This is a genomic window from Dissulfurimicrobium hydrothermale (assembly GCF_022026155.1).
Classification (GTDB): Bacteria; Desulfobacterota; Dissulfuribacteria; order Dissulfuribacterales; family Sh68; genus Dissulfurimicrobium; species Dissulfurimicrobium hydrothermale.
This window is the reverse complement of sequence record NZ_CP085041.1, coordinates 976,874-1,092,216: the sequence shown is the minus strand read 5'-3', so window position 1 is coordinate 1,092,216 and position 115,343 is coordinate 976,874. Positions and strand designations below refer to the sequence as shown.

The 115,343-nt window shown below is 49.8% G+C and carries 106 protein-coding genes and 3 tRNA genes (1 of these 109 cut by a window edge); 42 read left to right on the top strand and 67 right to left on the bottom strand.

Annotation, left to right across the window (positions count from 1 at the left end; genetic code table 11):
- Window positions 1-86: 86 nt before the first annotated feature.
- From LGS26_RS05280 to LGS26_RS05235, 10 genes are all read left to right on the top strand, one after another.
- A complete protein-coding gene (locus LGS26_RS05280; RefSeq protein WP_237887625.1) occupies window positions 87-2,543 on the top strand; it encodes an MGDG synthase family glycosyltransferase in 2,457 nt (818 codons plus the stop codon).
- A gap of 119 nt (window positions 2,544-2,662) precedes the next feature.
- Entirely contained in the window at window positions 2,663-3,652 is a 990-nt protein-coding gene (gene pseB / locus LGS26_RS05275; RefSeq protein WP_237887624.1) for a UDP-N-acetylglucosamine 4,6-dehydratase (inverting), read from the top strand.
- Window positions 3,649-4,833 (top strand): UDP-4-amino-4,6-dideoxy-N-acetyl-beta-L-altrosamine transaminase, encoded by a 1,185-nt coding sequence (pseC, locus tag LGS26_RS05270; RefSeq protein ID WP_237887622.1) that lies wholly within the window; start codon window positions 3,649-3,651, stop codon window positions 4,831-4,833. The genes pseB and pseC overlap by 4 nt, the downstream gene beginning before the upstream one ends.
- A gap of 22 nt (window positions 4,834-4,855) precedes the next feature.
- Window positions 4,856-5,578, top strand: coding sequence for a pseudaminic acid cytidylyltransferase (gene pseF, locus LGS26_RS05265; protein ID WP_237889877.1), 723 nt, complete (start codon window positions 4,856-4,858; stop codon window positions 5,576-5,578).
- Entirely contained in the window at window positions 5,556-6,596 is a 1,041-nt protein-coding gene (locus LGS26_RS05260) for an N-acetylneuraminate synthase family protein (protein WP_237887620.1), read from the top strand. The genes pseF and LGS26_RS05260 overlap by 23 nt, the downstream gene beginning before the upstream one ends.
- A gap of 58 nt (window positions 6,597-6,654) precedes the next feature.
- The gene (locus tag LGS26_RS05255; protein ID WP_237887618.1) at window positions 6,655-7,686 is read left to right on the top strand and encodes a hypothetical protein; all 1,032 of its coding nucleotides are present in this window, start codon (window positions 6,655-6,657) and stop codon (window positions 7,684-7,686) included.
- Window positions 7,679-8,875 (top strand): class I SAM-dependent methyltransferase, encoded by a 1,197-nt coding sequence (locus LGS26_RS05250; RefSeq protein WP_237887616.1) that lies wholly within the window; start codon window positions 7,679-7,681, stop codon window positions 8,873-8,875. The genes LGS26_RS05255 and LGS26_RS05250 overlap by 8 nt, the downstream gene beginning before the upstream one ends.
- A gap of 19 nt (window positions 8,876-8,894) precedes the next feature.
- Entirely contained in the window at window positions 8,895-10,124 is a 1,230-nt protein-coding gene (locus LGS26_RS05245; protein WP_237887614.1) for an ATP-grasp domain-containing protein, read from the top strand.
- A gap of 11 nt (window positions 10,125-10,135) precedes the next feature.
- Window positions 10,136-11,299, top strand: a complete 1,164-nt coding sequence (locus LGS26_RS05240) for a class I SAM-dependent methyltransferase (protein WP_237887612.1) — start codon at window positions 10,136-10,138, stop codon at window positions 11,297-11,299.
- Window positions 11,271-13,298, top strand: coding sequence for a glycoside hydrolase family 57 (locus tag LGS26_RS05235; protein WP_237887610.1), 2,028 nt, complete (start codon window positions 11,271-11,273; stop codon window positions 13,296-13,298). The genes LGS26_RS05240 and LGS26_RS05235 overlap by 29 nt, the downstream gene beginning before the upstream one ends.
- A 289-nt stretch (window positions 13,299-13,587) precedes the next feature.
- Here the strand turns inward: LGS26_RS05235 and LGS26_RS05230 are convergent, their stop codons facing one another.
- A complete protein-coding gene (locus LGS26_RS05230; RefSeq protein ID WP_237887608.1) occupies window positions 13,588-16,437 on the bottom strand; it encodes a 6-hydroxymethylpterin diphosphokinase MptE-like protein in 2,850 nt (949 codons plus the stop codon).
- Between the two features lie 298 nt (window positions 16,438-16,735).
- Between LGS26_RS05230 and LGS26_RS05225 the strand changes: the two genes are divergently transcribed.
- The 7 genes from LGS26_RS05225 to glmM all read left to right on the top strand — a co-directional run bounded on the left by LGS26_RS05225 (window position 16,736) and on the right by glmM (window position 24,684).
- Entirely contained in the window at window positions 16,736-17,221 is a 486-nt protein-coding gene (locus tag LGS26_RS05225; protein WP_237887607.1) for an FKBP-type peptidyl-prolyl cis-trans isomerase, read from the top strand.
- A 2-nt stretch (window positions 17,222-17,223) separates the two neighbouring features.
- Entirely contained in the window at window positions 17,224-18,726 is a 1,503-nt protein-coding gene (gene tilS, locus LGS26_RS05220; RefSeq protein ID WP_237887605.1) for a tRNA lysidine(34) synthetase TilS, read from the top strand.
- Between the two features lie 154 nt (window positions 18,727-18,880).
- Complete coding sequence (gene ftsH, locus LGS26_RS05215) at window positions 18,881-20,716, top strand: ATP-dependent zinc metalloprotease FtsH (RefSeq protein WP_330873267.1); 1,836 nt, start codon at window positions 18,881-18,883, stop codon at window positions 20,714-20,716.
- A complete protein-coding gene (gene folP / locus LGS26_RS05210) occupies window positions 20,706-21,587 on the top strand; it encodes a dihydropteroate synthase (protein WP_237887603.1) in 882 nt (293 codons plus the stop codon). Before ftsH ends, folP begins: the two co-directional genes overlap by 11 nt.
- Window positions 21,588-21,600: 13 nt before the next feature.
- Window positions 21,601-22,398, top strand: coding sequence for a diadenylate cyclase CdaA (gene cdaA, locus LGS26_RS05205; RefSeq protein ID WP_237887601.1), 798 nt, complete (start codon window positions 21,601-21,603; stop codon window positions 22,396-22,398).
- An 87-nt stretch (window positions 22,399-22,485) separates the two neighbouring features.
- Window positions 22,486-23,319, top strand: coding sequence for a CdaR family protein (locus LGS26_RS05200; RefSeq protein WP_237887599.1), 834 nt, complete (start codon window positions 22,486-22,488; stop codon window positions 23,317-23,319).
- The gene (gene glmM, locus LGS26_RS05195) at window positions 23,320-24,684 is read left to right on the top strand and encodes a phosphoglucosamine mutase (protein WP_237887597.1); all 1,365 of its coding nucleotides are present in this window, start codon (window positions 23,320-23,322) and stop codon (window positions 24,682-24,684) included.
- A 132-nt stretch (window positions 24,685-24,816) separates the two neighbouring features.
- Here glmM and ftsZ read toward each other — a convergent pair whose 3' ends face one another.
- The 19 genes from ftsZ to LGS26_RS05100 form a co-directional block, all read right to left on the bottom strand.
- Window positions 24,817-26,004, bottom strand: coding sequence for a cell division protein FtsZ (gene ftsZ, locus LGS26_RS05190; protein ID WP_237887595.1), 1,188 nt, complete (start codon window positions 26,002-26,004; stop codon window positions 24,817-24,819).
- Between the two features lie 77 nt (window positions 26,005-26,081).
- On the bottom strand, window positions 26,082-27,305 hold the full coding sequence (gene ftsA, locus LGS26_RS05185) for a cell division protein FtsA (protein WP_237887593.1): 1,224 nt from the start codon (window positions 27,303-27,305) through the stop codon (window positions 26,082-26,084).
- 8 nt (window positions 27,306-27,313) lie between these two features.
- Entirely contained in the window at window positions 27,314-28,141 is an 828-nt protein-coding gene (locus LGS26_RS05180) for a cell division protein FtsQ/DivIB (RefSeq protein ID WP_237887591.1), read from the bottom strand.
- Entirely contained in the window at window positions 28,138-29,046 is a 909-nt protein-coding gene (gene murB, locus LGS26_RS05175) for a UDP-N-acetylmuramate dehydrogenase (protein WP_237887588.1), read from the bottom strand. Before murB ends, LGS26_RS05180 begins: the two co-directional genes overlap by 4 nt.
- Window positions 29,036-30,430, bottom strand: coding sequence for a UDP-N-acetylmuramate--L-alanine ligase (gene murC / locus LGS26_RS05170; protein WP_237887586.1), 1,395 nt, complete (start codon window positions 30,428-30,430; stop codon window positions 29,036-29,038). Before murC ends, murB begins: the two co-directional genes overlap by 11 nt.
- 15 nt (window positions 30,431-30,445) lie before the next feature.
- Complete coding sequence (gene murG, locus LGS26_RS05165; protein WP_237887584.1) at window positions 30,446-31,585, bottom strand: undecaprenyldiphospho-muramoylpentapeptide beta-N-acetylglucosaminyltransferase; 1,140 nt, start codon at window positions 31,583-31,585, stop codon at window positions 30,446-30,448.
- 55 nt (window positions 31,586-31,640) lie between these two features.
- Window positions 31,641-33,062, bottom strand: a complete 1,422-nt coding sequence (murD, locus tag LGS26_RS05160) for a UDP-N-acetylmuramoyl-L-alanine--D-glutamate ligase (protein ID WP_237887582.1) — start codon at window positions 33,060-33,062, stop codon at window positions 31,641-31,643.
- An 11-nt stretch (window positions 33,063-33,073) separates the two neighbouring features.
- Window positions 33,074-34,153 carry a phospho-N-acetylmuramoyl-pentapeptide-transferase gene (mraY, locus tag LGS26_RS05155; protein WP_237887580.1) on the bottom strand — a complete coding sequence of 360 codons (1,080 nt, stop codon included), beginning with the start codon at window positions 34,151-34,153 and terminating at the stop codon, window positions 33,074-33,076.
- Window positions 34,150-37,086, bottom strand: a complete 2,937-nt coding sequence (locus LGS26_RS05150) for a UDP-N-acetylmuramoyl-L-alanyl-D-glutamate--2,6-diaminopimelate ligase (RefSeq protein ID WP_237887578.1) — start codon at window positions 37,084-37,086, stop codon at window positions 34,150-34,152. The genes mraY and LGS26_RS05150 overlap by 4 nt, the downstream gene beginning before the upstream one ends.
- On the bottom strand, window positions 37,076-38,683 hold the full coding sequence (locus tag LGS26_RS05145; RefSeq protein WP_237887576.1) for a penicillin-binding transpeptidase domain-containing protein: 1,608 nt from the start codon (window positions 38,681-38,683) through the stop codon (window positions 37,076-37,078). The genes LGS26_RS05150 and LGS26_RS05145 overlap by 11 nt, the downstream gene beginning before the upstream one ends.
- A 260-nt stretch (window positions 38,684-38,943) precedes the next feature.
- A complete protein-coding gene (locus LGS26_RS05140) occupies window positions 38,944-39,306 on the bottom strand; it encodes a hypothetical protein (protein WP_237887575.1) in 363 nt (120 codons plus the stop codon).
- Window positions 39,307-39,322: 16 nt separating this feature from the next.
- Window positions 39,323-40,234 (bottom strand): 16S rRNA (cytosine(1402)-N(4))-methyltransferase RsmH, encoded by a 912-nt coding sequence (gene rsmH / locus LGS26_RS05135; RefSeq protein ID WP_237887573.1) that lies wholly within the window; start codon window positions 40,232-40,234, stop codon window positions 39,323-39,325.
- Between the two features lie 7 nt (window positions 40,235-40,241).
- Entirely contained in the window at window positions 40,242-40,691 is a 450-nt protein-coding gene (gene mraZ / locus LGS26_RS05130; RefSeq protein ID WP_237887572.1) for a division/cell wall cluster transcriptional repressor MraZ, read from the bottom strand.
- A gap of 339 nt (window positions 40,692-41,030) precedes the next feature.
- Window positions 41,031-41,483, bottom strand: coding sequence for a flagellar protein FlaG (locus tag LGS26_RS05125; RefSeq protein WP_237887571.1), 453 nt, complete (start codon window positions 41,481-41,483; stop codon window positions 41,031-41,033).
- Window positions 41,470-41,880 (bottom strand): hypothetical protein, encoded by a 411-nt coding sequence (locus tag LGS26_RS05120; RefSeq protein WP_237887570.1) that lies wholly within the window; start codon window positions 41,878-41,880, stop codon window positions 41,470-41,472. The genes LGS26_RS05125 and LGS26_RS05120 overlap by 14 nt, the downstream gene beginning before the upstream one ends.
- Before the next feature lie 11 nt (window positions 41,881-41,891).
- Window positions 41,892-42,428, bottom strand: a complete 537-nt coding sequence (locus LGS26_RS05115; RefSeq protein ID WP_237887569.1) for a flagellar export chaperone FliS — start codon at window positions 42,426-42,428, stop codon at window positions 41,892-41,894.
- A gap of 26 nt (window positions 42,429-42,454) precedes the next feature.
- Window positions 42,455-43,837: a flagellar filament capping protein FliD gene (fliD, locus tag LGS26_RS05110; protein WP_237887568.1), complete on the bottom strand. Its 1,383-nt coding sequence runs from the start codon at window positions 43,835-43,837 to the stop codon at window positions 42,455-42,457.
- 65 nt (window positions 43,838-43,902) lie between these two features.
- Window positions 43,903-46,329, bottom strand: coding sequence for a flagellin N-terminal helical domain-containing protein (locus LGS26_RS05105; protein ID WP_237887567.1), 2,427 nt, complete (start codon window positions 46,327-46,329; stop codon window positions 43,903-43,905).
- Between the two features lie 369 nt (window positions 46,330-46,698).
- Window positions 46,699-47,025 (bottom strand): hypothetical protein, encoded by a 327-nt coding sequence (locus tag LGS26_RS05100; RefSeq protein WP_237887565.1) that lies wholly within the window; start codon window positions 47,023-47,025, stop codon window positions 46,699-46,701.
- 142 nt (window positions 47,026-47,167) lie between these two features.
- Here LGS26_RS05100 and LGS26_RS05095 point away from each other — a divergent pair, with 142 nt between their 5' ends.
- Together LGS26_RS05095 and aroB are read left to right on the top strand one after the other, a co-directional pair.
- Window positions 47,168-47,872 (top strand): hypothetical protein, encoded by a 705-nt coding sequence (locus LGS26_RS05095; RefSeq protein WP_237887563.1) that lies wholly within the window; start codon window positions 47,168-47,170, stop codon window positions 47,870-47,872.
- Window positions 47,869-49,053, top strand: coding sequence for a 3-dehydroquinate synthase (aroB, locus tag LGS26_RS05090; protein WP_237887561.1), 1,185 nt, complete (start codon window positions 47,869-47,871; stop codon window positions 49,051-49,053). The genes LGS26_RS05095 and aroB overlap by 4 nt, the downstream gene beginning before the upstream one ends.
- Here aroB and LGS26_RS05085 read toward each other — a convergent pair.
- Genes LGS26_RS05085 through ndk form a run of 5 tightly spaced genes read right to left on the bottom strand, consistent with a single transcriptional unit; the run spans window position 49,013 to window position 52,649 of the window.
- A complete protein-coding gene (locus tag LGS26_RS05085) occupies window positions 49,013-50,116 on the bottom strand; it encodes a two-component system sensor histidine kinase NtrB (protein WP_237887559.1) in 1,104 nt (367 codons plus the stop codon). The genes aroB and LGS26_RS05085 overlap by 41 nt on opposite strands.
- Before the next feature lie 25 nt (window positions 50,117-50,141).
- Window positions 50,142-50,672: a YfcE family phosphodiesterase gene (locus tag LGS26_RS05080; RefSeq protein ID WP_237887557.1), complete on the bottom strand. Its 531-nt coding sequence runs from the start codon at window positions 50,670-50,672 to the stop codon at window positions 50,142-50,144.
- Window positions 50,669-51,175, bottom strand: coding sequence for a methylated-DNA--[protein]-cysteine S-methyltransferase (locus LGS26_RS05075; protein WP_237887549.1), 507 nt, complete (start codon window positions 51,173-51,175; stop codon window positions 50,669-50,671). The genes LGS26_RS05080 and LGS26_RS05075 overlap by 4 nt, the downstream gene beginning before the upstream one ends.
- The gene (gene thiL, locus LGS26_RS05070) at window positions 51,159-52,196 is read right to left on the bottom strand and encodes a thiamine-phosphate kinase (protein WP_237887547.1); all 1,038 of its coding nucleotides are present in this window, start codon (window positions 52,194-52,196) and stop codon (window positions 51,159-51,161) included. The genes LGS26_RS05075 and thiL overlap by 17 nt, the downstream gene beginning before the upstream one ends.
- Before the next feature lie 39 nt (window positions 52,197-52,235).
- Window positions 52,236-52,649 carry a nucleoside-diphosphate kinase gene (gene ndk / locus LGS26_RS05065; RefSeq protein WP_237887545.1) on the bottom strand — a complete coding sequence of 138 codons (414 nt, stop codon included), beginning with the start codon at window positions 52,647-52,649 and terminating at the stop codon, window positions 52,236-52,238.
- 260 nt (window positions 52,650-52,909) lie between these two features.
- On the opposite strand from ndk, the gene LGS26_RS05060 reads away from it, so the two are divergent.
- The 5 genes from LGS26_RS05060 to lon all read left to right on the top strand — a co-directional run bounded on the left by LGS26_RS05060 (window position 52,910) and on the right by lon (window position 58,964).
- Window positions 52,910-52,994, top strand: a tRNA-Leu gene (locus LGS26_RS05060).
- 140 nt (window positions 52,995-53,134) lie between these two features.
- A complete protein-coding gene (tig, locus tag LGS26_RS05055) occupies window positions 53,135-54,439 on the top strand; it encodes a trigger factor (protein WP_237887543.1) in 1,305 nt (434 codons plus the stop codon).
- Between the two features lie 39 nt (window positions 54,440-54,478).
- The gene (gene clpP / locus LGS26_RS05050; protein WP_237887536.1) at window positions 54,479-55,090 is read left to right on the top strand and encodes an ATP-dependent Clp endopeptidase proteolytic subunit ClpP; all 612 of its coding nucleotides are present in this window, start codon (window positions 54,479-54,481) and stop codon (window positions 55,088-55,090) included.
- Window positions 55,083-56,342 (top strand): ATP-dependent Clp protease ATP-binding subunit ClpX, encoded by a 1,260-nt coding sequence (gene clpX / locus LGS26_RS05045; protein WP_237887534.1) that lies wholly within the window; start codon window positions 55,083-55,085, stop codon window positions 56,340-56,342. Before clpP ends, clpX begins: the two co-directional genes overlap by 8 nt.
- A gap of 171 nt (window positions 56,343-56,513) precedes the next feature.
- Window positions 56,514-58,964 (top strand): endopeptidase La, encoded by a 2,451-nt coding sequence (gene lon / locus LGS26_RS05040; RefSeq protein WP_237887532.1) that lies wholly within the window; start codon window positions 56,514-56,516, stop codon window positions 58,962-58,964.
- A gap of 18 nt (window positions 58,965-58,982) precedes the next feature.
- Here the strand turns inward: lon and LGS26_RS05035 are convergent, their stop codons facing one another.
- Window positions 58,983-61,088 (bottom strand): peptidase U32 family protein, encoded by a 2,106-nt coding sequence (locus LGS26_RS05035; protein WP_237887530.1) that lies wholly within the window; start codon window positions 61,086-61,088, stop codon window positions 58,983-58,985.
- Window positions 61,089-61,223: 135 nt separating this feature from the next.
- On the opposite strand from LGS26_RS05035, the gene LGS26_RS05030 reads away from it, so the two are divergent.
- The 5 genes from LGS26_RS05030 (at window position 61,224) to LGS26_RS05010 (ending at window position 63,351) form a co-directional block, all read left to right on the top strand.
- On the top strand, window positions 61,224-61,505 hold the full coding sequence (locus tag LGS26_RS05030) for an acylphosphatase (protein WP_237887528.1): 282 nt from the start codon (window positions 61,224-61,226) through the stop codon (window positions 61,503-61,505).
- 88 nt (window positions 61,506-61,593) lie between these two features.
- A complete protein-coding gene (gene efp / locus LGS26_RS05025) occupies window positions 61,594-62,157 on the top strand; it encodes an elongation factor P (protein WP_237887526.1) in 564 nt (187 codons plus the stop codon).
- Entirely contained in the window at window positions 62,114-63,088 is a 975-nt protein-coding gene (gene epmA / locus LGS26_RS05020) for an EF-P lysine aminoacylase EpmA (protein WP_237887524.1), read from the top strand. The genes efp and epmA overlap by 44 nt, the downstream gene beginning before the upstream one ends.
- Before the next feature lie 86 nt (window positions 63,089-63,174).
- Window positions 63,175-63,247, top strand: a tRNA-Lys gene (locus tag LGS26_RS05015).
- A 26-nt stretch (window positions 63,248-63,273) separates the two neighbouring features.
- Window positions 63,274-63,351, top strand: a tRNA-Glu gene (locus LGS26_RS05010).
- Between the two features lie 6 nt (window positions 63,352-63,357).
- On the opposite strand, the gene LGS26_RS05005 is transcribed toward LGS26_RS05010, so the two are convergent.
- From LGS26_RS05005 to LGS26_RS04970, 8 genes are all read right to left on the bottom strand, one after another.
- Entirely contained in the window at window positions 63,358-64,245 is an 888-nt protein-coding gene (locus tag LGS26_RS05005) for a tetratricopeptide repeat protein (protein ID WP_237887523.1), read from the bottom strand.
- 10 nt (window positions 64,246-64,255) lie between these two features.
- Window positions 64,256-65,854 (bottom strand): pilus (MSHA type) biogenesis protein MshL, encoded by a 1,599-nt coding sequence (mshL, locus tag LGS26_RS05000; protein WP_237887521.1) that lies wholly within the window; start codon window positions 65,852-65,854, stop codon window positions 64,256-64,258.
- On the bottom strand, window positions 65,854-66,423 hold the full coding sequence (locus LGS26_RS04995) for a hypothetical protein (protein ID WP_237887519.1): 570 nt from the start codon (window positions 66,421-66,423) through the stop codon (window positions 65,854-65,856). Before LGS26_RS04995 ends, mshL begins: the two co-directional genes overlap by 1 nt.
- Window positions 66,408-66,905: a hypothetical protein gene (locus tag LGS26_RS04990; RefSeq protein ID WP_237887517.1), complete on the bottom strand. Its 498-nt coding sequence runs from the start codon at window positions 66,903-66,905 to the stop codon at window positions 66,408-66,410. Before LGS26_RS04990 ends, LGS26_RS04995 begins: the two co-directional genes overlap by 16 nt.
- The gene (locus tag LGS26_RS04985) at window positions 66,902-68,383 is read right to left on the bottom strand and encodes a hypothetical protein (protein ID WP_237887516.1); all 1,482 of its coding nucleotides are present in this window, start codon (window positions 68,381-68,383) and stop codon (window positions 66,902-66,904) included. The genes LGS26_RS04990 and LGS26_RS04985 overlap by 4 nt, the downstream gene beginning before the upstream one ends.
- Window positions 68,384-68,540: 157 nt before the next feature.
- On the bottom strand, window positions 68,541-69,371 hold the full coding sequence (locus LGS26_RS04980; RefSeq protein ID WP_237887514.1) for an ExeA family protein: 831 nt from the start codon (window positions 69,369-69,371) through the stop codon (window positions 68,541-68,543).
- Between the two features lie 147 nt (window positions 69,372-69,518).
- On the bottom strand, window positions 69,519-70,721 hold the full coding sequence (locus LGS26_RS04975; protein ID WP_237887507.1) for a type II secretion system F family protein: 1,203 nt from the start codon (window positions 70,719-70,721) through the stop codon (window positions 69,519-69,521).
- The gene (locus LGS26_RS04970) at window positions 70,721-72,370 is read right to left on the bottom strand and encodes a GspE/PulE family protein (protein ID WP_237887505.1); all 1,650 of its coding nucleotides are present in this window, start codon (window positions 72,368-72,370) and stop codon (window positions 70,721-70,723) included. Before LGS26_RS04970 ends, LGS26_RS04975 begins: the two co-directional genes overlap by 1 nt.
- 177 nt (window positions 72,371-72,547) lie before the next feature.
- Between LGS26_RS04970 and rpsT the strand changes: the two genes are divergently transcribed.
- The gene (gene rpsT / locus LGS26_RS04965) at window positions 72,548-72,832 is read left to right on the top strand and encodes a 30S ribosomal protein S20 (RefSeq protein ID WP_237887498.1); all 285 of its coding nucleotides are present in this window, start codon (window positions 72,548-72,550) and stop codon (window positions 72,830-72,832) included.
- A 124-nt stretch (window positions 72,833-72,956) separates the two neighbouring features.
- Here the strand turns inward: rpsT and lptE are convergent, their stop codons facing one another.
- From lptE to LGS26_RS04850, 23 genes are all read right to left on the bottom strand, one after another.
- Window positions 72,957-73,502 (bottom strand): LPS assembly lipoprotein LptE, encoded by a 546-nt coding sequence (lptE, locus tag LGS26_RS04960; protein WP_237887496.1) that lies wholly within the window; start codon window positions 73,500-73,502, stop codon window positions 72,957-72,959.
- 14 nt (window positions 73,503-73,516) lie between these two features.
- Entirely contained in the window at window positions 73,517-76,018 is a 2,502-nt protein-coding gene (gene leuS / locus LGS26_RS04955; RefSeq protein ID WP_237887489.1) for a leucine--tRNA ligase, read from the bottom strand.
- Complete coding sequence (nusB, locus tag LGS26_RS04950; protein ID WP_237887483.1) at window positions 76,008-76,457, bottom strand: transcription antitermination factor NusB; 450 nt, start codon at window positions 76,455-76,457, stop codon at window positions 76,008-76,010. The genes leuS and nusB overlap by 11 nt, the downstream gene beginning before the upstream one ends.
- Window positions 76,458-76,931: a 6,7-dimethyl-8-ribityllumazine synthase gene (gene ribH / locus LGS26_RS04945; RefSeq protein ID WP_237887481.1), complete on the bottom strand. Its 474-nt coding sequence runs from the start codon at window positions 76,929-76,931 to the stop codon at window positions 76,458-76,460.
- A gap of 15 nt (window positions 76,932-76,946) precedes the next feature.
- Window positions 76,947-78,158, bottom strand: coding sequence for a bifunctional 3,4-dihydroxy-2-butanone-4-phosphate synthase/GTP cyclohydrolase II (locus LGS26_RS04940; protein WP_237887479.1), 1,212 nt, complete (start codon window positions 78,156-78,158; stop codon window positions 76,947-76,949).
- A gap of 46 nt (window positions 78,159-78,204) precedes the next feature.
- On the bottom strand, window positions 78,205-78,864 hold the full coding sequence (locus tag LGS26_RS04935) for a riboflavin synthase (RefSeq protein ID WP_237887477.1): 660 nt from the start codon (window positions 78,862-78,864) through the stop codon (window positions 78,205-78,207).
- Complete coding sequence (gene ribD / locus LGS26_RS04930; RefSeq protein ID WP_237889796.1) at window positions 78,849-80,000, bottom strand: bifunctional diaminohydroxyphosphoribosylaminopyrimidine deaminase/5-amino-6-(5-phosphoribosylamino)uracil reductase RibD; 1,152 nt, start codon at window positions 79,998-80,000, stop codon at window positions 78,849-78,851. The genes LGS26_RS04935 and ribD overlap by 16 nt, the downstream gene beginning before the upstream one ends.
- Entirely contained in the window at window positions 79,975-80,445 is a 471-nt protein-coding gene (nrdR, locus tag LGS26_RS04925) for a transcriptional regulator NrdR (RefSeq protein ID WP_237889795.1), read from the bottom strand. The genes ribD and nrdR overlap by 26 nt, the downstream gene beginning before the upstream one ends.
- On the bottom strand, window positions 80,442-80,927 hold the full coding sequence (locus LGS26_RS04920; RefSeq protein ID WP_237889790.1) for a deoxycytidylate deaminase: 486 nt from the start codon (window positions 80,925-80,927) through the stop codon (window positions 80,442-80,444). The genes nrdR and LGS26_RS04920 overlap by 4 nt, the downstream gene beginning before the upstream one ends.
- Window positions 80,928-80,991: 64 nt before the next feature.
- Complete coding sequence (locus LGS26_RS04915) at window positions 80,992-82,248, bottom strand: serine hydroxymethyltransferase (RefSeq protein ID WP_237889788.1); 1,257 nt, start codon at window positions 82,246-82,248, stop codon at window positions 80,992-80,994.
- A 42-nt stretch (window positions 82,249-82,290) separates the two neighbouring features.
- A complete protein-coding gene (rpiB, locus tag LGS26_RS04910; protein ID WP_237889786.1) occupies window positions 82,291-82,722 on the bottom strand; it encodes a ribose 5-phosphate isomerase B in 432 nt (143 codons plus the stop codon).
- Between the two features lie 44 nt (window positions 82,723-82,766).
- Window positions 82,767-84,023 carry a beta-ketoacyl-ACP synthase II gene (gene fabF / locus LGS26_RS04905; protein ID WP_237889785.1) on the bottom strand — a complete coding sequence of 419 codons (1,257 nt, stop codon included), beginning with the start codon at window positions 84,021-84,023 and terminating at the stop codon, window positions 82,767-82,769.
- Window positions 84,024-84,045: 22 nt separating this feature from the next.
- Window positions 84,046-84,282 carry an acyl carrier protein gene (gene acpP / locus LGS26_RS04900; RefSeq protein WP_237889775.1) on the bottom strand — a complete coding sequence of 79 codons (237 nt, stop codon included), beginning with the start codon at window positions 84,280-84,282 and terminating at the stop codon, window positions 84,046-84,048.
- 55 nt (window positions 84,283-84,337) lie between these two features.
- Window positions 84,338-85,096 (bottom strand): 3-oxoacyl-[acyl-carrier-protein] reductase, encoded by a 759-nt coding sequence (fabG, locus tag LGS26_RS04895; protein ID WP_237889774.1) that lies wholly within the window; start codon window positions 85,094-85,096, stop codon window positions 84,338-84,340.
- Window positions 85,097-85,098: 2 nt separating this feature from the next.
- Complete coding sequence (locus LGS26_RS04890; protein WP_237889772.1) at window positions 85,099-86,157, bottom strand: electron transfer flavoprotein subunit alpha/FixB family protein; 1,059 nt, start codon at window positions 86,155-86,157, stop codon at window positions 85,099-85,101.
- Window positions 86,158-86,190: 33 nt separating this feature from the next.
- Window positions 86,191-86,982 (bottom strand): electron transfer flavoprotein subunit beta/FixA family protein, encoded by a 792-nt coding sequence (locus tag LGS26_RS04885; protein WP_237889771.1) that lies wholly within the window; start codon window positions 86,980-86,982, stop codon window positions 86,191-86,193.
- A 26-nt stretch (window positions 86,983-87,008) separates the two neighbouring features.
- A complete protein-coding gene (locus tag LGS26_RS04880) occupies window positions 87,009-88,184 on the bottom strand; it encodes an acyl-CoA dehydrogenase family protein (protein ID WP_237889769.1) in 1,176 nt (391 codons plus the stop codon).
- 75 nt (window positions 88,185-88,259) lie between these two features.
- A complete protein-coding gene (locus LGS26_RS04875) occupies window positions 88,260-89,243 on the bottom strand; it encodes a beta-ketoacyl-ACP synthase III (RefSeq protein WP_237889764.1) in 984 nt (327 codons plus the stop codon).
- A 1-nt stretch (window position 89,244) separates the two neighbouring features.
- Window positions 89,245-90,261, bottom strand: a complete 1,017-nt coding sequence (gene plsX / locus LGS26_RS04870; protein ID WP_237889762.1) for a phosphate acyltransferase PlsX — start codon at window positions 90,259-90,261, stop codon at window positions 89,245-89,247.
- A gap of 5 nt (window positions 90,262-90,266) precedes the next feature.
- Entirely contained in the window at window positions 90,267-90,452 is a 186-nt protein-coding gene (gene rpmF / locus LGS26_RS04865) for a 50S ribosomal protein L32 (protein WP_237889758.1), read from the bottom strand.
- 81 nt (window positions 90,453-90,533) lie between these two features.
- The gene (locus tag LGS26_RS04860) at window positions 90,534-91,079 is read right to left on the bottom strand and encodes a YceD family protein (protein WP_237889757.1); all 546 of its coding nucleotides are present in this window, start codon (window positions 91,077-91,079) and stop codon (window positions 90,534-90,536) included.
- A gap of 88 nt (window positions 91,080-91,167) precedes the next feature.
- Window positions 91,168-91,947, bottom strand: a complete 780-nt coding sequence (tatC, locus tag LGS26_RS04855) for a twin-arginine translocase subunit TatC (RefSeq protein ID WP_237889756.1) — start codon at window positions 91,945-91,947, stop codon at window positions 91,168-91,170.
- Window positions 91,948-92,128: 181 nt separating this feature from the next.
- A complete protein-coding gene (locus tag LGS26_RS04850) occupies window positions 92,129-92,953 on the bottom strand; it encodes a phosphoribosylformylglycinamidine synthase subunit PurQ (RefSeq protein ID WP_237889755.1) in 825 nt (274 codons plus the stop codon).
- A gap of 127 nt (window positions 92,954-93,080) precedes the next feature.
- Here LGS26_RS04850 and cutA point away from each other — a divergent pair, with 127 nt between their 5' ends.
- Genes cutA through yihA form a run of 5 tightly spaced genes read left to right on the top strand, consistent with a single transcriptional unit; the run spans window position 93,081 to window position 95,481 of the window.
- Window positions 93,081-93,416 (top strand): divalent-cation tolerance protein CutA, encoded by a 336-nt coding sequence (gene cutA / locus LGS26_RS04845; protein WP_237889754.1) that lies wholly within the window; start codon window positions 93,081-93,083, stop codon window positions 93,414-93,416.
- 16 nt (window positions 93,417-93,432) lie between these two features.
- Window positions 93,433-93,576: a hypothetical protein gene (locus tag LGS26_RS04840; protein ID WP_237889752.1), complete on the top strand. Its 144-nt coding sequence runs from the start codon at window positions 93,433-93,435 to the stop codon at window positions 93,574-93,576.
- A gap of 32 nt (window positions 93,577-93,608) precedes the next feature.
- Window positions 93,609-93,995, top strand: a complete 387-nt coding sequence (hisI, locus tag LGS26_RS04835) for a phosphoribosyl-AMP cyclohydrolase (RefSeq protein WP_237889751.1) — start codon at window positions 93,609-93,611, stop codon at window positions 93,993-93,995.
- Window positions 93,992-94,864 carry an ATP phosphoribosyltransferase gene (gene hisG / locus LGS26_RS04830; RefSeq protein ID WP_407932045.1) on the top strand — a complete coding sequence of 291 codons (873 nt, stop codon included), beginning with the start codon at window positions 93,992-93,994 and terminating at the stop codon, window positions 94,862-94,864. Before hisI ends, hisG begins: the two co-directional genes overlap by 4 nt.
- Window positions 94,865-94,905: 41 nt before the next feature.
- The gene (gene yihA / locus LGS26_RS04825) at window positions 94,906-95,481 is read left to right on the top strand and encodes a ribosome biogenesis GTP-binding protein YihA/YsxC (RefSeq protein WP_330873342.1); all 576 of its coding nucleotides are present in this window, start codon (window positions 94,906-94,908) and stop codon (window positions 95,479-95,481) included.
- A gap of 166 nt (window positions 95,482-95,647) precedes the next feature.
- On the opposite strand, the gene LGS26_RS04820 is transcribed toward yihA, so the two are convergent.
- The 3 genes from LGS26_RS04820 to LGS26_RS04810 form a co-directional block, all read right to left on the bottom strand.
- Window positions 95,648-96,061, bottom strand: coding sequence for a MerR family transcriptional regulator (locus LGS26_RS04820; RefSeq protein WP_237889746.1), 414 nt, complete (start codon window positions 96,059-96,061; stop codon window positions 95,648-95,650).
- 192 nt (window positions 96,062-96,253) lie between these two features.
- The gene (gene nrfD, locus LGS26_RS04815; RefSeq protein WP_237889744.1) at window positions 96,254-97,441 is read right to left on the bottom strand and encodes an NrfD/PsrC family molybdoenzyme membrane anchor subunit; all 1,188 of its coding nucleotides are present in this window, start codon (window positions 97,439-97,441) and stop codon (window positions 96,254-96,256) included.
- 33 nt (window positions 97,442-97,474) lie between these two features.
- Entirely contained in the window at window positions 97,475-97,714 is a 240-nt protein-coding gene (locus LGS26_RS04810; protein ID WP_237889743.1) for a hypothetical protein, read from the bottom strand.
- A 385-nt stretch (window positions 97,715-98,099) separates the two neighbouring features.
- Here LGS26_RS04810 and LGS26_RS04805 point away from each other — a divergent pair, with 385 nt between their 5' ends.
- Window positions 98,100-98,447 carry a MerR family transcriptional regulator gene (locus LGS26_RS04805; protein ID WP_237889741.1) on the top strand — a complete coding sequence of 116 codons (348 nt, stop codon included), beginning with the start codon at window positions 98,100-98,102 and terminating at the stop codon, window positions 98,445-98,447.
- A gap of 178 nt (window positions 98,448-98,625) precedes the next feature.
- On the opposite strand, the gene LGS26_RS04800 is transcribed toward LGS26_RS04805, so the two are convergent.
- A complete protein-coding gene (locus LGS26_RS04800) occupies window positions 98,626-100,767 on the bottom strand; it encodes a sigma 54-interacting transcriptional regulator (RefSeq protein ID WP_330873337.1) in 2,142 nt (713 codons plus the stop codon).
- Between the two features lie 225 nt (window positions 100,768-100,992).
- Between LGS26_RS04800 and mfd the strand changes: the two genes are divergently transcribed.
- The 4 genes from mfd to yajC all read left to right on the top strand — a co-directional run bounded on the left by mfd (window position 100,993) and on the right by yajC (window position 107,705).
- Window positions 100,993-104,553 carry a transcription-repair coupling factor gene (gene mfd, locus LGS26_RS04790; RefSeq protein WP_237889739.1) on the top strand — a complete coding sequence of 1,187 codons (3,561 nt, stop codon included), beginning with the start codon at window positions 100,993-100,995 and terminating at the stop codon, window positions 104,551-104,553.
- 202 nt (window positions 104,554-104,755) lie between these two features.
- Window positions 104,756-106,255 (top strand): UDP-N-acetylmuramate--L-alanine ligase, encoded by a 1,500-nt coding sequence (locus LGS26_RS04785; RefSeq protein ID WP_237889738.1) that lies wholly within the window; start codon window positions 104,756-104,758, stop codon window positions 106,253-106,255.
- Entirely contained in the window at window positions 106,252-107,367 is a 1,116-nt protein-coding gene (gene tgt, locus LGS26_RS04780; RefSeq protein WP_237889736.1) for a tRNA guanosine(34) transglycosylase Tgt, read from the top strand. Before LGS26_RS04785 ends, tgt begins: the two co-directional genes overlap by 4 nt.
- Window positions 107,361-107,705, top strand: coding sequence for a preprotein translocase subunit YajC (gene yajC / locus LGS26_RS04775; RefSeq protein WP_237889732.1), 345 nt, complete (start codon window positions 107,361-107,363; stop codon window positions 107,703-107,705). The genes tgt and yajC overlap by 7 nt, the downstream gene beginning before the upstream one ends.
- A 148-nt stretch (window positions 107,706-107,853) precedes the next feature.
- Here yajC and LGS26_RS04770 read toward each other — a convergent pair whose 3' ends face one another.
- The 4 genes from LGS26_RS04770 to LGS26_RS04755 all read right to left on the bottom strand — a co-directional run bounded on the left by LGS26_RS04770 (window position 107,854) and on the right by LGS26_RS04755 (window position 109,846).
- On the bottom strand, window positions 107,854-108,687 hold the full coding sequence (locus tag LGS26_RS04770) for a cytochrome b N-terminal domain-containing protein (RefSeq protein WP_237889729.1): 834 nt from the start codon (window positions 108,685-108,687) through the stop codon (window positions 107,854-107,856).
- A complete protein-coding gene (locus LGS26_RS04765; RefSeq protein WP_237889728.1) occupies window positions 108,684-109,088 on the bottom strand; it encodes a QcrA and Rieske domain-containing protein in 405 nt (134 codons plus the stop codon). Before LGS26_RS04765 ends, LGS26_RS04770 begins: the two co-directional genes overlap by 4 nt.
- On the bottom strand, window positions 109,085-109,234 hold the full coding sequence (locus LGS26_RS04760) for a DUF2905 domain-containing protein (protein ID WP_330873341.1): 150 nt from the start codon (window positions 109,232-109,234) through the stop codon (window positions 109,085-109,087). The genes LGS26_RS04765 and LGS26_RS04760 overlap by 4 nt, the downstream gene beginning before the upstream one ends.
- A 78-nt stretch (window positions 109,235-109,312) precedes the next feature.
- Entirely contained in the window at window positions 109,313-109,846 is a 534-nt protein-coding gene (locus LGS26_RS04755) for an epoxyqueuosine reductase QueH (protein ID WP_330873336.1), read from the bottom strand.
- 362 nt (window positions 109,847-110,208) lie between these two features.
- Between LGS26_RS04755 and LGS26_RS04750 the strand changes: the two genes are divergently transcribed.
- Complete coding sequence (locus LGS26_RS04750) at window positions 110,209-110,940, top strand: class I SAM-dependent methyltransferase (RefSeq protein WP_237889725.1); 732 nt, start codon at window positions 110,209-110,211, stop codon at window positions 110,938-110,940.
- Here LGS26_RS04750 and LGS26_RS04745 read toward each other — a convergent pair.
- Together LGS26_RS04745 and LGS26_RS04740 are read right to left on the bottom strand one after the other, a co-directional pair.
- Window positions 110,870-111,469, bottom strand: a complete 600-nt coding sequence (locus tag LGS26_RS04745) for an uL29 family ribosomal protein (protein WP_237889724.1) — start codon at window positions 111,467-111,469, stop codon at window positions 110,870-110,872. The genes LGS26_RS04750 and LGS26_RS04745 overlap by 71 nt on opposite strands.
- An 8-nt stretch (window positions 111,470-111,477) precedes the next feature.
- The gene (locus LGS26_RS04740; protein ID WP_237889722.1) at window positions 111,478-114,477 is read right to left on the bottom strand and encodes an AIR synthase-related protein; all 3,000 of its coding nucleotides are present in this window, start codon (window positions 114,475-114,477) and stop codon (window positions 111,478-111,480) included.
- Between the two features lie 209 nt (window positions 114,478-114,686).
- On the opposite strand from LGS26_RS04740, the gene LGS26_RS04735 reads away from it, so the two are divergent.
- Window positions 114,687-115,343, top strand: the 5' portion of a protein-coding gene (locus tag LGS26_RS04735; RefSeq protein WP_237889720.1) for a TIGR03960 family B12-binding radical SAM protein. It continues 1,950 nt past the right edge of the window; the window shows 657 of its 2,607 coding nt (coding positions 1-657); its start codon is at window positions 114,687-114,689; its stop codon lies off the right edge, out of view.

Here is a 115,343-nt window from a genome sequence, read left to right as displayed (position 1 = left end):
GTAAGCTCGCAGATTCAAGCTTCTATCTTCTTTGAAGAAAATGCAATAAAATAAATATTATGTTACATAATCCATTGGAGGCAAAGATGAGCGCTTACCCAAATAGAAAGATCGTCATATTTTATTCCTCCATAGGCTATGGACACATCAGCGCGGCGCAGGCCGTTAAAGAGGAAATATCCAAACTAAACCCAAAGGCGCAGGTACTTCTCCAGGATATCCGTGAGTTCATGCACCCAATCTGGCGCAGGATCGACGAAAGGCTGTATTGGTTTGTGGCAGCCAACCTCCCGGAGTGCTTCGACGCCCTCTTTCACAACGTGCAGGCGCGAGGAAATTCAGCGCTGTCGCTATCGCAACTACCAAACGACTACCCTGAAGAAAAGGTCCTTGAATTCCTGAAAAATCTGGCGCCGGATGCTGTCCTTGCCACGCATTATGGATCGGCGCAGGTGCTCGGAAATCTGCGCGAAAAGGGTCTATTAACAGATATTAGGATCGGTTGGCTGCACACGGATTTCTTTGAAGGATATCTGCCGCGGATATCCAAGCGTATTGATCGTACATTCCTTGCCCATCACGAGCTGGAATCGCGCTGGCTGGCGGCAGGGGTACCGGCGGAAAAGGTAGTCACCAGTGGTCTACCGGTATGTATCTGCAACGATGATAGGGGTCGAGAGGCAATTTTAAACGCCATAGGGCTGTATGCGCACTGGCCCACCGTAGTGATTACGTCCGGCAAGGAAGGGGTCAGCAATTATTCAGCCATAATAGAAGGCATTGCCGAGGGTTATCAAGATCATATACAAATTATAGCCGTGTGCGGCAAAAATACCAGGCAACAGGCCATGCTCAACGAACTTAAGGGACGGCTGGCAGAACGCATAATCATACGCGTCTTCGGTCTGGTACCTCACAACGACTTGCTCTCATGGGTAAAGGCCGCAGACATCCTGATTACCAAGGCCGGCGGTATGACCCCTGTAGAGGCCTTTGCCATGAGCACGCCTACCGTCCTCATTGATGCGGTCAGCGGCCATGAACGAGAAAATGCAGCCCTTTTTACTCGGCTCGGTGTGGCGGAACAGGCCGTTGACCCTAAGCACGCAGGTAAATTGGTAAACAGTCTCCTTGCCGACCGTAAACGCGCGGATGCGATGCGCAAGGCCCAAAGGGAATTCAAAGAAAACATCAATATCGCCAGGATCGCCGAATTTGCCCTGGACGAGACATTCGTTCCAGTAGTACCACCACCAGATTTCGGCGTCGAAAACGGGGCACCTGTCCTGAATATGAACGAGACGCTGGCGGAACTGGACGCACAGGTCCCGGCAGAACTGGAGCTACTTCTTTCCTATTCAACCTCACAAAAACCACAACGAATTGTACTGGAAAACCCCTTTGGTCACATAGCCATTCGAATCCACGACACAGTCTACAGCGCCAACTACATTGCCGATCCCTCTGTAGACCCCAATTTTTTGCAGCATATGGGCCTTGCCGATTATTTATATGGCGTATGCCGCCCATCTCCACTTCAGATACATACCAATACCTATGGCATGGCTTACGGTCGAGAAAATATCGGTCTAAGGGTCAGCGGGATCGCCCCCTGGCGCATAGACGCCATGGTGAACGAAGCAAACCAAATAGAAGATGGTTTTAGGAGCGGCAAACTACGTTGGGACAGGAGCAACTTTAACTGTGCGGATATTGTCAAACGCATTCTGCATGCCGGCGGCTACAGCAACCCCCCTACATTACTCGACAAATTGGGTTTACCCGCAATGCCCCTGGATGTATTTGAACGGGCAAGGGCTGTATTCGAAAACGATCCTTCTTTGCGTGTAGAACTCGTAGCTTACCGACAGATACCAGGGACACATGCAAGCTATCGCTTCTCCAGGTTTCCCCTGTCTATACGACAGCCTCTACGTTCAATGGCGCTGATCATAAAGGATTCCCATCCTGATTCATTGGGAAACGCCGTCACAAGGCAGATAACCGGTTTCGGTGGAGATCGCCGCCTCTATCTTGAAGATCTGCGCACCCATTTGCCGATCGCCGCCATAGATGAGCCGATTCAATTTAGCCGTTCACACAGACGGCTGGCCGACGCTGCAGCCAAAGACCTGCGGCGGCTACTGGAAGTCAACGCTGCCTTACACCTAAGGGAATTCAAACATCTAAAGTTATTTTACGGCACCAAAGAGATCAGACGGCTGCTGGACCGCACCCTTGATCTGGCACGCATCGCCACTGAACGGGCTGAATATATGCTGAAAGACGAAGGGGCGAAACGCCTCAGGAGACTCTTTATCGAACTCGTATGCGACTATGGGCGCATCAGTGGGTTACACATACAGTCACAAAAGATCGACGCCTATCTCAAACGGTTTCAGAATTTTGAGACTGCGATGGTGCATGAATTCACCAATCGCCGGCTAATACGATTTGCTCGCGCATCGACCTTCTGGCGCTCGTTGCGACTCCGCCTCTCGCGACGTAATAAAACAGGCGACAGACAGGGTAAAAACGGCTAAAGAGACAAACCGCCCGCCCGCCCCATGCCGGCGTAAGAAAGAAAAACACAATATCCATGCAACCTGGTACAAATTTTGCTTAATTCCATTAAAGAAGATTGAATTCTAGCGAGGTACGCATGGATAAATACGAGCTGCAAAATGGGTTCGAATGGGACGACAAGGTCATTTTGATCACGGGTGGAACGGGTTCATTTGGAAAGGCCTTTGTAAAAAAACTGCTCTCCGAATACCACCCAAGGGCAATAAGGATATACAGCCGCGACGAACTAAAGCAGTTTCATATCCAACAGGAAATAAACGACACGAGACTTCGCTTTTTCATAGGCGATGTGCGGGACAAGGAGCGCCTTATCAAGGCCGCGCGGAATGCGGATGTGATCGTCCATGCCGCCGCCATGAAACAGGTGCCGGCATGTGAATACAACCCGTTCGAGGCGGTCAAGACCAATATAATCGGCGCAACCAACGTAATTGATGCAGCCCTTGAAAACGCAGTGCCCCGCGTAATCGCCCTGAGCACGGACAAGGCCGTATATCCGGTAAACCTCTATGGGGCCACAAAGCTCTGCTCAGACAAGCTCTTTATCCACTCAAACGTCTATGCAGGCGAGAGACCAACCCGCTTCGCCTGCGTCCGATACGGCAATGTCCTTGGCTCAAGGGGAAGCGTCATACCTGTTTTTATGCGTCAAAAAGAAAACGGCTACGTAACGATTACAGACCCACGGATGACACGCTTCTGGCTCACCCTTGACCAGGCTGTAAACCTCGTGACGAAGGCCCTTGCGCTCATGGATGGTGGCGAGATATTCATACCCAAGATACCTAGCATGAAGATAACAGATCTGGCCGAGGCCATTGCCCCTGGATGCGAGCAACGGATTACAGGGATACGCCCAGGGGAGAAGCTCCATGAGGTCCTGATAAACGAAGACGAAGGCAGACATACCTTCAAATTTAACGATATATTTATCGTATATCCAAACGGCGGAACCAAAAAGGGTAAACCGGTACGAGAAAATTTTATGTACACGAGCGATACAAACGACCTATGGCTTACAGTCGAAGAGCTCAGGTCTCTTCTGCAGCAGGAAGGCAGCCTTTGAGCAGGAAATTTCTTCCATACGGCAGGCATTTCATCACGGAAGAAGACATAGAGGCGGTCTCCAGGGTCCTGCGCTCTGACTGGCTGACGCAAGGGCCGGAGGTGAGCGCCTTTGAAGAGGCCCTGTGTAGACTCACCGGCGCAAGATATGCAGTGGCCGTGTCAAACGGCACTGCGGCCCTGTATCTTGCCTGCCGGGCGCTCGATATAAAAGAAGGTGACCTGGGAATTACAACGCCGCTTTCCTTCGTGGCATCGGCAAACTGCATGGCCATTTGTGGCGCAAGGGTGGATTTCGTTGATATCGAAATGGGCGCATACTGCATGGACCCCGAGGCCCTGGAGAGGTTCTGCCTTAAATCCGGACCGCCAAAGGTCGTGGTCGCGGTGGATTTTGCAGGCATACCGGCCGCTCTCCCGACCATTTGGGACCTGGCAGGGCGCTTTGGTTTTCATGTGATTGAAGATGCGGCCCATGCCATCGGCTCCAGATACCTCTGCGATGAAAGATGGATCAACTGCGGGGAGTGCATCCACTCCGACCTTGCGATATTCTCCTTTCACCCTGTAAAGACCATAACCTGCGGCGAGGGCGGGGTCGTGCTTACAAATGACGATGGCCTGGCCGAACGTGTGAAGATGCTTGCAACACACGGGATAGAAAGAAGGCATGAAAATTTTGTTACGGACATCCCCAGGATGCCCTGGGCCTACGAGATGCAGGAGCTCTCTTTGAACTTCCGCCTGAGCGACATCCATGCCGCGCTCGGGCTGAGTCAGATAAAAAGGCTCCCTGGTATCAAGCAGAAGAGACAGGAAATTTTTGCATTTTATAACAGTGCATTGAGGGATCTCGAGTCAAAGGGATTGGTTAAACTCCCAACATGGCAAGAGAGGCATGACCCATGCCCGCATCTCTACGTCCTGCTCCTTACAAAGACCTCTCCCATTGACAGGGATGACCTCTATTTAAGGCTGAAGGATATATCCATTGGCTGCCAGGTTCACTACTGGCCCATACACCTTCAGCCCTACTATGCCATGGAATACGACTACGGCCCTTCAAAGGCCCCGAACGCCCTTGAATTCGCCCGAAACGCCCTGAGTCTCCCACTCTTCCCTTCCATGGATCAGGGTGATATGGAAAGGGTTGTTCAGACAATCCATGAGATAATGGAGTAGAGAAGATATGAAAGAGCCAACGATGATCATTGCCGTGATCCCTGCCCGCGGCGGCAGTAAACGCATCCCGCGCAAAAACATCAAGGACTTCTGCGGCAGACCCATGATCGCCTGGTCGATTGAGGCGGCGAAGGCATCCGGATTGTTCGACCATATCATTGTGACAACGGATGACGCAGAGATCGCCGAGGTTGCAAAGACATGGGGCGCTGAAGTGCCTTTTATACGGCCTGCAGAACTCGCCGATGACTATGTAGGTACGGGGGCCGTCGTCAAACATGCCGTCGAATGGTTCGCTGAACACGTAGGGATGCCGGGGTTCGTTTGCACCATCTACGCCACGGCGCCGTTCATACGGTCGTCCGATATATGTAAGGGGCTGGATATGTTATTATCCAGCGGCAGCGAACAGGCATTTACCGTAACCACATTCCCGTCTCCCATACAACGGGCCCTCAGGATTACATCAAGCGGTAGGGTAACAATGTTTCATCCAGAGAATTATCAGGCCCGATCGCAGGATTTGGAGCCGGCCTATCACGACGCAGGCCAGTTTTATTGGGCTAGAAGTACCTCGATCTTAAATTCACCATCAGGCTTTCCTGAGGACGCAATACCGATAATTCTTCCGAGATACAGGGTGCAGGATATTGACACACTTGAAGACTGGCAAAGAGCGGAACTTATTTTTAAGGCATTGCAACTATCAGAGGAAGAAAAATATGAGGGGAATAACAATCGGTGACACAGCCATCGGGGCCGACCATCCTACTTTCATTATTGCAGAGATCGGAACCAACCACGGCGGCAGTCTTGAGCGGGCTAAAGGGCTGATCAATGCCTGTGCCGAAGCCGGAGCGGATGCCGTCAAATTCCAATCTTGGACGGCGGAACTACTTAATAATGTCAAAGAGGTCGGTACAGATGGACGATTGATGGATTCCAAGGCAATTCCGATTTTAAGAAAATATGAGCTCCCTAATGAATGGCACGTCGAACTAGCGGCATACTGCAACTCATTGAATATCCATTTTCTTTCCACGCCATTTGATCTGAAACATGCGCGTCTGCTTCGGGATATCGGGGTACCCGCGATAAAGATTTCTTCATCGGATCTTGTCTATGACGAATTGCTTGAAGAGATATCGACATATTCGCTTCCCGTCTTGCTTTCCGTAGGCATGGCAAATCTTGGCGAAATCGAACATGCACTGGAGTGTCTCGGGCCAGCTCGTGACAGAACTGTACTGCTGCACTGTATTGCAGCCTATCCCCCGATCTATAAAGATGTCAATTTGCGTGCTATCCACACTTTGAGAAAGGCATTTGGTCTCCCTGTCGGTTTTTCAGACCATCTTCCAGGTCATGAAATGGTTCTGGCGGCGACAGCCTTGGGGGCATGTGTCATCGAAAAACATGTAACATTTTCCAGAGAAGACGATACGCCGGATAGTTTTTTTGCATTGACAGTCAATGAGTTGGCATTGATGGTCCAAGCCGTTCGTCGTCTGGAGGCGGCTATGGGAGACGGGCAAAAACGTTGCATGCCGAGTGAAAAGGAGGGCTTGACAGGCGGCCGTCGCTGCATATTCGCCGCACGCGATCTAAAAGCAGGTATGACTTTGACACGCGATGACCTTGCTGTCGTCCGTCCAAATATCGGAGAAATCAAGCCTCGCCATTTGAAGATGCTCATTGGCCGGATACTTCGAGTTGATGTATCTCAAGGCGCCCCATTGGCTTGGCGTCACCTTGACTGGTGACTGAATATATTATCTTATATCTTACAAAATCCGACAATAACTTATAAAAATGTACTGAATGAAAATTCTAATTCAAACTGAAGGATCATCTCAACTCGGACATGGACATATCATGCGAAGTTTCTATTTGGCCCAGGCCGCTCGAAGTAGGGGGCTTGATGTCTACTTTCAAGCGCTCAACCAATATACGGCAGAAATTCTCTATGGTCTAGGCGAGACGACCGTCCTTCAATCATTAGCAAACAACTTCGATACACCTATAGTTATAATCGATACACCAAGAACGATTCCTGTGAGCATTGTCAGGAAGCTTCATGCACGCTCGGCCTTTGTATTAATGATAGATGTCTTGACCGAGGCGCGGATGGAGGCAGATATGGTATGTGATGCCATGATGACACAGCAGCGCGCCAAAAAACTACAGCATTCTAATAAGACTAAATATCTCTATGGCCTCAAATATGCCTGTCTTGACGAGCAATTCAGGCAATATCATGCAATGCCAATACAGACTAATCGAGATAGGCCGAAACTACTTGTCGCCTTTGGAGGCGGCGATATGTTACACAGCAATATCAAATTTCTTACAGCGCTAAGCAAACTGGGTTTTCGAGGACCTGCAGAGATCATCATAGGCCGAGAGTCGAACAATAATGACGAACTCCATTCCATTATTGCTGAATGGCTAGACAGCAAAATTGTATGCGGAGCACGGGACATGGCCAGAAGAATGGCAGACGCCGATTTAGTTGTAACCAAACTCGGCTTGACCCAATTGGAGGCCTTTTGTGTAGGGCGTGATTGTGTCGTCATAGAGCCAACCCAAGCACATTTGGATTTACAGCAAGCACTGCAAGAAGAATACAATAATTGGCCTGTTTGCGAATGTGGATTGGCGGTCGACGACGATACATTTGATATTGCTGCAAGGGAGACAATAGATAGATTGCTGAATCAAAAACAGAGAATAGAGAAAGGACGACTGGCCTGCCAATTAGTGGATGGCAAGGGTGCGGAACGCATTATTGAGGCCTTGCTTCAAGGACTTAGTGACCGAGTGAATTCCAAGAAAGGCAATAACGATGGTTGAAAAAGTAGATTGCCCTGTATGCGGTAGTAATCAAGCAACTGAAATATGGTCCCATGTCAGCGGGATCGCCGATGGAGTTTGCCTAAACTGCGGACATGCCTATCTTACCCGGCAAAAAACTGAAAAAGAAATTATTGCGAGCTACAAAAATTTCAGACAGGCTTATCCCGAAGCATACTTAGCAGATACAAAAAATGACCTGTTTGAACGAGCCCGTTGGCGTTATGAATTCTTGGCGCAAAATATACCCACTGCCGAGGCCATAAACAGCGTTTTGGAGGTCGGATGTGCATACGGCCATTTTCTTTCTCTGTTTTCGCCAAAGGTGATCCGCGCAGGAATAGAGCCATCAATGGATCAAGCTGCTTTTGCAAAGAAGCATTTCAACCTCTCGGAGATTATCAACAGTCCATATGAATTGATAGATAAAAAACCAAAAGAATGGCCAGGGCATGGTTTTGACCTCTTTTGTTCTTATCATGTCATAGAACATGTCAAGAATCCTAGCCGCTTGCTTGCTTTTGCGCGTCGGATGTTAAAACCAAATGGCTATATATGCCTTGCTGCACCAAACCTGTTTGCTCTTTCTCCTGATATTATAGAATATTTCTTTTTGTTTAAGAATTGGCATCTTAATATATTTAGTCCTTCATCACTTTCTAGACTTCTTGCCCAATTTGGCTTCGAGACCCTTCACTGGGAAGTTGAGCCACCGACCACAATGCTTCGAAACAGCTTCATAGTATTGGCACGCAAACAGACTATAAGTCCGGTGCAATTTGTTTCATCCATAAACATCCAAGACTCGGTACAGGCACTGGCCGATTTTCATAACATACTGGATCGATGCATTCATTCTATCAGGCAAGCATTTGACGAATGGCATCACCAAGGATTGACCATCTACATCTACGGTGCAGGCATACATACTACTGCACTATTGGAGCTAAGTGATATAGAAAGAAAATATATCAAATTCATCATTGATGATGACCCAAAAAAATGGGGACTGGAAATAAACGATATCCAAGTAATCAACCTGGATAATGCCTTATCGCGCAAGCCTGATGTTATTCTGGTATCTTCACTGGCGTCGGAAGAAATCATTTTACAAAAACTGGGACAATGCCTAAGAACCGGTATTAAACTTGTAGGTGTATATCGTGATCTAGCACCACACTTGAAGTGAATAAAAAATGGGAGTGGATATGAAGCAATTTAGTGGCCATGATTACGTGATCATCGTCGGTGCAAGTGATCTGGTTATGCCAGCCTATCGTTTAGCCCGTAACAATTTAGGGTTAGGCATTATCGCATTCGATTATAACTCCAATGCCCCTGGGATGAAATATGCCGATGTCGCTATACCAGTGAGTACTAAAGATATGGCAGCAGCTGTTTCTTATGCTCAAGATCTCGCTAAACGATATAGAATCAAAGGTGTTTTTACCTGTGGCGCAGATGTTGAAATCACTGTAGCTGCTATCGCAAAAGCGCTTTCGCTCCCCGGCATTCCGTTAGATGTAGCTAGACGTTGCAATGACAAACTCATGATGCATCGCCATTTAGACACCTTGGGGTTTACGGACAAGGCCCGCTATTGTATTGTCCAAACTAAGAAAGAGGCCATGCGATCAGCGCCAATTATCGGCTTTCCTTGTGTCATTAAGCCGCTTGACAATTGTGCATCGAGGGGCGTCCAGCGTGTCGATGCACCAGATCTCTTGCCTGAGGCTTATGATCTAGCTGCCTCTTTCAATACCTCAAAAGATGGCAGGGTGCTGATAGAGGAATGTTTACAGGGAACAAAACATACTATCGAAATGATCGCTTGGCATGGGCAGTGGCACCTGCTTTCTATTATCGATACCCATTACATATCTCCAAGATGGCCATGCGAGACAGGTTTAAATACCACGCAACAGCCCCTGGCCACGCAAAAAAAGATGTTTATGTTCGCTTCAAACGTCGCCCGACTCATCGGCATCGATTTCAATGCACACAAGGTGGACGTCAACATTGCTCCAGACGGGTCGATCAAACTCATTGAGTTGACTGCGCGTCTGTCTGGCGGCTTTCATTGCCAGTATGCCTCGCCGCTGGCCTTCGGCAGCAATGACATCCTTGCCGCTTTAAAGCTGGCGGTCGGTATGCCCCTTGATGTGGGGGATATTCGGCATAAGTACGAAAAGGGTTCCGCTGTGCGTGCTGTCTTTCCAAAACCTGGCAAGGTTGTGGCCATCAACGGGGTAGAGGAGGCCAAGGCCTCGCCTGGGGTGGCCGAGGTCTTCGTCTGGTGCAAGGTTGGCGACCATGTTGGGCCTTACCTGAATTCAGCAGATCGTCCGGCCTTTGTCATCGCAAGCGGCGAGACGACCGAGGAGGCGATTGCAAACGCCGAACGCGGCGTCGACTTACTGAATATCCAAACCATATGACAGGAAGAAATATGGAGCCTTACACGGTATTGGTGCAGGCCGGTCCAGAAGAAATTTTATATGCATCCAGTCCAGAGGATTTGAATCTTGCGCAATTGAGGAAATGGCCTCACATTAATCAAATATTGATCATGCTTCCCGAACTCGAAGGGGTGGATAAGGCTGTCGAAAAGCTCAACACTTGGGGTTTTCAGAGTTTTGTCGGGGATCCGTATAATGTCTGTCGTAGGACTTGTGCTGCGCAGCAATGTGTTGGAGGAGAGAAATTTGCAGTACGGGTACTCGCCATTTGGAAACATTTGGATCTTTCATATATCGACAGGATGGTGCACTGCATACGTCAAAACAAATGTGACGCTGTGCTGGCGCCACGCGATTTCGATGTAACATTTGCAGCCGATGTGTCAACCTTAAGTGCCTTGGAGAAGATTGGTTCCTTATCTGGCGATTCTCAAGAGGCGATGCGCGCGAAGTTCAACCCTTGGGGATATATGGACATGCACCCTGATGAATTCAGTTTGGAGTACCTGGAGCCCGCTCCAGTTTATATTGCAGCGCAACGCGAAGAACTGCTGGCGACCCGCCGCTGTCATCCGGAAAACGAATTTTTCGGGCGTGATTACGCAGGCTCGCGATATCATTTTTTAGCCTCTATGATACCGCCGGGATTACGCATACTTGATATCGCCTGCGGTGCCGGAACAGGCAGCCATCTATTAAGTCAAAAGGCCGAATTCGTTCTTGGGGTGGATTATCTCGAGGCATATGTGAATAAGGCACGATCCAGATTCTCTGAAAACGATCGGCTGGCGTTTATGGTAGGGGACGGGCAGACCTTTGATTTTGAAGGACGCAAGGCCTGGTTCGATATGGTGATCTCCCTCCATACCCTGGAGCATGTCCCAAATGACCGGCTAATGCTGGCAAATCTTTTTAGAAACTTGAAGCCCGGCGGGGTCCTTGTTGCAGAAGTCCCTTTACTGATGCCGCGGCCGCTTGGGGTACCCATCAACCCGTATCATCTGCGTGAATATAATCATCGGGATTTTTTAGATATGCTACGTGCCGCCGGTTTTGAAATTGAGCGTATCTGGGGGGTTTGCCGCGGCTTCTATGGGACAGTGGAACATGCCCGCGATGCCATTCATGTTCATACAAGAAAACCAATCTCCTGATATGATCGTTGAACCGTTATATCTCTTCTCCTTCTTTCATCTCAATCTCGCCTTCTCCTCCATCGAGGAAGAGCAACGCCCCGAGGTGATCAACCGCTGCTATTGGCCCTTGCTGCGCCTTGTCCGCGAGCAGCGCCTGCCGATGGGAATCGAAGTCTCTGGATACACGCTGGAGACAATCAAGACCCTCGACCCGGCATGGATAGAAGAACTACGCCGCCTCTGCCGCGAAGGCCTGACGGAATTCATTGGCAGCGGCTACGTCCAGATTATCGGACCGCTGGTTCCGGCGGCGGTCAACCGCGCCAATCAGCGCATCGGCCTACAGGTCTATGAAGGCATCCTCGGCCTTCGCCCTCAGCTGGCACTCGTAAACGAACAGGCCTATTCCGCAGGAATTGTGTCGATATATAAAGAGACCGGCTATCAAGCCATAATCATGGAGTGGGACAATCCCGCGAGCAGCCACCCTGAATGGAATCCCGAATGGCGTTATCTCCCCCAACTTGCCTGTGGGTCGGAAGGCACGACCTTACCGGTGATCTGGAACAAGTCGATTGCATTCCAAAAATTTCAGCGTTATGCCCACGGCGAGATAGAATTGCCTGAATATATTGAATTTCTCAATCAAAAACGAGGCGTTGGCGAGCGGACCCTTGCCATTTATGGCAATGATGCCGAGATATTTGATTTCCGGCCCGGGCGTTTTCATGCCGAGGCGGTCATGGGGGATGAGAGCGAGTGGACGCGTATTTCTCGCCTCTTCGAGGCGATCAAGACTGATGGCGGCTTTACCATGATCAGGCCCAGTCAGGTGATCGACTTCCTCGGCCACCCCGGCGCCGGCCACCGCCTGCGCCTCGAATCAGCGGAACAACCTGTGCCCGTAAAAAAACAGGCCAAGTACAACCTCATGCGCTGGGCCTTGGCCGGACGTGATAGCCTTGGACTTAATACCTCATGCTGGCGGTTGTTCGAGGCGCTCGCAGCCTGTTCCGACCCGACGGAGAGCGATTGGAAGGAGCTGTGCTACCTGTGGAGTAGCGATTTCCGTACCCATATTACAGCCAAACGCTGGCAGGGGGTACAGCAACGCCTGGCCGCCATGCAGCAACGCCTTTTGCCCACAGTCCCTAAAGAAGTGGTCGTCCATCACAACCCGGCAAGCCAGAATGCCTTCCGTGTGCGGCTTGAAGGCGCCTTCCTTGAGATCGAAACCATGTGCCAGCGGTTACGCCTCAACCTGCATCGGGGTCTGGCGGTGAACGGCTGGTGGGACAAGACCATATCAGACAAACCACTTATAAGAACGCTCCCTCATGGCTATTTCGATGATATCCATTACGGCGCCGACTTCTATACCGGTCATTTTGTGCTCGAATTACCGGGTCAACCCAAACTTACTGACCTTTCGGCCGTTGATCCGCACTGGGAAATAACAAATGGGCAACTTGTGGTACATGCTGAGATCACAACCAGCCTTGGGCCTGTATGCAAAGAGATCACCATTAATGCCGATCAGCCGAAACTTGGAATCGCATATCATTTCTATTGGCCACGCTGCCCTAACGGCACCTTGCGATTGGGCCATATTACCCTCAATCCGGAACTTTTTGCACGTGACTCCCTTTTCTTCAGCACCCACAACGGCGGAGATGCGACAGAAACCTTCTTTATCCATGACAAGCCGATAAACCACCTTGCCCCTGTGTCCGCTCTGGTGTCAGCCAGCCATGGGCTTGGAGTAACTTCAGGGATTGTGATAGTGGGTGATGCGACACACCGTCTAATAGTAGAGGTGGACAAAACCGCATCCGCCGTCACCGGCCATATCCTATACGCCCCGGTAGATGATCATTACCTATATCGTCTGATCTTTTCGGCAATGGAGATGGATGACACCTCTTGTCATGTGCAAACCCGCAGCTGCTTTAAAAACAGAGAGGTAAGCCTGTGCCTTAGAAGTTCTGGCTCCATGACCACCAATTCCAGGTCCTGAGTGAGCAAGCTGTTTTTGATTCAGATTCCATGGGAGCAGGGCATTTAAGATCTTCCAAGCCCCTTATTGCATGTAAACAGGCGATTCAAAAAAGAGTCTCGTAAAAAGTTATTATATATAACGGCTAAGTAAAAATCGTCAAATGCAAGGCGCGCAAACCCTGAGGAGCGAGGCGTACTTCCTGTCACCGCAGTGACGAAGGATGCAGCGCAATACAGCGGTCGACGACCCTTTGCGACGCCATCAAGAAGTGCTGAGAAAAATTATATTGGGGTCTCTAAATTAGCCTTTATGCCGGGGACAATGCTGGATCTTTTTTCATCTTTTGCACGGCAGCCTCATATGCAGCCTTTGCGGCCTCAAGCCTGCCCAGTGCCATGTAGCAATCCCCAAGCTTTTTAAAACCATCGGCGGAGTCCTTGAAGACCAGAAGATACTGCTCAAAGGCCGAAATCGCATCCTCATAGTTATTTAAAGACATAAGGAGGTCGCCAAGCTCTTTCCATAAGATGGCGGCATTACCGTCAAACACGACCGCCTTTTTTAAAAACCCTATACCCTCGTCAAATCTCCCGGCTTCAAGACAGACTCTGGCTGCAAAGGAGAGCCTGTCCGCCGACCCTTCACAATAAGAAATATCCCTTTCAAGCCTAACGGCTGCGTTTTTAAGATCGTTTTTAAGGTAACTAAGCCTTGCACATAAATAATAAAAACCAGCAAGGCCTTCATCTTCAAACAAAGACCACGCCTCGAGCAATGCCTCCGCCTTCTGAACCTCACCGTTATTAATAGACCTCTCAATACGTAAGGCATAATCAGGCCATGCGCGGCTAATCATCTCTCCTACAGCCCGTCTTTCTCCCTTCAGCGCACCCTTTATCCTGAAAAGCCACTTGGCGAGAAGGCCCGGGAAGACCTCACCCCACCTGAAATAACTCCCGTCCGAGACGCGGTCTTCTTTTTGCAACAATGAGATCCAAGGTTCAGCCGCATCCTTCTTCATCCTGCTTATCTCACCGGCGAGCCTTTGATCAATGGAAACAGCTCTATCCCAATATTCATTGGCACCATCCATATCAAGTAACCCAGCCAGGGCGAGACCCATAAAGGCATTTGCATAAGCACTTTCAGGATATGAAGAAATATATGTCTCAGCAAGCCCCTTAAGCAATATAAAGTCTCCAGAATCTTTATATAATTCCGCGAGTTCTGTAAACATCGTCTCAGAAGGCCTGACGCCGAAGGCCTTCTTAAGGCGCTCTTCGCCAGCCAACCGATGGATGAGACCGTTCAAGACGGCGCTATATTTAATAAATGCCTCTCTCCTAACCGATTCAACCCATTCTATCCTCTCGATCTCAGCTCTTAACCAGAGAAGGTAGCCTTCATCGTTTCTAAGGGCCGTGTTTTTAGCAATCCTGACGTCGTTATCTTTGAGCACCCCATAGGTCAACTCCGACACCTGATCGTGAAGGCCCTTACAGGCATCAATTTCTTTTGTGATGGCATCAAACCTTTTGACCTCGGCGGACAAATCGGACGGAAGGTCCTCAATGGACCCGGCGTCCACGCCAAACCGCCTGAGCTCATCGATACCCCTTAAAACTCGGGCGGCAATCCAGGAACCCCTGTCGATCTTCTTCAAGATCTCTTTTATAATTGAAACGGTCTTCTGGACCTGATCGACAAACCTCGCCGGCCTCCACATCTTCTCTCTCTGCACCGCCTCATCAAGCAACGCCCCGGCGTCAAAAGGCTCTGTCATATATAAATTGACCACCTCGGACAAGGGCATAGACGTTGTCCCCTTGATATCCGCACCCCTTGCGGTTGCATTTATAAACAATCCCTTGTGTCCCCTGATGATCTCTTCAAACTGCGTCTTCATGCTTAAAAAAGCCCTGTCTGTAGGTACCTTTGAACCGTCAACAGCATCTGTATAGAGGATCTCTCTGCCTTTAGGCAACCCTGTCCCCTGAAATACCGTGCCCCTTGCATGATCAGAACCGCCAGGCGATGTATAAGCAAGGTCCTGACCGACAAAGATCATTGGATCGGCGCCCATGTGTATAGCAAGGCCAAGCGAAAGATGCGCCACTGACAACATAGGAGGCATGAAATATCTCACGCCAAGGAGCCTTGTCAGCCATAGTTGAGGCAGGTCTTCCTCAAATGTGAGAAATCTATACTTGGCCTGAAACCGCTTTAGTATCATTGGGCAGGCCTTTGGTGGCACAGCAAGCGCAAAAGGCCACGGCCTACAGATATGGTCTGAAAGCTTTTCAAAATTTATCGCCTGCATATCAACCGAGGTCACAAAGTCTGGAACGATACCCGCACCTAAAAGGGTATTCAATGCAGCATCAGCAGTAATCAATACGCACCTGTCTCTGGCGCGCCTGATATCTTCAAGACACAAGTCAAGAGACGGACCAGCCGCGACCAGCAGGGCCGGTCTACCCTTAAACAGGTCTTTCAGAACGTCCGCATTGTGGAGATGGGGGAGCATGGTAATATTGGAGAGACGATTTTTGAAAAACAGCTCGCCGAAGTATATAGTGGTACTGCCCATGGTGTTGATCTTATTGAGTATGGTGTACACATCCGCATCTGTCTGCCCATACAGACCTTTCTTCCAACAAAAACTAGGGGTATGACGCAGGATGTGGGTATCCGAGACAGCCACGTCGCGGCTCAGCTCAATCTCCATGCTCTTAAGGTCTATCACACCCACCTTCATATCAACCTTTTTTGAAGAGATGAGGTCGGTGAGATCGCTTGCCATCAAAGCAGTCATAAATATGTCAATGGACGGCTCAATAATCACTATCTTGGCGAGATGGGGCCGCTCCCTTAAGACTATGAGCGGGCCATATCCAAGTCCCATGCCGATGAACACCGCAACACCGGTAGAGGCTGGCGGCACGGTCTGTAGATGCACCGCCGCATCTCTCATAGGGTCGTCTATGCCGTAGGCAAGGAGGGTACCTGATGGGAGATCATACTTTAAGGTCAAGACACCCGTCTTCCCTTGCACGAGCTCTCCTGGTGGCATATAATTATGTAATTTTACTAAGTTATAAAGCTTGGGAAAGACCTGTTCCAAGGCCTTGAGGTTTAATTCAAACGTTTTATTCATATCACCCCCTGATCCAATTCATCCTCCCTAGCCGAAGGAATAGGCCATCAAAGACTTTCACTTATCTTATTATTGATTTATAATTTTATTTAATTTTGATGACGTCGCAGAAAGTCGCCAAATGCTGCGCTACAGCCTTCGTCACTGCGGCGCACAGGAAGTACGCCTCATTCCTCAGGATCTGCGCGTCTTGCATTTGACGATTTTTACTTAGCCATAGTATATAACGACTTTTTACAAGATCATCAATTTTAATAATACAAAAAGCTTTTATTTGCTGAACAAGAGGATATCTATTATGAAAATCGAAGAGAACACCGTAGTACAAATAAATTATTCATTAAGCTTAAGGAATGGTGAGCTACCTGAACGTCTAAAGCGGCCGTTTACCGCCAAATTCATCTATGGTAGAGAGAGGATACCGGCGGCACTTGAATCTGCCCTCGCTGGCCATGAAGAAGGAGACGAATTTGAGGTTACGATACCACACGAACAGGCCTACGGACCATATAATCCAGATCTCGTAAGTGAGATAGACATCTCAAATATAAACCATCCGGAGAAATTGAGAGAGGGAGCATATTACGAAGAAACAGGGCATGACGGCAAACGGTTCGGCTTTACCGTAAAAGAAATCCGCAAGGACTCGGTGATTGCAGATTTCAACCATCCGGCGGCTGGAAAAGACATGATGATGAAGGTGACTGTAACCGAGGCACGTCCTGCGTCATACATGGAACTCATCGCCGCCATGGGTCCGTCCATGCCGAAAGGAAAGGGCTGAGCATGCTAAAGACGGCCCGTGAGGCTGTCAGATCCCCCATCCTGGACACGGTCAGGGAGACAATAACAAGACACAGGCTCTTTGAACCAGGGGCCAGGATACTTGTAGGGGTATCAGGTGGACCTGATTCTATATGTCTCCTTCACATATTATATCTCCTTAGTGGTACATGGGATATAAAGATCGAGGTTGCACACTTCGACCACAATTTGAGAGGCGAGGAATCAAAAAGGGATGCGCGTTTCGTGGAAGAAATGGCCGGACGTTTCATGCTCCCTTTCCACCTCGGGACGGGAGACGTGAAGGCATATGCGAGACAAAATGCCCTATGCATCCAAGACGCCGCACGGGCGTTGAGATACGGATTTTTTAAACACGTAAGAGAAAAAACAGGTTGCACCTACATAGCTACCGGACACACAGCCGACGATCAGGCCGAAGAGGTTCTTATGCGCCTCTTGAGAGGTTCTGGACTCGCCGGCCTGAGCGGTATTCCGCTGCAGAGACAAGATGGAATCATACGTCCGCTCCTTAAGGTCTCAAAAGAGGGTGTGCTCAGGCATCTTGCAGCCTTCGGCCTCGAGTTTATAAAAGATAGCTCCAACGATAACCCGAAATATCTACGAAACCGAATCCGAAAAGACCTTATACCGTTTCTCGCAATGAAATTCAATCCGGCCATAGTAAATACGTTAAACCGTATGACAAGTCTCCTCTCCGAGGAACACCAGCTCCTTGAAGACATGGCCGCCTCCGCATTCGGTAGGGCCTTGATGTCAAACGGCGGCTGTCATATGGTATTCGATGTCCTAAAATTACGCCTCGAGCCAGCACCAATCAGGCGAAGAGTTTATCAATCTGCGCTCAAAAGACTTGAAGGTCTAAACGGCGCCATAAGGAGTATCCACCTCCAAACCATAGACTCAATCGTCATGGGGATCGATCCAGGCGGGAATTGCCCATTGCCCGGAGGTTCAGCAGTGGCCCGACGTTACGACAGGCTTATCTTTACAAAAAAGTCCAGGCCTTGTAAGATGTCACCGCTACCCAATCCTCGACAAAAGTCGGTACTAGTCAACGGCCCAGGGCTTTGGAAGACCCCTTCCGGCAACGGCCTGATAGAGCTGACGATTACGGACTTAAAGGATGCACTCGACAGCCTCAGACGGCATGGATCTGGTAAGACGCCGGCGTTCTTTGTAGATGCCGATACCGTGGCCTTTCCCCTCGAGATCAGGGCAAGAAAACCTGGTGACCGCTTTGTTCCATTCGGCTCAAACCGCCTTGTAAAGCTCAAGGATTTCTTGATCGCAAGAAAAGTGCCTCGCGTATTGAGGGACGACTTGCCGCTTCTCATCTCTAGGTCAGACATAATTGCGGTCGCCGGCGTAGAAATCGCACATCCTTACAGGATCAACGCATCAAGTCGACGGACATTGCGCATAATCTGGCACAGGCATGACCGGTGCAATTTTAACCCCGAAGACTGTTTTACCACGGCATAAGGTCTTAAAACTTAACAGTTGCACAGGGACAACTATCCGGTTTATTTTGTATACGAAAGACCTTTGAAAGATAAAAAAACCGCTATTCATACTGACAACGATACCATAATTTATTATTATACTGAATTATATTGTCCAGATGTGGAGGACTGCATTGAATGCATTTTATAAAAACCTAAGTCTCTGGCTGGTCATAGGCCTTGTCATGATATTCCTGTTCAATCTCTTTAACAAACCGCAAGAGCCTGTCAAGGAGATCACATACAGTGATTTTATAAATTACGTTGAAAAAGGCCAGGTCTTAAAGGTATTAATTGAAAATGAAAGGGTAAAAGGCTTTTTCACGAATCAAGTTGCCTTCCGCACGGCTATACCGGCGAACGACCCTGATCTCCTGAAACTCCTTAAGGAAAAAGACGTGGAGATTCAAGTAAGACCTGTAGAGGAGACGCCATGGTATCTTACGCTTCTCATCTCATGGTTTCCGATGCTCCTCTTGATAGGCGTATGGATATTTTTTATGCGGCAGATGCAAAATGGTGGGGGCAGGGCTATGTCGTTCGGAAGGAGTAGGGCCAAACTACTTACAAATCAAAGCATAAAGACCACCTTTGCAGATGTCGCCGGCATAGAAGAGGCCAAAGAAGAGCTTGGAGAGATAGTCTCCTTCCTTAAAGATCCCCAAAAATTTACCCGATTGGGAGGCAGGATCCCCAAAGGCGTATTGCTCGTCGGACCTCCAGGCACAGGAAAGACCCTCCTTGCCAAGGCGATAGCAGGAGAGGCTGGGGTCCCCTTTTTCAGCATAAGCGGATCGGACTTCGTCGAGATGTTCGTGGGTGTAGGCGCATCAAGGGTAAGAGACCTCTTCATCCAGGCCAAAAAAAACGCTCCATGCATCATATTTATTGACGAAATCGACGCCGTAGGCAGGCACAGGGGTGCCGGTCTCGGCGGAGGCCATGACGAGAGGGAACAGACCCTCAACCAACTCCTGGTCGAGATGGATGGCTTTGAGACATCCGAGGCGGTGATAGTGATAGCCGCCACAAACAGACCAGACGTCCTTGACCCTGCACTTTTAAGGCCGGGCAGATTTGATCGCCAGGTTATGGTGCCTGTGCCTGACGTAAGGGGGCGCGAAGCTATTCTAAATGTACATGCAAAAAAAATACCGCTTGATCCCAAAATAGAACTCTCTGTAATAGCAAAGGCGACGCCCGGTTTTTCAGGCGCCGACCTTGAAAACCTCGTAAACGAAGCGGCCCTCTTGGCGGCAAGAAGTAACAAAGAAGTGGTGGAAATGGACGACTTCGAAAAGGCCAAAGACAAGGTGCTGATGGGGGCTGAACGTAAGAGCCTTATCTTGTCGGATGAAGAAAAAAGAATAACTGCCTATCACGAAGCAGGACATACCCTTGTAGCCAAACTCCTGCCCGGCAGCGATCCGATCCACAAGGTAACCATTATCCCAAGGGGCCGCGCGCTAGGGCTCACACAACAACTGCCCGAAGATGAACGCCATACCTACCCGAAGTCGTATCTCATGAACAATCTTTCGATACTGCTTGGGGGTAGGGTGGCCGAAGAGCTCGTCCTAAACGAATTCACCACAGGATCAGGCAATGACATAGAGAGGGCATCCGATCTTGCAAGAAAAATGGTCTGCGAATGGGGCATGAACGAAAAGCTCGGCCCAGTAGTATTCGGCAAGAAGGAAGAGCACATCTTTCTCGGCAGGGACTTCGGCCAGGTAAAAGACTACAGCGAAGACACCGCCAAAAAGATCGACGAAGAGGTTATGAAGATCGTTACATCTTCCTACAACAGGACAAAAGAACTAATCATGGAACATATCGAGTGTCTGCACGCCATAGCGCACGCCCTCCTTGAACAGGAATCCCTTGATGCGAAAGCCGTAAACACCCTAATGGAACAATGCCGGCAAAAAACGCCTCCTGCTAAAGACAGCAAGGACTATGGCGCATAAAAAGATGACCTTGAAAGACATGGTCATCAGAGGACATGTTTTTTGCTGGGACAACGGGCCGTATATAATGGGGATCATCAATGTGACCCCTGATTCCTTTTCCGATGGCGGGCACTTTCTGGAGCTTGATGACGCCATCATGCAGGCCGAGAGGCTTATCGAAGAAGGGGCAGACATCCTTGACATAGGCGGTGAGTCCACACGGCCGTTTTCTGAACCAGTCAGCGCGGAAGAAGAGATAAGGAGGGTGATCCCTGTAATAAAGGCGGTGAGACAGGCTACAGATCGCCCCATCTCCATAGATACCACCAAGGCCTTGGTGGCGAAGGCAGCACTGGAACACGGGGCAGATATCATCAACGACATAAGCGCGCTACGTTTCGAGCCAGTAATGGCAGAGATCGCCTCGTCCTTTAAGGCCAAGGTCATCCTTATGCACATGAAAGGCACCCCCAAGGACATGCAGGTCAAACCCTGTTATGACGATGTAATAGGCGAAGTGAGGTCTTTTTTGGAAAAACGCATATCATGGGCTGTACTTCACGGTATTCCGAAAGAAGATATCCTCATAGACCCAGGCATAGGATTCGGCAAAGATGTCGCCCATAATCTGACACTAATAAACCGCCTTCAGGAATTTGAGGAACTCTCAGCCCCGATCGTCGTTGGCCCCTCAAGAAAGGCCTTTTTGGGCGCAATAACAGGTATAAAAACCCCTTATGAGCGCGATATCCCGACATTGGGAGCGGTTGCAGTTGCAGCCGTCAGGGGGGCGCATATATTAAGAGTACACAATGTAAAAAACGCCAGACAAGTCCTGAGCGTTGTAAACGCCATATACCAAGAAAAACCGACGGACGGCTGTCAGTGAGTCGGCTAATCATATGGACTATTTTATAAATCAATACCTCATAACTATCCGTTGGCAGGATATCTTGGATATCCTTGTCGTGGCCTATATAATCTACCAGATCATATTGCTAATAAAGGGGACGCGGGCGGTTCAGATGGCCGCCGGCCTGGCGGTAATCATAGTCATATATTTCGCAGCCAAATCCCTTGACCTCATGACCCTGCACTGGCTGCTGGGAACGGTCCTGAGTTCCCTCTTCCTCTTGATAGTCATCGTGTTCCAGGATGACATACGTCGGGTCCTCATCCAGATGGGACAGAGTCCGTTCCTCAAAAACCAAGTGAAGAATTTTCAGGCTATCGAGGAACTCGCAAAGGCCACCGCTGCTTTGTCCGAGACCAAGACAGGCGCAATAATGGTGCTTGAAAGAGGAGTAGGACTAGGGGACTATATAAGCAGCGGGACGGCTTTGGATGCACGGGTTACAAGAGACCTGTTGTGCACTATATTTTATAAGGGCTCACCACTGCACGACGGGGCCGTAATAATACAAAACGGCAGGATAGCCGCAGGCGGATGTGTACTGCCGCTTACATCAAGTCCTGACATAAGCAGAAGGCTCGGCACCAGGCACAGGGCCGCCATCGGCATAACCGAACAGACCGATGCGGTGGCAATCGTCGTGTCTGAAGAAACAGGCGGTATATCAGTGGCCATAGCGGGCAAGATAACAAGAGACATAGACACCGGTACATTGAGACGAATCCTGCACAACACATTCGCTCCAGAAGATGTCGAGAAACCTTGGTGGAAAAGGAGAATCATCTGACAAATGCGCCTAGGGGGTATATTTTCCAACAACTGGGTCTTAAAGGCGCTGTCTCTCGGTTTCGCCATCTTCCTGTGGTTTTTTGTAGTGGGGGAAGAAAAGGCCGAAATCACCGTCTCTCTGCCCGTAGAGGTCATAAATCTGCCGAAAGACCTAATCATAGCCAACGATATACCAACCGCAATAAACGTCAGGATATTCGGACCACGCAGTCTCATAAGAGATGTAGCTATTCAAAGGCTACCAAAAATAATCGACCTCAAAAACACCTCGCCCGGCAAGATAACGATACATATAGACCCTGAGACACTGCCTATACCAACAGGCGTAAAAATCACGAGATTCCAGCCTTCGGAATTCAATATAATTCTTGAACCGATGATGCGTAAAGAGCTGATGGTCAAACCAGAAATCATCGGAACCCCGGCTAAGGGATATAAGATCGAGAAGATTGAAACCATACCAGATAGGGTCATTGCTTCCGGCCTACCGAGAGAGCTCAACAAGTTGAGGGAAATAAAAACACTACCTATTAACATAGATGGAGCAACAGAGATCATTAAAGTACGCTCAGGATTAAATATGAAAGACATTACTAATACTGAAACAAATATCAGTGAAGTTACAGTAACTGTCTATATAAAACCTATTGAAGGCATAAAAAAAATACAACGTGTTCCAGTAAAATTATATCCACCTATAGGCAAAATATCCTTTTGGCCTAAAGAGGTAAGCATAACACTCAAAGGGCCATTAACTGAATTAAACAACATAACTGCAAATGATATAACTGTAATGATAGAGACACAAGATTTAACAAAGGGCATACATGTAATCGAACCTAAATGTATAGTCCCTGAAGGAATATCGCTGCTGAATATCATTCCACAAAAAATAAAGGTCTATAAAGCAAAAAAATAAATGCGCAGACTTTTTGGAACAGACGGCATCAGAGGTATCGCAAATATATATCCAATGACCATCGATACGGCCATGAAAATCGGAAAGGCCGTGGCATATATCTTTAAAAATCAACAAGGCAGACGCCACAGGATACTGATAGGCAAGGACACCAGGCTGTCGTGCTATATGCTGGAAAACGCCTTGGCCGCTGGCATATGCTCCATGGGGGCGGATGTGCTGTTGGTAGGACCAATGCCGACGCCGGCCATAGCCTTCCTCACGTCCAACATGAGGGCCGATGCCGGAGTTGTCATATCGGCATCTCACAACCCATTTCAGGACAACGGCATTAAAATCTTCTCGGGGGATGGTTTCAAACTACCTGACGAACTCGAAGGCCACATAGAAGAACTCATGGAGTCATCGATACTTGTATACGAACAGCCAACCGGCGAACACGTAGGAAAGGCCTTCAGGATAGATGACGCCCAGGGCAGATATGTAGTATTTCTCAAACATACATTCCCAAAGACCCTTACCCTCGACGGGCTCAAAATAGTTGTTGACTGTGCAAACGGCGCTACGTATAAAGTTGCTCCGGCCGTATTTGAGGAGCTCGGTGCGGATGTAATTAAGCTTGGGGTAACACCCAATGGCACAAACATCAACGAAAATTGTGGGGCGTTATACCCTGAGTCTATGCGTGACGCCGTACTCAAACACAACGCGGACATGGGGATAGCCTTTGACGGCGATGGAGACAGGGTCATCGTCGCAGATGAAAAGGGCAAGGTGGTAGATGGAGACCATATCATGGCGATCTGCGCCAAACACCTTATCCAGGAAAATAGACTGAAGCACAATACCCTTGTTGCAACGGTCATGAGCAACATGGGACTAGAGGTAGCCGTTCAGGAAATGGGCGGACGGCTTGTCCGAACAAAGGTCGGGGACCGCTATGTAGTAGAGGCCATGAGGGCCGGCGGGTACAACTTCGGCGGCGAACAATCAGGCCACTTGATATTCATGGACTATATGACCACGGGAGACGGCATACTGGCTGCCCTTCAGCTCCTTGCCATCATGCAGATCACAGGTTTGCCCTTGTCCGAACTGGCGAAGGTCATGGAATCATTTCCGCAGGTCTTATACAATATAAAAATCAAAGAGAAGAGGTCGCCTGATGAGATTGCCGGACTGGACAAACTGCAAATGGAATTCCTGAGCAAAATGAAGGGCAGGGGCCGGATATTGATCAGACCCTCAGGCACCGAACCCCTGATCAGGATAATGGTTGAAGGGGAGGACAGAGACTACATACACGCCGCTGCTCAGGGCATTATAGAATACATCAAAATAAAATGCGGTTCGCCACAGCCGTAGCGACCACCCACGCCTACCCCCCACCTCTCTAGTCCATTTTTGGTTGCCAGCTCTTTATTTTATTAATTTAGCCCTACGATCTTAAGGTTCAACCTGCACCTAATCCGATTGATCGATGCATCCGGACAGCGATCAATCAGCCTTTTTGCGTATAAAAGTCGGGATCTCATATCTGTTCCAGTCTATCTCATCAAACCCTCTGTGAACAAGGCCTTGCTTTTCAGGCCTTTTCGTATTCCCGGCGCGCTGCCTATCGCGATAGGCGGTTTGCACCACCTGATCCTGCTCATCTCTGCCTGAATCCTGCCTTTTTCTGACGAGATCTGTTATGGGTGTGACGATTGTTTCCTCGCCGACGGAATCGGCACCGATACCTGTCGCAATCACTGTAACCCTGATCTCATCCCCGGCGTCATCGTCAAATACGGCACCCCATATAATATTGGCATCTTCATGGGCCTCATCATGAATCATCGTTGACGCCTGATCCACCTCTTCCATACTAAGGGTCTCGCTGCTAGCCGTTATGTTCATGAGTATCCCACGGGCGCCGCTGATCGAGATGTCTTCAAGGAGCGGGTTTGCTATGGCCATCTGGACCGCCTCCATAGCCCTCCTCTCCCCCCTAGCCACGCCCGTGCCCATCAACGCCATACCCATCTCGGCCATTACAGTGCGCACATCCGCAAAATCAACATTTATATAGCCCTGGACCACTATAAGATCTGAAATACCCCTCACCGCATAATAGAGGACATCATCAGCCTTGGCGAACAATTCCTTCAACAATGTATTTGGTTGCGCCAAACGCCTTAACCTATCGTTTGGAATGGTGATTATGGTATCAACAACGCCCCTTAGGCGCTCAAGCCCCTCCTCCGCCTGCTTCATGCGGCGTTTGCCTTCAAAGCTAAAGGGTTTTGTAACCACCCCGACCGTGAGTGCCCCGACCTCCTTGCTAACTTCTGCTATGACCGGAGCGGCCCCTGTACCGGTACCGCCGCCCATGCCGGCAGTGATAAAGACCATGTCACTTCCTTCAAGTGCAGCCCTTATCTCGTCTATACTCTCTTCAGCTGCGTCCCTGCCGATCTCAGGCTTAGCCCCGGCACCCAACCCTTTTGTCAAATTCTTGCCGAGCTGTATCTTTATCCCAGCCCTGGACATCTCAAGGGCCTGACTGTCGGTGTTGGCTGCTATAAACTCTACGCCTTTCAACTCAGATGCTATCATATTGTTAACGGCATTACCGCCTCCGCCGCCGACCCCCACTACCTTGATCTTAGCGGTATGTTCCATATCAACAAATTCAAAAGCCATTTTAGACCCCCTCTAATGTCCTTAAAAACTCCGACAAACTGCCTTATTTGGTTTGATCCAAATAAATACCAAAACATTTAAATCTTGAACCATGACCTCATACGTCCGGTTACCCTATTGAAGATATTGCCGTCCCTTATGTGGAACTTCTTGTCTGGCTTGTTGTCCAACTCATAGAGCACAAGACCTACAGCTGTCGCAAACATCGGTGAATTAACCATATCAACCAGACCCGATATGCGCCTCGGATAGCCGATCCTAGTGGGTAGCTGGAAAATCTGATCTGCCATCTCGCTGAGTCCGGCCACCAAGGCTGAACCGCCTGTAATCACCAGCCCCGAAGTCAATGAATCCTTTAGCCCGGTGCGTTGGATTTCCTGATCCAGTAGGCCGAATATCTCTTCGACACGGGGCTCAAGTATCTCAGCGAGCACCTGTCTGGAAAGGAGTCTTGGCTTACGTCCGCCGACACTCGGAACCTCTATATTTTCATCTCTAGATACTAACGAACTCAAACAGCAACCGTGAAGGACCTTGATCTTCTCAGCGTCGGCCATCGGCGTCTTGAGGCCGACGGCAATGTCATTGGTAAGATTATTGCCGCCAAGCCCAAGGATGGAAGAATGTCTGATGGTACCATCGACGAACAACGCCACGTCAGTAGTACCTCCACCAAAATCAATAAGCCCAACCCCGAGATCCTTTTCCTCCTGTGTAAGCACAGCTGAGGCAGAGGCCAGGGGTTGAAGAACTATATCCGATACATCAAGACCTGCCCGGTTGGTGCACTTAACAAGGTTCTGGACGGCCGTTACAGCCCCTGTGACTATGTGTACCCTAGCCTCAAGCCTCACGCCTGTCATGCCCACAGGATCCATGATACCGCCCTGATCATCCACAATATATTCCTGGGGAAGCACATGAAGTATATCCCTGTCAAGCGGGATGGCAACCGCCTTTGCCGCATCTAGGACCCTTTCTATATCTTCCTGACTGACTTCCTGGCCCTTTATGGCTATTACACCATGGCTGTTAATACCTTTTATGTGGCTACCTGCTATGCCTATACAAACGGAATCTATCTCCATCCCGGCCATACGCTCTGCGTCTTCAACCGCTTTTCTTATGGACTTCACCGTACTTTCCACATTTATTACCACACCTTTTTTAAGGCCGATTGATGGATGAAAGCCCACCCCGATTATCTCTATGCCATCCTCTCTGACCTCTCCTACCACAGCGCATATCTTCGTAGTGCCGATATCAAGGCCAACCAATATATCACAAGGTCTTTCGGCCATTTGGTCTCCTAGTCTTTAAGTCTTGCCACTGCCATATCCTGGCCGTAATCAAGGTCAATACTTGCGACCCTTTCATATTTGCCAGATCTATAAAGCTGGAAAAGTATCTTTTCAGCCCTTGCAAATTGTGTCTTGATGTTATGTGCCTTAAAATGAATGAGGGTATCGTGATCCACCGTATAGAGCATTAGATCACCGTTGTTTGTAATTATTATCTTCTTGATGTTGCCAGCACCCAAGGTCCTCGTACCTTGTCCAGCCATTGTTATGAGCTCCGAGGCCTTCATTGCAAACCCTGAAAGGATGCCCCTCTTGGCATCCATATGATCAGCGCCGGTTATCACAGGCAGAGATCCGACCTCTGCTGGCGCAGCCTCTTTGAAAACGGCCCCGGTACCGTCCACTAGATACATCTTACCGCCTGATTCCATAGCGGCAACCGGAACACGCTCCTTAATCATAATAATCAGCCGGTCAGGCAGCCTGCGCCTGACCTCTGCCTTCTTGACCCAAGGATACCTTTCTATAGCGCTTTTGATTGAATCCAAATTGACGGCCAAGATATTGGTCCTGGAGGTTAGGCCAGTCAGTCTGAGAAGATCTTCATGGCTCATGTGCGGTCCACCCTCAACCAGTATCTTATTTAGACAAAAATACCGGCTATGACACATCCAATGCCATGAACCATAACCGACCGCCAATACCAAAAAGATAAAAAAAGATCTTTTTAACAGCAGGAAGTTAGTCTTAAAAAAGATCGATACCCCGTGGATCTTTCTATCAGCCAGCCTTTGATGTATGCCCTTGCCACCCCTGTAAGAAGTCCTGACATTCATTGTCTCATACCCCAAATTGCAACCTCAGGCGCAAGTTCTATACCTGTAATTGACCTGACCGTGTCTTTAACGATATCCATGAGTCCGATCACATCAGCAGAACTTGCGCCACCCCTGTTGATGATAAAGTTTGCATGGATGAACGAAACCTCTGCGCCTCCCACCGCAAGACCCTTAAGTCCGCATAGGTCTATCAGCCTCCCAGCCGAATCACCTGGAGGATTTTTAAAAATACACCCTGCACTAGGCCTTCCTAAGGGCTGGGTTTTGGTCCTCTTTTTCATCAAGGCCCTTATCTCCGAATAGATGCTTGACCGCTCCTTCTGAAAAAGACGCAGCCTCACCATCGACACAACAGCACCACTAGGCACTTCAAGACTCCGATAGCCGTATTCGAGCCTGTCACCAGACACCCAGCAACTCCCGCCTGGTCCTGTGAAACATACTGAATGGAGTATATGTGCAATACACCATGTCCCGGCCCCTGCATTCATCTTAACCGCACCGCCAACGCTCCCCGGAATGCCGCAGAGACCCTCAAGGCCAGAAAGCCCCCTGGCTGATGTCCACGAGATAAGTCTGCCAAGCCCGTGGCCAGCCTCTACGGTCAGGATGGACCCGCCACTTTCATCCGGGACAAGATCCCTTAATGCATTAAGGGCCGCAAGGGAAATCACCGCCTCAACGCCCTTGTCGTCGATCAGGAGATTGCTCCCACGACCGAGTATCTTGTAGGCGACGCCCTTATCTTGAAGACAGGCCAACGCCGCTTCAAGCGCAGCTATCCGCCTCGGCCTCACGAAGATCTTTGCCCTGCCGCCTATACGAAAGGTGGTAAGAGGCGCAAGGGGCAGGTCTCTGAAGAGCTCGATGCCGTCTATTTTTGCAAGATCTCTAAAGGGCAACCGCCATCTCCTTTGACCCTAATTTGCTCAATATCATCCGACCGATCTGTCCTATTGAACCGGCCCCAAGGGTAAAAACCACATCTCCTGGACGAAGCGAACCAGTCACTGCATCCGGAAGATCGCTACACGCCTTGACAAAATGCACAGACATCGCCGACCTGTCTTTTATAACCCTTGAAAGACGCTCGCCGCTTACGCCAACTATGGGGGTCTCACTCGCCGGGTATATCTCGGTTATCCAGACCTCGTCCGCCTCTTTAAAGGCCACGGCAAATTCGTCCATAAGGGCCTTGGTCCTGGAATAACGATGCGGCTCAAAGAGTACGACGAACCTCCTGTCAGGCCAACACGACCTGGCCGCCTTGAGAGTAGCCTCAATCTCAGTCGGGTGATGGGCATAATCATCCACCACCGTTATGCCATCAATATCACCAAGAACCTCAAAGCGCCTGCCTACACCTTCATAGGCGTTCAGCCCATTTTTTATACACTCAAATGGTATTTCAAGTTCAAGTCCTACAGCCATGGCGGCAAGCGAATTGCGCAGATAATGAAGACCTGGGACCTTCATATCTATGCGGCCCAATCTGGACCCACGCCAAAATGCGATATAAGACACCCCCATACCGCCAAAGGATATATCCCTCGCCTCAAGTTCGGCGCCATTTCCTATGCCATATGTCATGACACGCTTCTTTATCCTGGGAAGTATCAGCCGGCTCATGGCATCATCATTACAAAGTATGGCCAGTCCATAAAACGGCACTCGTCCGAGAAAGGCCGTAAAGGCATCCAATATATCATCCTTGCATGAATAGTAATCCAAATGCTCCATGTCTATATTGGTCACCACGGCGATACTCGGCGTGAGGTGCAGAAAGCTTCCATCGCTCTCATCGGCCTCGGCCACCACAAATTCACCCTGTCCCCAGCAGGCGTTCGCGCCAAGACTCTTTACCTTGCCTCCGATCACAACTGTAGGATCAAGACCGCCTGAATTCAACACCGATGCCACCATAGATGTAGTGCTTGTCTTCCCATGCGCGCCGGCAACAGCTATGCCGAATTTTTTCAACCGCATGATCTCCGCCAGCATCTCTGCCCTGGGAATGACAGGTACTCCCTTTGCCATGGCTGCCCTGATCTCTGGGTTCGACTCCTTTACAGCAGAAGAATAGACCACTACATCCGCCCCTTCGACATTTTTGGCCTCATGACCCTTGTATACAACGCCGCCCATCTGGACAAGGGACCTAGTTATCTCGGTCTCTCGCAGGTCCGACCCCGAGACATCATATCCAAGGCCCAAAAGGAGCCTTGCAAGTCCACTCATGCCTATCCCGCCTATACCAACAAAATGTATATGCTGTTTCTTATACATGATCCACCGTGATTGTTATCTTTTAACCGCCATATCCACAAGAATCGAGGCTATGGCCTTTGCTGCATCAGGCCTGCCCATCTCCTTGGCCTTCTCGGCCATCTTTTTAAGACTGGTTTGATCTTCCAGCAAGGCCTGTATCTCCGAGGCCATCTTTACGGCCCCGATATCTTCTTCACAAAAATATATGGCCCCGCCGGCATCCGCAAGCGCCTTTGCATTGGCATCTTGATGTCTATCCGCTGCAGCTGGATAGGGAATAAGAACAGATGGCTTGCCAAGGGCCGTAAGCTCTGCAATAGTACCGGCCCCGGCCCTGCAGACAACGAGATCGGCCCATGAATATGCCATGGCCATGTCATTTATGAACGGATAGACCACAGCCTTGACCCCGACCTCATCATATAAAGACCTCACCGCCTCGAGGTCGACAGGACCTGTCTGGTGCATTATCTCAAGCCTGACGCCTGATTTTGAAAGCAACGCAACGGCTGAACTTGCAAGCCTGTTCAAACCCCTTGCACCCTGGCTCCCTCCTATTATCAAAAGCCTCAAAGGAGCACCAGCCGCCCTTGCCTCTTCTTTATAATTAAACAACAATGATGGACGGACAGGGTTCCCCGTAACAACAGTCTTGGCCTTCGGAAAAGCCATTTCCGCCTGTTCAAAGCTCAAGAGGACGGCATTTACAAATCTAGCTGCAATTCGGTTGGCAAGGCCGGGTACCAGATTCTGCTCATGCAGTACGGTGGGCATCCCCAAGATCCTTGCAGCCAGCAGTACAGGCCCTGAGACATAGCCTCCTACACCGAATACTATATCGGGTCTGAAATCCCTGAGCCACACAAATGACCTTGATATATGATACGGTAGACCCAAAATGGATCTGGCCATGCCGAACCCGCCTACTCCAAGAAGGGGCCTAACTTCAAGCACACGATAACGCCAAGGCCGATCCTTCAAGACCTCTTTCTCAACCGGACGTCCTGCACCTATCCACATGACCTCTACGGGAGACACCTCCGAAAGCGCCTCAACCACCGCAATTCCAGGAAAGACATGACCGCCTGTGCCGCCGCCTGCTACAACAAGCCTCAAAGGAGCACCCCTCCCATCAACCTGCCTTTCCATATACTCCCCACCAATGACCGACACAAAGACCCGCTGTCCAGCCAGACCTTTATAGTCCGCAACGCATCGCTGGTGTCATTTATACCTCGAGCTCAAGAACCGCCTTTTTAAAGGCAAGCCCGCGTTCCCTATAATCTTCAAACATATCGAAACTTGCACAGGCTGGGGAGAGGAGCACTGCGCCGCCATCCTCCGCATTGAGTGCGGCCAGCCTTACGGCCTCCCGCATAGCCTGCCATCCGTCTGTCTCGACGATCTCAAATACAGGAACGGCCACGCCCACGGCATCTTTGATAACCGACGCCTCCTCGCCCATAAGCACAAAGGCGCTGACCCGACCCGACTCTGCATAGTGGCGAAGTGGGCTGTAATCTTCGCCCTTACCCCTTCCGCCGGCTATTAGTACAACAGGCCCGTCTATTGACTCAATGGCCTTGATCACAGAGACAACATTCGTCCCTTTCGAGTCATCATAATAATTTATCCCATTCTTTGTAGCTACCCATTCTATCCTGTGGGGCGGGGCCTTGAATGTTGAAATAACCTCCTGCACGACAGCGGGCCCGATACCAGACACCCTTGCGATTAGAATAGCTGCGGCGAGATTCTCAAGATTGTGGATACCCTTAAGCCCCCAATTTTTAAGCGAATAGACCTCATCAGACCCACCGATCGATTCGGGCAACCTTAATATGATTTGTCCGCTTTCGCGTCTTATCAGCGCCCCGTGAAGACCGTGATCGCAACGACCGAAAATGAGCCGCTTTGCCATACCCCTGTCCCTAAAAGGCAAAAGGTTGGGGTCGTCGCCGTTCATGACGGCCCAATCGGAACCGGTCTGGAATTTGAACAGACTCGCCTTGCTTTCCCCGTATGCCGCAAGGCCAGGGTAACGATCCAGGTGATCGGGCGACAAGTTCAAAAATGCAGCTATATTAAATCTTGGCGGCCTAAACCAACCGCGATTCAAGGAAAAGGCGTCAAGCTGAAAACTACTGACCTCCAAAACAGCCGCCTCGCCGCTATTGTATTCATCGTGTTGCAAAAAACCCAATAACGGCACCCCAATATTGCCAGCCGTAACATGGGGCAGTCCAGCAGTCTTAAACATCTCCCCCACCAGGCTCGTGGTAGTGGTTTTGCCATTTGTCCCTGTAATCGCAATCAATGGCCCACGCCATAACGAAACAGCCAGCGCAAGCTCTCCAGTAATGGGTATCCCATACTCCAGCGTCGATCTTACGACATGGGCATCAAGCGGTATCCCTGGACTCACAATAACCATATCAGCTGAAAGGCAGGTCTTGGGATCATTTTTGCCCGCCTCTATGCCCACCCCTCTTGCCCTTGCCCATTCGATAAAATCAGATGGCCAACGCCCAATAGGTTTAAGATCACTTACAACCACCATGGCCCCGCGGGATTCAGCCCACTTTGCAGCGGCCTCACCGGATGCCCCTATCCCCAAAACCACTATCTTTTTGCCCCTCAGATCCATCATCTGTATATGATTTACCGCAATTTCAGGGTACTTATGGCCAAAAGGCCGAGGATTATGGCTACTATCCAGAACCTCACTATGACCTTGGGCTCATTGACCCCCAAGAGCTCAAAATGGTGATGAAGCGGCGCCATCTTAAATACCCTCCTGCCGCCCGTAGCCTTGTAATATCCCACCTGGATTATCACCGACAAGGCCTCCACTACAAAGATACCCCCCACAATAACCAACAGGAGCTCCTGTTTTATCAAGACCGCCACTGTACCCAACGCGCCTCCCATGGCCAAGGAACCTGAATCCCCCATAAAGATGCTTGCCGGATAGGAATTATACCATAAAAACCCGAGCCCGGCCCCAACCATCGCCCCACAGAAAACCGCAAGCTCGCCCGCCCCTGGAACGTAAGGGATCTGAAGATATTCGGCTATAACAACATGGCCGGCAAGATAGCTGAAAAGAGTATAGACTGCGGCAGCCACTACGAATGGCCCGGTGGCGAGACCGTCCAGCCCATCCGTCAGATTCACGGCATTAGATGCACCAATCACCACCAGCATGGCGAAAAAAAAATAGAACATCCCAATATCGGGTCGTATGTTTTTGAAGAATGGGATGCTCAGATACGAGCCCCAATACCCATCAACAAAGAGGATATAGCCAGCAACAGCGCAGAAAAAGGCCTGGCAGACAAGCTTCCATCGCCCTGGCAATCCTCTGGAATTGCGCCTTTTGATCTTCAAGATGTCGTCGGCCAGACCTATTGCCCCGAACCCCAAAAGGACTATAAGACATATCCAAATATATATCTCTTTGAGATCGGCCCACAAAAGCGTGGAAAAGGCTATCGCCCCTACTATAAGGACACCGCCAGTACTTGGCGTCCCGGCCTTTGAAAGATGGGCCTTAGGACCGTCTTGCCTTATCACCTGCCCCATCTGCATCGCCCTGAGCCTCTTAATGAACCAATCGCCCAAAAGAAAGACCACGAGAAATGCCATAACCGTCGCATAGATAGTACGGAATGTTATATAGCGAAAGACATTGAAAACGGGCCAGAATTCATGAAGGGGGTAAAGCAGATAAAAGATCACGACACACCTCTTTCTTTTGCAAAGGCAGCCCTTATAACCCCAGAGACCCTATCGCATCTGACCCCTCTAGACCCCTTTACGAGTATGGTGCATGGACATGAAAATATACCGGCTCCTCTACGGTCAAGACAACTGCTAAGCCAATGCATCAATGCATCCATGTCATCAAAGGCAAACGCCTCAACCCCGGCCTTCCTTGCCTCCTCTGCAACGACGGTTGAAAACTCACCCATGGAAACTAGCAGATCAACCCCTGAAAGACCTGCCTTTCTACCCAGATCCTGATGAAAAGACACAGATCTCTTGCCGAGCTCCAGCATATCGCCCAAAATCGCTATCTTTTTACCCCTGCCCCAAACTGACAGCGTCTCAAGGGCCATGGCCATCGATGCTGGATTGGCATTGTAGCTATCGTCGATCAGATAAAAATCACAGCCTAGATCTTCAAGCCCCATGCGCCCATGCAGCCCTTTCATTTCTTGCAGACCTGCCGTTATCTCGTCGTCTGTGAGGCCTATGGCATATGCCGCCGCAGCTGCGGCAACAACGTTTTGAACATTGGCTGTGCCTATGAGCGGGATATCGGACCTCACCAAATGACCTGCGATATCGATCTCGATATAGAAAGCGGCATCCAGAGGCGACCACGAGACTAGAAAGACATCTGGGCGACCCCCCCCTCTTGACCCACCCGTTACGGAATAGAAGACCTTTCTGCAGTCGATGGCACGGGAAACCTCCAAAACAAGCGGGTCATCAAGGTTGACGACGGCCGTTCCGTCTTTACCCAAGGCCTTGAAAACCTCACCCTTCTCCCTTGCCACGCCTTCAAGATCGCCGAGCCCTTCGAGGTGTACAGGTCTGATGTTTGTTATGAGCGCCGCATCAGGACCTGCAATCTCTACAAGTCTTGCAATCTCACCAGGCCGGTTCATACCCATCTCAAGGACCGCCCAGTCGTCCCCTTCCCTGGCCTCAAAAAGACTCAATGGAAGGCCTATCAAGTTGTTGAAGTTGCCCTTTGTCTTTACAACCCTCCATCTCTTCTGAAAGATAGATGCTATGGCCTCCTTTGTAGTGGTCTTACCGCAGCTCCCAGTTATCGCAAACACACCCAGTCCAAGGCGCTTCCTGTACCACGAAGCCAGGTCTCCAAAGGCATTCAGGACGTCATGGACGGCGAGAAGCGGAGCATCGGTCGAAACGTCCTTTAAAAGCGACATGTCTTCATGCGATACAATCGCACCACAGGCACCTTTCTTAATTGCCTCACACACAAAGTCCCTTCCATCAAAACGCCCACCTTTAAACGCCCAAAATAGATCCTTAGGCAAGATGGATCTCGTGTCTGTGGATATACCACCGATCAGCACCTTTTCCAGCTGCACACTGACCCCATTCGATCCCTTGCCATATACGACCTCGGCTCCTATAGCGCTTGCAACCTGACACAAAGAAATCCGTGGCCCGAAGGCCTCCCTCAAGACCTCTCTGTCATCAAAATAAATCCTTTCATCCCCTATGATCTGATATGTCTCATGCCCCTTTCCTGCAACCAAGACGCAATCGCCGGTCTCGGCTCTGGCAGCCGCCCAAAAAATAGCCTCACGCCTGTCTGGAATAACCTCCACATGCGCCGAATAGCCATCTCTCTCTCCGGCAGGGATCTCCGCCAGACCCTGAAGCATCTGATTCAATATGAAGGCCGGATCCTCACCTCGCGGGTTGTCAGAAGTAAAGACAGCAATATCGGAGTATCTCGCCGCAATCCTGGCCATAATCGGCCTCTTGCCCTGATCTCTGTCACCTCCGCATCCGACCACACATATGATCCGCCCTATAGCGAGATTGGACAGGGTCTTTAAGACATTCTCCAATGCATCTGGGGTATGGGCATAATCAACCAATGCCGTGATGTCTCTTTGGTGGATGGCCACCGGCTCAAGCCTCCCTGGGACTTTATCAAGACATTCTATTCCGCGTCTGACAATATTAAGATCAATGCCAAGACCGGCGGCTGCACCGATCGCACCGAGGATATTTGATAGATTATGTCTGCCTATAAGCCTTGATTTGATATCAATTTCACCAAAGGGGGTTGAGATCCTTGCCTTAAGCCCTGCAAGACTCGATTCAAAAGATTCGGGCCATATATCAGCACTACGGTCGAAACCATAACTGATCCTCCGGTTGCCGGATCCATCGATCATAGCCCAGAGCCTCAATCCATAAGGATCATCCAGGTTTATCACAGACAGACCCACCTTATATTCGGTAAAAAGCCTGGCCTTTGTAAGAAAATAGGCCTCCATATCATGGTGATAGTCCAGGTGATCCCGTGTTAGATTAGTAAATACTGCCACCTTAAACTCACACCCTTCTACCCTCTTCTGGTCTATGGCGTGGGAAGAGACCTCCATTGCCACAGCCTTTACCCCGCCCCTCAACATCTCTGCAAGACAGGCCTGGATCGCCGCAGAATCGGGCGTAGTGAGCTCCGAGGCGGTCTCCATTCCAGCATATCTCATGCTTATAGTCCCTATAACACCTGGATTCAGATCGGCCTCTCTGAATATCGACTCCAGAAGATAAGTAACCGTAGTCTTTCCATTGGTTCCTGTAACCCCTACCACTATAAGCCGTTTGGATGGCTCTCCATAAAAAATACTGGCTAATCTGGCGAATACACCCCTTGGATCATCAACACCGAATATCTTAACCCCACCCCTATTCAGACCCTTCAATCGACAGGCACCCTCATGGGAAGTCACAACCACCCCGGCCCCGTTCTTTATTGCATCAGCTACAAAATTCAAACCATCTCTCTTTGTGCCAGGCATGGCCACGAATACAAATCCAGGCCGCACCTTTTTCGAATTGCAAGTGACACCTGCCGCATCGTCCAGGATGGCTAAGATCTCTTTATCTCTCATTTTTTTGGATATTCATCTCTAACGGCAATTTGGCCGCAGCCATAGCTACCCTTTTTATACCTCCAAAGACCTCTTTATACATGGCTGGGTCCCCCCTCACATTGTCAAGGACGACTATATAACATACAACAGGATTATCGACAGGCCAGAAACCGAGCGCAACGATCTGTGCGATTCCCTTGGTGCTGCCAGGCTCGTCGTGTAGCCTGATGCTAAAAACCGGATCGCCGTCAAGGCGTCCCAGCTTCTCTCTGAACCCAGACGCCAACGCCTCAGCAGACTGTATGGAACGACCGCCGGACAAGATGCCACTTTCAAGGTGGGTCTTCTGGCCCTTCCCGACATATTCAAAGGCGACATGAGGCCAAACAAGCTTGCCGCCGTTTATGAGGGCGCAAAAGGCGCGGAGCATCTGCACAGGGCTTGCGGCCATACCTTGGAGCAAAAGGTCGTCCCATGAATACGGAGGACTCGACGGCAGGCGCCCCATCTCCTCATCAGGCAGATCAATACCAGTAAGCTGTCCGAAGCCAAGTCTCCACATGTCGTTAAGCGCACTGGCGTCGAAACCGACCGATTTGATCTCGTTGCTCGTCCATGGTCCAAATATGCCGAATTTATCACTTATGTTGACCAAATTAAACCTTTCGGTTCGAACGGTCGACACAGACGGTTGAACCTGACCACCTTGATCTGAACCGCCCTGCAGTTCCTGCGAGGATCTTTCTTTGGAAATCCAGTTGACAAAGACAAAAAACATCGATGGATCCACCTCGGCCTTTATTGCATAATTGCTGAATCCGCCCCCATCTTGATCATTTTGCCAGCATTTTCCCTGCTCCCATACGGGTCTTACGGCCATGGCCAATATCTGACCTGTATTCACACCCATGACAATCATACAACCCTTTTCACCTTTCATTCTGGTCAGCTCCGAACCAAGCTCCTCCTCTGCCATGGACTGTACACCTCTTTCGATGGTAAGATGCAGGCTGCAACCTGGTGCTTCGGGATCTTTACACTCCATAGCACCGAGTCTCTTGTCATAGAAGGCCTCCACGCCCTCAAGGCCGTTTCCATCATGGTCAGTAAAACCAAGGATCTGGACGGCAAGACCTCCATAAGGATAAAAACGTCTGTATTCCCCGGCGACGCCTATGCCTGAGATATCGGCGGCCTTCAATCCCTGCACCTCCGCCTCACTAAGCCCGCTCTTCAACCAAACAAAGTTGCGTGTGGAAAATACCCTGTCCTTTATCTCGCCTTCAGGGATGCCAAGTATGCCCGAAACCTTCGCAATCCAGTCATCCCCTGACGGAACAAGAGCAGGTTTTACATAAGCCGACATCGTCATGGCATTGGCGGCGAGGACTACTCCACTCCTGTCAAAGATCCAGCCGCGCTCTGCTCCGCTGTCGATATAGATACCGCCACCCCCTGCTCTGCGTCCTTTTGGGGCAAAAAAGCATTCCATGCCGAGCTCGCTCAATACAGGCCAGACAAAATAGGCCGTTACCAACACGGCCGCTACGCAAACCATCACAACCAATGGGAGGACCGTACGACGTTTTCTTTTTTTTCTTCTGACGGTAGCCATATGAACCCACTACAAAACAACGGTAATTGGTCTTTAGGTAAGCTGGAAGACGAGATAGATAAACCAACATCCATCAATCAAACCGGAATCCGAAGTTGCGGAGCGGGTTCTATATTGTTCACAGCAGCCATAGCAACGGCCGATTAAAGACAGCCGTTTATTACCCCATCCTCTTCATTCAGGAACCAGAAAAAGTTGATCCGTCTGCAAAACGGGCGATCCATATGTAGAGGCGCTTACTGATATAGCGACCTGTCCGGCTAATCTTCCAACCTTACGATCTGACTGCCTTCCGGTTTATGGAGTCCAAGTCTCTGTGCCGCAAGAGCCAACCTTTCGGGTGCCATAAGCCGCTCTTCAGCCTCTTTCAATGTCTTGAATCTGGCGTCAAGCTGCGCTGATTCCCTCTCGAGCATGGCAAGGTCGTTTGAGACACTACGTATCTCATAACCAGACCAGAGGCTCAGCGAAAATATAAAAAGGGCGAAAACGGCGGCCAATATCTCCTTTAAGGAAAACCTCAGATCCCTGACCGCAAGACCGGTCAATATATCCCTTCTTCCAAAAGCCACATAGGTCTGTCTGTGAGACGACACCCGAAGGACAGATGCACGGTAAGTCATGATCTTTCTCCTCTCTTTACAATTTTTTGCATGAATTGGTCAAAAACTGTGAATCAACCCTCTCGGCTATGCGAAGCCTCGCACTCCTTGCCCTTGGATTGACAGCCAACTCAACTGGGCTGGCGACAATCGGCCTCTTTGTCACCCGAATTAGGCGACTGTCGCTCCTAAACGCATCCTTCACCATACGGTCTTCGAGCGAATGAAACGAAATTACGCAGAGACGCCCACCGATCTTGAGACATGAAGGGAGAAGATCAAGCGCCTCTTTCAAATTCTCAAGTTCCCTGTTTACAGCTATGCGAAGGGCCTGAAACGTCCTTGTGGCAGGATGCATCTTTGCACCCTGTACCCTTCGGGGTACCACCCCAGCCACTATCCTGGCCAGATCTAAAGAAGTAACGACTGGTGCTGATCTCCGCCGCTCAACAATAGCCTCCGCTATCCTCTTGGCCCAACGCTCTTCACCATATGTGCGTATGAGTGTCTCAAGCTCACAAGCAGGCAGCTCGTTGACCATATCGGCGGCCGTAATAGTAAAGGAATTGTCCATCCTCATATCCAAAGGCTCGTCTTTCATAAAACTGAACCCCTTGCCGCTCTTTTCGAGCTGGTATGAGGACATGCCTAGGTCAAGCAGCATTCCATCCACCTTGTCTATGCCCATATCAACCAAGATGTCTGAAAGTACGGAAAAGTTTCCGCACACGAGATGTATCTTCTCACCAAAACGAGCGAGACGTTCACTGGCCCTCAATACGGCGTCGGCGTCGAGATCAAGGCCTATGAGCAGCCCTATCTCGCCATGCCTCTCAAGGATGGCCTCGGCATGCCCCCCCATTCCGACCGTACCGTCCACATAAATGCCTCCATTCTTGATGCATAGCCCATCGATTACCTCATCGACCAATACCGGTATATGATCCATGGCCGTATCACGTCTTGTTGGTCCCAATGGTTGAGATGAGGCGGCTGTACTGGTCAAAGTTTTCCTTTGCCCTACGCAACTCTTCATCCAGGCGTTCCTTGCTCCATATCTCAAAGTATTTGAGCATACCCGAAAGGACCACCTCCTTACCTATCCCTGCATCCTCCCGGAGTGTTGCCGGTATAAGTATCCTGCCGTGCGAATCCATGTTGCACTCTATGCCGCCAGCCAAAAAATACCTTTGAAAAGAAACGACCTCAGGCGGCGCAAGTTTGAAATTACTAAAGCTCTCTTCAAGCTCTCGCCATTCATCAAGCGGATAGGCTGCAAGACAGTTGGGAAGGTTTGTGACGATCAACCGGCCGTCGTATTTGGTCTTCAAGACATCTCTGAGTCTTGCTGGTATGCTCAGGCGGCCTTTTTCATCTAGTGTGTGAACTGAACGGCCTCTAAACACCAGTTACCCCCTTCTTCCCACTTCATCCCACTTTGATCCACTATATTGAAACAACAACCCACCTGTCAAGCTTTTTTTGGAGAAAAAAAGTAATTAGCGTACAAATGAGCGAATATGGACATTTAAACGAAACAATAGCCTCAATAAGCCGTATTCATCTAGCAAATGGTCCGGATTGCTTTAAGATTTAGGAAGTTTTGTCTAGGGAGGTGAAATAAGAAAAAAATAAAATTTTTATACAGGAGGGTATAGGTAAGCAGTACAGGCAGATCACGCCGACTTTTCTAACAAGGTAATTGCCCGGTGGATTTGAAACCCCTTTCGCTTCCTTACTTTATGTCAAGCCTTCTCGTTCAGAAAGACACCCTTTGCAAGGTCTTTGAATGCCGCCCTGATCTCCAATAATTGTTCGGGCGGAAACTGCCGCAACACCTCGCCGTTGTCTTTTTTTATGACCTGCACCACAGGCTCACCGTATTTGGGATCTATCTTGAATATCAACTTAGTGTTCATTAAATCCAGCTGCGACTGTATCTCCTTTACAGCCGCCTCTATATCGCTCTTGCCGATGGCCTTCTTATCGCCGCCACCCGTCTTGGCCGAAACGCCCGACCTTCCGACGCCCATGCTGGCTATATTATTATTGGACGTCTCTACACCCTTGGCTGCCTGCTGATCTTTGTTGAGTGGGCGGCCTTCGACGTGCATCTCTTGACCCGTTTGATTTTCAACACCTATTTTCGTTATGCCATTTACAGTCAGTTCCATAGCCGTTCCCTCAACGCCCGCCAAGACCGAACCTCTGATAGCCTTTAAGGGCGTCCCTGCCTTTGCTTAACCTCTCTAGCTCACCGACGATCCTCACCTTCTCGAGCGACAGGGCCTGATAAAGCATACTCTCCTTTTCAATCAAACGTCCGATGCGTGTCCTCCACGACTCAGCAGTGTCAAGCGGATAGATACCACATTTCAAGCCATTATTGAATACACTCAGCAGATCCTTTATGAGCATGCATCCCTTACCGCGCTCGTCCTCCCACCAGTGCATTTCATTAAACATCTCAAGCGGCCTTTCCTTGAGACCTGCAAGGAATCCGTCTTGAAGGTCTTCAAAGGCACAAAACGCCTCCTCAAGTCTCTTAAAAAGGCCGTCTCCCCCAACTTCCGGCACATATTCGTCTTGATCCATAAGAAACTCCTTCAGCCCTTGCACGAAAAACCGCACGCATACGCAGCTACACCAGCCTGGCCCTGATGCCCTCCTGCAATTGCCCTATCAACGGCATCACCTGTTCTAATACGGTTCGGCCCAACAGCCCTGTCATCACGCACAAAATCGCGGCCTTCATCGGGTATGGCGCGCAGGGTCTGGATGCTTGGCATCACCTCGGTCTGCCAGATATGCCTTAACTGTGCGAGATATTTTATGGCCGTATTCAAGGTCTTTTCATCATTAGTGAGGTTCACCTTCGGAAGTTCGACCAGCATGGCAGCATAAAGCCCCCTCAGAAAACCAGCGGCCTCATTTTCGCCCCGGACCGCACCCATCAGCTCCGAAACAACGGCAATCACCCTGCCCAATGCCTCGCCCCTCATTGCTATATCCCCAGTCCTTATACCTTCTCTGGCCATGTAGAGGCCTTTAAGCCCAGCATCATACAACATGAGGATCAATTTATATGGATCGGTTGTGAGTATGTCTGTCTTTTCATAAGCCTGAGTATATACAGTTTTCATATCTATGCCCTCAAAAAATTTATCGTTTACGTCTTCTTGACCCCTGTGATAGCATCGAATTGTGAGGTCAAAAAGGAGCTGATCGAATTCATACTGCTCATGAATGAATCCAATTGGGTAAACTGTTTGGTCAAAATATCGTATTTCTTGTTAAGCCTATCGGTTGCGTCGCTTATCTGCTGATTGATCTGATTTATACGTGTCTGCGAGGCCGCTTGTTCCGTAGCCAGGACACCGCTGCCCGCTTCAGTGATGCTGCCGAGCCTGTCGTTTACCAGACTCGCAAAACCCGTAACGCCTGTCTTGCCAAGAAAAAAGGTCTGCACCTCATTGAAATGCGTAGCGAGCGCATTATCCAGTGTGGATTCGTCAATACTGATCGTCCCGTCCCTCGTTATGTTCAGGCCGAGATCATACATCGATTTTATGGAACCACCGGTATCCACTTGGGTGCTAAGGAGATCCGTCAACTGACCCGATAGGGCCCGCATCGTACCATTATCAGTTAAAAGACCGGGGGTCGGACCATTTGGACCGTTTGTATAACCTGTCTGATCCCTGATGGATTTTATACTGCTGTTAAATCCGTTTACCAGATTGATGATAGCGCTTCTGAGATCGGCTGTGCTCGAGCTTATCGATATGGAGCTCGTCCCCGGTTTAAGGATGTTTAACGTTACTCCGTTTATAATGTCTGTAATGCCTGTATTTGTACCTCTCTGATACGTCGCCCCATCTACAACTATCTGTGCATTAAGCGAGGCCCCCAATGCACCCTGTATCTCTGTCATAGCATAACCTGATAGCTGGGTGTCTATGTATATCCTTGACGTCTCGCCTGTAGTATTGGCCTTAAGCACCAAGTGATATGGGTTTGTTGCACCCCCATCGTTTATCACAGAGGCCGTCACCCCTGGATTACGCTGGTCGTTGTTTATGAGATCGGCAAGGCCCTGAAGCGTGGTCCCATTAGGCACGGTAAGGCTGATGGTTGCACCTGTCCCTACATGATAGGCAAAGGTCTGGCTAGCACCGGAACTGTTGATCACCGTCGTCGGGGCGCCAACCCCCACGCCCTGCCATAGACTTGCTGTGGCGATGCTGTTCACCGTTATCTGATGTGTCCCTATATCGGCGCCGTCGGAAACGCTTGCCGATAGCACGCCCTCAGGCCCAACAGAGATATCGCGTTTGATGAACGTGGACTGCAGACTCAAACTCAAGGCCTGGGACTTTATGCCTAAGAGGCCCTGATCGATGGCATTGAATGCATTGTATTGATCTTGGACCCTAGACTCCTCTGCCTTTAGATTGTTTATGGGCGCCTCGTCGGCCTGACGCATCTGATCGAGGATATTTTGGAGCTGAAGCCCTGAACCCACTCCAAGAGATGTAATGATGCCCGTCATAATCTTACCTCATTATGGCCTAATTATCGGGCGGCCCGGAGGCCGCCCTTGTTGTCAACCAGTAACTACTGCAGGAGTTTCAGCACGCCTTGCGCGGTTGCATTGGCCTGAGCCAAAGCGAACGTGCCGGCCTGGGAGAGTATCTGCATCTTTGAGAAATTTGAAGACTCAGCTGCGAAGTCCACATCTCTTATCTGGCTCTCCGCCGACTGTACGTTCACCTGGGTGGCGGTCAGGTTCGCTATAGTGCTGGTGAGTTGATTCTGTACGGAACCAAGTCCGGCCTTAATGGCGTTTATGTTTTGGAGCGCCGAATCGGCTATGGCCATACCAAGCTGCGCGCCATCCTGGGTGGTGACGTTTATATCGCTCAAGGCCTCCTTAACTATACCAGTCACCTGTGTCCCAGATACACCACCTGGGTTGGCGGCAAGTATGGAATTGGCCGCGATGGTCGAGTTGTACGTTGCATTGTACTTCAGGGTCATCGTGTTGTTGAGGTAGTTGGTTCCGTATGTAGTGTACTGTTTTTCAAGCACCGTACCCGCTGTAAGCGTCTTGGTTGCGCCACTACTGCCAGATACGAATACGACCATATTATTAGTGAGCACCGTACCTGCAGCCATAGTTGACATGGAGGCAAGGGTCGAGCCGGCAGCAAGTGTCATATCACCGTTCAAGGTTAGAGCACTGCTTACTGTCGTATTCGCTCCAAGCGTTGAGCCGGTGGCGATACTAGAGGTATCAGTTAGGGTTGAACCTGCCTTTACCAACATGGAAGAGGTAAGCGTCGCACTCTGGGTGGCAGCCAATGCAAAGTTTCCACCTATGGTGGAACCTGCAACTATACTCAGGCCAGCAGCGTTTTTAATAGTAGAGCCTGCCTTCAAAATCATGTCGTTATTGACATTGGTGATACTGGCTGTTGTGACGTCACCGCCTATGGATGAACCAGACGTAAATGAACTGTTCGCCGCAAACGACGAACCGCCCTTTGCAATCATATCGGCCTGGAGGGTGACGTCTGCCGTCAAGGTTGCATCAGCGTTCAATACGGTACCTGCGGCTATTGTGCCGCCGGCGGTCTGGATGGCCGTGGTGACGAGCGTCCCGGCCTTGAGCAGTGTACCTGATTTAAGCAGACTTCCAGCCTTCAACGTACTGTCGTTTGTAGTGGATACGGCATTTGCGGTAACTGTCCCGCCAAGGACCGAACCTTGCTTGATCACGGTAGCCGAGGCCAGCACAGATCCAGCCTTTATGGTACTGTCTTGGGTTGTTGTTATGTCAGCTGAATTATTTGTACTTGTTAAGGTAAAGCCCAAGGTGCTCCCGGCTTTGAACGATGAAGCCGACCCCAGTACAGATCCTGCTGTAAGGGTTGAGTCGATAGTCGTTGTAGTGGCGCCTTTGACCTGAAGATTTGACGTTATAGCAAGCGCCGCACCACCCGCAAGGTCTGTGATCTTCATGTCATTTGCGCCCGACTGAAAGAGCTTTATGTAACCGAACGTGCTCATATTGCTTCCGGCAAGGACCGTGCCCGTATCACCTGTAACCTGAATGGCCCTGCCATCAGTTGAACTCAGGGTAAGCATCCCTGCGCCGTCTACGCTTGCCACGATGCCGTGCTGTGCAGTCTTTGCATTGATGGCATTTACAAGGGAGCCGTCAGCATCATTTGCTTGCACTGTTACAGCACCGATAACGATGCCGTTTATGGCGAAGTCGCTGCCGGTGGAACCGGCGGCCACAGGGGCTGCACTGGTACTCTTTACAACAGCCTGAGCGGTTATACCGGTGGTGTCGGAGACCTTGTTGATGGCATCTGCCAAGGCACGCATGCCGTTTGCCGCCGAGTTGTTGTACTGGAGATCCACCGAGTTGATGGCGACATCTGTATTTAGGATATTGCTGTGGATACTGAGCTGTACATTGCCGCCCGAAGCGTTCGTTAGTTGGAGCTGACCGGTCACGACCTGCCCTATCTTGTTGGATTCGCTGGAACCTATGTTGACCTCGACTGTCTCGCCAGTGAAGGCGCCTACCTGGAACTTCTTGTTCGCGAAGTTACCTGTAAGCAGCTTCATGCCGTTAAATGATGTAGTCCTGGCAATGGCGTCCAATTCGGCCATCAACTTCGATATGTCGGACTGGAGGGCATTCCTGGACGTGGTTGTCTGGCTGTCTGCCGCGGCCTGCGTGGCCTTGGTTTTGATGGTGTTGATGATATGCACCGCCTCGTCAAGCGCGCCATCTGCGATCTGAACGACGCTTATACCGTCATTTGCATTTCTAATGGCCTGTCCTAGGCTAAGGGCCTGGGCATGCATGACATTGGCGATGGACATACCTGACGCATCGTCTGCTGATTTGTTTATCCTCAAACCTGTTGAGAGCCTCTCCAGTGACGTCTGCAGTGAATCACTTGTCTTCTGGAGATTATTGTGCGCATAAAGCGCAGCGATGTTAGTGTTGATACTGAGCGACATAAGAAACCTCCTTGTTTTTGTCTTTCTTCCCGGGACCGGGCGTCCTTGCCCGCCGGATCTTTTAGTAGATCTTTAAACCTTATCTTGTCTTTCAAGGCATCGGACTTAAATCTTCAACCTCCTTTCCGCCCTGTTTTGCCTTTTATTTCTCTATTCGGCAGATAGTCCCACAGACTTTAAAAATACCTATTTTAAATTGACTGGAATTTCCCTGTCCTTTCCCTTCCCTTGGCCGGAAAGGCAGTTTTTAGTTCTTTTCCTTTTATTGGCAGGAAGGGGTTAAGGAAGGCATATACTATGGAGCCATAAGATCAAACCGTGGACTTCATCTCCATCCTGGTTTCAAGGCACTCGATGCGCCTCTTTCTGCTAATCACGTCTAACCACCGCATCATAGAGACGGTCGAGCCTCATATTTAAATTTTCTATTGCAAACCTGGCCCCGCCTAAACCGTTTAAAAGCTCAGACCTTGCCATCTCTATCCTTTCGTAACGCTCAGCTCTGACTTCATCTATGCATTTGTTGGTCTCATCAACACGGCGGTTGATATCTGAAAGCTGGATATTTATATCGTCAAGCCTTTTATTGGTAAGTTGGAGGATCGCCTTGATCTCTGAATTGTCGGCCTTTATGAGACTTATTTCAGGGACGATCAGCTCCTGAATGACCTTTTTCATGGTGTCTGTCATATCCATGATGGCTTCTCCCGCAGGATGCTTTATCTAAAATGTCTAACAAAAAGGGGCGGCATTGTCAAAAGCTATGTCTGTTGCCCAAAACCCGCAGGTTAAGATATAATCTCATATAATCTCAATAAATTCATAAAAAGGGCAAGACATGCCGGATGACATAGCAAAGGCCTTAGCCTATCAAGTAAAAAGAGAGATTGCCGCCAAGTACTTTGGCACGAGAAAGGCCATCGAAGGCGATATAGAGGCATTCAAAAATGCACTTGCCAAGGCCGATGCGTTTTACAACGAAAAGATCGGTGCCGACTTTGCAAGGATATATGACATCCTCTCAGAGAGGTCGCTTGTAGATCTGTTCGCTAGGGCAATAGGTCTCAGCGGTAGGATACCGTTTTACCCGGAATATAAATCAGGCGGACTGCAAATAAAAGAATGGCCTCAGGAAAGGGGATGGACGGTCTTTTCCCGACTCCTAAACCGCCTCAAAGACAGCTATCTCTGGCTCCACAGGGACATGATGAGATATCAGGACATGCTAAACGACCTTAAAGACGAGGCGCTGGTGATAAAGGAAGAGATCAAGGGATTTCAAGATAAGTTCGCCCTTGATGAGATAATAGGGTTCATAAATGCCCTGGACAGGGATGAGCTTTCGAATGTCTTGGGCGAGAACCTACGCGGCGACGAGATCGAGGCCCTCAACGCCAATCTTTACATACAGGGCCCGCCGGAGCCCGAAGAGGCCCTCGAGAAGGCGCTTGACCTGCCGGCCCCAGATAAGATAAAAGGGATTCTTAAAGAACTTGTCCAACAGGTCTATAATAATAAAAATATGGGGAACGATCCGTTATGATGGGTGAACCAGACGAAACAGGCGCCAGGTCTGATTTTAATTTTATCCGATACAAGGTCAATGTGCCGCTTGGAGAAAGGGCCTACAAGATCCTGATAGGACCAGGACTCCTGTCCGACGCTGCAGGACTTTTAAAACCGTATGTCCAATCCGGACGCTGCATAATCGTGACAGATACAAATATCGAGGGATACCTTGGGCGCGACCTGACGCACCTCCTTAGACAGGCCGGGCTTGATGCCGAGTTGATCTCATTTGAGGCTGGAGAGGCCTCGAAACGCATGGACACGGTGGTTGAGCTCGCGCGAAAGATGGTCGCATTAAAGGCGGACAGGGATACGGTCTTGATCGCCCTTGGCGGCGGGGTGGTTGGAGACGTAGCGGGGTTTCTCGCCTCCATCTACATGAGGGGGATTGCGTTCGTGCAGGCGCCGACCACACTTCTTGCCCAGGTTGACAGCTCTGTCGGCGGAAAGACCGGAGTAGATCTTCCGGAGGGCAAAAATCTCCTTGGGACATTTTACCAGCCCAGGCTTGTAATCGCGGACATTGCAACCCTTGCCACCCTTAACCAGCAGGAGATCAGAAATGGTCTGGCCGAGGTGGTCAAATATGCAATGATCAAAGACCCTGCCCTCTTTGATCTGCTTGAGGCAAGGCCATCGGACGCCTTGAATCTTGAGCCCGAGCTTATATCTCACATAGTTCGGACCTCTTGTAGGATAAAGGCCAAGGTCGTCTGTGCGGATGAACGGGAGGGTGGGCTTAGACGTATCTTGAACTTTGGGCACACGGCAGGCCATGCGATAGAGGCCGCTTCCAAATATGAGATGCCGCACGGTGAGGCCGTTGCAATCGGCATGATTGTTGCGATGCGACTCTCTGTGGCAAAGGGCCTCACGAACGACGCCGTGCTGAAACGGCTTGAAAGGCTTTTGAGATCGCTTGGGCTCCCTACCCGTATCCCGTCTCAGTTTCAAATCGACGAGATCATAACACTAACAGCGAGCGACAAGAAATCAAGGGGCGGCAGAATACACTTTGTGCTCTCAGGTGGCCCGGGCAGGGCCGTTATAACTGATGACGTAAGCAGAGAGGAGTTCTTTAACGCCATAGAGGCGTCAAAAGGGCCTGAAACGCTTAAAGAAGCTGCGTCCTTACCGCCCTCCTCCTCTCGCTGAGCAGATACAAATAGAGACTACTCCCCTTACCGAATTCAGAGCGTATCTCGATATGTCCGCCCTGCTCCTCCTGGATACGCTTTGCAAAAGTAAGTCCCATTCCTATATGCCCAGTTTTGGTGGTAAAAAACGGGTCAAAGACATGCGGCATGATACTAGGCCTTATCCCATCCCCTTGATCACTTATGACAAACATGAGCGTCCACGGTGGCTGGTCTGACGGCCTGACTTCCAAATCGACCACTCCGGAACCATCTGACCGGCACTTTTCGTAATATGACTCGCAGGCATTCAACAGTCCGGCAATAACCGCCTTTTTAAATGCGGCTACATCCACCAGTATCTCCTCTGTGCCGTTAAGGCCTTCCTGCATTGAAACATTATGTTTGAGGCCGTTCTCCAACGCCGCCTCTTTTACAATAGATGCCAGCTCATCTATGACTGAGCCGACAGGGATCGGCCTCGGATCGGGTTTTGCAAGCCTAATGAACTCCGTCAGGGTTGAAAGCAATAGTTCAAGCCTCATACACTCCTCCAGAATGACCTGAACGTAATCCCTTTTAGGCATATCTATCTTTGCAAGGCGTCTTGCAAACCCACCTATGGTCAAGATCGGGTTTCTGATCTGATGGCTTATATCGTCGAGCATATGGCCGAGAAAGATCATGCGCTCAGACTTACTCAGCAGGCGCTCCAGACCCTTCAACTTGGTTATGTCATGGACGATGACAACAACCGCCTTGCCTTCCCCTGTCTCAAGCATAGATGTGGAGACGAGCCCCATGAAAAAACCCGAATCCCTCTTCAGAAGCATAGCCTCAGTCTCGAATTCACCATCCCTCCGCGTAATGTTGATGACATTCTCTGCCAATATGTCCCTGTCCTCAGGCATAAACAGCGCCTTAAAAGGAAGACCGACAAGGTCTCGATCATCTGCAGAAAACATCTCGATGGCCCTCCTGTTTGCAGATGAGATTAGTCCGCCTTCATCCACAAGGATTATCGCACCGTTTATGCTGTCGAAGATCATGGAAATAAGTCTTGAATCAGCACCAGATATCATTACCGCACCGCCTTAAGGTTCCTTATTACACCGAACCGTCAACGAAGATACGCTCAATCCTGAAGGGTCTTATGTCATCGACATTGCCGGCGTCTGAAATCTCAACCAAGGCCCAGCCGGGCTGCTCCTTTCTCCCCAATATCTCGCCTGGGTTTAAAAGGAGCGTGCCGCCCATGTCTTCCATAAACCATCTGTGAGTATGGCCGAAACAGACCAGACGAAAATCGCCCGAACGCGCGATGTGACCGGCCTCCAACGGGTCATGGATAAAGGCTATAGACATACCCAAGACCTCAACCCGCCCAAAACACCCATGAAACTCCACACGGTCAGACCTTGAAAGCACACTCTTCATCAAGAGTATCTGATCCCCTGGATTGTTGCCGAGGATCAAATGGAGCCTGCCGTTAAACCTGTCAAACTCCTCAAGCATGAACGGTGAGACCATGTCGCCACAATGGATCATCAGCTGGACGCCAAGCCTGTTCGCCTGCTCGATCGCCTTTCTCGTATTCCAGACATGGTCGTGACTATCACTTATAACTGCTAACCTCATCTTAAACCACCCATTTCACATTCATATCTCAAAAGGAGTCTCTTGATCTCTATGCCGCAGGAATATCCGCCAAGCCAACCGTTCTTGCCCACTACTCTGTGGCACGGCACAAGTAGAGGCAATGGGTTTGCCTTAAGCGCCTGTCCTACAGACCTAGGTGATCCGCATCCAAGTCTCTCCGCAAACCCGCCGTAGGTAAGTACAGTGGCATAGGGTGCAGCGGTCAGGAGGGCCGTCCATACCTTTATCTGGAACAAACTCCCCCTGACCTCGGCAGGCACAATATTGCGTGGATCAGCACCATCAAGGACCGCCATAAGGCCCTCCTTCAACCCTGAAGGAGGGATGCCCTCTATTTCACCGTCGGGCCTTTCGCGGCTGCGCATCCTCAAGTCAAGCCTAATAAGATATCCGTCTTTCCAATATGCCTCGACCTCTAAGACCTCACCCAAAAGCTTAAGATAAAATAGCTCTCGTCCCCCTACCTTAGATCTCGTGCCCATAACCACAAAAAGTTATATCGATCAAACGTCCATTCAAACGGAGGATTACCCCGCTTCCGCCGGTCAAGGTCATGCGTCCTATCCTGAACGGATAATGGCCCAACGCGCTGGCTGCAATCCTGAGCATCGCCTGCTCATCCTCGGCTGAAACGGTCCACAAAAGCTCAAAGTCTTCCCCGCCCGAAACGGCAAGACCGATCGGCGAAAGACCGAATAACCTTGAAACAGACCTGACGGCCCTCGAAATGGGGAGCAACGACGCGTCCAGTTCAGCCCCAAGCCCAGAGGCCCTGCAGATATGAGCGAGATCGGTTGCCACGCCGTCTGACAAATCAATAGCCGAACAAACGAGTCCGCTCGCAGCAAGGGCCATTCCCAAACCGACCCTAGGTTCAGGGTCAATATGCCTCTCGACAAGCCGACTTATGCATCGCCCTCTCACGATGCCTTTCATTGCATCGCAATGGGCATAACGCCTCAAATAATAAAGACCGGCTGCAGCATCGCCTAAATAACCTGAACAATAGATTATGTCTCCTGGACGCGCGCCCGAACGCCTCAACCGATTGCCAGACTGACCGCCAGATACCGGCTCTCCTATCAAAGTCAAAGTCACTGAGAGGTCATGCGGGGCGCTTACTGTATCTCCACCGGCCAAAACCGCACCAAATGCAGAAAGTTTGGACAACAACCCATCTGTAAAACGATCCCAGAATCCTGATGGAAGGCCAGGACGGGAGGCTATATTCAAAAAGGCCCAACGGGGTTTGGCGCCCATAGCGGCTATGTCGCTCAAATTCACTCCGGCGGCCTTTCTGCCCAGATGCCACGGATCAAAATAGGCAAGATCAAAGTGAACCCCCTCTACCAAGGTATCAGTGGTTACCACAAGTAGGCCGCCGTCTTTCCGTATGAGCGCACAATCATCTCCTATGCCAGCCATCAGGTCAGGATCAGAACCATGGGCAGCAGCCTTTTGGGCCAGCCTCGATATAAAATCAATTTCACAGCCCCGATTCAAGATATCGTATCCTTTAAGCAAGGGGATTAAAAAATCCCGTTAAACTAGTTCAAGGGTGCTGAAGAAATATGCTATCTCCTTCGCCGCATTCCCAGGCGAATCTGAACCATGGACTATGTTCTTTTCTATGTCGCTTGCAAAATCGGCCCTTATCGTACCAGGCTTCGCCTCTTTGTAATTCGTAGCCCCCATCAATTCACGATTCCGCCTGATCACATCCTCGCCTTCCAGTACCATGACGACGACCGGGCCGGACGACATGAAGTCTGTAAGGCTCCCGAAAAATGGTTTGTTTTTGTGAACTTCATAAAACCCTTCAGCCTCTTTTTTTGTCATTTTAAGCATCTTCATGGCGACGATCCTGATACCCGCCTTTTCGAAGCGGTTGATAACTTCTCCAATAAGACCCCTTGATACGCCATCCGGCTTGATGATTGAAAGCGTACGTTCCATTGCGGTATTCTCCTCGTTGATTTATCGCACATTATCCATCATAGTCCGACTGAATCGGCATCTTCCTGCAAGGACGGCCGTGGCATCTTGTCAGAAAGAAAAGGCCGGGCCCAACCGGACGGTTAACAGAAATTTCATGGTCATGATAAATTTTAAATAAATCGTTAAAAGATATTTTTTATACCTGAAAAACCCATCTGTGCAAGCACATTTCTTGACTTCAATTTTGGCCTGGATTAGATTGCACTATGCGTTCGAGTGCGAGAGTGGCGGAATTGGTAGACGCACTGGACTTAGGATCCAGCGGGGCAACCTGTGCGAGTTCGAATCTCGCCTTTCGCACCATTTTGATTTAAATCCAAGATGAATGGCTGAGCTACGGATCTCTTTTGCAGTTGCACCAAGGCCTTCAGCCGTATCGCCAAATCGAACAAAGACATAACACCGGGCCGTATAAATTAAAATTAAGAAAGGGAACAAAATCGATGAAGGTAACCATAGATGAGATAAGCCCTGTTCAAAAACGCCTTTCAGTCGAAATATCGTCTGATGTAGTTTTGAAGGAGCTTAACGAGACCTATGCCAAGCTCAACAAAAAAGTCAAGATAAAGGGATTTAGGCCCGGCAAGGTGCCACGCAAAATAATAGAAAAATTTTATAGCGATCAGGTAAAAAGCGAAGTTATAGATACGCTTATCAGCAAGACCCTGCCAAAGGCCATCGAAGATGCAAGGCTTATCCCTATTCTACACCCTCAACTGGATTCGGCCTCCCCAATAAAGGCTGGCGAGACCTTTTCCTACTCCGTAACTGTAGATCTCTGGCCGGAATTTGAGGTCACTGATTATAAAGGGATCGAAATCGAAAAACCAGAAATCACCGTAACCGACCAAGAAGTGGAGGAACAGCTCGAGGCCCTGAGACGGCACTTCGGGGCCATAGAGGCAGTCGAAGAAGACCGCCCTCTTGAGACGAACGACATCGCCATAATAGACTATTCTGGCGAAATAGATGGTGAGCCGGTGGAAGGACTGGATGAAAAGGATTATTATTTGGAGGTAGGCAAGGGCTATTTCAATGAGGAATTCGAGAGAGCCATAATAGGTATGGCAGTAGGATCTGAAAGGACAATAGAGATCACATATCCCGATGATGCAATAAACGAAAAGGTTGCAGGCAAGACGGTCTATTACAATGTCGTTTTAAAAGGCATAAAAAAACGGATATTGCCCGAATTGAACGACGAATTCGCCCAAAAATTCAGCCCAGACTACAAAACCATAGATGACCTCAGGGAGCGTCTCAAAAAACAGATCTTGGCAGACAAAGAAGAGGCCGTACGATCAAGTCTTAGAAACCAGATACTCGACAAGCTCGTATCAGGGGTTGATTTCCCTGTACCGGAACGTCTCATCGAGGCAAAACTTGATCAAATGATAGACAATATCTCGGGCCATCTTCATGAACGGGGGGTCGATCTAGAAAAGGCAGGCATATCTCAAGACAGACTCAAGGAAAAGATGCGCGAAGACGCGATAAAACAGGTAAAGACAGAGCTCATCCTAGACAAGATAGCGGACAAGGAGGATGTCAAGGTAGAAAATGAAGAACTGGCAAGACATATCGACCAAAGTTCAACACAGATAGACAGGGAAGAGCTGCTGGCTGCGCTCGTCCAGCATGTACTACCCAAACTGCGTGCAAAAAAGACCCTTGATCTCCTCCTTGAACACGCGGTCATAAGACAGGCGGCTTCCGAGGCCGATGCCATGGATCAGACTAGAGACTAATTTATCGAAAAAAAAAGACTAAGGAGAAGATTGACTTAAATGCCTTTAATACCCATTGTTATAGAACAAAGCCCGAGGGGTGAAAGGGCCTATGATATCTATTCGAGGCTCCTGAAGGAACGGATAGTCTTCCTGGGCGGCCCGATAGACGATGACATGGCTGACCTAGTAATCGCTCAGCTCCTATTTCTGGAGGCCGAGGACCCGAAACGAGATATAACACTCTATATAAATTCTCCCGGCGGTATCGTGACGGCCGGACTCGCAATCTATGACACTATGCAGTACATAAAATGTGACGTAAGCACACTGTGTCTTGGTCAAGCGTCCAGCATGGGTGCGTTTCTTCTGGCCGCAGGCGCAAAAGGCAAGCGTTATTGCCTCCCTAATGCCAGGATACTCATCCACCAGCCGATGGGTGGCTTCCAAGGCCAGGCGACCGACATAGACATACATGCGAGAGAGATATTGAGGCTGCGCCAGAGATTGAACGAGCTGCTGGCGGTCCATACAGGTCAACCCCTGGGAAAGATACAGGAAGACACCGAGAGGGATTATTTCATGGGAGGGGAGGAGGCTAAAAATTACGGCCTCATAGACAAGGTAATCACGAAACGCATCTCCCCTCAGGAGGACAAGTCAAATGGCTAAAAAGAAAGACACTGAAGTACAAACTGATCTGCGTTGTTCATTCTGCGGCAAGGGTCACGACGAGGTAAGAAGGCTTATTGCTGGCCCGAACGTATATATATGCGATGAATGTATAGAGCTTTGCAACGACATAATCGCCGAGGAATACGACAAGGCAGACGACCCCGAGAACAAGGCCTCGAAATCCCTTAAACCGGCCGATATCAAGGCCCTATTGGACGAATATGTTATAGGGCAAGAGACTGCCAAGAAGATATTGTCCGTTGCAGTGCACAACCACTATAAACGTATCGATTCAAAAGCAGACACAGGGGATGTCGAACTACAAAAGAGCAATATACTCCTGATAGGCCCTACAGGGAGTGGGAAGACCCTGCTCGCCCAGACGCTCGCCAAGATATTGAATGTGCCGTTTACCATAGCCGACGCCACCACACTTACGGAAGCTGGCTATGTAGGCGAAGATGTGGAAAACATCATTCTCAATCTCCTTCAGGCCGCAGACTATGACGTAGAGCTGGCAAGCAGGGGAATCGTCTATATAGACGAGATCGACAAGCTGGCAAGGAAGACCGATAGCCCATCCATTACGAGGGACGTATCCGGAGAAGGTGTACAACAAGCCCTTCTAAAGATAATCGAGGGTACCATGGCCAACGTCCCGCCAAAAGGCGGTAGAAAGCACCCTCAGCAGGATTTTGTAAAGGTGGATACCACCAACATACTCTTTATCTGCGGCGGTGCATTCGTCGGGCTTGACAGCATAGCAAAGGCACGCATGGGAAGTGCATCAATAGGATTCGGCGCCGATGTTCACGGTGCAAGAAATATTATGTTGAGCGAAATACTGCAAAATATTCAACCCGAAGACCTGATCAAATACGGTCTGATACCCGAGTTTGTAGGCCGCATGCCTGTAGTGGCTGCACTTGAGGAATTAGACGAAAATGCACTGATAAGGATACTCAAGGAACCCAAAAACGCCCTCATAAAACAATTCCAAAAACTCTTCGCAATGGATAATATCGATCTCCATTTTACCGATGGGGCGATAAAAGCCATTGCACAGGAGGCAATAAAACGAAAAACTGGTGCAAGAGGGCTCAGGGCGATCCTAGAACAGGCCATGCTCAATGTCATGTATGAACTTCCTTCACGAGAAGGCATTAGGGAGTGCGTGGTAAGCGAGGACGTAATCATCAACAAAGCAGAACCGGTGCTACTCTATGAACCGAAGGCCCAGACATCTTGAAAAAGATATATTTCCAAGGCCATCGCTCAACTATAGCGCATGGGTTTCATTCTCGAAGCCATCGGCTTGAAGCGAGGCCGAGGAGATGGTCTTGTCGGAATCGGGTGCAAAATGCGCCTCGGATAAAAACTACGGGCTGGCGGGCCCTTAAACACGCAAGGTAAAAGACATATGCAGACCAGCGCAAAACAATCCATCTCAAAAGATGACCCCGAAATCATCAAGGCCGCCCTCATACCCTTGAGGGACATAGTCCTCTTTCCTCACATGGTAACCCCCCTGTTTATAGGGAGAGAAAAATCCGTTCAAGCCATTGAAGACGCGATGGCCTCCAAGCAACAGATATTTCTCGCCGCTCAAAAAGATGCAAAGATAGACGACCCAAAGGAACACGATATATACAAGATCGGCACGCTCGGCACCATCCTCCAGCTTTTGCGTCTGCCGGACGGCACGGTAAAGGCACTTATAGAAGGCGATCAGCGGGCCGTAATAAGACGCTTTATACCCAATGCCAGTTATTTTATGGTTGAGGTGGAGCCACTCCATCACTCTATTAACAAACACACGGAAACGGAAGCGCTCACAAGGCTCGTACTGAGCGCCTTCGATGAATATGTCAAACTCAACAAAAAAATAGCCCCAGAAGTGGCCATCTCTATCTCGTCCATTACCGACCCAGCAAGGCTTTCAGACACCATCGCAGCCCATATACCTTTAAAAGTCGCTGATAAACAGGCCATCCTTGAACAGGTACAGCCTGAAAAACGCCTTGAGCGGCTCTACTCCCTCATGCGCACCGAGATCCAAATAATGCTTACTGAACAACGGATAAAAGACCGTGTCAGAAAGCAGATGGAAAAGAATCAAAAAGACTACTATCTAAATGAGCAGATCCGCGCCATCCAAAAAGAAATAGGCCAAAAAGACGACACTCAGGGCGATATCAGGGAACTCGAACAGAAGATAAGACGAAAAAAGCTCCCAAAGGAGGCCTCTGCCAGAGTAAGGCATGAACTCAAAAAATTGAAGATGATGCCGCCCATGTCTGCAGAGGCCACAGTCGTAAGAAACTATATAGACTGGATTATATCCCTGCCGTGGTTTGAAAAGACGACAGACAAACACGACATAGAGGCGGCTGAAAACATCCTTAACGAGGACCACTTCGGCCTCGAAAAACCGAAGGAGAGGATTCTTGAACACCTTGCTGTCCAATCTCTGGCGAAGAAGATAAAGGGTCCGATACTTTGTCTCGCCGGGCCGCCTGGGGTTGGAAAGACATCCTTAGCCAAGTCCGTAGCGAGGGCCATGGGAAGAAACTTCGTCCGCCTCTCGCTGGGTGGAATAAGGGACGAAGCTGAAATCAGGGGACACAGAAGGACATATATAGGCGCCCTGCCAGGCAAGATTATCCAATCCCTCAAAAAAGCTGGCTCTTCAAACCCGGTCTTTTGTCTAGACGAGGTCGACAAAATGAGCACTGACTTCCGTGGGGACCCGGCTGCAGCACTCCTCGAGGTGCTTGATCCTGAACAAAATGTCTCGTTTAACGACCACTATCTTGACCTTGACTATGATCTGTCAAGCGTACTCTTCATCACAACGGCCAATACCTTACACACCATACCCATCCCTCTCCAGGACAGGATGGAGATCATAGAACTGCCTGGCTATACAGAAGAAGAAAAACTAGAAATCGCCAAGGGCTTTCTGATCCCACGCCAATTAGAGGCACATGGTCTCAATCCAGAGCAATTGCAGATAACCGATAAGGTAATACTTGAGATCATCCATTCCTATACGAGGGAAGCTGGCGTAAGGGGCCTTGAACGGGCCCTGGCCTCCATCTGCCGCAAGGTGGCGAAGGAGATAGTCAAAAACACCGGGGAAGAGACAAAACAAATAAAAGTAGCATATTCATCAATTACCCGCTATCTAGGTGTTGCGCGATATAGACACGGGCAATCCGAAGAAACAGACCAGACCGGCGTTGCCGCCGGCCTTGCCTGGACAGAGACAGGAGGGGCCCTCCTCCAGATAGAGGCGGTTATTATGCCGGGCAAAGGCAACCTTACAATAACCGGTAAGCTGGGCGATGTGATGCAAGAATCCGTGCAGGCTGCGATGAGCTATGTCCGTTCACGGGCCCACCAGTTCAGGCTCCCTTGGGACTTCTATCAAAAAGTTGACATCCACGTCCATGTACCTGAAGGGGCTATCCCTAAAGACGGTCCATCGGCCGGTATAACTATAGCCACGGCTATCGTATCCGCACTGCTCAAGATCCCGGTCAGACACAGCGTGGCAATGACAGGCGAGATAACCCTGAGGGGACGGGTGCTACCTATAGGCGGGCTCAAAGAAAAACTCCTTGCTGCCAAACGAAGCGGCATAGAGACCGTTCTCATACCAAGCGAAAACGAAAAAGACATGAAGGAAATCCCGGCCAAGGTGACTAAGGGGCTCAAAATAGAAATGGTTGAAAATATGGACGAGGTCTTGAGCAAGGCAATGGCCGTAAATGACGCTGACAAGCTCTTTAGCGTGCATGACGTCCTTGAGGCCCCTGACTGGTTTGTAATACAGGGTATAAAACCGGAAGAGATGCACACCCACTGATTTCTTAAGGCCGCTTGACTATTCCAATCTATCAAAGAAATTAAAGGCCTTTGCCGGGATACGAAGCAGGGCAGGACCGCCGGTTCTGCCGCGCGGCATATGTTTGGATTTAATCCGATATGAAAGATCTATAATCCAGATGGAAAAGCCGGCATCTTTCAGCTCGGCTTGTTTGTTGAGAAGCGAAAACGGCTTTTCGGACAAGAGAACCCCTCTACCTGCCTCCCTGTGCCAATAAAAACGTTCCCCCTTGGGACTGATTATAGGCCCGAGATAGTTGAAGTTCTTGAGGGCGATGCGACTCGTGACAACTGGTATGTATGAAAAGACTGTAAATGCAGTCTGTACGAAAGGGGCCGAGTTAGTAGCACATCTTGCATTTTCCTGATCCGTCTCGATGGAAAATTGAGGGATGTCCACACCAAGTCCCTTGGCGCCTATAAGGGCCTGTGAGTTCAACAAATTCAGGGTATAGAAACCGAATATAGTGGCTTTACGCCTCTGTCTTTTCAGATCCTTGTCAGAAAGGACCTCTTCCAAGACAGCAAGGGCACCGAGATTGGCTACTTCAAACTTGCCGAAACCCTGCCTGACGAGACGCTTCAATGCCTCTTTATAAAAGGCCATTTCGGCTTCATGGATGATGGCCGGGAGAGACCAGACGATTTCCATGTCATTGAGCCATGTCCGCACCCTGCCCTTTAATGACCTTAAATTCCAAGGTGTTATAGGTAGTATTGCCCCCTTAATATCAAAATCCTTTGTAAGGGTGAGGGCGCGCGGTTCTGGAATTCTGACCCAGACATCTATTGAGGCCTGTTTTTTAACAAATCTACCAGCCTCGGACGACCTGAGTCCCGCAGGCATATTCATGAGGACATCCTGTGCCTCAATATGCGCCTTTTTCATAATGGCTGTAAACGAGGCCTTGTTTACCATGTAGACCCTGGCAGCAGATCTCTCAAAACCAATGCCTCTCGCCGTGTCGGCGCGGAATATCAACGCACCTCTCGGGTCTTTTAGCAATCCACCGGTCTTTATCCAGACCTGGCCATCTTCTGTCTCAATAAGACCGGTACACAAAAAACTCTGCTGGCTTTTCCTATCCCGATAAACTATGCGCAAGCGGTCGCCAAGTTCCAGATCGAGCCTAACGTCCACAAGGAGCTGCCCCCTTTTATAGTCAAGCACCTTGCCAATAAATACACCGGTATTTGTCATACGCCAGGGGAGGATCGCGTCTCCTGGCGTATCGTTATGAAAATACCCTTTTGTATATGCACGGCCGAACGCACCTTGGACTAGCTCCCATGCTGCGGAAAGCACATCGACATCTCCTGGGTGGTCGATCACCATCCTGTATGCCTTGACCACCGAGGCCACATAACTAGGAGGCCGAAGCCTACCTTCTATTTTCAATGATCTTACCCCGATGCGTCTCAGGTCATCCACCACGTCGAGGCCGGAAAGATCCCCCATGGAGAAATAAGCGCCTGTCTTTCCCTCCCATGTATAACGGCGACGGCATGGCTGGACACAGCGGCCCCTTAGACCCGATTTTCCACCGAAATAGCTGCTGAAGAAACACAATCCAGAATAACTGAAACACATGGCACCGTGGACAAAAACCTCTGTCTCTATTGCTGCGGCGACTGCAGCCGCACTTATCTCATCGAGGGTCATCTCTCTCGCGAGCACCACTCGACTGAAATCCATCCGTTTGGCCATCTTTACGCCGTAGGAATTGTGAACGGCCATCAGGGTACTTGCATGAAGACGAAGCCCTGGAAAATACCTCCGCGCAAGCCGCCAGAGACCAAGGTCCTGAATGATCAGGGCATCCACCTTGATTGCCTCAAGGGCCGAGAGCACGCCAACGGCCTTCGGGATCTCATCCTCTCTCACAAGGGAATTCATGGCCACAAAGACCTTTCTGCCCCTTGAGTGCGCAGCGTCCGTAAGGCCAGCCACCTCTTCAACAGAAAAATTCCTGGCAAGCGCCCTTGCATTAAGGTCTTTAAGCCCTAGATATACAGCGTCCGCACCGTTTTCAATCGCGGCCCAGAAGGTCTCATTGGTCCCAGCCGGCGCAAGCAATTCAATCTCTTTTGACATGATCGTCATGATATCAAGGATTACATCAAAGGAAAACTAAAAAAACATGCCGGATCATCATTCCTCAAAAAAACAAACCTTGCCCTTCTCAAAATCGGAAATTATAAAATTAATATAAAATAATAATGATGCGGAGGCACGATCATGGGTATTCAGAGACGTATCCACGCATTCATAAGCGGGAGGGTGCAAGGTGTATTTTACAGGGCATCCGCAATGGATAAGGCTATGCAGTTGGACCTTACAGGCTGGGTGAAAAATCTTGCCGACGGCAGAGTGGAACTCGTAGCCGAGGGATCGTCCGAGGCCATAGACGCGTTCATATCATGGTGCCGCAAAGGGCCGCCGTATGCCCACGTGACCAACATCGAGGTGCAGGAACAGGAAGCTACAGGGGAATTCGACCGTTTTTCGATGCGATATTGATTGATGAATCGGCAGCTACACTACTTGAATTTTCCCTATTTCTATTTTATTGATGGCTTTCGCAAAAAATAAAACCGGAGACAAGCCAATGTATGATTCTTCAGACTTGAGAAAGGGTTTAAAGATAGTAATCGATGGAAACCCATATCTCATTACCGATTTTCAATTCTCGAAACCGGGCAAGGGCCAGGCGCTTTACAGATGCAAACTTAAAAATATGATAACTGGATATACCATAGACCGCACCTATCGCTCAGGCGAAAAATTTGAGCCTGCAAACCTTGAAGAAAGACATATGCAGTTTCTCTACAAAGACGGGGATGGCTACCACTTCATGGATACCGTCAAGTTCGATCAGGTGAGCATGACGGAATCCCAGGTCGGTGAGGCAAAAAACTTCCTGAAAGAAAATACAGAGGTTGACATCCTTTTCTTTGAGGGCAATCCCATAGACGTATCGCTTCCGATATTCGTCGAGCTGCAGGTTATAAAATCCGATCCCGGGGTAAGGGGCGATACAGCCACAGGCGCCACGAAGCCGGCCACCCTTGAGACAGGCTACGAAATACAGGTACCCCTCTTTATCGAAGAGGGAGAGGTTCTGAAGATTGACACCCGCACGGGCCAATATGTCGAGCGGGTCAAGAAATAACGGACGAGTAGCCAGACACGAAAGGCTCAAGATCCGTTCAAAGATTATATCGGCCATACGCTCATGGCTTGAAGGAGAAGGGTTTCTGGAGGTGCACACCCCAATCCTTGTAAATACACTCGCCCCTGAACCGTATATCGAGACATTTCGGACGACCGACGTCCATGGCAGCGGATCCATGTACCTCATTCCATCCCCTGAGTTGAATCTCAAGCGCCTTTTGAGCGAAGGACTAAACCGCATCTATCAGCTTGGACCTGTCTTCCGAAGGGGCGAGCGCGGAGACAGGCACCTACCGGAATTTACTATGCTTGAATGGTACAGGACAGACGCTGATTACAAAGATCTCATGGCTGACTGCGAAGCCATATTACAGACTACAGCCAAGGCAATCGGTCTGGACGGAGAAGGGGTTGTTTACGGACGAAATGTCATAGACATAAGGCCGCCTTTCACCCGCCTTACCGTTGAAGACGCCTTCATAAGATATGCAGGTTGGTGTCCAGGCCCATGGCCTGATCCGAACAGATTTAATGAAGACATGGCGACAAAGATCGAGCCCGGCCTTCCTAAAGACAGACCTATCTTTCTTATGGACTATCCAGCTTCGTGTGCTGCAATGGCAAGACCTAAACCCAGCAATCCATCTGTTGCAGAGAGGGTTGAGCTCTATATAGGCGGGATTGAACTTGCGAACGGCTTTTCGGAACTAACAGACAGATACGAATTGGAAGAGAGGTTCAGAGAGTGGACGATAGCAAGAAAAAGACTTGGTTTTAGAGATTATCCATGGCCGCAAAGGTTTATTTCCTGTCTCGACAGTCTTAAACCATGCGCAGGGATGTCTCTTGGAGTGGACAGACTTGTGATGCTGCTTACCAATACATCAAGGATCGATGACGTCATCGCCTTCACACCGGAAGTTTCATAAGGCGTACCAGCAAGGCGCCCGATCGAGCTTGACAAGACCTGTTTGTCATGATAACCATAGCGGTCTATTTAACAGGGCTTTGAGCTGGGCCGTTAACTCAGGAGGTAGAGTATCTGCCTTTTAAGCAGAGAGTCGCTGGTTCGAGTCCAGCACGGCCCACAACAAACGCCGCGACAAAAAAATGAGTCCCCGTCGTCTAGCCAGGTCCAGGACACAAGCCTTTCACGCTTGCAACACGGGTTCAAATCCCGTCGGGGACGCCATCTCCATTACGGCACCTTGCCATTCTCCCCTTCTTTTTCTCTGGCCAAATTGAGATTGAATCTTATATCCATATCAGCAGGGGCCTTTTTTAAGGCCTCCTGTAGGACCTGTTCCGCCTCTTTCGTCCTGCCCAGCACCAAAAGCGCTGCACCCAGATTGTTGGCCACATCTACATCACCGGTTTTACGCCAGATGGTCCTATACAACCTAACCGCATCTTCCATCCGCCCAGCCAGCCTATATTCTTCAGCCTGCTGGATCAGACTTTTCTGGATCAAGTCCGTCGTATTCTCGGGCTGTGAGATGTGTGCAACTGGCAAACGCTGCCGGGAGACGCCTGTTGCGCCATTTTCAGGCACGGCATCTTCTTCTTTGGAAACATAAACCCTGTTCCGTGCATCCTTTTGGATGCTATGGTCTATTTGACCTACATACGGCTCACAAGCGGTATCTCCAGCCTTGGTCGCCATAAAACCATATAACGCAGCTGTTGGCATTGAGACCTTATTTTTCAAGTCTTCGCTGGGCATGGATGGTGAGACAGTCTGCACTGCAGACGATTGGGCGACCTTATCCCTACCGATCCGTCGGATCTGGGTCTGTGCGGACGGCGCCATATTGTCCGTGCCATTAGCGGCCTTGCCATGGGATATATTATTTAGACCTGTCACAGCGGTCTTCCCTGCCGCCCCTACCCTCCACCACAGATTAATGGAGACGATAAAGCCGAGACCGACTGCTACAAAAAACAACACTACCAGGAGTGGGGCTACCCATACGGGTCTCTTGGCATGCCTTTCGCCATCGTCCCTTTCCGCCAGATAGTGAAGTGTCTCATGACCTCCGCCTTCACGCGTCTCCAGTTCCTTCAATGCATCAAAAAGTCTGCTCATTCCCTAATTATCAAATTATCTTTACCTGCATAAGGATCACGAGTTCCACACGTTTATTGCTCTCGATATTGTATTTGAAAGCCTTGCCGACATATGGTAGACGGTCTAACAGTGGCACACCAGAGCCCTTGTCCTCCTTCCGCTCCTGAATAAGCCCGCCAAGAATCACCATCTCTCCGGACCTGACTCGGAGTACGGTGGAGGCCTCCCTTAGATCCACCTTAGGAAAGGTATATCGGTTCCCGCCGGTGAACTCCCGCTCTTCAAGCGAGATGAGATCGCTCTTTATCGGCACTATATGAAGTGTCACGAAACCATCACCTTCTATGACCGGCGTTACACCCAAAAGAACGCCGTCGAAGATGGAGCTGATCTCGGCCGTAGTGGTTGAAGTAGTGATGCCGCCGCCGGTGCCGCCAGATGTCAGGTTCTGTTGAAGACTTTTGAGGTATGATACCGACTGGCCGACGCTTATGACGGCCGACTGGCCATTCATAACCTTCAGCCTGGGGTTTGAGAGGGTCTTGACATTCCCATACTGCTCAAGGGCGTGGAGCACCGTACTTACATCATAATAACGCTGGGACAGATGGAGGCCATACAACAAGCCATTTGCAGTCGTAGTACTATTTACTATGAATTTGGCACCCGTTGTCTGGAGCGGACTCCTGCTCAGCGTCGCCTCAAGATTGCTCCAGTCAACGCCTAGTTCATGCCCTGACGTAAGCTGCACCTCTAGGAGATTCGCCTCTATAAGCACCTGACGCCTGTATTTCGAACGAAGCGCTCTGAGATAGACGCCTATCTCGTCGACAATCCTCGGTCTCGCCTTTACAAGCAACGTCCCTGTCTGACGGTTTAAAAAGAAAGATCCACCATCACCGATCCGCTCCTTAAGCGAGTCCTCCAAACTTTTGTAGATATCCGTAACTTTATCAGCTGTCTGACCCGTGAGTTCAAAACTTCCGGTTAGCGGGGTAACGACGTTATTGGCGTTATTGGCACCCCCTGCCGAACCGCTTGATGAACCACTTGCGCCGATACTGCCATAACCTCCGCCAAGGACATCGCCGCCTACGGTAAATTTTGACTGACGCACAGAGGCCAAAAAATCAAGATTAAATACCTTTTGAACCGTAGCAGTTACATAGATCGTGCCCTCAGACTCGTGCCACGATATATCCAGCGCCCTGCATACTGAATCCAAGACATCACGGACAGGCCTCTCTTGGTATTCCGCCGTAAGCGTCCTGTTGTCCTTGAGTATTGCATCAACAGCTGGATCGATAACAAGATTAAGCCCGGCCGCCATCGCAAGGGCCTGCAAGATATTTTTGTAATCCTCGGAATTAAAGGAAAGTGTCACGATCTGCGTATCAAGCGGACTTAGGGACTTAAACCTAGGGGCTTGATCGATCGGCCCGTCTTTATCATTAGCGACATCATTAGCGACGCTCGGCTGGGCGGAAAGATCCTGCGTCGCCGGAACAATATGTGCAACGGGTTGTCCCTTTTCGAGACCGGGGCCAAGTGCACAACCGCCGATAAGCATAAAGGCCGCTATCAAAACAATCAACGGGCAATAAAAAGAGACTGTCTTTCTCTTCATCAGGCGCTCCCTCTCCCCCTTGCCTTAGATCTGGCACCAGGCCGATCGCCAGATGAGATGCCGTCACTGCTATCTTCCGGTCTCAGAGCAATGGTTTCCTTCTGCCCTGGTTTGAGAAATATACGACCGGCATCTGTATCAAACCAGGCCCCACCCTGTTCAATCTTTTGAACAGTGAATCCAGCCCATTTCTCTCCCTCTCTGAGGAGTCTGCCGTTCACCCGACAGTAACGCCCACGATCAGTGACCACGACGAGACTCAGCACAAGCTCTTCAAGCATGGGCTGGGGTTTGCCGGCCCCGGTTGCTATTATATGCGCCTGTCTCCCAAATGGATCAAACGGGCCGGCTGCGACAAGACCATAGACACTTGGGCATCGCCCCTTTACAGATTCCGCCTGCGGCACTTTGATGGATATGTCAGGCAACGGCGGAAACGAGACAAAGGGACCTTTCCCCTCTCCTGACTCATAACCCGACAACATAGCGAAAAGACTCAGCATTACAAGACACGACAAAGGCCCTGCAACCAACAACCAGTCCTTAAACTTGTCTAACGGCACAGGCATAAAAAATATCCCTTTATACGAAATGTCATTTTCCCACCGGTTTCCTGACTTGGCCCATCAGATGTAGGCTGCCGGCCCTGCACGCCTGACTCATCATAGTTTATTTTGTCTTCATGTCCAGCAAAAAAGGATTCAAGGACAAAAGGTCGATCGTGAAGATAAAGACCGTATAGTCTGCGCATGAGCTCTTCAAAAGTTATGTCATCCCATATAATATCGGCACGCTCCCAGATGATAGGCGTGTCATTCCCTGCAGAGGCGGCAGGCATATATTTGGCCTTCAAGGCCTTGAAAAGCTGCAGGCGCCCTTTCATTGTATTTATAGATGCCTCTTCATTCGCTATAACCTGAATGGCCTTCTCAAGCCCTGTCTTCTTTGCAATGGCATCGGTCATGAACCAGACCGATGCAGCAAAAAATATCACCGCTGCCATCTCCAGTACAACGGTCATGAAAGATGGGGTCGGAATATGCTGTCTCATGACCTACCACCTTTCCATAACAACAGACAATGAAGCCGACCAAGGCCTTCCTGCTCGTCGTATTCCCAATGGGAACCTCTGATTGCAAACAGATCGCTGCACTGGATGGCCCTGACGATCCCATTGAACCTATCCCTGCACTGCCCGTAATCTCCTGATGAAACGAGGCTCATCTTGATATCAAACGGCCTTTTAAAGAAATCTTGCACATCTTCACCTGCCCCCACCATAGTCTGCAAGACGCCGCCCTGGGTTTGAGCCTGTGCAGGGCCGGATTGTGTAACTTGAGGCCGACGCGGAACACCATCCTGGGTCTGGAGCGGCATCCTCTCAATCTCAAGTGCTGAGATGCTGACGCCTTCCGGGATGGCCTGCGTCAGCGCTGACACCATGGCATCAAGTCTTGGCTGTCTCTCATATTCGGCCATGAGATTAATAAATCTTTGAAGGGCATCCCTCTCCTGTTCCCGAGGCAACATCTTTTGAAGGACATCCCTCTCCTGGACAACTATCCTTTTACGCCCTTGCATCTCGAACCTAAGTCTTGCGTTTATGTCTTTATCAATATACAGCCCAGCCGCCCACAAGACAGCGGCTCCGACCGCGGCGACTGCAGCCGCCCACTGCGATACTGTCTGGGTATGCCACGAAATACGCCACAATGCAGGGACAAAATCAAAGACCCTGTCTATAAATAGACCTCCAAACAACTCTGGATATCTTGGTATTAAAGATGGATCGCCGGCATTGAAAAAGGCGCCCCAATCAGGCACCCAGATGCTATATTCCCCTATTGTCTCCGGACAAAGATGACTGTTTGGCCCCAATATAACAATCTTTTTTATATCGACATCATGGACACGGCGGACAGTCTGGAGGACGATATCAAATGTATTTGCAAGCATAGTCCCGCCAAAGCGTCCTTCAGGGGCTGGTGGAACAAACTGGAGATGGACCGGGATGCCGTTTTGAGCTACGATTAGTTCGAGACCGCTGTCAAAAAAGCAGGCAGCAAGCACCGGCTCAGGCGTAAGGACCTTCAAGAACGCCGAAATGGCCGCAATGGCAGGGGTTACCACATACAACCTCACGCCTTGTCTAAACCCCAGCGACAGAAAAGGTTCAAGGTCTTCTTTCGGCAGGCCCAAGATGGAATAAAGTACCTGTCCATGACGCATACCTACAGGTCTTGCGCAATGTACGATGTCACCATGTCCATCAAGCAAAAGCCCGGCCTGTCTCAAACGATCGTTTATCTGTAGCGTAAATAGCCTGCGCTGCGTCCGATGGAATGTATCATAGAGCATATATGTCCGGCTTGAACGCAAGACCAACATTATATCGCCTGATCTTGCCGGTGCGTCCCCGCTTATCTCCTCTATCCCGCCAAAGACAGGGCGCCTACCGCGTCTCAAGACGGCGAGACAGACCCAGGCGCCGTCGCTCTTGCGCTCCGCGATAAGCAAAGGCCTCCGCATGGCTATGCCTCCTCTGTATGGCTGAGATCATCATGCCGGCAAGGGGACCATAGGCGGCATCGACATGACCTGTAAGCAGGATGCCCATTGAACGAAAAAAGGCATGACGGCCACAGCCATGTCAATTGTACAAGGATCTTAAATGGACAGGTCATCCTCACGGCCTTAAACCCCCAAAAAACAAAAAAGCAGCCCATGCGATAAATATCAGCAGAAAGACGCCAGACGTCAGAAATACGACCTTCTTGCCCGATCCCCAGCTGGAACTAGGTCGGATCGCCCTTGGAATAGGCATTGTCTCGCACGCCGCGTTTATGTCCTTGGGCCCTATGGTAAGCCTGCCGTGGGAACTTGCCATAAGAAGGGCCCTGTCCATGATCTTGTTTATCAGGCGCGGGACACCCTGACTCGCCGCATAGAGGCGCGAAAGTGCCCCTGAATCAAGCCTTATATCGGCCCTCCCGGCCTTTGCAAGCCTGAAACCTATGTAATCCCCCATCTCCTCTCTGGTAAAAGGCCTGAGCTCTTCCCTTACCACGATCCTCTGAACGAGTTGCCCAAGTCTCGGATCATAAAGGATCGAATCCAGCTCAGGCTGTCCGATCAGGAGTATCTGCAAGAGCTTTCGCCTGTCAGTCTCTATATTTGACAGCAAGCGCAGCTGTTCAAGCGTATCAACCGGCAGGTTTTGGGCCTCATCCACCACGATGAGGAGATCCTTTCCCTTTGAGGCAAGATCAAGGACCGCCGACTGAAAATGCTTTAGCAACAAAGCCAGATCATCTGATCCCCCGTCATATGGATGCCCCATTTCATCCAAAATGAGCCTTAACAGGCCTGGGGGATTCACTGCAGGACTCACCACCACGACGGGCAGCTTGTCAGGATGCAGCCCCTCAAGAATCAGCCGCAAGGTCAAGGTTTTACCGGTACCGGCAGGACCTACCAGTACCATAAAACCCTCGCCCCTTTCTATAGCAAATTTCAAAACCTCCTTTGCGGCAAGATGAGATCTAGCCGGAAAAAAGAAATTCGGATCGGGAGAGAGCCGAAAAGGCGCATCCTTGAGACCGAAATAATTTATATAGTCAGGATATGAAGGCAATACCGAATTTTCCTTTTAATTAACTCGAAATCACTGAATTTTACTTATTATATCATATATCGGCCCTAAAAGTCCAAGGGCTATAACTACAAATATCAAACCGGCAAAAATGATTAAAGCTGGCTCTATCACCTTCGACATGGTCTCTACAAACTTGTTTACCTTGGAAAGGTAAAATTTCGCCAACAGAACGAGCTGATCCGGCATGTTCCCTGTCTGCTCACCTACCGAGATCATGCGCAATACAAACGGATCAAAGAGGCCAGTCTTGGAAAAGGAATCGAAGATGCCCCTTCCGCCCATAACACCCGCCTTTATCCCCCTTATACCATTCCTTATCACCCGATGGTTTATAGAAGCCTCCATAAGCTCGAGACCCCTTACAAAATTTATGCCGGCCGATGTTAGAAGCGCCAGATACTCAAAAAAAAATGCAAGCTGCGAGGACTTGATGATCCTTCCTATCAATGGAAAACGCGACCAGAAGAGATCCCAAAGGTATTTCACCCTCTCATTTCTCTTGGTTATTAAATAAATTATGACCCCCGCTATCAGCGGTATAAATGCCGCAGGCCACCATTTGTTAAAGAACTCCACTGTCTTTATAAGAATTATCGTGGCGAGCGGGGTCTTCTTTACCCCCATCTCCTTAAAGAGACCCAATATCTTGGGAAGGACATAGATCATCCAAAAGGCAAACGCCCCCAACATAGCCACAATGACAAAAGACGGATATATCATGGCCCTTTTTGTATTTGATACGATCTCCTCCACCCTCTCCAGATGAGCGGCTGCATCCTCAAGGGTCTGATCCAGCCCGCCCGTCTCCTCTCCGATACTTACAAGCGTGATGAGAAGCCTTGAAAAATAACGGCGGTTCGCATCCATCGCCTCGGAGAGGAGCTGTCCCTGATCAAGCCTCCTGAGGATATCCTTCAAGACCGAGGAAAAGGCCTTGTTGCCGGGACTCTTCGCCAAGTCTTCGATGGCCTGCCTTAAAGGGATGCCTCCTCTTATGAGGAGTGAGAGGTTTCTAAAAAATTCGGCGAGATCCGTGCGCTTGATCCAGCCGCCGAAATGAAATTTAAGTCTTAAGCGCCTGCGCCGGTATTTGATCAGGGCAAGACCCCTGCCGCGAAGCACCTCAAAAAGGCTGTCAATAGACGGAAACTCGCCTTCATCCTTTACGACGACGCCTGTACCGTCCACCGCCTCATATGAAAAATACGGCATCAACCCACCACCCTCTCTATCTCGTCAAAACTAGTCTCCCCATTTTTCACCTTTACGAGCGCCGCGTGCATCAAATCATTGAAACCCTCTTTTCTGGCCTGATCCTCTATTTTCCCCAAGGATGCGCCGTCTGCCACCAGCCTCAATATATCCTTACTAAATGGCAGTATCTCGGCAATCACCGTCCTGCCAAGATAACCGGTCCCTCTGCACTGTTTGCACCCGCCAGGCCTGAAATAACTCCCTCCAGTTGGAGGAAGGCCGTACCGGTTCAATATATCAGATGGCGGCACATAGGCCTCTTTACAGTAAGGGCACAGCCTCCTTACCAAACGCTGAGAGATTATGCCTACAAGGGAATTTGCCAGCAGAAAAGGAGTGATGCCGAGATCGCCGAGTCTTGCGAGCGCACCCATGGCGCTGTTGGCATGCAGGGTGGAGAGGACAAGATGACCTGTAAGCGCCGCCCTGACCGCAAATATAGCGGTCTCTTCGTCCCTTATCTCGCCTATCAGCATGACGTCGGGGTCTTGACGGAGAAATGTGCGGATTGCAGAGGCAAAATCATAACCAGCCTTTTCGTTTACCTGCGTCTGCCTGATCATCATGAATTCATACTCTATAGGGTCTTCAACTGTAAGTATGTTTTTGCTTATGACATCCTGCACCTTGAGCGCCGCATAGAGGCTTGTGGTCTTTCCACTCCCGGTAGGTCCTACCAAGAATATCATGCCGCAAGGATAAGAAAATAGCTGCCTCACAACGGCCAACTGCCCAGGCTCGAATCCGAGATCGGCAAGACCAAGGGTCTGCCCACCCCTTGAAGGCAAAATGCGGAGCACCATGTTCTCACCGAAATTGGTCCTAAGCGATGAGACCCTGATATCAAAGACGTCCCCTAGGAATTCAAACGACATACGGCCGTCCTGCGGCTTTCGCTGTTCAGCAATATCCATCCCGGCCCTTACCTTTATGTTCGTCACAAGCCTATTGTGGAAAACAGCCGGAAACACATAGGCGGATGTCATCATGCCATCCACCCTAAACATCACACGCGTAGATATACTGCTTGGCGTTATATGCACATCTGTGGCCCTTACACTTATCGCTGCGGAAAAGAGCATGTCAAGGAGCCTTGCAATATCTATATCGGCGTTTGGATTAAGCCTTGCCCTTGTAACAATGGTCTCTATAGCCTCCTCTACAGGATGCTCCAAGAGATAATAAAAACGTTCAACAAGTTTCTTCAGTTCGTCCCTTCCGCCTATATGAACAACCGCCGGAAACCCGGTAAGCCTAAAGATGATCTCTGCATATGTAGAGACATAGGGGTCGCTGACGGCGATATGCAGATTATTGTCTTTGATAAAAAGTGGCAGTATGAGGTTCTGCTTGGCCGTTTGGGCCGGAAGGCGCGAGAGCACGGCCGGATCGGGTGTAAACGCCCTGAGATCGATAAAAGACAGACCGCTCTGCTCGGCTAAGGCCCTTGCTATATCGGAGTCGCTCACAATGCCGAGCCTTATCAAGCACTCGCCTAGTTTCTCGCCAGTCGCCTTCTGTTCAGCTACGGCAAACTGTATCTGTGCGTCGGTCACTAGACCTGCGTCTTTAAGGAGTTTTCCGATCTGTGGGGCAGTGCCCGCCATAATAATCCCTCGCGTCTTTAATCGGTCTTGAATCCAATATCGGCACCATGAAATGATAAATTAAACCGTACACCATGCTTGAAATAACCATCATTATTGACACTTAAACGATACCATATTATAAAATAAAATCTCTTCTTGAGAAGAAAGACATAATAAAATTGCAAGGAGGTCCATTTGGCAAACCATAAATCAGCCCTTAAGAGGATGCGCCAGAATGAAAAACGCAGGCTTAGAAACAAGGCCAGAAAGACAAGGGTAAAGAACCTTGTAAAAACCGTCGAAAATGCCCTTACTACCGCCAAGCCCCAAGACATAGGGCATATCAAAAGACAACTTAGGGTCGCACAAAAAGGTATAGACAAGATCGCATCCACAGGCGCCATACACTGGAGAAAGGCAGCACGCCTCATATCACGCCTTACCAAAAAGACTAATGCCCTTGAAAAGGCTGCAAATTAGCAAACGAGCCAACCCAACCAACACACTTAAAAGATCCCAAAAAAAGAGTCCGCTTCAGACAAGATTGAAAATATGAACCGAACGCATGACTATCGAACCGAATCTACAGAGTCTGCAGAGATCTTTAAAATACGTCTGTTACCCTGTGATATATGAGCTCAGCCATATACCGGCTGAGCTCCTTTAACGCCTCCTCCTTGAAGCCTTCGGTCTGCATCGGCTCCTGTCCTACCAAAAAACCTTCGTCGCGCCTCAGATTGGTTGTCTGCCAGAGTACCTGGCCGGTCTTTCTGTCTATAATCCTAAGGGAACATTCAGCGCTTATCTGTCTCTCGATAGTTTGACTATATGTAAGAAAAGACAGCCCGGCAGTATCTACCCTAACTATATCGCCTTCCAATATTACATCGGCATCTTCTTTGGAGGCAAGGGCCAACCCGCCGCCTCTCAAAAATTCACGTCTCAATGCATCAGTAACCCACTGGCCGAGCAGGAGCTCATTACTGTGATTTGAAAATGGCGCTATATATATAGTCTTAATCCAGGAAGGGATCGCCTCGCTCCTCTCTACCCTATGATAGCCGCAAGCAGACAAGGATACGACAAGGAACGGCAACAATACTGCAAGACAAAATACTAAGGCCGTGCGGCATCTTTCCACGAAATCCATCTCCCCTTTAGGCATCAACCCACTATAAAGTTTACGAGTCTGCCCCTGACATGTATGACCTTTTTTATATCCTTGCCCTCAATGTGCCTCATGACGCCAGGATCGGACAAGGCTGCAGCCTCGATCGCCTTGTCTCCTGCGTTTCTGTGGACCTCTATGTTACCTCTCAGCCGTCCATTTACCTGGACGACTATGGATATGGTCTCGGACCTGAGGGCCGCTTCGTCCACCCTGGGCCATGATTCAAGACACACATAGCCTTCATGGCCGATCATCCGCCAAAGCTCATCACTTATGTGCGGCGTCATCGGAGAAAGGAGGATTATGGCGGCCTCTACAGCTTCTTTTATAACAGGCCATGACTGTTCATCGGCCGTTCCGTCGGCTTCATGCCTGTTTAGATATGCCGTTACGTCATTTATAAGCTCCATTACGGCGCTTATGGCCGTATTGAAGTGAAAACGCCTCTCTATGTCCTCTGTCACCCTTGCAATGGTCTCGTGGGTCTTTTGTCTGATCTTTTTTAGTTGGGGCAGATCGGCGACCGCCATGCGGATCGCTGCAGCATCGCCCTTTGTCCGCCTGAGTGCCTCAATATTATCCGTCACAAGAGACCAAAGGCGTTTTAGAAACCTATGTGAGCCCTCTATACCCTTATCGCTCCACTCAAGATCCTTCTCAGGCGGCGCGGCGAATAAGACAAAAAGGCGCACGGTATCAGCCCCATAGGCCTTTATCATCTCATCGGGATCAACGACGTTTCCCTTGGATTTGGACATCTTGGATCCTTCTTTGAGGACCATCCCTTGGGTAAGGAGATTTTTAAACGGCTCGCCCGCCGAAAGCCAGCCGAGATCTCTCAAAGCCTTTGTAAAGAACCTCGAATAGAGAAGATGCAATATGGCATGCTCGACCCCGCCTATATACTGGTCAACCGGAAGCCATCTGTCCACGCGTTCACGGTCAAGCGGTCTCTTGTCTTCATCCGGGCAGACATACCTGGCAAAATACCATGACGACTCGACGAATGTATCCATAGTATCCGTCTCGCGCCTAGCCTCACCGCTGCACCTCGGGCATCTGGTCTTGTAAAACGACTCCATCTCGGCAAGAGGCGAGCGACCCTGTGGATTAATCTGCGCATCGAGCGGGAGCCTTACGGGAAGCTCATCCGTTGGAACAGGCACGACCCCACACCTTTCGCAATAAACTATCGGTATAGGCGCTCCCCAGTAGCGCTGCCTTGAAATACCCCAGTCCCTGAGTCTGTATGTCACCTTCCTCCGCCCGACTCCCCTCTTCTCAAGGTGCCTTATGATAGCACCCTTTGCCTCATCGCTCTCCATGCCATCGAATTGGCCCGAATTTACGAGTCTGCCACCACCCTCCCATGCCTCCACCATCAAATCAGGCTTAAGCGACAGGCTGCCAGGCTGTATGACCACCTTGATCGGAAGACCGTATTTACCTGCAAACTCAAAATCCCTCTGATCATGAGCAGGGACGGCCATGACAGCGCCCGTGCCGTATTCCATTAGTACAAAGTTTGCAACATAAACAGGGACCCGCTCGCCCGTCAAGGGATGAAGCGCAAAGGCACCGGTAAAGACGCCATCTTTTTCCTTAAGCTCTCTGCGTTCCTTGGGCGGCATTCTTGACCAACGCTCGATAAAAGCGGATACGTGACCCTCCTTCCCGGCAGCCAGCTCAAGGGCCAACGGATGCTCGGGCGAAATACTCAAGAAGGTGACGCCAAAGATGGTGTCAGGTCTCGTGGTAAAGACGACGACCTCTTTATCCAGGCCGTCAATCACAAATCTTATCTCGACACCCTCACTCCTTCCGATCCAATTTCTTTGCATTGTCAGGACCTTTTCAGGCCAGCCGGCAAGTTTATTGCAATCCTTTAGAAGCTCCTCCGCATAGGCCGTTATCTTAAAAAACCAACCCTCGAGCTCCTTTTCGACAACTTGACTGCCGCACCTCCAACAGCTTCCATCTTCAACCTGCTCGTTGGCAAGGACGGTCTGACAGCCGTCACACCAGTTGACTTTTGATTTTTTGCGATAAACTAGGCCGCGTTCGAACATTTCAAGAAAAAAGAGCTGCTCCCAGCGGTAATATCGGGGATCGCAGGTGGCGATCTCTCTGGACCAGTCATAAGAGAGACCGAGACGTTTAAGTTGGCGTCTCATGTAATCGATATTCTCGTATGTCCAGTTGGCAGGATGTATCCCATGCTTGATGGCCGCATTCTCAGCAGGCAGCCCGAAGGCGTCCCAACCCATAGGGTGAAGGACGTTAAATCCCTGCATGCGTTTATAGCGGGCGATCACATCCCCAATAGTATAATTCCGGACATGACCCATATGTATGCGTCCGGATGGATATGGAAACATCTCAAGGCAATAATATCTCGGCCTTGGATCGTGGTCGGGCGTGCGAAAAAGTCTTTTTATCTCCCACTCTTCCTGCCACCGCCTTTCGATCTCCTCAAATGCGTATTTAAATTCCATCTCTCCCCTGTCCTATTCCGTCTATCTCTTTCAAGATCGCATCAAGTATACCGTTTATAAACGCAGCGGAGTCGTCGCTTCCAAACCTCTTTGCAAGCTCCACTGCCTCATTTATAGCCACTTTAGGGGGTATATCCCTGCAATAGCAAAGCTCGAATACCCCAAGCCTCAGGATGTTCCTGTCAACCAGGGCAATGCGGTCGAACCTCCAGCCCTTGGCCTTTTTTGATATAAAGTTGTCTAACTCGCGCCTGTGTTCAAATATCCCTGTTATGAGATCTTCGGCAAAGGAGAGCGCCACATCATCTTTCTCGAAGGTCTTGGCCGACAGGCCATCTCTGTATTCATCTATAAGCTCCCGCCCATCTTTTGAAGGATCCCATTCCGCCTGATAGAGCAACTGGAGGGCGATCTCCCTGCCCAGTCTCCTACTTGACATCTATACGCCAAACCCCCTCAGGAGATTCACCATTTCTATCACCGCCAACGCCGAATCCCAGCCCTTGTTGCCCGACTTAGTGCCAGCCCTCTCAATGGCCTGCTCGATACTATCTGTAGTAAGTATCCCAAATCCTATCGGACAATCAGACTGAAGCGCCACTTGGGCCACACCTTTCGAGGCCTCGGCAGCCACATATTCAAAATGCGGCGTCGCCCCCCTTATTATGCAGCCAAGACACAAAACCCCGTCACAGCGACCGCTTGCAGCAAACATCTTCGCTGCAAGCGGTATCTCGAATGCCCCTGGCACCCAAGCGATCTCTATATCGTCTTCACGCGCCCCATGCCTTACAAGGGCATCAACGGCACCGCTCAGGAGCTTGCTTGATATGAACTCGTTGAATCTTGCCACTACGATCCCAATATGCATACCGCTGGCATCGAGATGCCCCTCATATGTCTTTACCGACATCGTCCCCTCCTTAAATTATTCGACCCTGAGAAGATGACCCATCTTCTCTTTCTTGCACTTTAGGTAATTGATGTTTTCCTCTTGCGGGGCTATCTCGATGGGAACCCTCTCAACCACCTTTAACCCATAACCCTCAAGCCCGACGATCTTTTTAGGATTATTGGTCATCAATCTCATGCGCCTAACCCCAAGATCCCTCAATATCTGCGCCCCAATGCCATAATCCCTTAAATCCGCCTTGAATCCAAGTTCATAATTGGCCTCGACAGTATCTCTGCCTTGGTCCTGAAGGCAATAGGCCTTAAGTTTGTTAATAAGCCCTATGCCGCGGCCCTCCTGTCTCATATAGAGGACTACGCCGCGGCCCTCTTTGGCGATCCTGCTCATAGCGGTTTGCAGCTGCGGACCGCAATCGCATCTCAATGAGCCAAAAACGTCGCCGGTCAGACACTCCGAATGGACGCGCACCATAATCTCTTCATCCTGGCCTATCTCATCGTTGCCTAGCACGAGCGCCAGGTGGTGCTTTTGGTCCAGAAGGCTGCTGTATGCGATAAGCCTCCACTCTCCACCGAATCTAGACGGAAGCTTGGTCTCTACCTCCCTCTTTACAAAACTCTCGGTATGGAGGCGATATGCAATCAGATCCGCTATCGTGGCTATCTTGAGGCCGTGCTCCCTAGCAAAGACGTCGAGGTCGGGCATCCGCGCCATATCGCCGTCATCCCTCATTATTTCGCATATGACGCCTGCAGGCTTTAGACCTGCAAGCCTGGCCAGATCCACCGAGCCCTCGGTTTGTCCAGCCCTCACAAGGACACCGCCATCCCTCGCCTTAAGTGGAAAAACATGACCCGGCGTGACCAGATCCTCAGGTTTTGCATCGTCTTTTATGGCCGTCAATATAGTGGTGGCCCTATCATAGGCGGAAATGCCGGTTGTAACGCCTCTTGCTGCCTCGATGGATACCGTAAAGGCCGTGCCATATTTGGCGGTATTGTTTGCAACCATCATGGGCAACTTAAGGGCTTCGACCTTGTCAGCGGTAAGCGCCAGACATATAAGTCCTCTTCCATACTTAGCCATGAAATTTATGGCCTCTGGTGTGACCTTCTCCGCAGCCATGGCAAGGTCCCCTTCGTTTTCACGATCTTCATCATCAACGAGGATGACCATCTTACCTTCCCTTATATCTTCCAATACCTCTTCAATTGGAGATACCGCCATATTCGATCCACCTCTTCAAACAAATTCAAACAAAAACAACGCCTTTTTATATAAAACCGTAACGGGCGAGAAACGCTTGATCCAGCCCTGCACCCCCTTTTTTATCGCGGTCACGGTCCACAGGCACAAGCAATTTTTCAATATACTTCCCAACGAGATCAAGCTCAATATTGACCTTTTCCCCTGTCCTCCGCCGTCCGAGCGTAGTTATACGGGCTGTATGAGGGATGACAGAGACTGAAAAGACGCCATTCGAACAACCGTTTACAGTCAAGCTGACGCCATCCACAGCTATGGAACCCTTTTCTATGATGTATCTGTCGAAACCATTGGGCACGGCCACTGTAAATATGACAAAGCCCCCAATGGATCTCTTTTCTATCACGCGCCCGACACCATCTATGTGACCGCTCACCAAGTGCCCACCAAGCCTGTCAGAGAACCTAACGGCACGCTCTAAATTCACCATGTCCCCCGGTCTCAAATCGCCGAGATTGGATCTGGAGAGGGTTTCAGGCGAGACATCAGCACTGAACATGCCGGACGAAACCCCAAGGGCCGTTAGACAGACGCCGTTTACTGCTATACTCTCACCCTCCCTTGGATCATCAAGTTCGAAATTGGGCTCGATCGCAAAGACCAAACCGTTCCCTTTCGGCGACACGGCCTTCACCCGCCCCAAACCTTCGACTATGCCCGTGAACACTTACGCCTCCAAAACCTGTCGAGTTCCGTAACAAGGCCATGGACAAGCCAATTGTCTTCAAATCTACGATGCGTTATAAATTTCAACCTAGGGGCTGCATCAAGACGGCTTACGCCACTGCCGCCTATAGCAGGATATGCATCCTCGCCTCCAATTATGATCGGCGCATAAAAGAAAAATGCCTCATCAATCAGGCCCTTGTCCCAAAATGCGCCATGGATCGCAGCCCCACCCTCAATCAATACTGACTGAAGGCCCATCTCCCCCATCTTTTTAAGAACTGCACCTATATCAGGCCTTCCACATCTATTAGAGGGCATCAGCCAGACCTCTGCACCTATTTCTTCAAGGGCCTTTTTCTTCTCGGAACTGGCACGCCCTTCCGCACCGACCACCACCGTCAAACCGGGCTGATTCAGCACCCTACTTCCAAGGTCAATCCTAAGGCCACTGTCCAGTACAAACCTTACCGGACACCTGGCCGTCTTGCCGCTTATCCTTACCGTAAGCCTGGGATCATCAGCAGCAACGGTCCCAATACCCACGAGTATCGCATCGCTTATGGCACGAAGACCATGCCCTGCACTACGCGCACGATCATTGGTTATCCACCTCGACTCGCTCGTTCTTGTCGCTATCCTGCCATCGAGGCTCATGGCAGCCTTGGCCCTCACCCACGGGAACCCGGTCACGGCATGCTTGGCAAAAGGGGCAAGGACAATCCGGCATTCGTCTTCCATACAACCCAAACTGACCTCAATGCCCATTGAGCGCAGAAATTCTGCGCCGCCGCCTGTTACATTCGGATTTGGATCCGCTGCGCCTATTACGACCCTTTGTATCCCGGCCTCAAGGATGGCCTTGGTGCAAGGTGGCGTGCGGCCGTAATGATTGCATGGCTCAAGGGTTACGTAGATCACGCCTCCTCTAGCCGCCTCACCCGCAACATTAATTGCATTGACCTCTGCATGAGGGGCGCCAGCCCTTTGATGATAACCCTCGCCCACTATAACACCATCTTTTACCACCACAGCACCCACGGCAGGGTTAGGGCTGGTCTGTCCAAGCCCCTTTTTGGCCAATCTCAAGGCCCTTTGCATGAACCTTTCGTCAAGACTTTTTACATTTTTCTTCATGCAACATCTCTAGGAGCTGTTCCATAAACTCATTCAGGTCTTTAAACTGTCTATATACAGAGGCAAACCTTACATAGGCCACATCATCCCATTCTTTAAGCCTCTCCATAACCCTTTCTCCTATCAGGCTGCTTGGCACCTCACGTTCGCCTCGTTCCTGCATCTCACCTTCCAGTTCGGTCACAAATGCCTCCACCTGATCCACGCTTACAGGCCGCTTTTCACAGGCTTTCATTATCCCATCTATCACCTTCCTACGGTCAAATGGCTCACGCCTCCCATCTTTTTTTACCACCATAGGTTGGAATTCCTCAACCCTTTCATAGGTGGTGAAGCGCCCGCCACACGATATGCACTCCCTACGCCTTCGTATTGAACGGCCGTCGCGGCCCAATCTTGAATCAATAACCCTTGAATCAGAGGCACTGCAAAACGGGCACTTCATGAGACCTCTCCCCGGTCCAATTGGACAGGCAGGGCAAGCTTGATAAGCTCTATGCCAGCCTCTTCAAGCATAGCGCGAGACATGGGGTCTCTATAGCCTTCTGCATAATAAATAGAATGAACGCCTGCATTTATAAGCATTTTAGTACATATTGCACACGGAAGATTAGTGCAATAGAGGGTGGAGCCTGCTATGGCCGTCCCATAATACGCTGCCTGGACTATAACGTTTTGTTCGGCATGGAGGGCGCGGCACAATTCATGTCTCTCTCCCGAGGGGATATTAAGCTCCTCCCTCAGACAACCTATTTCAAGACAATGTTTGAGCCCGCTCGGCGCACCGTTATAACCTGTGCACAGGATCCGCCTATCTTTTACAAGGACGGCGCCCACCTTTCTACGGAGACAGGTGGAACGCCCCGCGACCAGCCTTGCAATAGACATAAAATAGACATCCCACGGCGGCCTTGAGTCTTTATCCATATGTCATCCAGCTAACGCCCCCTTCGTCAGGATATGACAAGAGGGCCGAGAGGTTGGAAAAGGCCTAGCGCCATCTATCCTTCAACCCGACATAGACTGGAAACCGCCTGCAGATATCTGCAACCTTCAGCCTTATCTCTTTGGCAATCCTCGTGTCTTTAGGCCTTGAAATAAGCTCTGAGATATAACCTGCTATCTCTTTCATCTCTTCGGCCCCCAACCCCCTTGTTGTAACAGCCGGCGTCCCGATGCGGATGCCGCTTGTCACCCTGGGCGGTTTGGTATCAAATGGGATTGCATTCTTGTTGACAGTTATACCAGCCAATTCAAGGATCTCCTCCGCTTCGGCACCTGTCACCCCCTTGTTTGAAAGGTCTACAAGGACAAGATGATTGTCCGTGCCGCCCGAGACGAGGCGAAAGCCGTTATCAACAAGCGCCGCCGCAAGTGCGCTCGCATTGGCGACTATCCTCTGCTGGTAGCTCTTAAACTCAGGGCTAAGGGCCTCTTTGAATGCAACCGCCTTGGCCGCTATCACATGCATGAGCGGCCCTCCCTGGATACCAGGGAATATCTGGCTGTTTATAAGTCTGGCATATTTCTCAGTGGAGAGGATAAAACCGCCCCGTGGACCCCTCAAGGTCTTGTGGGTTGTTGAGGTAATAAAATCGGCAAATGGAATGGGCGATGGATGGATACCGGCCGCGACCAATCCTGCAATATGGGCCATATCGACCATAAGATATGCCCCCACTTCATCTGCAACCGTCCTAAAGGCCGCAAAGTCCAAGGTCCTTGGGTAGGCACTGGCTCCTACAACTATAATCCTTGGCCTATGCTCCCTGGCAAGCCTTAAGACCTCATCCATGTCTATAGTCTCTGTCTCTCGACTAACGCCGTAATGTACGACCTTGTAGAGTCTGCCTGAAAAATTGACAGATGAACCGTGCGACAAATGCCCACCATGCGCAAGATTCATAGAAAGGATGACATCGCCTGGATGAAGCACTGCAAAATATACAGCCATATTCGCCTGGGTGCCTGAGTGCGGCTGGACGTTCGCATATTCGGAGCCAAACAACAGATTAAGACGGCCTATGGCGAGGTTTTCAATTACATCCACGTTTTCGCAGCCGCCATAATATCTCTTGGCAGGATAACCCTCGGCATATTTATTTATAAGAACACTGCCCTCGGCCTCCATTACCGCCTCGCTTGCCAGATTCTCGGAGGCTATCATCTCAAGCTGCCCTGTCTGTCTCTCAAGCTCGGCCCTTATCGCCCGAAACACGTCAGGATCAACTTCTTTTAGATGTTGCACATTTCTCTCCAATCCGACAGGACTGGGCTGCCTGTCAAAAAACTATTTCTGATCTATCATAGCCAATCTGCAGGCATGACGACCACCGGCAAACTGGGTGGAAAGCCAGCATTTTACCATCTCTTCCGCTATCGCCGGACCAACCACTCTGCCGCCCATGCAAAGTATGTTTGCATCATTGTGTTCACGACTCATACGAGCCGTATATATCTCATGACACAAGGCCGCCCTAATACCACGGGTCCTGTTCGCCATTATAGACATACCTATGCCAGTCCCGCAGATAAGGATCCCCCGCTCAGCCATACCCGATGCGACAAGACCAACCACCATCCGACCTATCTCAGGATAATTTACAGGCTCTTTTGAATAACACCCGATGTCTTTGATCTCATGTCCAAGACCCTTTATGATATCTTTCAGGGTCTCTTTCAGATCAAAACCGCCATGATCCGCCCCGATTGCTATCTTCATAGACCCTTTAGATCAAACCCCCATATTTTTTGAAGACTGATACCTTACTTTTCTTCATAGCGCCTGAACACAAGAACGGCATTCGTCCCACCGAAACCGAATGAATTGGACATTACAACTTTTATATCACCGCGCCTTGCAACGTTCGGCACATAATCGAGGTCACACTCAGGATCAGGATTTTCATAATTTATCGTCGGCGGGATAATCCCTTCCTCAATGGTCTTTACCGAGAACACCGCCTCGATTCCGCCTGCACCCCCGAGAAGATGGCCCGTCATGGACTTGGTGGAACTTATGGGTATCTTCCCCGCCTTCTCCTTGAACACGGCCTTAACTGCTCTGGTTTCACACACATCATTAAGTGGCGTGCTTGTACCATGGGCATTTATATAGTCTATGTCCCTATAGCTGAGTCCGGCATCATCAAGGGCCATCTGCATGCACCTCGCAGCCCCCTCCCCGTCATCCGGCGGGGCCGTCATATGAAAGGCATCACCTGTAAGGCCATATCCGACTATCTCAGAACGTATATGGGCCCCGCGCTTAATGGCGTGATCAAGCCCTTCTATGACAAGCATGCCTGCGCCCTCGCCTATTACAAACCCGTCACGGTCCCTCTCAAAAGGCCTTGACGCCCTCTCAGGCTCATTGTTTCTTACGGACAAGGCCTTTAATGATGCAAACCCGCTGAGTGCGAGAGGGGTAATCACCGATTCCGTTCCACCGCAGATCATGACATCCGCGTCACCCCTTTGGATGGTCTTGAACGCCTCACCGATGGCATGGGTCCCTGCAGCGCAGGCCGTGCACAGCACCGTATTGGGCCCCTTTGCACCGAAAATTATAGATATCTGGCCTGATGCCATATTGGGTATGGCCATAGGGATAAAAAACGGGCTCACCCTCCCCGGCCCTTTCTGTACAAGGATATCTCTATAGTGTTCAATAGTCCCGAGCCCACCAAGACCGCAACCGGTTATGACACCGCATCTAGGGGCCAATTCGGCCGATATCTCAAGTCCCGCGTCTTCCATCGCCATCTTCGTTCCGACCAGGGCATAAGCTACAAATAAATCTATACGCTTGACAAGCTTTGCAGGAAAAAAATCCGCCGGCTCAAACCCTTTGACCTCACCTGCTATCTGACAATCATAACCACTTGCATCAAAACGTGTAACCGGACCTATGCCGCTCTTCCCAGCCACTAGATTCGCCCAGCTCAAATCCACCCCTATCCCAAGGGGGCTGATAAGGCCAAGCCCTGTCACCACCACGCGCCGCTTCTGAGGATTTGCCATATTCTACCCTGATCTTGAAAAATTACTTGCCAGAATGGGCCTTTATGAAATCTATGGCGTTTTGTACAGTCTGCATCTTTTCGGCATCTTCATCTGCTATCTCGATCCCAAACTCCTCCTCCATAGCCATAACCAGTTCTACGAGATCAAGAGAATCAGCGCCCAAATCATCCACGAACGAGGCTGACGGCACGACCTTTTCCTTGGCCACGCTCAGCTGGCTGGCAATAATGTCAACCATCTTATTTTCTATGTCCATCTTTTGTTCAAACCTCCTTAAAATTTGAATTATATACTGTCCAGATCAAAACTCCTTAGTCGCAGAACAATCCTCCGTTTACATGCAACACATGACCTGTGATATATGAAGCCCCATCGGAGGAAAGAAAGGCCACCGCCTCGGCCACATCTTCAACTCTACCCATCCTACCCATGGGTATATGCGCGAGCAACTGCTCTCGGATCTTATCCGACAACCCTGCGGTCATGTCGGTATCTATAAAACCAGGTGACACCACATTGGCCGTGATACCCCTTGACGCCACCTCAAGCGCTATAGATCTCGTAAGACCCTCAAGCCCGGCCTTTGCAGCCGCGTAATTAGCCTGGCCTGCGTTCCCCATGGTACCCACTACAGAACCTATATTTACAATACGCCCCCATCTCTGCTTCATCATGGCCGTTAGGGCAGACTGGATGCAGTTGAAGGCGCCTGTCAGGTTTATGGATATGACGCTATCCCAATCCTCTTGCTTCATCCGCACGGCAAGATTGTCTCTCGCTATGCCAGCATTGTTGACCAGTATATGAAGCGCACCGGCATCTGATATCAATCTCTTTATGGAATCTGACGCGGCGCCTCTGTCGGATACATCAAATGGCAGCAGAGATGCACGGCCACCTGAACGTGTTATTTCATCCATTACAGTCCTTGCCGCCGCCTCATTATTTGCATAATTTATAAAAACACGCGCACCCAGACTAGCCAGTTTAAGGCAGATGGCCCGACCTATACCCCTTGAACCGCCTGTGACCAGGGCAATCTTATCCTTCAATATCTGTTCACAACCCATCTCTAACCACCTCTCCGGTTTTTATGCCTTATCCGCCTTATCAACTCGGGTACGATGTCCCTAAAATCACCTACAAGGCCATATGTGGACAGACCAAATATCGGTGCATCTGGATCCTTATTGATAGCAACAATGACCCCTGCGCCTTTTATGCCAGCGGTATGTTGAACCGCCCCTGAAACGCCGATGCCAATATAGAGTCTCGGAGATATGCTCACCCCCGACTGGCCGACCTGCAGCTTTTCAGGGAGCAACCCTGCGTCTACAACAGGTCTGGTCCCGCCCACGACACCGCCCAACACCTCGGCAAGCTCCTTCACAAGTGCCATATCCTTATCGTTCTCCACCCCACGGCCGGCAACTACGACGACCTTGGCGCCATAGAGGTCGTTCTCGGCAACGGCCTTCTCCTTTATGGATTCGATCACCCTGACCCTATGCAAGAACCACTCTCCTTCAAGTCTTATAAAAACGGTCTCGCCGTGACGCCTTGGGTCGTCTTGACCCTTTTTAAAGACATGCGGTCTCACTGTGGCCATCTGCGGCCTGCGAGTCGGACATGCGATCGTTACGAACAGATTGCCGCCCCAGCCAGGTCTTGTCTGCAAAAGCGTCCTGTCTTCGACGTTCACATCAAGATCCATGCAATCAGCGGTAAGCCCTGTCTCTAGAAGGGTTGCGACCCTCGGTATATATGCCCGCCCAGCCAAAGTAGCGCCTGCAAGTATGATTTCCGGTCTATATCTGCGTGCAAGCCCTGCCAGAACACTTGAATATACCTCTTCAGTAAACGGAGCAAGCTCGGGATGTTCAACCACAAAGACCTTATCAGCCCCATGCCTTATGAGCGTCTCAGCGGCCCATGATACGTCTGAACCCATCAATATGGCTGTAACGTGCGTATCGAGCTTGTCCGCAAGGATTCGACCCTTGGCAATGAGCTCAAGGATGATATCATTCAATTTGTTGTCCGGACACTCGGCGGCCACCCATAACCCGCGCCACGGATTCACCCCACCGTCTTTGACGCATACATCTTTTTCTAAAGAAATATCTTGCATCCCCTGACCTTAGATCCAATAACCATCTACCGACTAAAGCAAATTTGCATCTTTGAGCCTCTTCACCAAGGCATCCGCCTGTTCTTCCGCAGTCCCCGAAAGCATCTCACCTTTTGCGTCAAAACCTTTGACATAGGTTGAGAGCACGCGTGTAGGCGACCCATTCAGGCCTATTTTCTCAGGATCAACCTGGATGTCGTCTGCATCCCAGACAATCACCCCTGTCTTTTTAGCCCTAATCTTACCCTTTAAAGAAGGTAGTCTCGGCTTATTGATAGAAGGCAAGACAGTCGCAAGAAAAGGTGGCTCGATTTCAACGATATCGCAACCCAAATCAGTCTCACGCCTGAGTCTGAACATACCGCCTTCAACCAATCTCATCTCCTCCACATATGCAACACTTGGTATACCAAGTCTTGCAGCAAGACCAGGCCCGACCTGAGCTGTATCGCCGTCAAGTGACTGTTTGCCGCACAGCACAATATCAAATGCCCCAAGTCTCTCTATGGCCTTGGCAAGGATATAAGTAGTCGCAAGTGTATCAGAACCAGCAAAGGCGCGGTCTGAAAGGAGCACACCTTTATCAACGCCCATCGCCATCGCCTCCATCAAGGCCTCTTTAGCCTGAGGCGGACCCATCGAAACCGCCGTGATCTCGCCGCCAACGGCATCTTTGAGCCCGAGACCAGCCTCGAGGGCGTTTAAGTCCACAGGATTTATCACTGCACCAACTCCGTCTCTTATCAGAGTCCCCGTCTTTGGATCAAATCTGACTGTTTTTACATCAGGCACCTGTTTTATACAGACGATTATATTGAATGGCATAGAATGAAAAATGCAAACAGGCTGGATCAATTTCCGCAACCCCTGATTGCATACTCCTTATTTATAGCCTGGCCTATCACGTTTCTTAATATCTGGTTCGTGCCTTCATATATCTGAAGGACCTTCGCATCCCGCATCATCTTTTCGACAGGGTAGTCCTTCATGTAGCCATAACCACCGAGTATCTGAACTGCATCGGTCGTCGCCTTCATAGCCATATCGGTCGGAAACAACTTGGCCATCGCCGAGAGTTTGGCGAAGTCCTTGGCCCCTGCATCAATGGTCCTCGCCACCGCATAGACCAAGGCGCGGGATGCCTCTATCTGAGTCACCATATCAGCCAGCATATGCTGAATGGCCTGAAAAGACATGATAGACTGGCCGAACTGGATGCGCTCCTTTGCATATTTCAACGCCTCATCAAAGGCGGCCTGCGCAAGACCTACACCTATAGCGCCGATACCAGGACGGGCAAGGTCAAGGGTCCTCATGGCGATTATAAAACCCTGTCCCCTCTTTCCCAATACACGATCTTTGGGTATTCTGCAGTCATTGAATATTAACTCACGTGTCGATGAGGCCCTGAGGCCCATCTTGCGCTCCTTTTTACCGAAGCCTAAACCCGGATCCCCTTTCTCCACAATAAAAGCGGTGGCACCGCGTGCCCCCTTGTTTCTGTCCGTAAGCGCAATGATCGTATATATATCTGCCTCCCCTCCACTCGTAATCCACTGCTTTGTCCCGTTCAAAACCCATGACCCGCCTTCTTCGACCGCCGTAGTCTGGATGGCGGCCACATCACTACCTGCATTTGCTTCGGTAAGACCAAAGGCCGACAGACGCCTGCCTGAAGCTATATCCGGCAGATATCTAGCCTTCTGTTCCTCGGAACCGAAGAGCAGTATAGGATAACCACCAAGGGCGCTAGCCGCGAATGTAGTCGTCACAGCTATACAACCATAGGCCAGCTCTTCAAGTGCAAGACACATCTCAAAACACCCTGCACCAAGGCCACCATAGGCCTCTGGTATATAAAGGCCGAACAGATCGGCCTGCGCAAGGTCTTTTATAATATCCCACGGAAATTCCTCTTTTTCATCCAATTCGGCCCGGACAGGGACGATCTTTTCTCTTGATATCTTGCGGGCCAATTCAACGATCATCTGCTGCTCTTCGGTCAAAAAATAATTAACTTGGGCCATAGTTTGAATCCTTTATTGATATTTATTAAAGGTGCCTAACTCCGCTTAATTAATAAGGATTTAATCACCTTGCATTTACCAGCGCATTGCCAATGACCCCCAGGTAAAACCGCCCCCGAAGGCCACCATCAGCAGCTTAGAGCCGGGCAAAAGCAATCTTGAACGATTCGCCTCGTCAAGCGCTATCGGAATGCTTGCCGCCGAGGTATTACCATACTTGTGTATATTGATAAAGACCTTATCTGTTGTAAGTCCTAGCTTTTCCCTAAGAAAATCGAGTATACGCATGTTTGCCTGGTGCGCTATCAGAAGATCCACCTGATCTGTTGTCCAGCCATTTGCATTGAGCGCCTCCCAGGCCACAGACTCAAGGGCCTTGACTGCATGCTTGAATACCTCCCTGCCCTGCATCTGAATATACTGCCAGCCCAGCTCGAGCATCTCCATGGTTACGGGATGGGCCGTGCCGAGACCTTTGATGGTCAAGAGATCTCCCAAGGCGCCATCCGCATGGAGATGGGTCGAAAGTATGCCTCTGTCTTCCTTAGTGCCCGTGACAACCGCCGCCCCTGCACCGTCTCCAAACAATACACATGTAGTCCTATCTGTCCAATTGACGCGTCTTGAAAGCACCTCACTGCCGATCACAAGTATCTTCATTTTGCGGTTGTCGCGAATAAACTTGTCGGCTATAGAAAGGCCATAGATGAAACCGGAACATGTAGCAGACAAGTCGAATGCACCCGCCTTTTTGGCGCCAAGCTCTTTCTGGACAAGACATGCTACGGACGGCATTGGCGTATCAGGCGTAAGAGTACCGACTATGATGAGATCTAGTTCCTGCGGGCGGACTCCAGCCATTTCGAGTGCGTTCTTTGCAGCCCTAGTGGCAAGAAAGGAATTGGTCTCCCCTTCGCCGACTATATAACGCTGTTCTATACCGGTCCTTGTCTTTATCCACTCATCGCTCGTCTCCACCATAGCCTCTAGGTCTCTATTCGTGAGAAGTCGGCTGGGGAGGGCTGATCCTGTCCCTATTATGATGGCCCGATTAGGCATTTCAGGTCACTGCACTCGATAGTCTTATAGGATCTCTTCCTATGGCCTCGGCAATCTGGCCCGAGAGATCGGCCATGGCAAGCTCGTGGGCCATACATACGGCGTTCTTGACAGCCTTAACACCGGAACGGCCATGACATATGATAGCTACGCCTTTTATCCCCAGAAGGGGCGCACCACCATATTCTGAATAATCAACGCGTTTCTTAAACCTTTGAAAGGCATTCCAGGCAAGCCTGTACCCTATCTTGGCCATGAAACTCCTCTTCATCTCAGCCCTCAACATAATAAGCGCAGCCTCTGCAAAACCCTCACTAAGCTTCAAACAGATATTGCCCACAAAACCGTCACAGACGACTACATCCACCTCGCCCTTGAATACATCCCTGCCCTCAACATTGCCCACAAAATTCAAACCGCTTGCAGAAAGGAGATCATAGGCGCGCCTTACCTGAAGGTTGCCCTTTGACCCCTCCTCCCCTATGCTCATCAATCCGACCCTTGGTCTAGTCCTGGTCTTCGCCACCTTGCTGGCAAAGACCGCCCCCATTATGCCAAACTGAAGTAGATGATGGGGTTTGCAGTCCACGTTGGCGCCGACATCTATCATGACAACCGGATCTTTAAGGGTCGGCATCATAGTTGCAATGGCCGGCCTGACGCTGTTTATCCTGTCAAGCGTAACCATAGCAGTGGCAAGGGTCGCTCCTGAATTGCCAGCACTTACTACAGCCTGCGCCTCACCCCTAGCTGCAAGCTCAAAAGCGACCCTGATTGTTGAATCCTTCTTGCGCCGCAATGAATCAGCCGGGGATTCCTTCATTTCAACCACCTGGGAAGCTGGATATATGTCTATAGGAAGGCCAGTGGCACCAATGCGTTCCAAGTGTTTCCTGATCAAATCTTCACGGCCGACCAGCGTGATCTCTATACCCTTTTCCCTAGCAGCCGCAACGGCCCCTTCAATCAAGACCCTTGGGCCGTTGTCGCCTCCCATGGCGTCAACCGCTACCTTCATGGTTATTAAGAAATATCTTCTTTCTGATTAAAAACCTTGCCCTTATATGTCCCACACTGAGGGCATATCCTATGCGAGAGCTTGGGTTCAGTGCATTGCGGACATGCAGAAAAACACGGAGGGGTCAACGAATCATGAGAACGACGGTTTCCCCTCCTTGCTCTGGATGGTTTCTTCTTCGGGATGCCCATTTATAATTACCTCCATAAAAAATATTATCGAGTGCCAAAATTCTACATATAACCCAAGTGCATGCATCTCATGATGCCCGATCAAGGTCGCATCTTCAATCCCTTTAAAACAGTAAAGGGGCCCTGTTTTATATCTTTTTCACAGTGGCATGCCTCTTTGTTGAGATCGGCCCCACATGAAGGACATATCCCTTTGCAGCCATCATTGCACAACCTCCGAAAAGGTATCTGAAGCAAGATCTGTTCCCTCAATATCTCGCCAAAAGGGACATCTTTCCCATTGTAAGTCAATATCTCCGCATCTTTTCCTTTTGCTGCCGCATCAAACCCTTCCTTTTCAAGGGACTGTGGGATCAGCAGATAAGAAAAAGCCGCATCTATATCTAACTGATATGGATTCAGGCAGCGGTCGCAAACCAGGTTCACTGCGGCCTTGACAGAACCCTGAAGATATATCAGGCCGTCCACTCTATTAAGACAGACATCGGCCCCCACCGGCCCTGCAAGGGCCGGGTCGTCCTGATCAGACAGGATATTAGATACGTCGTCGCAATGGACACATAGACCCTCTTCGGGGATATCTTCTATAGATATCAGATACCTGTCAGGGTATGTAATTTTATCCATATTACTTTAAGATATCTCAACCTGCCTGGCCGGTCGATACGCGCGTCTTTTCAATAAACAGGTAACTATATATGCTGACAGACCATTGTCAAGGACAAGATCCTAACCGGCTGTTCATTCTGGCGAAGATTATACCAAGTTCATATAAAAAATACAGCGGTAATCCCATAAGCGTCATATTGAATACATCCGGCGTTGGTGTAAGCACCGCAGCTACAATACTTATAAGAAGTATTGCATAACGCCTCTGACGTACGAACAGTTTATAACTGCAGACATTTAGCCGACACAACACAGTCATGAGAAGCGGCAACTCAAATATGAACCCGAATCCAAGCATAAAAAAGCCGGCAAAATCCACAAAACGCCCAACCGATATAATCGGCCTGAGGTGCTCTGATTGATATTCCAAAAGAAATCTTGCGCCGAACGGCAGTGTCACAAGATAGCAAAATGCAGCGCCGGAATAGAACAGGATCAGCGAACTTGCGGCAACCATAAAGGAAAAGCGCCTTGTCATCCCAAAGACCGCCGCGAGTCCTTGAGATACCCGGAAGGCCACAAAAGGCGCAATGAATGCAAGGGCCACTATACTTGAAAGTTTTAAAAGCGCCACGACAGGCTCCATGACCCCGAAAAATGCAAGGCAAGGGGTGGCGAGATGTCTTTGCATGACCGCCAATATGTGGGGTGAAAACCAATAAATGATAAACGTGGAGACGAAAAAGACTACCAAGGTCTCGATAATAAAGCAGCGGATGAACATGAGGAATCTCGCAAGATCCCTCGCCAATGAAGGCTCGGCCTGGAGACTGCCCGATGTTATCTGTTTTGTCTTTTCTATTTTTTCTGATATCTTTTCCGGCATAAAGACCTTGACATTAAGGTGTCGGGCTACAAAACAGATTCCATTACCATATACGGCCAATATAGATATAGTCTTGATCCACCATCCAACAAAAACGAAGATATACCGCTTACTTTTGTTTGCTGAATTCCAGCCATCTACCTACTACAAAAATGACAAAATAGACCCTAGATGGTCTCTATCATAGATTATCACGAATATATTCAACTGCGTTTCTGAATATGGCGATCCCTGCGCCTTCTTCAGGCAGATCACATCTTGTCCACCTTGGGTGGTTCGTTCTGTGATTAAAGGCCTCGGGATGCGGCATAAGCCCAAAGATGCGCCCTGTAGGGTCACATACACCGGCAACTGCCAGCTCTGATCCATTAGGATTGTAAGGGTACTCCCCTGTCGGCTCGTTGGTGACGGGTGAAATATATTGCATAGCCACAAGGCATTCTCTCACCAGCCTATCCCTTATCGTCTGATCGAGCGTCACAAACTTACCTTCACCGTGCCTAACCGGCAGCTCGAGCGTTTCCATGCCCCTTGTAAATATACACGGACTCTCCCTCACAACCTTGCACGTGACCCAACGGTCTTCAAACCTCCCTGAATCGTTATAGGTGAGGCTTGTAACCCGTTCTTCATAGTTGCCATCAAATCCTGGCAGCAATCCTGCTTTCACAAGGAGCTGAAACCCATTGCAGACACCAAGAATAAGCCCGCCGTCCCTTACAAATCGCAGAAACTGGTCCATGAGTCGCTCACCAGACCCCTTTACCCTGGCATATTTGAGCCTGTGCGCCCCAACCTGAGCGGAGCCGAGGTTGTCGCCGTCCAGAAATCCTCCTGGCAAGTTCAGAAACTGATATCTGCCAAGACTTACCGTGCCATCGAGCAGATCGCTTAAATGGACGATATCAACCTGATCGGCGCCAGCAAGCCTTGAGGCATGGGCCATCTCTCTCTCACAATTGGTCCCGTAACCAGTAACCACGATCACTTTTACCTTAGCCGCCATTTTTATCCTCAATAATTATTCCAAACAGTTTTCCAATCAAAATTTCACAATAGAATCTGTTTTTGCTATAGTACATTATCATCTTTACAATAAAAACAACTCACTGACCATTATGGAGGTGACCACAATGGACATGAAAGACAAAGAAGGTCTGATAAAGATAATAACTACCACTGAAAGCAAGGATGACGCAAGATGCATAGCAGAGCACCTGGTCGAAAGGCGCTTGTGTGCCTGCGCACAGATAAGCGGGCCTATATCAAGTTTTTATTGGTGGAAAGGGGCGATCCAGTCTTCAGAGGAATGGCAGTGCGCAATAAAGGCCCCGGCCAGAAACTACAAAGAGATCGAGCGTGCGATCTTGAACTTACACCCGTATGAAGTCCCGCAGATCATAGCCATCCCTGTAATCGAGGCCCTTGCCGCTTATAAAGACTGGGTAATAGAGATAACAAGAGATTAAGAGATTTTCCTCGACAATGAATAACAAACTGAAGAAACATTTCCCATTGGTAGTCGTTGTCCTGACTACTGCATTGCCGGCAGGCTATCCTGTTTGTCCAATTGTGGCCAACGGCGTGGTGGGCTCAAATGGCGCCAGTAGCATCAATAAGGGACCTTGACATGACCAGCTGAAATTATTAAAAACCGTCCCATGAAAAAGGCACTTGAACTTGACTTTGACAAGGGCGGCGGACTCCTGCCCGTAATCGCCCAGGATTGGCTGACCGGCGAGGTATTAATGCTGGCCTACATGAACCGTCTCGCATGGGAAAAGACCCTTGAGACAGGACATGTGCATTACTGGAGCCGGTCAAGGGGCAAGCTCTGGCTGAAGGGCGAGACGTCTGGGCACATACAGATACTCAAAGAGGCATATGTAGACTGTGATTATGACGCCATTCTCGTAAAGGTGGAACAGATCGGGGGAGCGGCCTGCCACACCGGGTTTAAAAGTTGTTTTCATCATATGGTAAATGATGGTGGCCTGATGACGGTCGGTAAGCTGGTCTTTGATCCAAAGGAGATATATGCGAAGTGAACATACTTAAGCTTGGAATCCCAAAAGGCAGCCTCGAAAAAGCCACGATAGACCTCTTTGCCAAGTCAGGCTGGCGGATAGACGTTCATAACAGAAGCTATTTCCCTGACATAGACGACCCTGAAATATCATGCAGCATCTGCAGGGCCCAGGAGATGTCCCGTTACGTGGAGCAAGGGGTCATGGATGCAGGGATCACAGGCCGTGATTGGATACTCGAAAACGACTCCGATGTACACATAGTGGCGGATCTTATATATTCAAAGGTAAGCAAGCGCCCAGCCAGATGGGTCCTTGCCGTGCCGCGGGAGGCGCCCTACCGCTCCATAAAAGACCTGGAAGGCAAAAAAATAGCGACCGAGCTCGTTAACTTTACTAGACGCTATTTTGCCGAACATGGAGTAAACGTGCAGGTGGAATTTTCATGGGGGGCAACCGAGGCGAAAGTAGTATCAGGTCTGGCAGACGCCATAGTTGAAGTTACGGAGACAGGGAGTACAATACGCGCCCACGGCCTTGCCATAATCGCTGATCTCATGGAATCAAATCCGCAACTCATATGCAACAGACGCGCATGGGAAGATGCATGGAAGCGGCAAAAAATAGAACAGATCGCCATGCTCCTTCAAGGAGCGCTCAGGGCCGATAGGCTGGTAGGGCTCAAAATGAACGTTCCCGTCGCCAATATAAAGGCAATTATCGAGGTCCTACCAAGCCTCAACGCACCTACGGTATCACCGCTCTATGATCAGAATTGGTGCTCCATAGAGACCGTCATCAATGAAACAGAAGTAAGAGAGCTCATCCCAAGGCTTAGGGCCGCTGGTGCTGAAGGGATCATTGAATATTCGCTCAACAAAGTAATATAAAGATAATATGGATCGAAAAACGTGACAGAGGTGGGTAGGATATAATAACAAAGATTGAATTTATAAAAAGCGCATATTCCGTCTCGGAATTTCCGCCTGCGCGCCTCCCTGAAATAGTATTTGCAGGCCGTTCAAACGCTGGAAAGTCTTCTATTATAAATGCCGTCTCGTCCAGACACAGCCTGGTAAAAGTGAGCTCGATGCCTGGTTTTACACAGACCATAAATTTCTTTTTGGCAAACGAGCGGATATTCTTCGTCGATTTACCAGGTTATGGATTTGCAAAGGCACCCAAAGAGATCCAGGTCAAATGGAAGACCTTGATCGAACAATATCTTAAATCAAGACGAAACATCAAGACGGTTGTCTGCATCTTTGACATAAGACGGATGCCTGACCAGATGGATATACAGCTCCTGGATTATCTCAGCGCCCTTAGGATCAACGCCCTGGTTGTACTAAACAAGGCTGACAAGCTATCCCAACCCAAAAGGACGGCACAGATAAAGACGATCATGCGCGCCTTGCCTTCGCTTACAGAGACCCCCCTCTTGACCTCGGCGCGCACCGGAGAGGGGATAGATACCTTAAGAAGACGTATTCTGGACCTAGGGTAATCCAGCCATTATATTTATCTTTTGTCTTTCTTTTTAGACCGAGACCCGATCTCGCAAGAAGGGGCAGCTCAGGTGGGTACACCAAACCTTGGAAGCAGCCAGCGGTTGATACCGAACCATACGATGACAATAAAGATGAGCAACAGGATGTCTTGCATAAAAGAACCTACCTGTCATGGAGTAGGCCCAGTGAATGATAGGCCGTACATACCTTCCTCTTTTCCATAGGGCATTTCACTATATTCCAACAGGCTGTATACTGCAACAGTTTCTTGAGACCGGCTATGCTAACCCCGTGGTCGTGTATCATCGACCTCAGGCATGTTATCCACTGTATGTCATTAAGGGAATAATAACGTCGCTGGCCACGTCTCGTCGGCCTTATCAATTCCTCCTCTTCATAGATGCGAAGCGTTCGAGGATGGACCTCCAGCATGGCTGACGCAGCCCCGATGGAAAAGATAGGCTTGTCCGGATCTACATTATCAATGGGCTGCCAAAGTTCCGTTTCAACGGGACCTGACCCTGTATCGTCAATGTGTCTCGACCTTTTTTGGACCTCTTCTGTCATTGTGACCATGTGCATACCATCCTTATCTCTGTGACCCTTATCTCTGTGACGTCGCCTGCCCGAAATCTTTTTCAGTCTTTTTATACGCAATCCTAATCTCTACAAGGGGTCCTTATTTTAAGGACCCCTTGCTCATCATGCCGTTTCAGGGCAATCGCCGATTATCCAGGCCCGAACCTTGTCTATTTGTCTATTTAAGAGTTAATGATGTCCTGCCTGGCGGAACAGCTTACCAAACAACCTCTCTCCGATAAAGAAGCCTGTCATAGTAAGACCTATGCCACCCATGACTACCATAAGCTCGCCTGCAGACGGCGCATAACCCACATAACTCGGCAGATTATCCCACCCGTAAAAGAGGGGGACCTGTTGGCCTGCAACCACCAAGTCATACCTCTGAAAAAAACCGCCTATAAGGACCATGAGGGAAGCCGCCGCCATAGCAGGCATGCTCTTTATTTGGGTAAAGACAAGGATGACCATTGGGATCACAATGCCAATCGCCGTTTCAAAAAGCCAGAAATTGGTAGAAAGAGGCCCATAAAGCAGGTTATTTGTGGCAATTATGCCTTCTTCGGAGCCTCCAGTATATAGAGATAGGATTCTCCACACAGTAGCCACCGCCAGGAGAAAGATGGTCAAAAGAAGCACCTTGCCTGCACTCCGTATACCCGACATTGTGCCATCGTCTACCTCTTCGCCCCTAAGCCTATAGGACAAATAGGTGAAAAGTATTATTGCAGCTGCGCCTGACATGACCGCCGCACACAGGAAATAGACCGGAAGCTGCGCCCCGTACCAGAACGGGCGGGCGGTGAGTGTTGCAAATACAGCTCCCAGATTCGTATTGGCACCCACTTCGGACAAGGCACCCAATGCACCGATAGCCAACGCCATGCCCAGCCTACCCGTTAATATGGCAATAAATTCGATGAACATACAGCCCACGGCAAGGCCATAAAGTGTACCCATCCACCAGATGTTGGATGTAAGATTGGGCGAGATTACGTTGTAAACAAGCATACGCCACGGGCTCTCAAGCTCAAGACCGATGACTGAAAAGGCAGAGAGTATCGTTATGATAGAGAGATAGACCGCTCTGTTCCCCAACTGGGCCACCGGGGTCCCGCCGAAGGCATGGCCTATAGCTGCCAACAGGCAGAGTCCGGTGGATGTAATCGCGAAAAATGCATAGGTAGAAATCAGAATCCCCCACGGCACATCTCTTGTAACCGCATAGAGATGCTGATGCCCTACAAAAAAGCCAGCTACGCCTGTCCCCAGGCCGGCCGCCATCAGCAAGAATGACAGCAGTGTGAGTTTGTTGACCACAGGGCTGGCCATCCTTTGTTCAGCCAATGAGCCGATCGATACGTTTGTCGTGTCCATCTTTTTCCTCCTTAAGATTTATTTTCTCATTTTTTAATTGCAGTCTTCACATGGTACATTGCCTTCATCACCCTTCCCGGCCAGGGAAAGTACCCCAAAGACCACAGCGATTGCCGAAAAAGGCCCGAGCGCAAGGAAAAGGAGAAATGTCGTAGTGAACCAAAAGGCCTCGCTGAAATTAAAAGCCTCTGTATCTTTTGTCTGTGTATTGTCTCTCGGACTATCTTTCAGATATAAATTTATTTTTTGGACTAATAGTGTCAGGGCGCTCATTTTTCGGCTCCTTTCAGCCAATTCATCTATGGCTCATTTTCGTTTTTTTTGTCCTTTGTTTTATATAAATTGCAAGATGGATACCTTTTTATAATTTTATAACTTATGACAGTTTATTTATGACAATTTTATTGTAAAAATAATATGTTACATTTTGTTAATTTAATATTTGGCAACTGAACTTTACAATTTAATTTGCATTTTATATAAAAAATATAGCGCAAAATGATCCTTTTTAAAAAATCAAGGGATCATTTTGCGCCATTATGATAGACTTTATAAAATATATAAAAATTTTTTAAAAAATATTGACAATTTTAATATTCAATATTAAAGGAATTAATAATTACAACTTTTTTAAATTTAAGACAAATAAAAATGCGAAATGGCAAAAATCAGACCCAAAAGACAAACCGACTTCCCGGATCCGCAGACTCCTATATATCCAATAGGGGTTGCGGCGCGCATGATAGGCGTGCATCCTAGGACGCTCAGAATATATGAAACAGAAGGGCTGATAAGACCTAAATACGGCGGGGCCAGGAGGCTTTATTCACAAAACGACATCCAATGGATAACATGTCTGCGCACTTTGATCCACGAAGAAGGAATCAGCATCCCTGGGATAAAACGTCTTCTGGAGGTCATGCCCTGCTGGAAGGTCGCCGGATGCCCACCTGAAATCCACGAAACGTGCGGCGGCAAAATAGATTTCTCAACCGATGATACATAACTCACAGTTCATCTATAATCGCAAGACCTGTCCATAGCGACCGTCTGCCGGCCAGACGACCAATAGATGGGAAAACCGTCTTGCCGCCCCACTGATCTTTTTACCTACGTTGCAACCACAAACATAAATTCCAAAACCTTGCAGTATCGCACCCAGACCATGAGGACAAACAAGACATCTATTCCTCTCCTGGCACCTCTATCGGCGCCTCTATGCCGTAACGCTGGATCTTGCGCCTGAGTGTATCTTTTGAAATCCCAAGCTCCCTGCATGTAGCCAGACGCCGCCAGTTGTTGCGCTCAAGGGCCTTGGTGATCGCGATCTTTTCTATTTCATCGAGGCCTAGCGGCTTGTTTGAATCAATGGCCGGCAAGAGCTCTTCATTGGTCTTCTGACAAAATGGCTCCGGCAGGTGTTGGAGTTGGATCATTCCATCGTGACAAAGGATAAAGGCATATTCTATTATATTTTCAAGCTCGCGTATATTGCCAGGAAAGTCATATTGCATAAGCCTATCGACGGCCTCCTGGGATATCCCGGTTATCTCCTTCTCCTTTTGGGCGTTGAACTTCGCTATAAAGTGCTCAATCAAAAGAGGGATGTCCTCCTTGCGTTCCCGAAGGGGTGGAAGCTGTATCTTTACCACGTTCAGACGGTAATAAAGGTCTTCCCTGAACCTGCCTTCCCTGACTAGTTCGCCGAGATCCCGATTCGTGGCCGCCAATATCCGGACATCGGCCTTCACCGGCCTGTTTGATCCGAGCGGCTCGTAGACTTTGTCTTGGAGCACCCTCAAGAGTTTAACCTGAAGGGCCTGGGAGATGTCTCCTATCTCATCAAGAAAAAGTGTACCCTTCTCCGCCGCAGCAAACCGGCCCGGCCTGTCTTTCTTTGCGTCAGTAAAGGCCCCAGCCTTGTAGCCAAAAAGTTCGGATTCAAGGAGGGTGTCAGGCAGCGCCCCGCAGTTCACTGCCACAAATGGCCCTTTCATGCGCCTCGAAAAATTGTGAATGGCCCTGGCCACCAATTCCTTTCCTGTCCCACTCTCACCGAGTATCAAGACGTTGCTGTCGCTCCTTGCAATATCAGGCAGGATATCAAACACCCTCCTTCTCATTATGGCGCTCTTACTTATGATATCGCCGAATGTATAGCGCTTCGTGATCTCCTTACGGAGGGTCATGATGGCGCTTATATCCCTGAAGGTCTCGACGCCGCCTATCACGTCCCCTGTATTGTCCAGGAGCGGCGCAGCGCTTATGCTGATCGAGATGTTTTTGCCGCTCTTGTGCCTTATGAAGATCGATCTGTTGCGTACTGGGGTCTTATTCTTTATGCTGTTTGCAAGGGCACAGGCCTCGCCGCAGATACTCGATTGAAATATCTCATGACAGTGCCTACCGATGGCCTCTTCGGCGGTGTAGCCCGTGATATTCTCCGCGGCCCGATTAAAAGACGTGATCCGCCAATCTTTGTCCACGGTAAAGACCCCATCTGCTATGCTCTCAAGGATCAGCTTGCGCTCCACCTCGGATGTGATATCCCTGAAGGTCTCGACGCCGCCTATCACGTCCCCTGTATTGTCCAGGAGCGGCGCAGCGCTTATGCTAACAGGTAAACTGCGTCCGTCCCGCCTCTTTATAAAGATGGTTTCATTGGCTATAGGCCGTTGTATCTCGATGCTTTTGGCCAGGATGCATCTGGTCTCACACACCTCCGTATTAAACGGATAACATCGCGCTATCTGCCCGAGCGCCTTTTGGATATGTCCGGCCTCACATATGTTTGAGTGGAACACCTCGCTGCACCGCTTGCCTATCGCCTCTTCTTTAGACCAGCCAGTAATCTTTTCCGCGGCAGAATTAAACGATCTTATCCGCCAATCCTTGTCCACCGCAAATACACCATCTGCTATACTCTCAAGGGCCAACTCGGATATCACAGTCTCATCCACAGAGTTTCTGAGGAGAACAACCGCCCCATCAAACCCGTCTTCCTCGTTAAAACAAGGGAGGACGGTCATGAACATGGCCTCCCTTTCTCTCCTGACCTTCTCCGAAAAGAATACGCGGCGGTTGCGAATAACTCGCCCGGCCTGTATATCATCACAGATACATGGAAGCTGTTCGTCGGCCTTCTTTATAAATAATGATTTGAAATCCGCACCCATGAGGTCTGCAAATCCAAGGCCTGTAAACCTCTTGGCGGCCTCATTGAAGTATATGACCTTGCAGTTTGCATTCACAATAAACAGGGCGTCATTTGGACGAACGGTTTTTGTGGCCAGCTGTTTTTCAATCCTTCCTTCGTTCTCTGACATTTAACTTGCTCCCCAGACCAAACGCTTAAACCGACAGCCCGTCCAACACCGACGCCTGACAAAAACCTACATCTAGATAGGCAAAGACATCTAACGGTAATATCAGGGCTTGACTACAAAAGCAGCCTCTCTTTGAATACATGAATAGAACGCCAGGCATGGCGAATAGTCTTTTTCATAATTAAACATGAAACCGCATACTTTCAAGAACAGACCGAGTACAAAATGGATTTAACGGAATTATCAACCCGAATAAAAAAACGAGACAGGATCCTCGAACTTAACGGTCTCTGCACAAGCGCCCCATCATGGCTGATTTCAAGGCTTGCCAAGGTCACAGGCCGCGCTGTTCTTTATATCACTTCCGGGCCGAGAAGGGCCGAAGAGATGGGGATGGACCTGACATTTTTTACAGATCTGCCTGTCTTTGTCTATCATCTCCATGACTTTATGCCTTTTATGCCCGTCATCCCCAACTATGAGACCATGGCAAACCGCATCTCAATCCTATATCAGATGGCGACCCTTGACGGCCCATACATTGCCGTAGCCCCTGTTCAGGCCTTGTCCGAGCTCACCATCTCCAGAGACATACTTATCAGATCAGTAGAATATATAGAAACCGGCGAGGAGACGGACCGAGAGGCCCTGATCTCTTGGCTTATAAAGTCAGGTTATGAACGGCAGACGAACGTCAGATCCAGAGGAGAATTCAGCGTGCGCGGCGGGATATTAGATGTCTTCCCCCCTCCCATCCTGTATTCAGGGCAATTTCCGGCAAGGATCGACTTCTTCGGCGACATGGTGGAGGAAATAAACCTCTTTGACCCAGCGTCACAGCGATCCATCGAGAAGATCGATGCATTGACACTCCTGCCTGCGGGCGAGATTGTTTTTGATGACAATCTCATTGAGAAGGCGCAACATGAAATCATAGAACGCGCCCAGCATCTTGACTGGCCTTCCGGGCAATTAACTGAAACCATCCAACAACTTGAATCAAAAAGGCTCGCTGAGGGGGCGCTCACCCTGATCCCAATTATTTACAAGACACCTTCTTCCATCAAGGACTTTTTCCCAGAAGATGGGATTTTGGCGCTCGAAGATCCTGACTCGCTCGAACAAGTCATTGATTCCTTCCTCCTGAACGCACGCAGCAACCACAAGGCAGCCCTCGGGTCGCAAAGGATTATGGCCCAATTCGACGAACTCTTTATTAAAAAAGAGGTCGTATCCTCGTGGATCAGAGACAGGACCGACATCATCCTAAGGGACATAAAGATAGAATCGCCATCAGACATCCGTGCCTTCGGAATCCCTACATCGAAGATGGAACCCATCACCATCGGCGCCACGAGACCGTCCATCACGCCTGTCGTTAGGGGCAGCAAAAAGGGTGAAGAACTGCTAGGACCGACGCTTGAAAGGCTTAAAGACCTGATCGATGAAGGATGCCGGGTGACGATAGCGGCGCCTGGTGAGCGCCAGGGCAGAAAGCTTAGAGAGATCTTCAACCTCTACGATTGGATGAAGGGCCTCATCCCTGACTCCGTAAAGAATGCTCCATTTACTGAAGAACCAAATGGGCCCGGGCTAGAGATATACTGTGGTGGACTATCGTCGGGCTTTGTCATCCCATCTTTATCGGTCCCGCTTGTATTTATAACAGAAGATGAACTCCTAGGCTCCAAGGCGCCTTCGAGGCGGCCCATTCAAAAGAAAAGACAGGCAGGCATAGAAGAAGTGGTCTTTGAAGAACTCAGGCCGGGCAACTTTGTGGTCCACAGGGACCATGGCATTGGGATATACAAGGGGCTTGTCAGGCTTGAGGCAGGTGGCATACCGGGCGAATATCTGCACCTTGAGTACAGGGATATGGACAAGCTCTACCTGCCGATCGACCGTTTGGGACTCATCCAGCGTTATATCGGGATAGAAGGCAGGGAGCCAAGGCTTGACAGGCTTGGTGGCGCCAGCTGGCAGCTCGCCAAACAAAAGACAAAGAAGGCAGTCTATGCGGTAGCGCACGAACTGGTGGAGTTGTATGCCGAAAGGATGACACGCGAAGGGTATGCCTTTTCGCCGCCCGATGCGATGTTTAGGCAGTTTGAGGCAGCCTTTCCCTATGAAGAGACGGAAGATCAAGCCGCCTCAATCGAAGAAGTCATCAATGACCTTCAGCGCCCGAGGCCCATGGACAGACTACTTTGCGGGGATGTCGGCTTCGGCAAGACAGAAGTGGCGGTGCGTGCGGCGTTCAAGGCAGTCTGCGACAACAAACAGGTGGCGGTGCTGGTCCCCACAACGCTTCTGGCCGAACAGCACGAACGGACATTCAGGCAGAGATTTTCTAAATTTCCGGTCACCATAGCTGCACTTAGCAGGCTAAAGTCAGCGCAGGAGCAAAGAGAGATCCTCGAAAAGACCAGACAGGGCCTCATTGACATCTTGGTCGGCACCCACAGGCTCCTTGGAGCCGACGTCCGCTTTAAAGACCTTGGGCTTTTGATAGTGGACGAGGAGCACCGCTTCGGGGTTAGACACAAGGAACGTCTGAAAAGGCTCAAACAGGACGTCGACTGCCTGACCATGACCGCCACTCCCATCCCGAGGACGCTCCAGCTCTCACTCCTCGGTCTGAGAGACATCTCTGTCATCAAGACTCCGCCAAGGGAACGACTGCCGATAAAGACATTCCTTGCTGAATTTGATGATTCTCTCATAAAAGAGGCGATAGAAAAGGAACTTAAGCGGGGTGGACAGGTCTTTTTCATACATAACAGGGTAAAAGGGATCGAGCGGATAGCGGATCACATCCGAAGGCTCGTCCCGAAGGCAAGGGTCGAGACGGCCCACGGCAGGATGGATGCAGAGACCCTTGAAGACATCATGATCCGCTTCGTAAGGGGTGAGACGGACTGCCTGATCTGTACCACTATAATCGAATCAGGCATAGACATACCATCCGCCAACACTATAATCATAAACAGGGCCGACACCCTTGGAATAGCCGACCTCTATCAATTGAGAGGCAGGGTCGGCAGATCAAGCGAACAGGCCTATGCATATCTTCTGGTCCAGCGCATAGAAGACCTGACACAGGAGACACAAAAGAGACTGAAGGCCGTCATGGAGGCCGCTGCTTCGGGCAGTGGGTTCATGCTCGCCATGGAGGATCTGAGGATCAGGGGCGCAGGGAATATCCTGGGGCTCGCCCAGTCTGGCCAGATCGTAGATGTGGGCTACGAACTCTATCTAGACTTACTGCAATCCGCCGTGGATGAGATCAAGGGCCTCCCGCCAAAGGACAATATTGACCCGGAGGTCAACCTTAAAGCGGCCGCATTCATACCGGATGAGTATTGCCCTGACGTAGAGGAACGCCTGAGGCTCTATCGAAGGTTCTCAAGGCTCGAAGATGACCGCGATGCAGAAGAATTTTTACAGGAACTTGAAGACAGGTTCGGCCGACCTCCAAATGAGGTCTTGTCCCTTTTCGAAGTCATGGCCATAAAGCGCCTTTTAAAGGCCTTAAACTGCGTCAGACTGGACAGGAGCGGCACATCATCAGGCGAGATTGAGTCTCTTGTGCTTGCATTCGGACCGAATGGTCCGCCAAATCCTGAAAAATTGCTGGAAGAGGTGCAAAAAAGAGGACGTTACGGCAGCCTCCCTGATGGAAGGCTCACGCTCAAACTCAAAGAAAACAAGGGTAGACCGGCATCACTTTCAGATATAAAAACAGCGATAAGGGGGCTTGCGGATGCAGCTGGCATCTTTCTCTAATGCCCCTTTAAGCCGGATAATGGACGCGTTTAACCAACCCTTACGGATCATAGTCCAACATGAGAAATTTTTTCAATCAATGCCATGCCGTTTTGTCTTGCCACACAAGGTGTAGGCAGCTACTATGCAAAAAATTTCGAGACTCACATGCCACAAAAATGATGATCGGCATGGTCTTTTATGCTTTTATAAAGGTTTATAAATGTCAAGAAGATATGGAAACAGACCAAGGTCGCCTCGACCCTTTGCTATGGATTGCCGCGACATCTACCTGATGGGCATATGCGGCACAGGCATGGCCGGGCTTGCAGGACTTTTAAGACAAAAAGGCTATAACGTCAGAGGATCTGACAGCCAGGCGTATCCTCCAATGAGCGAACTCTTAAAAGGGCTCAGGATACCGGTTCAACTGGGTTATGGTGAAGAAAATCTGTCCACCATGCCTGATCTTGTAATAATCGGAAATGTCATAAGACGGGACAACCCCGAAGCGGTCTACGTACTTCGGGAGAAAATCCCGTATATGTCATTCCCGCAGGCCCTTTCGCACTTCTTTCTATGCGAGAGGACACCGCTTGTTGTGGCCGGTACCCACGGCAAGACCACCACATCTTCACTGCTCGTCTCCGCCCTTGCAGGCACCGGCGAAGACCCGGGCTTCATGATCGGGGGGGTGCTGAACGCCTATGATAGCGGATTTCATCTGGGAAACCCGCCGTGGTTTGTCCTTGAAGGGGATGAATACGATACGGCCTTCTTCGACAAACAACCTAAATTCATCTACTATATGCCGAAGGCTGCCATACTTACCAGCATCGAATTCGACCACGCAGACATATACCAAGACCTTGATGCAGTAAAGGCCGCATTCGTCCGCTTTGTAGAGATCATCCCGCAGGACGGCCTCATCGTAGCCTGCGCCGATTGGCCGGCCGTAAGGGATGTACTAAGATATGCAAGGTGCAGAGTTGTCACATACGGCGAATCAAAAGATCTAGATTATTATTTCAAGTCGTACAGAACGGACGATATCGGTACTGAGTTCGACTTTAAGACGCAAAACGGGACACAACTCCATGCAGCGATCCGCCTTCCCGGCAGACACAACGCCCTGAACGCCCTTGGTGTTGCAGCGCTCCTCATGGAACTGGGATTCAACCCACAGGAGGTACTCCACGGCCTAAGCCTCTGCCCTGGCGTAAAGCGGCGTCAAGAGGTAAGGGGCATTGAGGCGGGCGTTACTGTCATAGACGACTTTGCGCACCACCCTACGGCTGTAAAGGAGACACTCCGGGCGCTTAAAGAAAAATACCGGGACAGGCGGATAATCGCGGTATTTGAACCGAGGACCAACACATCTAGAAGGGCGGTATTCCAACATGCCTACCCTGAGGCCTTTCTCGACGCCGATATGGTAATGGTGCGCGAAGTGCCTGACCCTGAAAAGGCCCCGCCTGGAGACAGATTTTCATCAAAAAGGCTTGTGGAAGACCTAAGGGCGTTAAAAATCGATGCGGCCCTTTTCCCGGATGCCAAGGCAATTGTGGAGGCACTTCTCCCTTTGTGCCGGAAAGGGGATGTGGTGGCGGTGCTCTCAAACGGGGCATTTGAAGACATACATGACCGACTCCTGGGCGCATTGAAGAATAAAGACCTTTTATGCAAATCATGTGCGACCATTCTGGATGGGGGCGCACATTGAAACAGATCTTTAAAGAGCTTGCTTGCGACCCGTCTTCTCTTGCAAGGACAGGCAGGCTTCTGAGCAGCCATGGCGAGATAGACACTCCATGCTTTATGCCTGTCGGCACACAGGGCACAGTCAAGGCCCTGAGCCCCGAAGACCTCAAGGACTGCGGTGCCGAGATCATCCTTTCAAACACCTACCACCTCTATCTGAGACCAGGCCACGAGCTGATAAGGGAGATGGGCGGCCTACATAAATTCATGTCATGGGACAGGCCCATACTTACGGACAGCGGCGGATTTCAAGTCTACAGCCTGGCCGAATTCCGAAAAATCGAGGAAGGCGGGGTCATCTTCCGTTCCCACCTTGACGGATCATATCACAGGCTCACCCCGGAACTCGCCATCGAGATACAAGAGGCCCTGGGCTCCGACATCATGATGTGCCTCGACACCTGTATTCCATATCCTGCCGGATATGAAGAGGTCAAAAACTCCACCGAACTAACCACCCGCTGGGCCGCAAGGTGCAAAACTGCTAAAAGTCGTGAAGAGCTGCACCTGTTCGGAATCATACAGGGCGGCATGTCCTTTGAACTCAGACAAAAGAGCACAGAGGCGCTCCTGGATATTGGCTTCGACGGTTATGCCTTTGGAGGCCTGAGTGTAGGAGAACCTAAGGAACTGCTCTTCAAGGTAATAGATACCGCAAGGCCCTTGATCCCACGCCATTATCCGGTCTACCTCATGGGCGTCGGGACGCCAGAAGACCTTGTAGAGTGCACGCTACGCGGCATAGACATGTTCGACTGCGTCATGCCGACCAGGAATGCAAGAAACGGTATGCTCTTTACTTCTTTCGGCGGCATTGTTATAAAGAATGCGTGTTTTCAAAGAGACCCGAGGCCAATTGATCCTGAATGCACCTGTTATACATGCAGGAACTACTCAAGGGCATATCTCAGGCACCTGTTTATGACAAAAGAACTCCTTGTTTACAGACTCCTTTCGATACATAACCTTCATTATTACCTGGATCTCATGAAGGAAATGCGCACAGCCATAAAAAACGGTAGATTTCAGGCCTGGAAACAGGTATTTTATCAAAAAAGGGGGGGATTATGCTAGGGACGTCGATAGCGTTTGCAATGGGGGCATCGTCGGGAGGTGCTGGCGAGGCCGGAAATCCGCTTCTGTCGCTGCTGCCGCTGGTCATCATCTTTTTTATCTTTTATTTCCTTCTTATTCGTCCGCAGCAAAAAAGGGCGAACGAACACAAAAAGTTCCTCGATTCCCTTGAAAAAGGACAAGAGGTGACCACGGCAGGCGGCATCATCGGCAGGATCACCGGCCTCACAGAAAAGGTTGTAACCCTTGATGTGGGCGACAATATAAAGATCAAGGTCGCAAGGTCGCACATCTCAGGTCCAGGACCTTCAAAGACTGAAGCCGCAAAGCAGGAATAAAGGCTGCACCGATCAATTACGCTGCAAAGATTTCTGGATTTGGTTCTGCCTAGAACGACTCCATGGACCATCCATAACAGTTCCTTTGGGAGACCCTATGCAGCAATCCACCTCTACCTTTACAAAAGAGGATCGGTGTGCGGATCTGTCATCTGATGCTCATCAAAAGAAGAAGCCCTAGATAGGTCAGCCCCCAACCTGCGATAAACCATAGCCATGGTCTCTTGTCCCTGACCCAGGCAAGGACTGCAAGGGCAAAAACGGGCATGACAGGATAGATGACACCCGCTACAACAGGGGGCAAATATCTCAAGAGCTCCTGCACCCCGAGGAAAAACCATGGACCCTTGATAAGGCCTGACGCCTGCTGCGGGAGGTCTATGGGGGCATGAAAAATAAGACTTACGAAACCAGATGCTATAAGAACTGCGAACCATGCCCACCACCTTAAAAACACCCGTTTTGTATGATACCATGTCCCTATACCCCAAAGTATTGCGGCAAGGAGTATATGCACTGCATAGACTCTGTTCAGCCCTTCATTGGCAATGGCCACAAAAAAACGGTCAAGTGTACGGCCAAGCACCGGTATGTCTAAAAGCAGGTGCTCCGCAATCATGCCAGCCGCCTTACCAGTCGCATCCCACCTCAAGACATAGCCTGTAAACAGCGCAAATACCGCAGGGGGCACAAGACAAACGACCAAAACGGTCCAGTAGATACGACCCTCCACCGTGGCGTAGATAATGGATAGCCTTGGAATGGATTGTACTATATGAAGACCCAAGAGGAGCAAGAATGCCTGGCTCGACCAAAAATGGAGCGCCCTGAAAAATGGACCAAACGGAATGAGGGCCTCCATCGCAGCACACGATATAAATGGATCCGCCACTTCGTATTGATACGCCACCACAAGGCCCGAAAGGATTGAAACAAGAAGGGTGGATGTTGTAAGCTCACCCACACGTCCAAAGGAGGTCAAGGCAACCCCCGCGGTATCTCTACTATATACCCGCCCTTGCCTGCAAGCTTCTTTACGGCGAACCGCGGGAGGTCCTTTTTTGCAGGGCCTGAGATATATCTCCCGTCCCATGAAAAGTGGCTCTGATGACATGGACACACAAAGCCTTTCTTGCGCCCCATGTAATTGATAGTGCACCCAAGATGGGTGCATTGCCTGGAGACGGCTATCGGCCCCTCCGGCGTCTCAAACAAGGCAAACTCGGCCTCCATGACCGGCTCATCGCCTTTGGGCCTTGTGTGCACCTTCACCTCTTTCGGTGGACGGAGCCTTACATATGACACAAAGGCATATATCGGATAGGCAAAAACGGCCGCCAGGCCCCATTTTGCGGCCTTTTTGAGCAGATATCTCCGGTTCATCTACGGAATATAGAAAATATTATGGTAAGAATTATACTTATTATAATAGATGTAGCGAGCGGAAAATAAAAGATAAAATTTTCTCGCCTAATGACAATATCCCCAGGCAATCTACCAAGATATGGAATCTTAGGCCCGAAGATCATGACAAATCCTATGACTGCAAGTAATACACCAATTATTATAAGCGTCTTTCCAAATTCAGGAATGATATTCATCTTTACTTATAAACCTGCAATTTGATTTCTGGCCGAAAAATCTCCCCTGAGCCTCTTTATCCTTTTAGCATAACGTTCTGCCTCGCTGAAGATACAGCCGCAATAGGGTTGTCTGTATATACCAAGCCTCTTTGAAATGGCTATACCTTCATTCCATCCACTGCGAAAGTCTTGGTAATAGAATACTACACCATAACGCCTGCCAGCCTCATCGCCTATCTCGCGTATGAGTCCATGGCGTTGGTACCTGCTGTAAAGGAGCGTTGTAGTGTAATATGGAACTCCTAACTCCGCAGCCTTTTTTGCAGCCTTTTCCACGCGCATCCTGTAGCAGACTGGACATCTTTCATCGACCTTGAATCTCCCGCCCATCTCAACAAGCCATGTCTCGAGTCCATAGATCTCTTCGTCATGGATAACAGGCAACCCATAGGTCTCGGCGACTGTCTTGAGGGCCTCCAGTCTTTTTTCAAGCTCTGTGAATGGGTGTATGTTCGGGTTATAAAAATAGCCCACTGCATCCACCCCTTGTTTCTTCAAAACATCAGCCGGATAGGCGAGGCAAGGACCACAGCATATATGAATCATCAAATCCATAGACTAAAATAAAATTTCAAGGCCGAGTGGTCAACAATCAAATTTATATTATATATCCCATACGGCCTTGCCCGCAACAATCCGCTACGCAAATACACAGTTATGGATAATATGGTGTACAAGCGACGCTCGATGTATCGGAAGGGTTGTTCTAACATCAGATGTTTTTGACAAAGGCTTTGCATCTTAGTCGGAGATGCAATAAATTATTTTTTAAAATTTTACCTGCATCTCCATCTAACCGTTATTAAAAAAATGGTTTATTATCTGACCCGCAGCTGAATCAGACTATTAGGAGTTCTTTTATGCCATTTCAAAAAACAGGCCGGATCGTAAGACGAGGCCAAAAAAAGACCGCAAACATAGATTTAGATATCAATGCCATAAAAAAAGCCTACCGTCGTTATGCGCAAGTCTATGACTTTTATTTCGGCGCCATCTTCAATCCTGGCCGCCGTTCCGTCATAGAACGAATGAACCTCTCAAACGGAGATAGGATACTTGAGGTTGGAGTGGGGACAGGGCTTTCGCTCCTTATCTATCCGCGTAACGTCAGGATTACAGGCATAGACATCTCGCCGGAGATGTTGGAGCAGGCCCGTAAACGAAAAGAAAAATGTGGCCTTGACCATGTAGAATCCCTTGAAATCATGGATGCGGAGGCAATGACGTTCCCTGATAACAGCTTCGACAAGGTCGTGGCTATGTACGTGGCGTCGGTCGTTCCAAACCCAAAACGCCTCATCAATGAGATGAAGAGGGTATGTAAGCCTGAAGGTGAGATATTTATTGTAAATCACTTCCGTCACGGCAACCCACTGATAGGCAAAATCGAATGCATGGTCGCCCCTTTATCGAAGCATCTTGGATTCAGACCGAACTTCTGTCTGGACGATTTCATTAAAGACACAAGCCTAGAACTTATAGAAAAAAGCCCTGTCAATATGTTTGGATACTGGACGCTTCTCAGGGCCCGCAACAACAAAGGGATTCAGAAGACGCATCAGCACAGACAAGGAAAGGCGAGAGTTTCTTAATATAATCGAGTACATCAGGATCAGCAAGGCCTAGGTCGGCGGCGAAATCAAGCAATACGTCGAGAGTACAATTTATCGACGTCGGCCTGGCACCGCTCGAAACATCCGAGGACTCCCGGGCAAGAAAAGACTTGAGTGCTGCTGCTATTTCTCTTTTAATACTCCCTATATCCATTGGCACCCTCAATGCAAAGGCCTTAAGCCTCTCCCAGTTGATTAAGGCCCTCTGGAGGCCCCTATATATGCGCTTATCTCGGTTGGCTGGATCCATATCCCTCAAGATTATAAGACGATAGCGGTCAACAACGGCAGTCTTCAGATGCATCAAACCGTTCTCGCCTATATCTTCCATGGATAAACCAGGGCCGTCAGGATCTTCGGTCAAGTAATAAACGGCGCCATGATAAGCTATCTCGGGGATCTCCCCGGAATGAAGGATCATGAAGGCCTCTTCCTCAAGCATGGCAACTATGTCGATTGGGGCAAACGGTTTTTTATAACCTGCAAAACCATCGCCAGTCATCTTCATCTGCAATACTACCACGAAAGGGGTCTCTGCCAGGCCTCTTTAAGTGCATAGATATCTTCCTTCAGCACCACGTTGCCCCCGAACTCAAATATCAGCAAAGGCCGAGGACTCACTGTCCCGATCATCGCAAACTCTGTCCCTGCCATAGTCTCTTCAAATACGAATCTGAAATCGGGACGCACCGTCACAACAAACCTGCTCTGGCTCTCACTGAATAACAGCGTATCAAGGCGATCAACACCTTGTCTCGGCACCTTTTCAAGGTCGATGTCCATCCCTAAGCCGCCACTAAACGCCGTCTCGGCGATGGCCACACCAAGACCGCCGTCAGAGCAGTCATGGCATGAGGCGATAAGACCTGCCTTGATCGCCCTTGAAACCAAATGATACCTCCTGGATGCCTCCTCCATCCTAACCCTTGGGATGCTGTTTCCAACAAAACCGAACTTGGCGTAATATTCAGACGCCCCTAACTCAGGATAAGTTACGCCCAGGACATACACAAGGTCTCCCGGCCGTTTTGCATCAATGGTGACCGCCTGCCTTACGTCATCCATCCTCCCTATGATGGAAAAGAGCAAGGTAGGGGGGATCGATATCTTCACACCGCCGATGAATGCATCGTTTTTCATGCTGTCTTTACCGGAAATGCACGGGATGCCGTATGCAGTGCATATATCATAAAGGGCCTTGTTGGCCCGCACAAGCTGGGCAAGCTTATAGTGGCCGTCCGGTATCTTCTCGGAGTGAACCGGATCGCACCAGCAGAAATTGTCAAGCCCGGCCATATAATCCATATCCCCTCCGGCAGCGACCGCATTTCTTACCGCCTCATCCACGGCAGCACATACCATATGATATGTATCGATGTCGCTGTAACGCGGACAGATGCCGTGGGCAACTACAAGGCCTTCAAAAGAATCGAGATCGGGGCGGATGACCGCGGCGTCGCTCGGGCCATCGTGCAATGCACCGGAAAGCGGCTTTATGACGCTACCGCCCTGGACCTCATGATCATACTGGCGGACCACATATTCCTTGCTGCATACATTGTACCTTGAAAGCAGGTCTTTTAACTCCGATCCAAGGTTTTCCGGCATTGGAAGCACCGGTTCTTCATATTGCGGCCTCGACCACACCGCCCTTAGCTCTGGTCTTGGGACCCCGTTATGCACAAAATCCAGGTCCAGATAGGCCACAGTCTTGCCGTTGAACAGACAATGGAACTTGCCCGAAGAGGTAAATATCCCCAGGTGTGTGGCCTCGACGTCCATCTTTTCGGCAAGGGCCATGAATTCATCCAGCTTGTCTGGCGGGACCGCGACGGTCATCCGCTCCTGGGCCTCTGAAAGCAATATCTCCCACGGCCTTAAACCTTCATATTTTAAGGGCGCCCTGTCAAGATGAAGCTCGAACCCGCCTGTCTCCAGGGCCATCTCCCCAACGGATGAGGAAAGCCCGCCTGCTCCATTATCTGTTATGGAGTTGTAAAGACAAAGGTCTCTGGCCCTTAGGAGGAAATCCGTCATCTTTTTCTGTGTTATCGGATCTCCTATCTGAACTGCAGTAGCAGGCGACCCCTCATGCAGTTCCTCTGATGAAAACGTCGCACCGTGTATCCCATCCTTGCCGATTCTGCCCCCACACATGACGATGCAATCGCCGGGCCTGGCCTTTTTCTCATGACCAGGCCTTCCGCAGACCTCTCTCGGCATGAGTCCACCGGTACCACAAAAGACCAGGGGCTTGCCTATATAACGCTCATCAAAGAGGATCGAGCCGTTTATCGTAGGTATCCCGCTCTGGTTGCCGCCATGTTCGACGCCTTCCCTTACACCTTCAAAGATACGCCTCGGATGTAGAAGCCCCTTGGGAAGCGGCCGGTCATAATCAGGGGGGCCAAAACAAAAGACATCGGTGTTAAAAATGAGCCTTGAGCCCATGCCGGTCCCAAAAGGATCGCGGTTTACTCCCACGATACCGGTAAGCGCCCCACCGTAAGGATCAAGGGCCGATGGGCTATTATGGGTCTCGACCTTGAAAGCCACGTTGTAACGCTCATTAAATCTAATGACCCCTGCATTGTCTTTGAACACCGATAAACAAAAATCCCTGTCTCCCTTGTCCCTTCTAATCCTTTCTGTTGCAGCCTTTATATAGGTGTCAAAGAGGCTATCTATGACACGTTCCTTCCCATCTTCAACATAAATTATCTTTGCGTTGAATATCTTGTGTTTGCAGTGCTCGGACCAGGTCTGCGCAAGGGCCTCGAGTTCGACGTCGGTAAAATATACACCAAGACCGACCTCCTCTCGCCCTTCAAGGACATCCGGCCTTTTTATATAATCCTGCAGGGCCTTCATCTCTTCAAGATTCAGGGCAAGGAGCCTCTGTCTCGAGAGGGCTAAAAGCCCATCGTCTGAAAAACCTGAAATGTCTATCTCCTCCACTGTAGAATCAATGACCTCTCTAACCTTTGGAACGAGATAGAAAGGATTTCGCCTCTCATGCCACAAGACATCCAGTTCATCTCGCGCTACAATAGTGGTCCTTTGTATCAGGGCATTTGCAAGGAGTCCACTGGCCAAGATCTCAACGGAGGCCCTGTCAAGAGTGCCTTTGACAAGATATTGGACAGAAGTATAAACACTCTCGTGACGGTCAAGGCGCCGGCCAAGCATGAGTTCAAGCGCCTCCTTCGCAGTCCGCCCTTCATTATCCGTAACGCCTGGTCTGAAACCCACTTCGACAACCCAATCCCATTCAAAACCAAGCATCTTGGCCAACGGACTGTCAACGGAGACTATATTTATCACCGGGTCTGAAAACGGACCCCTTGCGGCCGCAACAAGTTCATCAGGCGTAAGCCCTGCGTCTATAAGATAGACCTTAATAGTCCTGACATCTGTAACATCGAGCCCTAGATCTTCTCGTGCCCTTTTTGTTATCCGCGCCCCTAGTGCATCTTTCAGCCTAGTAAGAAGCGCGACCTCGATCCTGTCTGCCATAGATCCTCCGGTCAATCCTATCAAAAATCAAGAGGTAAAAAGTCATGCCGCAAAGAGTGCTTGTCGAAGGTCTCAAAAATAATCATGCCCTTGTATTTATTCCATATCACCCTGTATGTCCATCCCGAATTTGTCGGCATGCCTGGCATCCATCAACCAGCAACCACATACTTGCATATCGATCACCTGCCGGTTAATCTGGCAACCCCATGAAAATCACCAATATTTATGACATATTGCCACTCATAAAGAAACCTGGCCGATACCTTGGGAACGAGGTGAATGCAAGACGCAAGGCCTGGGACGAGGCCTCGGTCAGGATTGCGCTCATATTCCCCGATCTCTATGAAATAGGGATGTCCCATCTCGGGCTCCAGATACTTTACCACATATTAAATGATACGCCATGGGCGCTTGCAGACCGGGCCTACTGCCCGGACAGAGATATGGAAAAAAATTTGAGGGAAAAGGGCCTACAGCTCTTCGGAATTGAGAGCAAAAGGCCGCTGAGGGCCTTTGACATCCTCGGCATCACCCTCCCTTATGAACTCTGCTACATAAACATCATCACCATTCTTGAATGTGCAAAGATACCGCTCCTGGCGAAAAACCGCGATGACCCGGATTGGCCTGTTGTCATAGGTGGTGGAAGCTGCGCGGTGAATCCTGAACCGATAGCTGGGATATTTGATGCGATACTTATCGGAGATGGCGAAGAGGCCGTCATTGAAATGGCATCAACGGTCCGTTCATGGAAAGAGGCAAAGGGCACAAAAAGAGAACTCCTTAGCGCCCTCTGTCATATAGACGGCGTCTATGTACCTGGATTTTATAGAGCGATATATAACAAGACGGACGGGGTTTTT

What these genes read in the sequence shown, in the direction of transcription:
- LGS26_RS05115 (WP_237887569.1), bottom strand. Translation starts at nt 42,428, where the DNA reads ATGAAAACTGTATATACTCAGGCTTATGAAAAGACAGACATACTCACA.
- LGS26_RS05105 (WP_237887567.1), bottom strand. Translation starts at nt 46,329, where the DNA reads ATGTCGCTCAGTATCAACACTAACATCGCTGCGCTTTATGCGCACAAT.
- LGS26_RS05100 (WP_237887565.1), bottom strand. Translation starts at nt 47,025, where the DNA reads ATGGATATGACAGACACCATGAAAAAGGTCATTCAGGAGCTGATCGTC.
- murD (WP_237887582.1), bottom strand. Translation starts at nt 33,062, where the DNA reads ATGATGGATCTGAGGGGCAAAAAGATAGTGGTTTTGGGGATAGGGGCA.
- LGS26_RS04850 (WP_237889755.1), bottom strand. Translation starts at nt 92,953, where the DNA reads ATGGCGGCTAAGGTAAAAGTGATCGTGGTTACTGGTTACGGGACCAAT.
- LGS26_RS05150 (WP_237887578.1), bottom strand. Translation starts at nt 37,086, where the DNA reads ATGAGAGATAAAGAGATCTTAGCCATCCTGGACGATGCGGCAGGTGTC.
- LGS26_RS05145 (WP_237887576.1), bottom strand. Translation starts at nt 38,683, where the DNA reads ATGGCTACCGTCAGAAGAAAAAAAAGAAAACGTCGTACGGTCCTCCCA.
- LGS26_RS05085 (WP_237887559.1), bottom strand. Translation starts at nt 50,116, where the DNA reads ATGATATCTGGTGCTGATTCAAGACTTATTTCCATGATCTTCGACAGC.
- tatC (WP_237889756.1), bottom strand. Translation starts at nt 91,947, where the DNA reads ATGCCGGAAAAGATATCAGAAAAAATAGAAAAGACAAAACAGATAACA.
- plsX (WP_237889762.1), bottom strand. Translation starts at nt 90,261, where the DNA reads ATGAAGGTAGCGGTTGACGCCATGGGAGGCGACAACGGCCCAAGGGTC.
- LGS26_RS04820 (WP_237889746.1), bottom strand. Translation starts at nt 96,061, where the DNA reads ATGGTCACAATGACAGAAGAGGTCCAAAAAAGGTCGAGACACATTGAC.
- aroB (WP_237887561.1), top strand. Translation starts at nt 47,869, where the DNA reads ATGATGGGTGAACCAGACGAAACAGGCGCCAGGTCTGATTTTAATTTT.
- LGS26_RS04880 (WP_237889769.1), bottom strand. Translation starts at nt 88,184, where the DNA reads ATGGCCCAAGTTAATTATTTTTTGACCGAAGAGCAGCAGATGATCGTT.
- nrdR (WP_237889795.1), bottom strand. Translation starts at nt 80,445, where the DNA reads ATGAAGTGCCCGTTTTGCAGTGCCTCTGATTCAAGGGTTATTGATTCA.
- LGS26_RS04940 (WP_237887479.1), bottom strand. Translation starts at nt 78,158, where the DNA reads ATGGCGGTATCTCCAATTGAAGAGGTATTGGAAGATATAAGGGAAGGT.
- leuS (WP_237887489.1), bottom strand. Translation starts at nt 76,018, where the DNA reads ATGGAATTTAAATACGCATTTGAGGAGATCGAAAGGCGGTGGCAGGAA.
- nrfD (WP_237889744.1), bottom strand. Translation starts at nt 97,441, where the DNA reads ATGGACACGACAAACGTATCGATCGGCTCATTGGCTGAACAAAGGATG.
- LGS26_RS05245 (WP_237887614.1), top strand. Translation starts at nt 8,895, where the DNA reads ATGAAGCAATTTAGTGGCCATGATTACGTGATCATCGTCGGTGCAAGT.
- LGS26_RS04970 (WP_237887505.1), bottom strand. Translation starts at nt 72,370, where the DNA reads ATGGCGGGCACTGCCCCACAGATCGGAAAACTCCTTAAAGACGCAGGT.
- LGS26_RS05255 (WP_237887618.1), top strand. Translation starts at nt 6,655, where the DNA reads ATGAAAATTCTAATTCAAACTGAAGGATCATCTCAACTCGGACATGGA.
- fabF (WP_237889785.1), bottom strand. Translation starts at nt 84,023, where the DNA reads ATGGCAAATCCTCAGAAGCGGCGCGTGGTGGTGACAGGGCTTGGCCTT.
- clpX (WP_237887534.1), top strand. Translation starts at nt 55,083, where the DNA reads ATGGCTAAAAAGAAAGACACTGAAGTACAAACTGATCTGCGTTGTTCA.
- LGS26_RS04745 (WP_237889724.1), bottom strand. Translation starts at nt 111,469, where the DNA reads ATGAAGATGACTGGCGATGGTTTTGCAGGTTATAAAAAACCGTTTGCC.
- LGS26_RS04885 (WP_237889771.1), bottom strand. Translation starts at nt 86,982, where the DNA reads ATGCCATTCAATATAATCGTCTGTATAAAACAGGTGCCTGATGTAAAA.
- LGS26_RS04800 (WP_330873337.1), bottom strand. Translation starts at nt 100,767, where the DNA reads ATGTCAGAGAACGAAGGAAGGATTGAAAAACAGCTGGCCACAAAAACC.
- yajC (WP_237889732.1), top strand. Translation starts at nt 107,361, where the DNA reads ATGCTAGGGACGTCGATAGCGTTTGCAATGGGGGCATCGTCGGGAGGT.
- LGS26_RS05030 (WP_237887528.1), top strand. Translation starts at nt 61,224, where the DNA reads ATGGGTATTCAGAGACGTATCCACGCATTCATAAGCGGGAGGGTGCAA.
- LGS26_RS05095 (WP_237887563.1), top strand. Translation starts at nt 47,168, where the DNA reads ATGCCGGATGACATAGCAAAGGCCTTAGCCTATCAAGTAAAAAGAGAG.
- glmM (WP_237887597.1), top strand. Translation starts at nt 23,320, where the DNA reads ATGCGCAGACTTTTTGGAACAGACGGCATCAGAGGTATCGCAAATATA.
- LGS26_RS04750 (WP_237889725.1), top strand. Translation starts at nt 110,209, where the DNA reads ATGCCATTTCAAAAAACAGGCCGGATCGTAAGACGAGGCCAAAAAAAG.
- ribD (WP_237889796.1), bottom strand. Translation starts at nt 80,000, where the DNA reads ATGAAGAAAAATGTAAAAAGTCTTGACGAAAGGTTCATGCAAAGGGCC.
- folP (WP_237887603.1), top strand. Translation starts at nt 20,706, where the DNA reads ATGGCGCATAAAAAGATGACCTTGAAAGACATGGTCATCAGAGGACAT.
- ribH (WP_237887481.1), bottom strand. Translation starts at nt 76,931, where the DNA reads ATGTCGGTAAAGACATATGAGGGGCATCTCGATGCCAGCGGTATGCAT.
- LGS26_RS05225 (WP_237887607.1), top strand. Translation starts at nt 16,736, where the DNA reads ATGAAAATCGAAGAGAACACCGTAGTACAAATAAATTATTCATTAAGC.
- LGS26_RS05035 (WP_237887530.1), bottom strand. Translation starts at nt 61,088, where the DNA reads ATGACGATCATGTCAAAAGAGATTGAATTGCTTGCGCCGGCTGGGACC.
- hisI (WP_237889751.1), top strand. Translation starts at nt 93,609, where the DNA reads ATGAAAAAGGCACTTGAACTTGACTTTGACAAGGGCGGCGGACTCCTG.
- LGS26_RS04760 (WP_330873341.1), bottom strand. Translation starts at nt 109,234, where the DNA reads ATGATCTTCGGGCCTAAGATTCCATATCTTGGTAGATTGCCTGGGGAT.
- rsmH (WP_237887573.1), bottom strand. Translation starts at nt 40,234, where the DNA reads ATGGATCATATACCGGTATTGGTCGATGAGGTAATCGATGGGCTATGC.
- fliD (WP_237887568.1), bottom strand. Translation starts at nt 43,837, where the DNA reads ATGACGGGCATCATTACATCTCTTGGAGTGGGTTCAGGGCTTCAGCTC.
- LGS26_RS04890 (WP_237889772.1), bottom strand. Translation starts at nt 86,157, where the DNA reads ATGCAAGATATTTCTTTAGAAAAAGATGTATGCGTCAAAGACGGTGGG.
- nusB (WP_237887483.1), bottom strand. Translation starts at nt 76,457, where the DNA reads ATGTCAAGTAGGAGACTGGGCAGGGAGATCGCCCTCCAGTTGCTCTAT.
- LGS26_RS05230 (WP_237887608.1), bottom strand. Translation starts at nt 16,437, where the DNA reads ATGAATAAAACGTTTGAATTAAACCTCAAGGCCTTGGAACAGGTCTTT.
- LGS26_RS04805 (WP_237889741.1), top strand. Translation starts at nt 98,100, where the DNA reads ATGGCAAAAATCAGACCCAAAAGACAAACCGACTTCCCGGATCCGCAG.
- rpiB (WP_237889786.1), bottom strand. Translation starts at nt 82,722, where the DNA reads ATGAAGATAGCAATCGGGGCGGATCATGGCGGTTTTGATCTGAAAGAG.
- LGS26_RS05005 (WP_237887523.1), bottom strand. Translation starts at nt 64,245, where the DNA reads ATGAGCAGACTTTTTGATGCATTGAAGGAACTGGAGACGCGTGAAGGC.
- LGS26_RS04740 (WP_237889722.1), bottom strand. Translation starts at nt 114,477, where the DNA reads ATGGCAGACAGGATCGAGGTCGCGCTTCTTACTAGGCTGAAAGATGCA.
- acpP (WP_237889775.1), bottom strand. Translation starts at nt 84,282, where the DNA reads ATGGACATAGAAAATAAGATGGTTGACATTATTGCCAGCCAGCTGAGC.
- mshL (WP_237887521.1), bottom strand. Translation starts at nt 65,854, where the DNA reads ATGAAGAGAAAGACAGTCTCTTTTTATTGCCCGTTGATTGTTTTGATA.
- murC (WP_237887586.1), bottom strand. Translation starts at nt 30,430, where the DNA reads ATGTATAAGAAACAGCATATACATTTTGTTGGTATAGGCGGGATAGGC.
- LGS26_RS05075 (WP_237887549.1), bottom strand. Translation starts at nt 51,175, where the DNA reads ATGGGCACGAGATCTAAGGTAGGGGGACGAGAGCTATTTTATCTTAAG.
- lon (WP_237887532.1), top strand. Translation starts at nt 56,514, where the DNA reads ATGCAGACCAGCGCAAAACAATCCATCTCAAAAGATGACCCCGAAATC.
- LGS26_RS04785 (WP_237889738.1), top strand. Translation starts at nt 104,756, where the DNA reads ATGTCAAGAAGATATGGAAACAGACCAAGGTCGCCTCGACCCTTTGCT.
- LGS26_RS04860 (WP_237889757.1), bottom strand. Translation starts at nt 91,079, where the DNA reads ATGGATAAAATTACATACCCTGACAGGTATCTGATATCTATAGAAGAT.
- LGS26_RS04985 (WP_237887516.1), bottom strand. Translation starts at nt 68,383, where the DNA reads ATGCGGAGGCCTTTGCTTATCGCGGAGCGCAAGAGCGACGGCGCCTGG.
- fabG (WP_237889774.1), bottom strand. Translation starts at nt 85,096, where the DNA reads ATGGGTTGTGAACAGATATTGAAGGATAAGATTGCCCTGGTCACAGGC.
- LGS26_RS05140 (WP_237887575.1), bottom strand. Translation starts at nt 39,306, where the DNA reads ATGACTTACCGTGCATCTGTCCTTCGGGTGTCGTCTCACAGACAGACC.
- LGS26_RS05235 (WP_237887610.1), top strand. Translation starts at nt 11,271, where the DNA reads ATGTTCATACAAGAAAACCAATCTCCTGATATGATCGTTGAACCGTTA.
- LGS26_RS05120 (WP_237887570.1), bottom strand. Translation starts at nt 41,880, where the DNA reads ATGGATCAAGACGAATATGTGCCGGAAGTTGGGGGAGACGGCCTTTTT.
- LGS26_RS05250 (WP_237887616.1), top strand. Translation starts at nt 7,679, where the DNA reads ATGGTTGAAAAAGTAGATTGCCCTGTATGCGGTAGTAATCAAGCAACT.
- LGS26_RS04840 (WP_237889752.1), top strand. Translation starts at nt 93,433, where the DNA reads ATGAATAACAAACTGAAGAAACATTTCCCATTGGTAGTCGTTGTCCTG.
- LGS26_RS05280 (WP_237887625.1), top strand. Translation starts at nt 87, where the DNA reads ATGAGCGCTTACCCAAATAGAAAGATCGTCATATTTTATTCCTCCATA.
- efp (WP_237887526.1), top strand. Translation starts at nt 61,594, where the DNA reads ATGTATGATTCTTCAGACTTGAGAAAGGGTTTAAAGATAGTAATCGAT.
- tig (WP_237887543.1), top strand. Translation starts at nt 53,135, where the DNA reads ATGAAGGTAACCATAGATGAGATAAGCCCTGTTCAAAAACGCCTTTCA.
- LGS26_RS05180 (WP_237887591.1), bottom strand. Translation starts at nt 28,141, where the DNA reads ATGAATGTCAGGACTTCTTACAGGGGTGGCAAGGGCATACATCAAAGG.
- cdaA (WP_237887601.1), top strand. Translation starts at nt 21,601, where the DNA reads ATGGACTATTTTATAAATCAATACCTCATAACTATCCGTTGGCAGGAT.
- ftsA (WP_237887593.1), bottom strand. Translation starts at nt 27,305, where the DNA reads ATGGCCGAAAGACCTTGTGATATATTGGTTGGCCTTGATATCGGCACT.
- lptE (WP_237887496.1), bottom strand. Translation starts at nt 73,502, where the DNA reads ATGGATTTCGTGGAAAGATGCCGCACGGCCTTAGTATTTTGTCTTGCA.
- ftsZ (WP_237887595.1), bottom strand. Translation starts at nt 26,004, where the DNA reads ATGGCTTTTGAATTTGTTGATATGGAACATACCGCTAAGATCAAGGTA.
- rpmF (WP_237889758.1), bottom strand. Translation starts at nt 90,452, where the DNA reads ATGGGCATCCCGAAGAAGAAACCATCCAGAGCAAGGAGGGGAAACCGT.
- LGS26_RS04990 (WP_237887517.1), bottom strand. Translation starts at nt 66,905, where the DNA reads ATGAGACAGCATATTCCGACCCCATCTTTCATGACCGTTGTACTGGAG.
- LGS26_RS05240 (WP_237887612.1), top strand. Translation starts at nt 10,136, where the DNA reads ATGGAGCCTTACACGGTATTGGTGCAGGCCGGTCCAGAAGAAATTTTA.
- pseB (WP_237887624.1), top strand. Translation starts at nt 2,663, where the DNA reads ATGGATAAATACGAGCTGCAAAATGGGTTCGAATGGGACGACAAGGTC.
- tilS (WP_237887605.1), top strand. Translation starts at nt 17,224, where the DNA reads ATGCTAAAGACGGCCCGTGAGGCTGTCAGATCCCCCATCCTGGACACG.
- LGS26_RS04975 (WP_237887507.1), bottom strand. Translation starts at nt 70,721, where the DNA reads ATGCCGTATTTTTCATATGAGGCGGTGGACGGTACAGGCGTCGTCGTA.
- ndk (WP_237887545.1), bottom strand. Translation starts at nt 52,649, where the DNA reads ATGGAACGTACGCTTTCAATCATCAAGCCGGATGGCGTATCAAGGGGT.
- LGS26_RS04810 (WP_237889743.1), bottom strand. Translation starts at nt 97,714, where the DNA reads ATGAGCGCCCTGACACTATTAGTCCAAAAAATAAATTTATATCTGAAA.
- LGS26_RS04875 (WP_237889764.1), bottom strand. Translation starts at nt 89,243, where the DNA reads ATGCCTAATCGGGCCATCATAATAGGGACAGGATCAGCCCTCCCCAGC.
- clpP (WP_237887536.1), top strand. Translation starts at nt 54,479, where the DNA reads ATGCCTTTAATACCCATTGTTATAGAACAAAGCCCGAGGGGTGAAAGG.
- LGS26_RS05080 (WP_237887557.1), bottom strand. Translation starts at nt 50,672, where the DNA reads ATGAGGTTAGCAGTTATAAGTGATAGTCACGACCATGTCTGGAATACG.
- LGS26_RS04765 (WP_237889728.1), bottom strand. Translation starts at nt 109,088, where the DNA reads ATGAACCGGAGATATCTGCTCAAAAAGGCCGCAAAATGGGGCCTGGCG.
- LGS26_RS04995 (WP_237887519.1), bottom strand. Translation starts at nt 66,423, where the DNA reads ATGCCTGTGCCGTTAGACAAGTTTAAGGACTGGTTGTTGGTTGCAGGG.
- cutA (WP_237889754.1), top strand. Translation starts at nt 93,081, where the DNA reads ATGGACATGAAAGACAAAGAAGGTCTGATAAAGATAATAACTACCACT.
- LGS26_RS05260 (WP_237887620.1), top strand. Translation starts at nt 5,556, where the DNA reads ATGAGGGGAATAACAATCGGTGACACAGCCATCGGGGCCGACCATCCT.
- pseF (WP_237889877.1), top strand. Translation starts at nt 4,856, where the DNA reads ATGATCATTGCCGTGATCCCTGCCCGCGGCGGCAGTAAACGCATCCCG.
- mfd (WP_237889739.1), top strand. Translation starts at nt 100,993, where the DNA reads ATGGATTTAACGGAATTATCAACCCGAATAAAAAAACGAGACAGGATC.
- LGS26_RS04920 (WP_237889790.1), bottom strand. Translation starts at nt 80,927, where the DNA reads ATGGATAAAGACTCAAGGCCGCCGTGGGATGTCTATTTTATGTCTATT.